This is a genomic window from Nocardia macrotermitis, assembly GCF_009604405.1.
GTDB classification, from domain to species: domain Bacteria; phylum Actinomycetota; class Actinomycetes; order Mycobacteriales; family Mycobacteriaceae; genus Nocardia; species Nocardia macrotermitis.
Window position 1 is genome coordinate 114187 of the sequence record NZ_WEGK01000006.1, and the last position, 115343, is coordinate 229529.

A 115343-nucleotide genomic window follows, 5' to 3' on the forward strand; every position below is an offset into this window, starting at 1 on the left:
CTAGGCCGGAGCCGCCGTGGGGGGTGCGGGTTAGGCGGGCGAAGCGGTCGAAGACGTGGTGGGCGCGGTCCGGGGGGATGCCGGGGCCGTTGTCGCGGACTTCTATGGTGGGGAAAAGGGTTGGGGTGGAGGGGGATTCGTCTGCGCCGGCGGAGGCGACGGTGTTGGGTGGGGGTGCGGATGCGTCGGCTACGGTGATGTCCACGGTGGCTGTGGCGGGGGTGTGGATGACGGCGTTGTTGACCAGGTTGGTGATCACCTGGCGTAGGCGGTGTTCGTCGCCGAGGGTGCGTTGGGGGCGGGGCGAGATGTGCAGGCGCAGAACGCGTTCCGGGTAACGGATGCGGGCGTCCTGGACGACCTCGGTGGTGAGAGCGATCAGATCGACCACCGTCAGATCCAGCGGTCGTTGTTCGTCGAATCTGGCCAGTAGCAACAGATCCTCGACCAGTACGCCCATTCGTCCGGCCTCGCCCTCGATCCGGCTCATCATACGGCGCACGTCGTCCTCGGATTCGGCCCCGCCGTGCCGGTACAGCTCGGCGTAGCCGCGAATGGAGGTCAGCGGGGTGCGCAGTTCGTGCGACGCGTCCGCGACGAAGGTCCGCAGCCGCGCCTCGGAGTCCTCGAGCCGCCGCATCGTGGTGGACAACCGCACCAGCATCACGTTGAACGCCCGCCCGAGCCGCCCCACCTCGGTGCGCGGATCGGCATCGTCGACCCGGCGGTCGATATCGCCGTCCGCGATCGCCTGCGCGGTATGTTCCACCCGGTTCAACGGTGCCAGTCCGCGGCGCACCAGCAGCGCCGAGATGATCCCGAGGAAGACGAGAAGTGCTGCGCCGACGGCGATTTCGATATTCCGGAGCTGTTCGATGGTGCTGTAGTAGGTGTCCAGCGGCATCGCTATCGCCGCGGTGCCGCCCTCCGGCTCGTAGCGATCGGGCGGCTGCACCACCACGGTCACCCGCCACTGCGTGGATCCGTCGCGCTCGCCCACGGTGAACGGCGCCCGGCCGTGCGCGCCGACCGACGCCGAATTCATCGGCGGCAGTAGCAGAGTCGAATGCCAGACGCCGACCTGGCCGACCAGGGCGCCGTCGGGTTCGAAGAAGATCATCCGCGCGGTCAGCGGATACGCCGGATCGGTGTAGTTGGTCGCGGCGCTCGGTGGCGGGGGCGGCGGCGGACGGTTCACCGACGTCAAAGCGTCTGCGACACGGTCGATCTGGTCGTCGGTGCGAGCCAGCAGCGAATGCTCGAGCAGGACCACGCTCGAGGTCGCGAACGCGGCCAGACCGACCGTGGTGATGGTCAGCACAGTGAGCAGCAGCCGGGTGCGCAGCGTCAACCTGCGCCTGCCGAGGGCGATCAACTCGTCCGGCTCGATCCGCGCAGCACGTACCCGACACCGCGCGTGGTGTGCAGCAGCGGCACGCCCTCGGCGTCGATCTTCTGCCGCAGCCGGCTGATGAAGGTCTCCACCACCCGGCTGCTGCGCCGCTCGCCGCTGCCCCACACGTTCTCCAGGATCTGCTTGCGGCTCAGCACCTTCTCGGCGTTCTCCATCAGATAGCGCAGCAGGTCGAATTCGGTGGGCGACAACGAGATCGGCGTCCGGTCCCGCCACACCCGATGGGCGGCGGCGTCCAGGATCAGGTCGGCGTAGCACAGCCGTGCGAGATCGTTGCCCGGTGACGTGCGGCGCAGGATGGAGCGCAATCGTGCGGCGACTTCTTCGATGCTGAAAGGTTTGCTGACATAGTCGTCACCGCCCACGGTCAAACCCGTTATACGGTCTTCGACGGTATCCCGAGCGGTCAGGAACAGAATCGGCGCATCGCAGCCGACGCCGGGGAGTTGTTGGGCGACGGCGAATCCGTCGATATCGGGTAGCATCACGTCGAGTACGACGATATCCGGGCTGTGCATCGCTGCCATCGCGAGCGCTTCCGCGCCATCTTCGGCCGAATATACTTCGAAGCCGTTCAGTCGCAGTCCGGATCCGAGCAGATCCAGGATATACGGCTCGTCGTCGACCACCAGAACGCTCGCGGTCGTGGCCTCGGGACGATAGTCGTTCACCAGGCCACGATAGCCGCTGTGGCCGATCGGGGCGACAACCGTGACATTCCGGTGATCGAGCCGGGCTCGGGAATCCATCGGTCCGCTGGGGGCGATTGTCGTTGGCCCGGTAGGGCTTCCGGGATCCTGGCAGCCCTACCGGAGTTACGAGATCGCCGGTTCGATCAGCGGTGCGGCGCCGGCGGCGGGCAGGCGGGCTGACCCGGGTGTCCGCAGGTGGGAGCAGGCTTGGGGGCCGGAGCGGGCTGGGCGTTCGCCGAGGCGGCGATGGCCAGGGGCGCGCTCAACACACCGGCGACGGCCGCGGCCGCGACGAAACCGCGAACGGTCTTCCGCTTCGAGGACATAACTGTTCCTTTCTTTCGGTGGACATCGGCATTCGGTATCCGCGTTATCGGGGAATATTCGATTCGCGGATACCTTCGAATTGCCCACTGGAGTCCTGCCGTGTGAACAATTCGATGCCGATTTATTTCTTCGCGGCCGAATCGGGGAATTCTGGCCGGAAGCATCATCTGCTGCTGTGCGACGTTGCGCAAGCAGCGGTCACCCTGTGTGCTTTGTTAGCAATACCGGGCGGAAATTCTTGCGTGTGGCGTGGCCGGTGTGATAATAGTCCGAGCCGAATCGAGGGCCCCTCCCGAACGTCTCCACAAGCCGCCCTCCTCGGTCGATGTCATACGGTGGCACCACTCGAACGCTGCTGAATCTAACTGCTGATTGTCAATATTCCCTGGCAGTTAGCTGTGTTTCACTTCGGTGATGAATCGGCCGTCCGAACGAGCCCGCCGCGCCCGGATTCAGCGCCGGAATCCGCCCTCGGAATTGATGACTTGCCCTGTGATCCAGGCGGATTCGTCGGTGGCCAGCCAGCGGGCGTCCATCGACTCGAGCGGGCCGTCGCCGCCGCTGCGTCCGTGGTTGCAGATCAGAATGTCTATGTGGCCGTGCGCTTTTCGCGCGGCGTCGAACAGTCGATCGGGTGCGTCGGGAATCGCGAGGTCCGAGCCGAGGTGGTGGATTGTGGCGCTCTCGGGCTGTAGTTCGGCGATGTCGTCGGTAATCGCTTGTGGCCCTGCGGGATCCGCTCCCCACGGCTGCTTCGCGTCGTGTGGTGTGTGGTGGTGCAGGAACAGGCTCGCGCCGTAGGCAGCCAGGTGGCGGGCGATCGCGTAGCCGATCCCCTGGCGTCGGCTCACGCCGGTGACGACGGCGGTCCTGCCCAGCAGCGGCAGCGGATCACGTTGTGGTGCAGCGGGATCCGGTCTCATCGGTCCTTGTTCTCCAGGATAGTGAGGGCGGCGAGACGGTCGGTGCCCAAGGTTCGTTCCCAGTTGCTCTCGATGGCTCCAGGCTACAGAATTCGCTCGTACTGCGACACGGGCGACCCGTTCTGCGACAGCGGGAAGAACTTTCCCATTCACCTGACCTACCTGTTGCACTATGGGAACGACGCGACCCGGTTCGTCGTCGCGATCGGTGGTTGATCAGGTGTGCGAATGAACTCCGATGTTGTGCAACGCAATGCACCGCGTCAACATCCGGGCGGCCGGATGAGTGACGCGGTGCGCGGCTACTACCAGTTTGCGAGCGAACTTCTCAGGCCCGCGCGAAGATGCCGGTCATATGGTTGATCCGGTGTGCGCGAGCGAGTTTGGGCAGATCGCTGCCGTCGGCGACGTGCTCGCCCGCGGGGCCGAGACGATCGATCGTCTCCGCTGCCCAGGCGACCTCGTCGGGTTGCGGGCTCAGGGCGAGGTTGACCGTCGCGGTGTCGCGGGCGTGCATGCAGAGTTTGCCGCTCATCCCCATCGACTTCGTCACGGCCAGTTCGGCGGGCAGATCCGCCGGGCCGGTCACGCACGGTCCATCGATCGGGCCCGCGATGTCGGCGGCCCGGCTGGCGACGACCAGGCGGCTGCGCGCGTAGGCCAGCGCATCCGCGCCGACATTGGTGTCCCGGCGGAAATCGCCTGTGCCGAAAGCCAATCGGATGGTCGCCTCGGCCGAGGCGATATCGAAGGCGAACTCGATACCCCGCGCCGATTCGACCAGGGCGAGCACCGGAAGGCCGGGCAGTTCGTCGGCGGTGCGGTCGACCTGATGTCCGGATTCGGTCTTGGCGAGCATCACCCCGCGCAGCCCCGGCAGCCCGCGCAGGGCCGCGAGGTCGATGGCCCAGTCGGGGGTGGTGATGTTGTTGATCCGCACCCAGCCGATATGGCCGGTCGAGAGGTACTCGGTAACACGTTCGCGGGCAACGGCTTTCGCGGACGGGATGACGCCGTCCTCGAGGTCGAAGATGACGGCGTCGGCGGCCGAGTGTGTGGCGTCGTCGAACCGGTCCGGGCGCGAACCCGGGACCAGCAGCCAGGAGCGGGCGTGGATCGCCGGGACCGGGAGAGTCTGCGGCGCGGTCGTACGGGTCATTCGGTTTTCTTTCCACTCGGCGCTCAGCTGTCCCGCTGCGCGGATTCGATTCGGTACGCCAACCGCATCGAACGGTACACCACATCCAATATATTGGATGTGGACAGGGTCACTCTGTGCCGTATGTACCCCGGGGGTTTGCCGGACGTACAGTATCCAATATGTTGGGTGACCGCGTGGAGCGACGACGCATGAGCGATGTGGCGTTCGATCGGATCTGCGATGCGATCGTCACCGGGCAGCTCGCCCCCGGTTCGAAGGTCCGCGACAGCGATCTCGCGGATCAGCTGGGCCTGAGCCGGACTCCGGTGCGCGAGGCCCTCGCCCGCCTGATCGATACCGGTCTGGTAGAGGCCAAACCCGCCGCCTTCACCCGGATCACGCCACTACACCGCGCCGATGTCGAGGCGACGCTGGCCGTGCTCGAGGTCCTGGACCAGCTGGCCGTCCGCACCGGAGTCCCCAACCTGACCCCCGACATGATCGCCCTCATGCGCACGGCCAATGACGATCTGGCACAAGCGATCCGGGCCGACGACATCGCCGCCGCCCTGGCCGCCGACGACATCCTGCACGGCGTCATCGTCGATGCCGCCGCCAACCCCCTCCTCAAACGCCTCATCCAACAGGTCCACCCCCAGATCCACCGCATCTACTACCGCAAATTCTCCAGCCTCCGAGGCTGGCAGGACGCCCTCGAACACCACGACAACCTCATCGACCTCTGCGCCGCCGGCGACAGCACCGCCGCCGCCGAAATCTCCTCCCAACACCGCCGCTTCCTGGGCGGCCTCATCGGCGAACTCTTCGACATCGAGGACAACGCCGCGGCCCCGTCGCAGTGACGAACCGGCCGCGTTTTCATATGGCGGAGGGTGCGAGATTCGAACTCGCACAGGCTGTTCGCCCGACGGCTCAGCAAGCCGCTGCCTTACCGATTCGGTCAACCCTCCCGGACCCGCGATTACGCGCGACCAGCACCGACCCGTTCGCCGAGGCGGTCGCACTGTGGATCGGCCTGCACGGCCTAGCCCACCAGCGGCTGGTCTCGCCCCGCTTGCCCTGGCCGCCGGGCATCGAGGACCGCGTCATCCTCCCCCTGACACACCTCGTCGAGCAGTGACCCGACTACCAGAATCCGACGTGCACGTCCGCGGCCTCATCCTCGAGCATCGGCCCATGCACCTCGACAACCCGCTGCCCCCGCGCGAAAACCTCACGACAAGGCAGCGCGAAGGTCGGATTCTCCGGATTGTCACCGGTGAGACCGAGAAGTTTCTCCTCGGACAACGCGTAGACGACCCGCCCGATACCGGTCCAATAGATCGCCCCCGCGCACATCACACACGGTTCGGCACTGGTGTACAGCGTGGCGCGCGCGAGTTGCGCGGCGGTGAGCTTCGAGGTGGCTTCGGCGGCGGCGGTCAACTCCGCGTGCTGCGTGGGATCCCCCTCCGGCGGCATCGAGTTGTTGCCGCGCCGCGCCACGACGACGCCGTTCTCATCCGCGACGACGGCCCCGAACGGATGCCGCCCACGCTCCCGCGACGCATACGATTCGGCGATCGCTTCGCGCAGCAGCTCGAGTTCCGATGCGGTAATTGCTTGTGCATCAGGTATTTTCGTGTTCACTGGTGACTTCCTGTAGTTAGGGCGGCGCGACGGGCGAAGAGCTCCTCCGCCGCGTGCTGCGCCCGGACACGTACGGCTTCGGTATCGACGGTGATCGCCTTCCCGCCGTCGACGACCAGTCGGCCCTCGACGTACACCTTCCGCACATCGGCGGCCGATGCGGAAAAGACCAGGTGCGCAACGGCATTGAAATTCTCGCCGCGCAACAGCGGGGTCGTGTGCAGCGTCCGCAGATCCACCAGCACGATATCGGCCTGCTTCCCGGGCGCCAACGACCCGGTCTCGCGATCGAGGCCCAGTGTGCGTGCGCCGTCGAGAGTGGCCATGGTGAGGATGTCCCACGGATCACCGCTCGTCGGATCCAGGGTGCTGACCTTCTGTAGCAGCGAGGCGACTTTCATCTCCTCGAGCATGTCCAGGTTGTTGTTCTCCTTCTCGCCGTCGCTGCCGAGACCGACGGCGATTCCCTTGTCCCGCATGGTGATTACCGGCGCGCTTCCCGAGGACAACTTCATATTCGAACACGGACAGTGCGCCACGCCGGTCCCGGTCTGTGCGAGTATCTCCATTTCGCGGTCGTCTACCCAAACGCAGTGCGCCACAACGGTTCGCTCGCCGAGGATGCCGCGATGGAAGAACTCCTCGATCGGCCGCCGACCGAACCGGCGCAGCGATTCCTGTACCTCCCAGATGGTTTCGGAGGAGTGTGTGTGCAGACCGGTGTCGAACTCCCGCGCGAGGTTGGCCGCTGCGGTGAAAGCCTCTGGGCTGCAATAGAACAGATGCTCGAGCCCGACCCAGGATCGCACCCGCCCACCCGCGAAGCTCCGATAATTCTCCAGCAGTGCGCGATTGCTCTCCAGGGTTTCGAAGTAGTCGTAACCGGGCAGATCCGCGACATACGGCACCAGGGTGGCTCGCAGGCCGACCTGCTCGGCGGCACGCGCGGAACCCTCCATGTACCGCCACATGTCCATGACCGAGGTGGTGCCGCCCTGCAACGCCTCGGTGTAGCACAGCAGCGACGCCGTCTCGGCGATCTCCGGTGTCAGTGCGCGGTGCGCCGGATCGACGTAGTCGCGCAACCAATCCCACAGCGACTTCGATTCCGCTGTGCCACGCAACAATCCGGAATGCAGGTGGCAATTGTGCAGGCCGGGAATGACGGCATGCCCGGTGGCGTCGACCACCACTGCGTCGTGCGCGGCCGCGTCGAGCTGTGCCACGGTGCCGATCGCGGCGATGCGGCCGTGCTCGAGTAGTACCGAGCCCGGATCGAGTACGGTCCGGTCACCGGCGCAGGGGATGACGATGCCGTTGCGGATCAGGGTGCGTGGTGGCGTGGTCATGCGCGGGCCTTCCGGGAAATGACGGCGTAGGCGAAAACTGCTACAGCGCAACCGATCACATGCCCGAAGCCGCTGACGGTGGGGTAGGCGTGCGCGATCGGTCCGGTGTACAGGGTCTGGCTCATGAACGGGATCGACGCGATGACTCCGAGCAGTGTGGCCGGTAGGCCCGGACCGAAACGACGTCGGCGATCGGCCAGTTGGGCGGGTGTCGGCGCCACGTCGCGGTCGAATCGGAACAACGCGGCGACGGTGACCGTGGCCCACGGCGCGAGCCAATAACTGGTGATCAGCAGGAAGTTCTGGAAGGTGTCGGTGAAACTGTGCTGTCCGGCCCACCAGGCCAACACCGAGCCGATGGCGCAGACGACCACGACCGACACCCAGCGCGGAATCCGCACCCCGGCGGCCAGCGCCGCCATCGACCCCGAGTACAGATCGATCACGGTCGAGGACAGTGTCGAGAGCAGCAGCGCGACCAGCACGATCCGGCCCAGTGTCGGCGGAAGTAGTTGGCTCACCATCGAACTCGGATCGGTCACCGCCGCCGCGGTGCCCAGCGCCGCGCCCAGACCACCGATCCAGATGCCGGCCAGCGTCGAACCTCCCGTCGCGGCCGCGAACACCCGCCGCGGACTCGTCCCGGCGGGTAGGTATCGGGTGTAGTCGCACGCGTACGCGGACCAGCCGAGCCCGCGCGCGGCCGTCACCGACACCGCCAGCATGAACGCGCCGATCGTGCCCAGCGAGGGACTCGCGGCCGGTGCGAGGTGGGCCCGGCCGCCGACATAGCAGGTCACGATGGCGAAGACGCAGATCAGCAGCACCGACATGCCCCGTTCCAGCGCGTGGATCATGCGATAACCGATGATCGGGACGATCAACTGCCCGACCACCATGATCGCCAGCGAGGCGGTGAACCCGATGCCGAGCAGGTTGCGCAGGATGAACACACCCAGGATCGTGTCGACGACGTACCAGCCGATACCGCCGATCGCGGTGGACAGCGCGGCGGGCAGATTCCCGAACCAGCCGAATGGTCCCCGGGTCTGAATCAGTTGCGGCAGACCGGTATTCGGGCCGCGCGTGGACAGCAGGCCCACCACCGTGGAGCTGAGCAGGGTGCCCACCGCGATGGCCAGGATCGCGGGTATCAGGCGCAGACCGAAGGCCGCGGTGGTCAGCGCGCCCACCGAGAGCGTCGCGAACTGGGTGTTCGCACCGAACCACAGCGTGAACAACGACCGCGGCCGCCCGTGCCGCAGCGTTGTCGGAATGGGTTCGATGCCGTGGATCTCGATGCCGTACCGGCGGGAGTGGGCGGCCGATGCGACCTCGTCAACGGTGGACATACTGGTGACTCCTACGAACAGCGAGCTGGATCACCGGCGGGTGTCGGAACGTTGCCGGTGATCGGGTGGTAGCTCCAGTCAAGCCTTCAGCCAGCTACTTCGGCAGAATGTGAGTCGACGAACAGTTCGATCCGGGATTCTCCGGTGTTTGTAGAATTCTCCGAACAGCGATACATCGGAATGCACGTCGCCGTAACACGCGAGGGTGCGCCCGAAGACCAGGAAGTGCCGACCATGCTGGTGTCCGACCTACTCGAGTTGCCCGATCTCGAGCTCGAGTTGCTCAACCTGGGCCGCCGCGACCGGGAGGTACGCGGCGTGTACACCACGGATCTGCCGGACCCCGTCGGCTATCTCGCGGGCGGGGAACTGGTGCTCACCAGCGCCACCTGGTATCGCGATGCGGCGGACGCCGAGGTGTTCTGCCGGGCGCTGGCCGGTGCGGGGTGCGCGGGACTGGTGGTCGGCAGCGCGGTACACGGGCGGGTCCCCGAACCGGTCCTGGATGCCTGTCGCCGACAGGGGATCACGGCGTTCACCGTCGGCGACGGCGTCTCCTACGCCACCATCACCGCGACGATCGACGCGGCCCTGCGCGATGCGACCGGGCCGACGCCGGGTGCGGCGCTGCATCGCGGACTGCTGGCGAGCCTGGCGGCGGGCGAGGGGCCCGCGGGGTTGCTTGCGCCCCTTCGTCTTACGACCGGGATCGGCTGTGCGCTGCTGTCCGCGACGGGCCGGTCGACCACGGGTGCGATCCCCGGCGTCGAATCCGATCGGCTCGACCGCGCGTTTCGAAATGCGTTGGCGGAGTCGGTATTTCCGAGTGTGCAGTCCGTGGGGAACAGCACCGTGTCGATCCATCCGGTGCAGTCGCCGATCGCGCGGCGTCCGTCGGCCGGATATCTCGTGACCGACGGCGATTACCGGGATCGGGAGCCGTGGGTCGTCGACGCGATGGCGCAGGTGTGCATGCTGTGGGCGATGAGTGAGGCGTTGCGGCAGGAACGTCGGATCGTCGAGGAGCGTTTCCTGCGCGAGTCGCTCGCGCATCTCGGCGCCGGTGACGACGCCGCGGTCGGAGCGCGGTTGCGCAGTCTCGGTCTGGATCCGGACCGGCCGATTGTCGCGGTGCTCGCCGCCACCGAAAACACTGCCTACGGTGGGGAATTCGCGGCGGTGCTGCTGGGTGAGCTGGTCCGCGCGGTGCCCGGCACGCCGGAACCGATTGCGGCCGAACCCGGTTACCTGCTCCTGATCCCCGCGGCGCCCGAGCTACCGGGGGAGCGGTTGATCGACCTGGTCCGGCAGGCCGCCGAACGCATGCGCCCACTCGTCGGACGCGGCCGGATCGTGCTCGGTGTCGGCCACGCGGCGACAAGCGTTGCGGCACTCCGCCGTTCGTTGCACGAGGCGCGTCACGCACACCGCGTTGCGGCATTGTCCAAGGACTGGTTCAGCGCCTCGACCAGCGCCGAACTCTCCTCCCATCTGCTCCTGCTCGCCTCGATCCCCGACGACGTCCGAAAGTTGTTCCGCCAGCGCCTGATCGGGCCCGTCGAGGAGTACGACCGCCGACACCGAACGAACCTGGTGGCCACCCTCGCCACATTCCTGGCCGCATCCGGTTCCTGGAGCCGCTGCGCCGCCGAAATGCACCTGCACGTCAACACGCTGCGTTACCGGATCCAACGCATCGAACAGTTGACCGATCACAGTCTCACCGACCCCGACGACCGGGTCGACTTTCACTTGGCCCTGGCCATCGATTGAGCGTCGAGACGGGTGTTGTTGGCTTACAGCTGGATCGGCCCCAGGTCGGCTGCGGTGTGGGACAAGGCTCGGATCAGGGGGTTGTCGGTGGTGGAGGGCCAGACGAGGGCCCACTGGAGTTCAGGGGTGTCGGGCATGGGGAGGAAGGTGATGCCGGGCGGGGTGTTGTAGCGGGCGGCGATTTCGCCCAGGGGATGGATGCATCGGCCGGAGGCGACGAGGGCGAGGAGTTCGTGGAAGGTGCGGGCTACCGGGCCGCGGGGGATGCGGCGGCCCTGCGGGGTGCGGGTGGGGACCATGGCGGCCACCCAGTATTCGGGGGCGTCGGGGCCGAAGTCGACGACGTGGTTGTCGGCCAGGTCTTCCAGGGATGCGGCGCCGCGGTCGGCCAGGGGGTGGTCGGTGGCGACGGCCAGGACGCGGCGGCCGGTGAGGACGGTGGGGCCGACGGTGAGGTCGGGTTCGAAGACTGGGAGCCACAGCACGTTGACGTCGTGTTCCCCGCTGCGCAGCGCGTTGAACGGTTCGGCGCCGTTGACCTCGCCGAAGGTGACGTCGTTGCCCGGATAGCGGGTGCGGAAGGCGTCGATCAGGGGGCGCATCTCATGTCCGGCGTGCCCGAATACGCCGATCTTCAGAGTTTCGCCGACGCCCGGTCCGGCGGCTTCGGCGCGGGCGAGTGCGGCTTGGAGCAGGTCGTGGACCTGTTGCAGGTCCTCCCGCAGGCGGCGGCCGACGGGGGTGAGCCGCACGCGGCGGCTGGTGCGGTCGAACAGTGCGGTGCCGATGCGTCGTTCCTGGGCGCGGATGGCCTGGCTGACGCGGGCCTGGGAGACGTGCAGGCGTTCGGCGGTGCGGCCGAAGTGCAATTCCTCGGCGAGCGTCAGGAAGATCTCGATATCGCGTAGCTCCACGAATAACTCCAGGGTTATCAATCGGTCCACGAAGCTTACGTTGATCAGCTCTCGGCCGACCGCGAAGCTTGATTCATCACCGGGAACACCCCGAACGGCCCCGATGTCCCAGGTAGGCGGCCTGGACCGAAGGAGAAGAACATGAGCAAGCACGAAGTCGTCGTGGTCGGTGGCGGATACGCCGGTGTGATGGCGGCCAATCGCCTGACCCAGCGCGACGACGTGAAGGTGACCGTGATCAACCCGCGCCGGGCCTTCGTCCCGAGGCTGCGGTTGCATCAGCTGGTGGCCGAAACACATGAGGCCACAGTCGATTTCAAGGATATTCTGGCCGACGGTGTCGAGCTGGTGGTCGACAGCGTGACGCGGATCGACGCCGCCGAGCGCACGGTGGTGCTGGCCGGCGGCCGCGGTGTCGGCTACGACCACCTGATCTACGCGGTGGGCAGCGGCAGCGCGACGCCGCAGGTGCCGGGTGCGGCCGAATTCGCTTATCCCATAGCGACTTCGGAGGCGGCGCGGCGATTGCGGTCGGTGCTGCTGGACACCCCCGCGACGGCCGCGGTGACGGTGATCGGCGGCGGCCCGACCGGGGTCGAAACCGCCGCCGAACTCGCCGAGCAGGGGCGGGCGGTCACACTGATCTGCGGTGACGTCCTCGTTCCGTACCTGCACCCGAAGGCGCGGCGCACGGCCCGCAAGAACCTCGCGGGACTGGGGGTGACCGTCATCGAGGGGAATGCCGTCACGGCGGTGACCCGCGAGACCGTGCAGCTCGCCGACGGTCGGACGCTGGCCGGTGACGTCACGATCTGGACCGCGGGTTTCGGCGTGCCGGACCTGGCCGCCCGCAGCGGCCTGAGCACCGACACCGCCGGACGTCTACTCGCCGATGAGACGTTGACCAGCATCGATGACGAACGCATCGTCGCGGCGGGCGACGCCTCGGCGCCGTCGGACGTGCCGTTCCGCATGAGCGCGTACGTCGCGTACTGCCTGGGAGCCCACGCGGCCGACACGGTGCTGCACCGAATCGCAGGCGAACAGCCCACCCCGATCGACCTCGCCTTCCCCGCCATGTGCCTGAGCTTCGGCCGGGCCGCCGCCATCTACCAGCTCGGTCACAAGAACGAGACCGGTATGCGGCTGTACTTCGGCGGGGCCGTGGGGCGAAAGTTGAAGGAAATCGCTTGCGAGGCAGGTATCAAGCACCTCGCGGCCGAGGCCCGCAAGCCCGGCTCGCATCACTGGTTCAAGGACGGCAAGCACCGTCCGGCGCTGCTGCTGGCAAAGCGTGGCGACACGGTTGTTCCGGTCGGTTAGTCCGCCGAAACATGTTGCGCCGCATGGTTTCCGTTGAGCGGGAAGTCAATACCGGCAAGTGCGGAACCTGCGTGGCGGTACGTATGGAACGCCGACGTCCCCATGGCTCCGAGACCGATGCGCGAGACCTCGAGGCCACCGAGTGAAGTGGTTTTCATGGTCATGTAGATATGTACCGAGGGGTACTCTTGTGCTATGGGTGACTCGCGCAGGGCTGTCATGGGGCGGCCTCGGGGATTCGACATCGATGAGGCGCTGGAACGCGCGATGCGGGTCTTCTGGGCGCAAGGCTACGAAGGTGCGAGCCTCGCCGAGCTGACCGGTGCCATGGGGATCACCAAAACCAGTATGTATGCGGCCTTCGGCAACAAGGAGGAGTTGTTCCGTAAGGCTCTCGAGCGCTACGCCGCCGGGCCGGCCGTGTATGTCACGCGGGCCCTGGAGGAGCCGACCGCACGGGCGGTGGCCTTCGCGTTCCTGCGCGGAGCGGTCTGCGCCACGACCCCTGCGGAGGGTCCCTCGGGGTGTCTGGCCGTGCAGGGGGCGCTGGCGTCGAGCGAGGAGAGCCGGGCCGTCCACGACCTGCTTGTCGACTGGCGCAACGACGCGGGGGTTCATCTCGAGGCGCGCTTCCGGCGTGCCGTCGACGAGGGTGATCTTCCGTCCGACGCCGACCCTCGGCGTCTTGCTCGGTTCATCATGACGATGGGTTTCGGCATCGCGGTCCAGGCTGCCAATGGCCTCGGTCCTGCCGAGCTCGATGAGATCGTCGATACAGCGTTGCTCGACTGGCCCGTGTAGCCGCTGTCTCCTCCGCTTGTTCCCTTGTCTCGGTGAGACATTCGCCTCACGTGCGGGGCGGTGACAACGTGGTCGCACTTCAGTACCGTTCGGAACAGAAGTATTGAGCACGCCCTCCTCTCCGAGGGCTGAAAGAAGGCGATCATGTCCGACACCGATCTGCGCGAGTTCTACCTTCGCTACATCGCGGCGCTCAACGCCCACGAGATCTACCGGATGGACGAGTTCATCAACGACGAGACCACCCTGAACGGCGAGCCCGGCACTCGCGACCAGGTCGTCGCCGTGCTGAACGGCGACATCGACGCGGTTCCGGACTTCCACTGGGAACTCCAGGAGATCGCGGTCGACGGTGATCGCCTGGCCGCTCGCCTGATCAACACGGGGACGCCCGCCAAGGAGTGGCTCGGCGTGGCTCCCACCGGCGCCTCGTTCGAGATCGTCGAGTACGCCATCTATCAGGTTCGTGACGGGCGGTTCGTGCACATGACGGCCCTGCACGACGCCGAGACCCTGATGCGGCAGCTCGGTGCCTGACTCCGGCAACTCGATCGGCGTCGGCATCGTCGGGCTGAGTGCCACGGGTGGGTGGGCCGCAGGGGCTCACCTGCCCGCGCTGAACGCTGTCGACGGGATCGAGCTGCGCGCGCTGGCGGCGAGCTCCGCAGCATCGGCCCGGGCGGCGGGCGCGGCGTACGGCGTGCCCGCGTACACGTCGGTCGAGCAGCTCGCCGGCGACGAGAACGTCGACCTCGTTGTCGTCGCCGTCAAGGTGCCTCGGCACCGCGAACTCGTGTTGCCCGTGTTGGAGGCGGGCGTGCCGGTGCTCTCCGAATGGCCGCTGGCCGTCGACCTGCGCGAGGCGTGGGAGATGGAGCGTGCCGCCGGGACGACGCCCACCTTCGTCGGTCTGCAAGGTCGCTCCTCGCCTGCTTTCCGTTGGCTGGCCGACCTCGTGTCCGAAGGATTCGTGGGAGAAGTGCTCTCCGCCACGGTCGTGGCGTCCTCGACCGAATGGGGCACTCCGGTGCCTCCGAACCTGGTCTACACGCTCGACCGCAAGCTCGGGGCCACGATGCTGACCATCGCTTTCGGACACGCGATCGACCTGGTGTCGATGGTCGTCGGCGAGCTTCGGGACGTGGTGGCCACCACCGCGACCCGTCGTCCGCAGGTTCCCCTCGGGCGCACCGGACAGGTCGTTCCGATGACCGCCGAGGACCAGATCGCGATCTCCGGCACGGTGGCGGGCGGGGCGATCCTGTCCGTCCACCACCGCGGCGGCGCGGCATCGGGTGCGGGGTTCTCCCTGCTCATCGACGGTACGGAGGGGAGGCTCGAGATCACCGCCGCCGAGTTCCCGCACCTCGGCCCGGTCACGGTGTACGGCACGCGCGGCGGCGGTCGGCCCACGAAGATGACGCCGCCCAGCGGGTACGACGACTATCCCGGCCTGGCCGGAACGGTAATCCACACGCTGGCGCACGCCTATGCCGCGATTCGGGACGACCTCGTCCACGGAACGACTGTCGCCCCGGATTTCGCACACGCCGTCAAGCGTCATCGGCTCCTGGACGCGATCGTGCGGTCCGCCGCCACGGGGCAACGACAAACCCTCGGGCCTTGTGCGCAGTAGTTGATCGTGCGTGACCTGCGGTTACCGGGAGAGTCCGGCGGACTCGTCGGAAACCAGGCCGGCGATGGTGTTGCGGGTGAGGAGGTGAAACGGAAAGGGCGCGGTTCCCTCGATCCGATCTGCCGGATCGAGGGAACCGTTGCTGTTCAGTGGGTTTGGAACGGTTGGTTGATGGTGGTGAAGTACTGGACGGCGGCCAGGACTGTCACCGGGGCGGTGACCAGTAGTTGGCCTGCGAGGGTGCCCAGGGCGCCGACCGCGACTATTCCGCCCAGGCAGCCGACGAGTGCGGCTGGAACGAAGGGGCCGAACAGGCCGACCAGGGTGGCTGCGGCCACGGTGGCGCCGGCGATGCCGCCGAGTAGGCAGCCGACTGCGCCGCCGGTGAGGCCGCCGACCAGGGTGCCGACGGTGGCGCCGGCGCCGATGGTGCTGGTCAGGCGGGACCAGGCGGCCTGTTCGCGGTCGTAGGGGGTTTTCCAGGGGGCCTGGTCTTCGTACGGCAGTGCGATCGGGCGATACACGGCGTGGGCCGGGTCCAATTGCGGTGTGAGTGTCGCGGTGCGGCCGGTGATGTCGGCGCGGATCGGGAAGACGAAATCATCCACCCGGAAGGACAATTCGGTGCCCGCCAGTACCTTGCCGCGGTCGGAGCGCACCTTCAGGACGCCGTTGTCGTCGGTGAGTGATCCGGAATCGATCTCGATGCCGATCGACGAGGCCGTGGTGGTGGCCCGATAGCCGACGTTGTGGTCTGCGCCGGAATCGGCGTGCGCGCTACCCGAACCGATGGTCAGCGCCGCGATCGAAATCGCCGCGCCGAGTGTCATCGCTTTGGTATTCATTTATATCTCCCTCATCGTGCGATGTGCATTTACCACGATCGGGCACTGTGATTGCGGATGCGATATCAAGAATCGTCCGGATTTAAATTGCCCGATGCCGAGAATCCGCATGAAAAAGGAGATCCAGGGGGTTTGGACACGACAAATTCCCGTCGCGTCGCGACGGGAATTGATCGGTCGGGAATTCGGTGTACCGCTACTGATGAACGACCACTCGATCGGTGTCGGGAACGGATATCAGTGCAGGTAGTGGTCGTAGTGGGGACAGGAAATCCTCACCGAGACGCTCTCTCTTCTCCGGATCGGTTACGCCCAGACCCGCATTCGGCGCCAGCCCCAACACGCCGACCTTGCCGACATGCACATTCTGCTGCACCGAACGCACCGCCTCGGCCACATCGCTCAGCGGATGAACCGCCGACAATGGTGGCGCGAGTTTCCCGAGGTCGAAGAGGCGTATCATTTCCGCCGCTTCTTTCAAATTCATCGCGTGACTGCCGATCACGCGTTTCAAATTCATCCACAGATAGCGGTTGTCGTATTCGTGCCGGTATCCGCTCGACGAGCCGCAGGTGATGACCGTTCCGCCGCGGCGCACGACGATCACCGACATGCCGAAGGTGTCGCGACCGGTGTAGTCGAAGGCGACGTGCGGATCCTCGCCGACCGCGGCGCGTATGGCGCGGCCGAGCCGTTTCGCGGCCGCGATCGTCGCCTCGGGTCCGCGATCTCCGCTATCGAGCTCCAATTCCGTGCGATCGACCACGACCTCACATCCCAGCGCCCGCACCAGCCGTGCCTTCTCCCGCGACGACACCACGCCGACCGGGATGCCGCCGGCGTTGCGCACCAGCTGGGTGGCGAAGGCGCCGAGCCCGCCGGCCGCGCCCCAGATCAGCACGATGTCACCCTGTTTGATCCGCGCGCCGTGCTCGCCCACCAGCATCCGGTAGGCGGTGCCGCCGCACAGATTGATACAGGCCGCCTCCTCCCAGGTCAGATGTGCCGGTTTGGGCAGCAGCTGACTGGCCCGCACGACGCAATAGTGCGCCAGCCCACCGAAATTGGTCTCGTAACCCCACGCCGTCATGCCCGGATCGAGCATGGCGTCGTCGTGCGCGCCCGCGTTCTGATCGTCGACCACGACGGGCGACACCGTGACGTGGTCGCCGACCTTCCAGTTGCGGACCCCGGCGCCAGTCCGGACCACGACCCCGGCCGCGTCCGAGCCGATGACCTGATGATCGCGCCGGTGCCGGGCCGCGAAACCGCCCGGGCGGGCGTAGCGGTCGAGCATGTCGAAGGTCGACACCGGTTCGAAGATCGACGACCACACGGTGTTGAAATTGATCGAACTGGCCATGACCGCAACCAGCGCCTCGTCGGGTGCGAGTTCGGGCATGGGCACCTCGCCGAGATGGATCGATCGGCGTGGATCCTTGTCGGTCACGCCGTCGAACATGCCGACATCCTCGCGGCGCAGATGCGCGGCCCGATAGTGCGTCGGAACCTGTTGTGCGAGTAGCGCTTCGGCAGGTGCGCCCTCGATTACCGCCGTGGCGAGCCGATCGGTCATGATCGTGGTCCTTTCCACCACGCGGTCTCATCGCGCGGGTAATCTACTGAGCTGCAACGCTGTTCGTCCTACCGGCCGGGGTGGAGAATCGACCCTCACCGGAACGCTAAGGTCGGGCCGAGCCCCCTGACAGCCCCTAGTGGCCCCCTAAACCCGGTCGGCGCGCGACGGCACGGGTAGGGGTGTCCGGGGCGCTCGTTTCCCGCGACGCTGATCTTCATGACAGCCGAACAGCGCACGCACGAGCCGTCATCGGCGGGTACCGGGGGACGCGAGGAGCGGGCGGTCGCGATCGTCGGCATGGCGGTCCGGCTGCCCGGTGCGGAGGATCTCGCGCGGTTCTGGCAGTTGCTCGCCCGCGGCGGTGACGCCGTCACCGTGAGCGACCGGCGCCACCGGCCGGGCGGCTATCTGCGCGATGTGACGGGGATGGACATCGGCCTGTTCGGCGTGTCGGCGGGGGAGGCCGCCGCGATGGATCCGCAGCAGCGGCTGCTGCTGGAGTTGGCGTGGGAAGCGGTGGAGGACAGTCGAATCTCCCCGCACGATCTGTGCGGCACCTCCGCCGGGGTCTACATCGGGGCCATGCACGGGGACTACGAGATCCTCTCGCAGGCCGCGGCCGCCACCCGGCACACTCTCACCGGGCTGAGTCGCGGCATGCTCGCCAACCGGATCTCGCACGTCCTGGGTGTGCGCGGGCCCAGCCTGACCGTCGATGCCGGGCAGGCGTCCTCGCTGGTGGCGGTGCATCTGGCCGTGCAGAGCATCCGGCGCGGTGAATGCGCGGCGGCGCTGGCGGGCGGGGTCAATCTCGTACTGGGCGAACACGAGACGGTGATCGCCGAGCGGTTCGGCGCCCTGTCCCCGGACCATGCCTGTCACCCTTTCGACGAGCGCGCCAACGGCTACGTGCGGGGCGAGGGCGGGGCGCTGGTCGCGCTGAAACCCCTCACCGCCGCGCTGGCGGCGGGGGACCGGATCTACGCGGTGATCCACGGTTCGGCGGTCAACAACGACGGCGCGACCGCCGCCACCCTCACCACGCCGAGTGCCGACGCGCAGGCCGAGGTGCTGCGCGCGGCGCTCATCGACGCGGGAGTCGAGCCGCGACGCGTCGGCTATGTCGAAATGCACGGCACCGGAACGCCGGTCGGCGATCCGGTCGAGGCCGCGGCGCTCGGACGGGTGTACGGGGCCACGCGGGACGGTGCTGCCGCGCTGCGGGTCGGATCGGTGAAATCGAACATCGGCCATCTCGAGGGGGCGGCGGGGATCGCAGGGCTGGTGAAGGCGGCGTTGGCGGTGTACCGGGGTGAAATCCCGGCGACTCGCAACCATGATCGCCCCAGTCCGCGAATCCCGTTGGCGGAGCTTGGTTTAGAGGTCGTTACAGCGCACACGCCCTGGCCCGCAACGGATCCGGCTGTCGCTGGTGTGAGTTCGTTCGGGATGGGTGGCGCCAACTGCCATGTCGTCCTGGCCGCGGCCGCACCGGTGCCGCCGGATGATCCGTTCGTGTCCGGAGACGCGCTCACGCCGTTCGTACTCACCGGCGCGAGTGCGGGCGCGTTGCGGGACCGCGCGCGGCAACTGGGCGAATTCCTCACGGCCGATACAGATCTCGGCGCTCTGGCCTACTCACTGCACGTGACCCGGGCGCGCCACGATCACCGGGCCGTGGTCTTGGCGCGCGATCGGGCCGACCTCGACGACGGTCTGGCCGCGGTCACCTCGGGTTCGGTTGTGCCGCAGGTGGTGTCGGGACGGCGGACCCGGACGGACCGGGGCGCGGACGGGCGTCTGGCGTTCGTATTTCCGGGTCAGGGGGCGCAACGACCGGCCATGGCCCGCGCGCTGTATCGGACGTTGCCGGGGTTCGCCGCACAGCTGGACGAGGTGGTCGGGCAGTTCGGCCCGTATCTGGATCTGGACCTGCGGCGACTGCTGATCGAAGAGGACCGCGACAGCGCCGGGCTGCTCGCTCGCACTCGTTACACCCAGCCCGCCCTCTTCGCGGTGGAATACGCGCTGTACCAGGCGGTCCGGGAACTGGGGGTGCGGGCCGACCATCTGATCGGTCATTCCATCGGCGAACTGGTCGCGGCCACCGTCTCCGGCGCCTTCGCGGTTCGGGACGCGGTGCGGCTGGTGGCCGAGCGCGGCCGGTTGATGCAGGCCGCGCCCGCGGGCGGTGCCATGCTCGCGATCGCGGTGTCCGAGAACGAGATTCGTGAGCATCGAGATCGCATCGGCGCCGACTTCGACATCGCCGCGGTGAATCACCGGCAGGCCACCGTCATCTCGGGTGCGGCCGCCGCGGTGGCGGCGGCGGGTGTGGAATTCGCCGGGCGCGGATACCGGACCACCCGGCTGACCGTGAGCCATGCCTTCCACTCCGCCCACATGGACCCGGTGCTCGGGGAATTCCGGGATGTGGTGGCGGGCACCGAGGTTCACCGCCTGGGCACACCGGTGGTGTCGAACACCACCGGCCGCTTGCTGACCGACGCGCAGCTCGCCGACCCCGGTTACCTCACCTCGCAACTGCGCGGCACGGTACGTTTCGGCACTGGCATCGAGACCTTGCTCGAGCACGGTGTGACCACCTTCCTCGAGCTCGGGCCGGGGTCGGGACTGTCGAGCATGATCCGTTCGGCTCCCGGCATCGACGCCGGTGGTCGCACCATCGCGGCCGTGGCGGCGCTGCGTGACGGCACCGTCGATGCCGATGGTCTGCTGCGGGTCCTCGCCGAACTCGAATGCGCCGGTGTGCCCGTCGACTGGGAGCGTTCGATACCCGCCCGTCGGCGAATCGATCTGCCCACCTACCCCTTTCAGCGCACACCGCACTGGATCACAGGCGTGGAACGGAGTATCGATGCCCGGCCGCGCGCCGAGATCCCGGCCGAAACAGCCGAAATCCTCACGAGCGCAGCTGGAATCCGTGCCGACACGTCCGAAATCCCGATAAACAAATCCGAAGTCCATTCGGGCAAAGCCAAAATACATTCGGGCACCATAGAAATCGCTGAGAGTGCGACCGAAATACCGGCAAACTCAACCGAAATCCGCCGCGACTCCGAGATCGATCCTGTCAGCGCGGTGGTGACCGCGCTGACCCGCACGTTGGGCTCCACCACCGTCGGCGACGATGAACTGCGCAGCGCGTTCACCACGCTGGGCATGGACTCGCTGGGTTCGGTGCAGTTCCGCGACGTCATCGCCGAACTGACCGGCCTGCCCCTGCCCGCCTCCCTGGTCTACGACCACCCCACCCCGCGCGCGGTGATCGACCATCTCGGTGAACTGCTCGGCGCCCGCACGGCATCGACGAATACCAGTGGTGTGCAAAGGATTCGAGCGGACGACGACGAGGTGGTCATCGTCGCCACGGCCGGGCGCTGGCCGGGTGGGCTGGACACCCCGGAGGAATTCCAGGACGCGTTGCTGGCCGGGCGCGAGGTCACCGGAACCTTCCCGGCCGATCGTGGCTGGGACCTCCACCCGCAGGGATCGGGCCCGGCTCGTCGCGGCGGATTCCTGTACGACGCCGCCGATTTCGACGCGACGTTCTTCGGCATCGGCCCGCGTGAGGCGGAGGCGATGGACCCGCAGCAGCGGCTGCTGCTGGAGTCGACCTGGACCTGCCTGCAACGCGCCGGAATCGCACCGAGCTCGCTGCGTGGAAGCGGTACGGGCGTGTATGTCGGTGCGGTACAACAGGAATACGGCCCCCGCATGCACGAAGCGGCCGTCGGCGCCGCCGGATATCTGCTGACCGGGACCACCAACAGTGTGATCTCGGGCAGGCTGGCCTATCATTTCGGCTTCACCGGCCCGGCCGTCACCGTCGACACCGCCTGCTCCTCGTCCCTGGTCGCGCTGCACCTGGCGGTGCGTGCACTGCGTTCGGGTGAGTGCGATCTCGCGGTGGTGGGCGGGGTGTGTGTGATGGCCACACCCGGCATGTTCACCGAATTCGCCAAACAGGGCGGTCTGGCCGCGGACGGTCGCTGCAAACCCTTCGCCGACGCCGCCGACGGCACGGTGTGGGCCGAGGCGGTCGCGACCGTACTGGTCGAGCGACGCGCGGACGCGATACGGGCCGGGCACCGGATTCTCGCGGTCGTGCGCGGCACCGCGATCAATTCCGACGGCGCGAGCAACGGTCTCACCGCGCCGAACGGTCTCGCCCAGCAGCGCGTCATCTCCGCGGCCCTCGCGGACGCGCGGTTGTCGCCCGCCGATATCGATGTGGTCGAGGCGCACGGGACCGGCACCGCGCTCGGTGACCCCATCGAGGCGAAAGCGCTGGGCGCGGTGTACGGCAGTGTGCGTGGCGCGGATCGGCCGGTACTGATCGGCTCGGCGAAATCCAATATCGGGCACACCCAGGCAGCGGCCGGTGTCACCGGCATGATCAAGCTGATCGGCGCGCTCGGCTCGGCGACGGTGCCGCCGACGGTGAACGTCGAGACGCCCAGCGGTCTGATCGACTGGTCCGCGGCGAATCTGCGGGTGCCGGTCGGCGGACCGGTGCCGTGGCCCGAGACGGGTCGGCCGCGTACCGCGGCGGTCTCGTCGTTCGGAATCAGCGGCACCAACGCGCACGTTATCCTGCAAGAGCCGGAATTGCCTGTGTCGCAAGAACTTCCGGATCTCGCAGCGCCGCTGGTGTTCTCGGCCCGCTCGGCCGTGGGTCTGCGCGCCCATGCCGTGGCACTGGCCGCAGCGATCGATCCCGGTGGTGTGGTGGTGGCCGCGGCCGAATCGCACCGGGTGGACGAGGGTTTCGCCCATCGCGCGGTGGTCCGCTCGTCGGCGGATATCGGTGCCGCGCTGGCGGCGGTCGCGGCCGGTGCGCCGCATCCCGATGCCGTGGTCGCCGGTCCGCCGGACAGGGTGGGGCCGCGCGCGTACGTTTTCTCCGGTCAGGGCAGTCAGCGAGTCGGGATGGGGGCCCGGCTCGCCGCGGCCGTACCGGGGTTCGCCACGGAGCTGGACGCGGTGATCAAGCGGCTGGACCCGTATCTGCCGGTGCCGCTCGCGACGGTGCTGGCCGACGAGTCCGGGCTCGTCCATCGCACCCGCTACACCCAGCCCGCGATCTTCGCCGTCGAGGTCGCGTTGTTTCGCTGGCTCGAAACGTTCACCCCCGCACCGGATTTCGTGGCCGGTCATTCTGTGGGTGAGCTGGCCGCCGCACATGTGTCCGGTGTGCTCGACCTCGACGACGCCTGCCGCTTGGTAACCGCGCGCGGCAGGCTGATGGACGAGATCGATGCGGACGGGGCGATGGCCGCGCTGGCGGTCCCCGAGGCCGAGGTGGTACAGGCGCTGCGGGCGTACACCGGGGTGGATATCGCCGCTGTGAACGGACCGCGCGCCACCGTGATCTCCGGTGACCGGGCGGCGGTCGAGGCCGTGGCCGAACAGTTCCGGTCCGACGGGCGAAAGGTGCAGTTGCTCAACGTCTCCCACGCGTTCCACTCGGGCCACATGGACGCGATGCTCGACGAGTTCCGGCAGGTGGCCGAGACCGTGCGGGCGGGAGCGCCGCGCATACCGCTGATCTCGGGCCTGACCGGCGCGGCGATCGAAACGGCGGCCGAGCTCGGTGCGGACCACTGGGTGCGGCACGCCCGGCACGCCGTCCGCTTCGCCGGCGTGACGCGCACGCTGCACGACGCGGGTGTGCGGACGTTCCTCGAGGTGGGGCCCGACGCGGTACTGCTGCCGATGATCACCGACTCGATTCCGGAACCGATCGTCGTCGCACCCACCCTGTCCCGGCGAGCGGACGAAACCGATTCGGTCACACAGGCATTGGCGACCCTGTACCTCGACGGGGCCGAGGTGCGCTGGCCCGCGCTGCTGGGCGCCCGCCCGGTCGACACCGCTCCGCTACCCGGATACGCCTTCACCCGGACCCGTTTCTGGAGCGCACCCGGTGGGGCGGATCGCCGCCACCCCTTCCTGGGATCGGTGGCGCGCGCCGAGGACGGCGCGATCCTGCTCACCGGCACGATCTCGCTGGACTCGGTACTGTGGCTGGCCGATCACGCGATCGGTGACGCGGTGCTGTTCCCCGGTACCGGATTCCTCGATCTGGCCCTGTACGCCGCCGCACGGGCGGCGCGGGAGCAGGTCGCCGAACTCGATCTCGTCGCGCCGATGGTGTTGGGGGAATCCGATCGCCTCGTGGAGGTTTCGGTCGACGCCGACGGCGAGGTGGCCATCCGGTCCCGCGCACCGGGCGAGCCGTGGGTGACCCACGCGACCGGGCGGCTGGGCCACGAGACCGCCGGACCGGACGCGGTCACCGGGGAGCTGCCGGCACCGGATACCGAACCGGAGGAGCTGTACCGGCGGCTCGCCGCCGACGGCTACCGCTACGGACCCGCCTTCCGCAATCTACGCGGATTCGATTATGCGACAAGCGATTCCGTTCGGGTACGCCTGGAGCTGGATCGATCCACCCCTGCGGCCGCGGGGCACCGCGTCCATCCGGCGCTGCTCGACGCCGCCCTGCATCCACTGGTGGTCGCGCTGTCGCCGGACGACTCCGGGCCGGTGCTGCCCGCGCAGTTCCGCGGCGTCCGCGTCACCGCCGCGCCCGCCGGACCGGTCCTGGCCGAGGCCGCGCGCACCGGACAGTATCGAGCGGCACTGCGGGTGAGCGCCCCCGACGGCCGGACCCTGGTCGAGATCGATGCCGTCACCTTCCTCCCGGCCACCCTGCCCGCCGCCTCCGGCCCGGAACTGCCCGGCCGGCTGGTGTGGCAGCCGGGCGCACCGGTCGCCGCCGAGCCGGACGGTGATGTGGTGATCGTCGGCGGTGCCGACGCCGATTTCGCGACACCGGAGGCGCTGCGGGCGGCGGTGCGCGACGGTCGCGCGGCTCCGGATCTGGTGCTCGCACTACCGGATTCCGCAGCCGCCGACGACATCGCGGCAGCGACGCATTCCGTTGTGGCCGAAACGATCACGACGTTGCGGGACTGGGCCACCGACGACACACTCGCCGAGACTCCCTTGGCGGTCGTGGTCGAGAATTCGGGCGCGCTCGGCTCGATACCCGGCCAGGCGGTAGCCGGTTTGGTCCGCAGTGCGCAGAACGAATGGCCCGGACGATTCCGGCTGGTGGAGACCGACAGCCTCGCCGAGCCCCGGCGGATCGCGGCCGCCGTCGAAGCCGTGTCGGATCCCGAAATCATGTTGCGGGACAATCATATTCAGCGTCCTGAGGTCGAGGCGGTCACGACACCGACAGACGACACCACAGCCGCCGCCCTGTCGGGCACGGTCCTGATCACCGGTGCCTCGGGTGCGCTGGCCGGAGTCGTGTGCCGACACCTGGTCGCCGCCCACGGGGTGCGGCGGCTGCTGCTGGTGAGCCGCGGCGAGGTCGCGGCCGAGACGGTGGCGCAACTGCGGGAGCTGGGCGCGCACGTGCGCACCGAGAGCCGCGACATCGCGGACGCCGAACAGGTGCGGGATCTGATCGCCGGAATCGATCCGACCGCACCGCTCTCGGCCGTCTTCCACCTCGCCGGAGTACTCGACGACGCGGCGCTGACCTCCGTCACGTCCGAACAGATCTCGACCGTCCTGCGGCCGAAGGTCGACGGTGCGTGGAATCTGCACCGCCACACCGAGCGGCTGCCGGAAGTCGTTGCGTTCGTGCTGTTCTCGTCGATGGTCGCGACCACCGGCAACCCGGGACAGAGCACCTACGCCGCCGCCAACGCGTTCCTGGACGGGCTGGCCCGCGCGCGTCGGCACGCGGGTCTGCCCGCCACCGCGATCGGGTGGGGATTCTGGGAGGATGTCGAGGGCATGGGCGCCACACTCGGCGGCATCGAACTGGCGCGGCTGCGGCGTTCGGGCGTCGGTTCGCTGAGCGTCGATCGGGCGGTGCGCTATCTGGATGCCGCACTGGTCGCGGGGGAACCCCATGTGCTGGCCACCCCTGCCTGGCCCGCCGCGATCCGGGTCCGATCGGCGCGCACGCCCGCCCCGCACCGCGACTCCGAACAGCGTGGCTCCCAACTGCGGGCCGCCGCGCCCGCACGGTCCGAGAACCGTTGGGCGGCACTGTCTCCCGAGGAACGTCGGCAGTCCGTGACCGCGCTGGTCCGGGACGCGGTGGCGCAGTCGCTGGGCCATCCCGCCGGTACCGAGATCGACGCGCGCCGCGGATTCCTGGACATGGGCGTGGACTCGCTGGCCGCGGTGGAGTTGCGCAATCAGCTGTCGAGGGCCTGCGGCGTCCGCCTGTCGGCGACGGCGCTGCTCGACCATCCGACCGTGACGCAACTCGGTGACCACGTGACCGCGCTGCTCACCGCACAATTCGGCGACACCACGACCTCCGCCGCCGTCGACATCGCGGCACTCATCGCGAATCTCGAACGCGTGCAGCAGGATTCGGCAGAACTCGACGGCCCGCACCGAGAACTGCTGCTGACCCAGCTGCGCCGCCTGACCGCACCCACGGCCGAACCGGCCACCGCGGACCGCGATCCGCGCGCGGCCACCGACGACGAACTATTCGATCTGATCGACAACGAGCTCGGGTTGAGCAGAGATGAGGCGCTGTGACGACGGTATCCGGCGATGCCCCGGCGGTATCGGGCGAGGACAAACTGCGGGCCTACCTGAAACGGGTCACCGCGGAACTCCAGCAGACGCGGCGGCAGCTGGCACAGGTCACCGCCCGTGCCGATGAGCCGATCGCGATCGTGAGCATGGCCTGCCGCTATCCCGGCGGGGTGCGCGAACCCGAACAACTCTGGGATCTGGTGGCCACCGGCGCCGACGCGGTCGGCGCCTTCCCCGGCAACCGCGGCTGGCCCGCCGGCCTGCACGACGCCGATCCGGACGCGGCCGGTCGGTCGCTGACCGATCAGGGCGGATTCCTCTACGACGCCGACCGTTTCGACGCCGGATTCTTCAATATCGGAAACCGGGAAGCGGTCGCGACCGATCCGCAGCAGCGACTGATGCTCGAACTGAGCTGGGAGCTGTTCGAACGCGCCAATATCGTGCCGGAAAGCTTGCGCGGCAGCGGAACCGGTGTGTTCACCGGCGTCATGTACTACGACTACGGCACCCAGCTGCCCACCGGATCGCCGCAGGACGGTTACCGGGTCATCGGCAGTGCCGCGAGCGTCGTGTCCGGGCGGATCGCCTATCACCTCGGGCTGACCGGGCCCGCCGTCACCGTCGACACCGCGTGCTCGTCGTCGCTGGTGGCGATCGCGCAGGCGGCCGCGGCGCTGCGGCGCGGCGAGGTCGAACTGGCGCTGGCCGGTGGTGTGACGGTGATGTCCACGCCGACGACCTTCATCGATTTCAGTCGTCAGCGGGCACTGTCGCCGGACGGCCGCTGCCGCTCGTTCTCGGCCGCGGCCGACGGGACCGGTTGGGCCGAGGGCGCCGGACTGCTGCTGCTGGAACGCGAATCCGACGCCCGCCGCAACGGGCACCACATCCACGCGCTGATCCGCTCGTGTGCGATCAATCAGGACGGCGCCAGCAGTCAGCTCACCGCGCCGAACGGGCCCGCCCAGGAGCGCGTCATCGGCGCGGCACTGGCCGGGGCGGGACTGCGGCCCGCCGACATCGACGTGATCGAGGCCCACGGCACCGGGACGGTGCTGGGCGATCCGATCGAAATCGGCGCTCTCGCAAGGGCTTACGGTGCGGGTCGAGCCGCCGACGACCCGATCCACGTGGGCTCGCTGAAATCGAATATCGGGCACAGCCAGGCCGCGGCCGGAGTCGGCGCGGTCATCAAGATGACGATGGCGATGGCGCACGAACGCATGCCGAAGTCGCTGTACGGCGACGATCCGACCCCGCACATCGATTGGGACGAGATCCCGCTGCGGTTGCTCGCCGAGGAACGGCCCTGGCCGCGCGGTGACCGGCCGCGTCGGGCGGGCATCTCCTCGTTCGGAATCAGCGGTACCAACGCCCATCTGATCCTGGAGCAGCCCGCCGACGAGGCGCCGGTGGCCGCCGAGACCGGGCGGGCCGGGGCCGCGCCGTACGTGTGGGTGCTGTCGGCGCGCACCGACCGCGCACTCGTCGCCCAGGCCGACCGGCTGTCGCAACGGTTGCGTGCGGAACCGACGCTCGAACCCGACGCGCTGGCCCGCACACTCGCGTTGGGGCGCACCGCATTCGAGCATCGAGCCGCGATCGTGGGCGACACGGTCGCGGATCTGCTGTCGGGTCTCGGCACCCTTGCTTCCGGCACTCCCGGAGCCGGCACCCACGTCGGACAGGCGCGGCACCACACGGTCACGTTCCTGTGCAGTGGGCAGGGCAGCCAATTCCCGCGCATGGGATACGAACTGCGCGAACGCTTTCCGGTGTTCCGGGTGGTGTTCGACCGGATCTGCGAGACCGTCGACGAACTGCTCACCGGTGTCGCGACCCATTCGCTGCGCGAGGCGCTCGAGGGCGCGACCGACGACGATGACCGGCTCCTGCTGGACCGCACGCTCTACACTCAGCCCTGCCTGTTCGCCGTCGAGGTCGCGCTGGCCGCGCTGTTGCGGTCGTGGGATATCGTCCCTGACCGGGTCATCGGCCATTCCATCGGGGAACTCGCGGCCGCGCAGATCGCCGGTGTGCTCTCGCTCGACGATGCCTGCCGGCTCGTGGCCGAGCGGGCCCGGCTGATGCAGGAGATCGACACCGCCGGAGCGATGATCGCGATCGAGGCCACCGCCGCGGAGGTGCGGGCGGAGCTCGAGCGGACCGCGCTGCCGGTCGATATCGCCGCGGTGAACGCGCCGCGCTCGGTGGTGATCTCCGGCAGCCCCGACGCCACCGAGGCGCTCGCGGACGGGTTCCGGCAGCGTCGGCGTCGCACCAAGCGGCTCAACACATCCCACGCCTTCCACTCCGCTCAGATGGACGGTCTGCTCGCGGAATTCGAGGCCGTCGCGGCCCGGCTGACCTACCGGCCCGCCGCGGTGCCGATCGTGACCACCGGCGGCGCCGTGGACGCGGGAGCGCTACTGGATGCCGCCTACTGGACCCGGCAGATCCGCGAACCGGTCCTGTTCGCTCCGGCCATCGAATTCGCCTGTGCGGCAGGGGAGAACGCCTTTCTGGAGATCGGTCCGGGTGGGGTGTTGAGTGCCCTCGCCGCGGAGACGGTCGCCGCGGCCGAGCCTGCCGCGGTTCGCCCCGAGCCGGTCGTGATCACGACGCTGCGCCCGGACGTGCGCGCCGACGAATCGATCGCCGCGGCCGTCGCGCGACTGCACGTCGTGGGACTGACACCGAACTGGGAACGGCTGCAACCGGATTCGCCGATGTCGGCACTGCCCACCTACGCGTTCGACCGCGAACGACACTGGCCCGCGGCACCGGCCGACACCGAGACCGGCCCGGGCTCCGACGGCGAGTTCTGGACCGCGGTGGTTGGGCAGGACGGCACGGCACTGCGTCGGCTGATCGGCTACACCGGCGCCGACGAACATGTCGAGGCCCTGGTGGCCCCGCTGGCCGACTATCACCGGCGCACCACGCACGCTCGGCAGCGCGACCGCTGGACCTACGTGACCGAATTCGGTGACATCGAAACCCCTTCGGCTCCTGCCGATCCCGGTGACTGGGTGATCCTCGGGCACCCCGACGACGACTTCGGCGCGCGGGTGGCGCAGGCACTGCGCGATATCGGCGCCACCGTCGCCGTCGTGGCATTCGACTCCGCCGAACTCGCACGGCACCGAGCATTTACGGCTGCGCTACGGGAAGCCGCGCCCGATGCCGCGCCCACGGGCATCATCTCGGTACTGCCGGTGGGCGCGTCCGGAACCGACCCCGCCGAGGGCGTCGAACGCGCGCTGGCACCGGCCGTCGAACTCGCCCGGACCTGCGACGAACTCGGCTGGCAGTCCCGGCTGTGGACGCTGACCTCCGGTGCGGTCGCCGCGGTCGACGGCGACACGGTGCCGGATCCGGCCGCGGCGACGGTATGGGGATTCGGTGCGGTCGCCGCCGTCGAACTGCCGCATCTGCGCGGCGGCCTGATCGACATCGATGATTCCGGCGACCGGGCCGGGCTCGATATCGCGCTGGCCGTGGTCACCGATCGGCGTTCGACCGAAACCGAGATCGCCGTCCGATCGGGACGAGCGTTGTCCCGCCGGCTGATCCGGCACCGGACGCCCGCCGCGGAGCCGTGGACGCCGGACCCCGCCACCACCGTCCTGATCACCGGCGGCCTGGGCGCGCTCGGCCGGGCACTGGCCCGCAGACTGGTCGCCGACGGCGCCCGCCACCTGCTGCTCACCAGCCGCGCCGGTATCGACGCGCCCGGCGCCGCGGAGTTCGTCGCCGAACTCGCCGCCCAGGGTGCGCGGGTGCGGGTCGCCCGCTGCGACGTCGCGGATCCGGAACAACTACGCCTGGTGGTGAATTCGGTGGCGGTGACCACGCCGCTGTCGGCGGTGTTCCACGCCGCGGCGGTACTCGATGATGCCTCGATCGCTGCCCTCACTCCGGATCAACTCCGAAACGCGTTGGCGGCCAAGGCCATCGGCGCGCACAACCTGCACGAGACGACCCGGGCGTTGGAGTTGTCGGCCTTCGTCCTGTTCTCCTCCATCGCCGGACTGTGCGGGGTCGCCGGACAGGCCAACTACGCCCCGGCCAACGCCTACCTGGACGCGCTCGCCCGGCATCGGCGCGCGGCGGGGCTGCCCGCCACCGCGGTGTCGTGGGGGTTGTGGGCCGGTGACGGCATCATCGACGACGCCGGTGCGCGTCGCGCCGAGGCCAACGGCTTCCTGCCGATGGACCCCGCCCGCGCGCTGGACGTGCTGCCGTATGCGATCACCGATCCGGCCGCCCATCTCGCGGTCGCCGACATGGACTGGGATCGGCTCGCGGCCCAGCAGTTCAACGCGATCTCCGGCGGCCTCACCGCCACCGCGACCGACCCGGCTCCGGCGGCCACGGACGCCGCGCACGAGGCGTGGTGGCGGGAGTTGACCGCGCTACCGGGCGACCAGCGCCGGGCCCGGGTGATCGCACTCGTCCAGGAGCACATCGCCGCCGTGCAGGCCGTCGACTCGCCGACCCGCATCGATCCCGGGCGCAGTTTCAGCGATCAGGGCTTCGATTCCATCACCGCGGTCGAACTGCGTAATCGGCTGCGGGCCCGCACCGGACTGGCCCTGTCGCCCGCGGTGCTGTTCGACTACCCGACCACCGCCGAACTCGCCGATCATGTGCTGGCGCTGCGGTACGCCGATTCGACCGAACCCGACATCTTCGGCCAGATCACTCGTCTGGGTGAGGCATTGGCCGGATTGGACGGCGACCTGGCCGGGCGGGCCAGAACCGAATTGTCCGCCGTCCTGGCCACTCTCGGCGATCGGCACGCGGAGACGGACGCCCCCGACCGGCTCGACGACGCCACCGATGCCGAACTCGCCGAGTTCATCGAGAAGAACCTCGGAATCACCTGACCGACCCGGGTTCGCCGACCACCCGCCCGACGCGACCAGTGAGGTAGACGCATGCAAGACGACCGGATTCGCGACCTGCTCAAGAAGGTCTCGCTCGAGTTGCGGCAATCACGGCAGGATCTGGCCGCGGTGGAGCAGCGGCGTCGCGAGCCGATCGCGATCGTCGGCATCGGTTGCCGGTTTCCGGGCGGGGCCGACTCACCCGAGCGGTTCTGGGAGCTGCTGGCCGGGGAGCGCGACGCCATCGGGGAGTTCCCGGCCGACCGGGGCTGGGATCCGGGCGCGCTGTTCGATCCCGGCCAGGGTCCGGGTACCTCGGCCACCCAGCGGGGCGGATTCCTCGACGGCACAGCCGATTTCGACGCCGCGCTGTTCGGGCTGTCCCCGCGCGAGGCGCTGGCCTCGGATCCGCAGCACCGGCTGCTGCTGGAGACGACCTGGCAGGCGTTCGAGCACGCCGGTATCGATCCCACCGGCCTGCGCGGCAGCCGGACCGGGGTGTTCATCGGCACCAACGGCAACGACTATCCGACGACGCTGCACGGCTATCCGCCGGAGTTGGAGGGCTATCTGAGCGTCGGCAATGCCGCCAGCGTCGCCTCGGGCCGCATCTCCTACAGCTTCGGTGTGGAGGGTCCGGCCCTGACCGTCGACACGGCCTGCTCCTCCTCGCTGGTGGCCGCGCATCTCGCGGTGCGCTCGCTGCGCGACCGGGAATGCGACCGCGCCGTGATCGGCGGCGTGACCCTGATGAGCTCGCCGACGTTGTTCGTGGAGTTCTCCCGCCAGCACGGGCTGGCACCGGACGGGCGCTGTAAAGCGTTCGGCGACAACGCGAACGGCACCGGCTGGGCCGAGGGCGCAGGTGTCGTCATCGTCGAGCGGCTGTCGGACGCGCTCGCGAACGGGCGTCGGGTACTGGCCGTGATCCGCGGGTCCGCGGTGAATCAGGACGGCGCGTCCAACGGCCTCACCGCGCCGAACGGACCCGCGCAGCAGCGCGTGATCGAGGACGCGCTGGCGGCCGCGGCCCTGCTGCCCGCCGACGTGGACGCGGTGGAGGCGCACGGCACCGGCACGGTGCTCGGCGATCCGATCGAGGCGCACGCGCTGATGGCCACCTATGGCCGGCGGCGGGCGGGCGAGCCGCTGTGGCTGGGCTCGGTGAAATCCAATATCGGGCACACCCAGGCCGCGGCGGGTATCGCCGGGCTGATCAAGATGGTGCTCGCGCTGCGGCACGAGACCCTGCCGCGCACCCTGCACGCCGAGCAGCCGTCCTCGAAGATCGACTGGGATGCCGGGCAGGTCCGGATCCTCGATACCGTCCGGCCCTGGCTGCGTGGTGAGAAGGCAAGGCGCGCAGGTATTTCCGCCTTCGGTGTGAGCGGGACCAACGCGCATCTGATCGTGGAGGAGGCGCCGGCGCAGGACGTTCCGGCCGTCGCCGATCCCGTGCCGGAGCCGACGGCGTGGCTGTTGTCGGCGAACTCGGCGGTCGCGCTGGCCGGGCAGGCCGGGCGACTGGTCGACGCGGTCGCCGAATCCGCCGTCGCGGATGTCACCGCGGCATTGCGCAAGCGCGCGTTGTTGAATCAGCGTGCGGTGGTGGTGGGTTCGGACCGGGCGGAGTTGCGGAACGCGCTCGCCGCGCTGGCGGACGGCGCGGTCGACGAGAATCTGGTGCGCGGTACCGCCACCACGGGACGCCGGGTGGTGTTCGTGTTTCCCGGACAGGGGTCGCAGTGGGCCGGTATGGCCGCGTCGCTGTCGCGCACCAGCCCGGAATTCGCCGGGTATCTCGCCGAATGTGCCGACGCGCTGGCGCCTTTCGTGGACTGGTCACCCGCCGATGTGCTTGCCGGAGCACCGGGCGCGCCGAGCTTGGCCCGCGTCGACGTGGTGCAGCCGGTGCTGTGGGCGATGATGGTGTCGCTGGCCAAACTGTGGATCGATCTGGGGGTGCGCCCCGATGCGGTCATCGGCCACTCGCAGGGGGAGATCGCCGCCGCGCACATCGCCGGGGCGTTGAGTCTGAGCGATGCGGCGCGGGCGGTCGCGTTGCGCAGCAAGGCGATTGCCGCGCTGTCCGGTCGCGGCGCGATGCTCACCGTGGCGCTGCCGGAGGATCGGGCACGCGCGCGGCTGGACCGCTGGGAGGGCACTTTGGCTCTGGCCGCGATCAACGGGCCGTCCGCCGTGCTGATCTCTGGGGACACTGCCGCGGTCGACGAGTTCGCCGCGGAACTGGATGCCGACGACATCTGGAATCGGCGGGTCGATGTGGATTACGCCTCGCACTCGCACCACGTCGACGCCATCCGGACGGAGGTCCTGAACGGGCTCGCACCGATCATCCCGCGCCCGGGGGCGATTCCGCTCATCTCCACCGTCAGCGGGGAGCCCATCGACACCGGCGTGATGGACGCGGCGTACTGGTTCGGCAATCTGCGTTCACCGGTGCAATTCGAGCGGTCGCTGCGCCGCGCGCTGGTGGACAGGCACGACACCGTCGTGGAGGTCAGCCCGCATCCGGTGCTGCGTCACACCATCGACGCCATCGCCGAATCCGTCGAGGCCGCCGACGTCATCGCCACCGGGACGCTGCGTCGCGATCGTTCCGGCGGCCACGAACTGCTGCTCGCCGCGGCCCGCCTGCACGTGCACGGTGTCGCGGTGGACTGGCAGGCCCTGCTGCCGCAGACCGCGACGCGCTGGGTCGACCTGCCCACCTACGCCTTCGACCGGCAGCGGTTCTGGGGTGCGGACGACTGCACCGCCGGTGTCGCGGATGCGCGGCGGCTCGGGGTGCGGCCCACCGGTCATCCGCTACTGGCCGGGGAGGTGGAGATCTCCGCCTCCGACGCCACCCTGTTCGTCGGGCAGCTCAGCCTCACCGATCACCCGTGGCTGGCCGACCACGCGGTGGGGGACACGGCGGTGGTACCCGGTGCGGCCTGCGTCGACATCGCGCTGTGGATCGGTGCCGAACTCGGGTGGCCGGTACTGGCGGAGCTGATCAACGAGCGGCCGATCGTGATCGGCGCGTCCGGCCGCGTTCGTATCCAGGTTCATCTGGCCCCCGAACACGAAGGCGGACGGGCGATTACGTTCTACCGTGCCGACGGTGACGACACGTCCGGCACGGACTGGCAGCGCTGCGCCTCGGGCCTGCTGGTCGCCTCCGACGCCGTGCCCGCACCGCGCGTCGACCCCGCGCCCGTGGGAGGTTCGGCCGATCCGGAGACCGTCTACCGGGAGTTGAGCGAACTCGGACTGAACTACGGCCCGGCGTTCCGCGGGCTGCGGGCGATCACCAGCACGGGCGATCCGATCCGGGCTACGGCGGAACTTCCCGAAAGCGCAGGCACCGCAGCGGAATTCGGTATCCATCCGGCGCTGCTGGATGCCGCGCTGCACGTATTACCCTACGCGGGTGGGGAATTGGCATTGCCGTTCAGTTGGTCCGGGGTGCGGCTGTGGGCACGGGACGCTCGGGAACTGTCGGTCCGCGTGACGCGGCTCGGTGAGCACGAGTTCGGTGTGGTCGGTGTCGACGCGGCAGGTGAACCCGTCGTGAGTATCGATTCGGTGACCCTGCGGCCCACCGGAGACGAACCCGTCGCGGCGACCTCGGCCACCACCTACCGGGTCGGCTGGACGGAACTGGTCCGCGCGGCGGGCGAAGAACTCTCCGCTGCGTTGTGGACCGCCGAGGTCGGCGAATCGGCCGACATTGCGAGTGCGGCAGCGCTTTCCGAGTTGGCCGGTGCTGATCTCGTACCGCTGGATACTGCGGCGTCGGATGGCGAATCGGCCGATATCGCCGGTGTGGCAGCGCTTTCCGAGCTGGTCGGTGCTGATCTGGTACTGCTGGACACTGCGGCGTTGGACGTCGGGGGCGGGGATGTGCTTGCCGATCTGCATACCGTCACCGAGCGAACCCTGGCGCGGGTGGGGGAGTGGCTCGCCGACGGTGAGCCGGGGGCGCGGCTGGTCGTGCTCACTCGGCGTGCGTATGCGGTGGCCGACGGGGAGGTTCCTGATCTGCGGTTCGGTGCGGTACCCGGTCTCATTCGTTCCGCTCGCACCGAGCATCCGGGCCGCATCGTGCTGGTGGATCACGACGGGTCCGCCGGGTACGCCGAACTCGCCGCTGTCGCGTCGGCGGCGATCGCGGCCGATGAATCGGAAGTAGCGGTTCGTGCGGGGCGGGCGGCGGTGGCGCCGCGGCTCGAGTCGGTGCGAGATACGACAGAAACCCTTGTTGCCGAAGGTATTTCGGGAGACGATGAGTCATCGGACGGAGTGTCGTCCCCGCCTTCGGAAACCGCCGTTGTGATCGGTGGACTCGGACTGCTCGGCCGACTGTCGGCGCACACGCTGGCCCGGCAATCCGCGGCGTCCGCGGTCGTGCTGGTGTCCCGGCGCGGACCGGCCGACGAACAGGCCGTCGCGGTACGTCGTGACCTCGAGGCGGTCGGACTGGAGGTCGAGATCGTCGCCTGCGACGCCACCGATCGCGCTCAACTCGCGGCCGTGCTCGACGCCGTGCCGCCGCACCGGCCGGTGACCACCGTGATCCACGCGGCGGGCATCCTGGCCGATCGTCCGGTACACGACCTCACCCCGGACGCACTGCATCAGGTGCTGCGCGGCAAGGCCGATATCGCCTGGCATCTGCACGAGCTGACCGCGGGCCTGAAGCTGCGCGCGTTCGTCCTGTTCTCCTCGGCGGCAGGCACTTTCGGTATCGCGGGCCAGTCCAACTACGCCGCGGCCAACACCTTCCTGGACGCTCTCGCCCAGCATCGTCGCAGGCGTGGACTCCCCGCGACCTCGCTCGCGTGGGGCCTGTGGGAGACCGCGAGCGGTATGACCGGTCACCTCGGCGGAACCGACCGGCAACGCCTGGCCCGGCAGGGTGTGCGGCCGATCGCCCCCGACGCGGGCACCGCACTGCTGGAACGCGGATTACGCACGGGCGCAGGCGATCTGGTGCCGGTCGAACTGGTGACCGGGCCGTGGCAGGACGGTATGTCGCCGACCCTGCGCGGTGTGCTGCGTTACCGGCCGCAGTTGCGCCGCGCCGCGACCGGTACCGAGGTGCGCGGCAGCGGCCTGGCCGCACTCCCCGAACGCGATCGCCTCGACGCGGTGCGCGAGGTCGTGCGTGAACAGGCCGCGGCGGTGCTCGGCTACGACGGCCCCGACGCGATCGCCGCGAGCGTGACCTTCAAAGAACTGGGCATGGATTCGCTCACCGCGGTGGAGTTGCGCAATCGGCTCGCCGGAACGCTCGGCGTGCGCCTGGCCGCCACCGTGGTCTTCGACCATCCGACACCCGCGGCACTGGCCGCCGAGATCAGCACGAAACTCGTTGGCGTACAACCTACTCGGCCGACCGAAGCCGCGCCGGTCACGGCAGCGAGTGAGCCGATCGCGGTGGTGGGCATGGGCTGCCGGTATCCCGGCGGGGTGCGCTCGCCGGAGGATCTGTGGGATCTGGTCGCCGGTGGGGTCGATGCCATCGGGCCGTGGCCGGACGATCGCGGTTGGGAGGTCGACGACTCCCGTGCGGGTGCGACCGCCCGTGCCGGCGGATTCGTCTCCGACATCGCCGATTTCGACGCCGGTCTGTTCGGTATGTCGCCGCGGGAGGCGTTGGCGACCGATCCGCAGCAGCGTCAGTTGTTGGAGGTGTCGTGGGAGGCGTTGGAGGGTGCGGGTATCGATCCGTTGTCGTTGCGGGGCAGCAACACCGGCGTCTACACCGGCATCATGTACAACGACTACGCGACCAGGCTCGACGCGATCCCCGAGGATCTGGAGGCGTATCTGACCAACGGCAGCGCCGCCAGCGTGGCCTCGGGCCGGGTGGCGTACACGTTCGGTTTGGAGGGGCCGGCGGTGTCGGTGGATACGGCGTGTTCGTCGTCGCTGGTATCGATGCATCTGGCGGTGTCGGCGTTGCGCGCCGGTGAATGCGATCTGGCTCTGGCCGGTGGTGTCACGCTGCTGTCCTCGCCCGCCAGCATCGTCTCGGCCGAACGGCTGGGCGCGCTGTCCCCCGACGGCCGGTGCCGTTCGTTCGGATCGGGCGCGAACGGTACGGGCTGGGCCGAAGGGGTGGGAGTCGTTGTCCTGCAACGTCTCTCGGACGCCCAGCGGTCCGGACGCCCGATCCTCGCGGTGATCCGTGCCACGGCGGTCAACCAGGACGGCGCGTCCAACGGTCTGACCGCCCCCAATGGCGCAGCACAGCAGCGCGTGATCCGCCGCGCCCTGGCCGCCGCGCGGCTGGAACCGGGCGATGTCGACGCCGTCGAGGCGCACGGCACCGGTACCGCACTCGGCGATCCGATCGAGGCCAACGCGCTGCTCGAGACCTACGGCGGCGTCGGCCGCGAACATCCGCTCTACGTCGGATCGCTGAAATCCAATATCGGCCACAGTCAGGCCGCCGCCGGTGTGGGCGGGGTGATAAAGATGGTGCTGGCGTTGGGTCGCGGGGTGCTACCGGCGTCGTTGCATGCGGATCAGCCGAGTGAGCATGTGGATTGGTCGGCCGGTTCGGTGCGGGTGCTGTCGGAGTCGGTGGGGTGGCCGGAGACGGGGCGGGCGCGTCGGGTGGGGGTGTCGGCGTTCGGGGTGAGCGGGACCAACGCGCATCTGATCCTGGAACAGGCTCCGGTCGGCGATTCCGCTACCACGACGGCCCCGGGTGCCGACGACTCGGACCTCGGCATCCCGGCTCCGGCGTCCGCCTGGTTGGTGAGCGCGAATTCCGATGCGGCACTGCGCCGTCAGGCCCGCCGCCTGGCCGCCCACGTGCGCGCCCACCCCGATCTCGACATCGCCGCCGCCGCAACCACATTGGTGACCGGACGCGCCCGGCTCGGTCATCGCGCCGTCGTCATCGGACGTACCGCGGGCGAATTCGCGGATCATCTCGAGGCATTCGCCGCGGACCGGCCCGACGAGACCACCGTCCACGGCCTCGCCGTGCCCCGGCGGCGCATCGCCTTCGTCTATCCGGGCCACGGATCGCAGTGGGCCGGGATGGCGGTCGGTCTGTTGCGCGGCTCGCCCGTGTTCGCGGACGCCGTCGCCCGCTGCGCCGAAGTGCTTGCCCCACACCTGGAATGGGATGTGGCCGAACTGCTGCGCTCGGGCGCGGGCACCGTGCCCGGCCGGTCGAACGTCGAGGTCGATCAGCCCGCACTCTGGACGGTGATGATGGGGCTCACCGCGCTCTGGAAATCGGCCGGGATCACCCCCGATGTGGTGATCGGCCACAGTCAGGGCGAGGTCGCCGCGGCCTGCGCGGCGGGCATCCTGAGCCTGGCGGAGGGCGCGCGCATCGTCGCGGTGCGCAGTCGGCTGCTGGCCCGGCTGGTCGGGCGCGGCGCGATGGCCTCGCTGGCGCTGCCGCAGGAGCGGGCCCGGGAACTGCTGCGCGAGGTCGACGGCGTCGACATCGCGACGGTGAACGGCACCGAGGCCGTGGTGGTCTCGGGTGATTCGGACGGTATCGACCGGCTGATCGCCGCCTGCGTCGCCGACGACGTCCGGGCCCGCCGCCTGGATGCCGAACTGGCGGGGCATTCACCGGTCATCGACGCCGTGCGCGCGGATCTGCTCACCGAACTCGGTGTGGTGCAACGGGACTCGGCGACGGCCCGGATGATCTCGACGGTGACCGGTGCGCCCGTGTCGGCCGAGGACCTCGACGCCGCCTACTGGTACCGGAATCTGCGCGAGACCGTTCAGTTCCACACCGCCGCGGGCGTCGCCATCGCGGGCGGCTGCGATGTCTTCGTGGAGGTGAGTCCGCATCCGGTGCTCGCCGGGCCGCTGGCGGCCACGCTCGAGCACTCCGACACACCGGACGGGGTGACCACCGCGACGCTGCGACGCGACGAGGGCGATCCGAGTCGATTCCTGCAATCCGCGGCGGAGCTGGAGGTCGGCGGGGTCGCGGTCGACTGGTCCGCCCTCGCACCCGCCGCGGCGTCGATTCCGTTGCCGCCCTACGACTTCGAACGACGTCGGTACTGGCTCGACGGCTCCGTGGGACTGCCGGAGGTCACCGCGGCCACCGCCGACGATCTCGGCGGCGACAACGAATCCCGCGCCGCGACACTGGCCGCGCTCCCGCGCGAGCAACGGCTCACCGCCGTGCGCGAACTCGTCGAAGCGCAGATCCGGACGGTCCTGCGCCTGGACCCCGCCGACGAGCTGGCGGTCGAATCACCGCTCAAGGACCTGGGATTCGAATCGGTGTCGGCAGTGGACCTGACCAAGCGGCTGAGCCGGGCCACCGGCCTGCGGCTGCCCACCACGCTGGCCTTCGAACATCCCAGTCCCGAGGCCATCGCCGCGCACATCACCGCCGAACTCGATGCCGTCGGGCGGCTCGACATCGCGGATCTGGTCGACCGGCTCGAGTCCGCGCTGCGTGACGGACCGGCCGACGAATCGGCGCTGCTGCGGCTGCGGGCCGTGCTCGCCGATACCGGAGCGCGGCTCGAATCCGGGGACGACCTCGGTTCGGCCGTCGATCTCGGTTCGGCGGTCGACCTCGAGCAGGCCAGTGACGACGAACTGTTCGACATCGTCGACGTCGGGAGGAATTCGTGACCACCGAACAGACCGCCCAGCCCGGCGCGCGGGAGGCGAAACTGCGCACCTACCTGAAGAAGGCGATCGCCGACACCCAGGAGCTGCGCGCCGAACTCCAGCAGGTGCGCACGGCCGCGACCGAGCCGATCGCGGTGGTGGGGATGGGCTGCCGGTATCCCGGCGGAGTGCGTTCGCCCGCCCAGCTGTGGGATCTGGTCGCGGACGGGGTGGACGCCATCGGACCGTGGCCGGACGATCGTGGCTGGGACGCCGACGGACTCTACGACGAGGATCCGGCGCGGGTCGGGGCGTCGTATGTGCGTGCGGGCGGGTTCGTTTCGGGGATGGCGGATTTCGATGCGGGTCTGTTCGGTATGTCGCCGCGGGAGGCGTTGGCGACCGATCCGCAGCAGCGTCAGTTGTTGGAGGTGTCGTGGGAGGCGTTGGAGGGTGCGGGTATCGATCCGTTGTCGTTGCGGGGCAGCAACACCGGCGTCTACACCGGCATCGTCGCCGACGACTACGCGGACGGTTACTGGTCGGCGGTGCCGCCGGAACTGGAGGGGTACGTCGGTGTCGGTACCTCGGTGAGCGTGGCGTCGGGTCGGGTGGCGTACACGTTCGGTTTGGAGGGGCCTGCGGTGTCGGTGGATACGGCGTGTTCGTCGTCGTTGGTGTCGATGCATCTGGCGGTGTCGGCGTTGCGTGCGGGTGAATGCGATCTCGCCCTCGCCGGTGGCGTGACCCTGCTGACCTCGCCCGCCGGATTCATCGAATTCTCCCGGCAGCGAGGGTTGTCGCCGGACGGGCGGTGCCGGTCGTTCGGATCGGGGGCGAACGGGACGGGCTGGGCCGAGGGGGTGGGAGTCGTTGTCCTGCAACGATTGTCGGACGCACAACGGTCGGGCCGGGAAGTGCTGGCGGTGATCCGTGCCACGGCGATCAATCAGGACGGCGCCTCGAACGGGTTGACCGCACCCAACGGCGTCGCCCAGCAGCGCGTGATCCGCCGGGCGCTGGACGCCGCCGGACTGGATCCCGCCGACGTGGACGCGGTCGAGGCCCACGGCACCGGAACCACACTCGGCGATCCGATCGAGGCCAACGCGCTGATCCAGGTCTACGGCCGGACCGAGCGCCCGCACCCCCTGTACGTCGGCTCCCTGAAGTCGAATATCGGCCACACCGCCGCCGCGGCCGGTGTGGGCGGGGTGATCAAGATGGTGCAGGCGTTGCGTGCCGGGGTGCTGCCGATGTCGTTGCACGCCGATGTGCCGAGTGAGCACGTGGACTGGTCGACCGGTTCGGTGCGGGTGCTGTCGGAATCGGTGGTGTGGCCGGAGCTGGGCAGGCCGCGCCGGGTGGGGGTGTCGGCGTTCGGGGTGAGCGGAACCAATGCGCACCTGATCCTCGAGCAGGCGCCGGCCGGTGCGTCGAACGCCGCGACCGATGGGACGACTGCGACGGGTAACCCCGCGACGGCATGGTTGTTGTCGGCAAATACTGACGCGGCGTTGCGGCGGCAGGCGCGGGATCTCGCCGACCACGTTCGGAGCCGCCCGCCGGTCGATCCGGCGGATATCGCTCGCGCGTTGGCCACCGGTCGGACGCGGCTGCCGCATCGTGCGCTGGTGATCGGTTCCGGCGAAACGGAATTCGCTGATCGTCTGGCTGCGTTCGCCGATGGTGCGGAGACCGCTACCACGGTCTCCGGCAGTGTGCGGCGGCGTGGTGTGGTGGGTTGTCTGTTCACCGGCCAGGGCAGTCAGCGACCGGGGATGGGAGCCGAACTGGCGCAACGCTTCCCGGTGTTCGACGAGGTGTACCGGCGGGCACTCGCGCTACTGGACGAGCGGCTGCGCGGCCGGATCGAGGGCTCGCTCGCGACCATCGTGCTGGAGTCGAGCGATGCGGCAGCGGTGGCGCCGACCGTCATCGCCCAGCCCGCGCTGTTCGCCTTCGAGGTCGCGCTGTTCCGGCTACTCGAATCCTGGGGCGCGCGTCCGGATTACGTCTGCGGTCACTCGATCGGCGAGATCGCCGCCGCGCACGTATCCGGTGTACTCACCCTGGAGGCCGCGGTCGAGCTCGTGGCCGAGCGTGCCGCCCGCATGCAGGAGCTGCCGCCGGTGGGCGCGATGCTCGCGGTGGAAATGTCGGTGGCGGAACTGGATTCGGCGATGCCGGGCTGGCACGACGGGGCCGATCTCGCCGCCGTCAACGGTCCCACGGCCATCGTCGTGTCCGGCCCGGTCGATGCCGTCGAGAAGGTGCGCGACACCGTACGGTCCCACGGCCGCCGGGTACGTCGGCTCGAGGTGAGCCACGCCTTCCACTCCCGCTGCCTGGACCCGATGCTCGACGGATTCGAGAAGGCCATCGCCGCACTGCCTTTCGCCGCACCACGGATCCCGCTGCTGTCCACGGTGACCGCCACACCGGTCATCGCCGAGACGATCGCGACTCCGGAGTACTGGGTGAGTCAGGTCCGGCAGCCGGTGCTGTTCCACGACACCGTGCGCGAACTGGTCCGGCTCGGTGTCACCGACCTGCTGGAGATCGGGCCCGACGCCGTGCTCGCGCCGTCGGCGAAGGCAACCGTGTCCACCACCGCCACCCCGCCCACGGTGACCGCTGCGGTACGACGCGACCGCTCCGAGGTCGAGACCACACTGGCCGCCGCCGCCCGACTGGAGTTGGCGGGCACCACGATTGATTGGGCCGCGGTCGTCGGAACCGGACCGGTGGCCACGGGCTTGCCCAGCTACCCCTTCGAACGCGAAACCTTCCGGCTACCACCGGGTCCCGCGCTCTCCCCTGGTCGCGGACGGACTGCCGTGTCGGCAGACAGGAGCGAGACGGCGGGCACGGACGAGACGGCGGGCTCGACATACTCACCTAGCACTCGAACTCCCGACGATCCGACGGATCCGCCCGGCGGAGTCGAGCGAGGGGGTCGCTGGCGCGAGCGCGATGCGGAGCAGATCGTGCGGCGAACCGACCGCGAAGCACCGCAACCCGCCCAGGGACCACTGTCCGCCGCCGACCTCCTGACCCTGGTCCGCCAGTCCGCCGCCGCGGTGCTCGGCCTCGATCAGCTGGACCGAGTCGAGCCCGACACCCCGTTCGCCGAACTCGGCATGACCTCGCTCGCCGCAGTCGAACTGACCGAAAAGCTGTGTGCACGAACAGGTACCGCACTATCGGCGAGCGCGCCGATCGAACATCCCACACCCGCAGCCCTGGCCGAGCACCTACGAGTACACCGCACCGAGGACCCCCCGACGGCAGGCGCGGATGCGCTCCCCACGCTGTATCTCGACCTGAATCGCGCGGGCGAGATCGAGGCCGCCGCAGCCCTGATCACCGCGGCCTCGTACACCCGCCCCCGATTCGGCCCCGGCGACATCCGGCAATCCACCCCGCCACCCGTCCGGCTCGCCGCCGGTGGTGGTGACGCACCGCCGATCATCTGCTTCCCGGCACTCACCGCGATGTCGGGCCCACACGAATTCGCCGGATTCGCAAGCTCTTTCGGCAACCACCACCCGATCCACGCCATGGAAGCACCGGGCTTCCGCGTCGGATCGGCGGTACCGCAGGACCTGCGCACCTACCTGCACGCGCAGGTGACGACCATCCTCGACACCGTCGGCGATCGGGACTACTTTCTCGTCGGCCGCTCCCTCGGCGGCTGTGTCGCCCATGCGGTGGCCGCCGAACTCCTCACTGCGGGACGGCCACCGCGCGGGCTGGCCCTGATCGACACCTACCCGCTCGAGACACCGGCACTGCCCGACAAACAGTGGTGGATGCCCGCGCTCATCGCCGGTATGGTGCGCCGCGTCGACCAGCTGGGCCTGGAACTGTCCGCGCACCGCCTCACCACCATGGGCGCCTACCTCCGCATCGCCGCCGAACTGACCGCCGAGCCGATCCCGGTCCCGGCACTACTGGTGCGCGCCCGCGATCCGCTGCCGGGTATGCCGGTCGAGGATCCGGACTGGCAGGCGGACTGGCCGTACGCCGGGCACACCGTCGACGTTGCGGGCGACCACTATTCGGTGCTCGAGGACCGGTCCCCGGGAACCGCCGCCGCGGTCGCCGACTGGATCGCCACCCTGGACGACGGGCGTTGACGAGCATGTGCGGTCGCGTTCGGTCCACCCCTATTTCCGGTCCACGGTACCGCTAGCACACCGCGCTGCTTAGGGGTGATATGCGCGCGAACCGGTTGTTAGCGTGCGAACCATGAGCGAAAACGCAACCCCCGCAACGAAAACCGTGTTGATCACCGGCACCTCCTCCGGCGCCGGCCTGGCCGCCGCGGTCGCCGCCGCGCAGGCCGGATTCACCGTCGTCGCCACCGTCCGCGATCTGGACCGGACCACGGCCCTGCGCGAGGCGGCCCACGCGGCCGGAGTGGAACTCGACATCCGCCGCCTCGACGTCACCGAACCGGACAGCATCGAGGCGGCGATCTCCGGCGTGCTGGCCACCCACGGCCGGCTGGACGCGGTGGTGAACAACGCCGGGGTCGGCAGCATCGGCACCCTCGAACTGCTGGACCTGGACCAGATCCGCTACGGCATGGAGGTCAACTTCTTCGGTGTGCTCGCGGTGAGCCGGGCGGCACTGCCGCACCTGCGGGCCAGCGGCGGCCGCCTGGTCACCGTGGGCAGCGCCTACGGTGCGGTCGGACAGCCGTTCAACGAGGCGTACTGCGCCGGAAAGGCCGCGACCGAAACGTATATGGAGGCCCTGGCCACGGTGGCGGCCGAGGTCGGAGTGACGGTGTCGGTCGTGCAGCCGGGCCCGATCGCCTCCTCGTTCGGCGACAACATGCCCATCGACCGGGTGGCCCTGCGGGCGGCGGCCGAAGCCGGGCCCTACAAGGCCGCCTACGCGAACTATCTGACCTACCTGCCCGGCATGATCGCCGGTGCGGTGCAGACCTCCGCCGAGGTCGCCGAGTACGTGGTGTACGCGCTGACCGACCCGGCGCCGCCGTTCCGCATCCAGACCTCGGACTTCTCCCGGAGTTTCGTGGCGGACAAACTCGTCGATGTCGACGGCTCGGCAGTGCAGGCGATCACCCGGCAGTGGCTGGTCCCGGCGGATACGGGTGTCAACCCCTAGCTTCCCCGCCGCCGCGGGCCGCATTTCTGGGGTAACCGGCGCGGAATTTCGTTGTTAATGTCCGAGATGTGCGTTCGATTTCGCCGTTGCGGCTGGTGATCCTTTCCATTGTCTCCGCCTTGTCCATTGCCGGATGTACCGGGTCCGGTACCTCCGGGACGGCGCCGTCGACGCCGGTTTCCGGAGGTACGCTGACCTTCGGAATAAATGATTCCCCGAGCTGTTTCGATATTCACGTGACCTCCGCCGACGTCGCCGCGGAAATTCAGCGAAATGTCGTGGATTCCCTCGTCTCCGAGGATTCCGGACACAAATTCCGCCCCTGGCTGGCGACCGCGTGGACCGTCGCCGACGATTTGCGCAGTTATACGTTCACGCTGCGCAAGGACGTGACATTCACCGATGGCGCGCCGTTCGACGCGGCGGCCGTGAAAGCGAATTTCGATCATATCGTGGCGCCGGCCACCAAATCCCAATACGCCCGGAATCTGCTCGGCCCGTACACCGGTACCGACGTGATCGACGATCACACCGTCCGTGTCGATTTCTCGGCGCCGTTCGCGCCGTTCCTCCAGGCCGCGAGCACGCCGTATCTGGGCTTCTATTCGCCGCGCGCACTGGCCACCGGCGCGGACAAATTGTGTGCGGGCGGACCGGCCGACATCGGTTCCGGACCGTTCGTTTTCACCGAGTACACCAAGGGCCAGAGCGCGGTGATGACCCGTAATCCGAATTACCGGTGGGCTCCCGAGGGAGCCGCGCATCAGGGCCCGGCCTATCTGAACTCGCTGGTCTTCCGGATCCTGCCCGAGGACGCCACCCGGGTCGGCGCGCTGACCAGCGGTCAGGTCGACATCGCCAGGGCGATCCCGCCGATCCAGGTGCGGACCGTGGAGGCGTCCTCGAATCTGACGGTCACCCGGGTGGATCAGCCGGGGCTGACCTACGGCATCCACCTGAACACCGCCGCCGCACCCCTGGACGACGAGCGGGTCCGCCGCGCGATCCAGCAGGGCGTCGATGTGGCGCAGGACGTGCAGACCGTCTACTTCGGCCAGTACAAGCGGGCCTGGGGACCGCTCTCGCCGACCACCGCCTCCTACGCGGCGACGGTGGAGAACTCCTGGCGCTACGATCCGCGGGCCGCGGGCCGGCTGCTGGACGAAGCGGGCTGGACCGGCCGCGACAGCGCGGGCTTCCGGACCCGGGACGGTCGGCGCCTGAGCCTGTTCTGGCCCGCGCTGCCCGAGGCGAGCACCCGCGACCAGCGCAACCTGCTGGACCAGGCCGTGCAGGCGGATCTGGCGAAAATCGGTGTGGAGGTACAACATCCGCATCTGACCGCCGGTGAATACAACGCCCGGGTGGCCAGCGGCGACTTCCAGTTGTTCTCGGTGAGCTGGGCGCGTTCGGAGGCCGATCTGCTCCGGTTGTTCTTCCACAGCGCGAACATCCCGCCCGCCGGGCAGAACGTGTCGCATCTGCGCGATCCGCAGGTCGACGGCTGGACCGCGACCGGCGCGGCGACCACCGACCAGCACCTGCGCGATCAGGTCTACCGCGACACCCAGCAGCGGGTGCTGGAAACCGGTGCGATGGTCCCGCTCTACGTGCTGGCCGCGGTCGACGGCTCCTCGCGGCGCGTGCACGGGCAGAAATTCGATCCGAACGGCTGGCTCCAGTTCTACGACGCCTGGAAGGCCTGATCGTGCAGGTACTCGGCATGCCCGACGTCGTGGTCGGGGACGCGGTGGTCCGGGCGCTGACGGCGGTGGGCAAACGCCTGCTGGCAGCGGTCGCGGTGGTCTTCGGCGCCGCCTCGCTCGGCTTCGTCGCACTGCAACTGCTGCCGGGCGATCCCGTGGACTGGCTGCTCGGCCCGAACATGACCGCCTCACCGGACCTGCGAGCGCGGGTGCGGGCCGACTACGGCTTCGATCGGCCGGTGTTCGAGCAGTACCTGTCGTATCTGAACACGGTCCTGCACGGGCAGCTCGGCACCTCCTATCAGCTGCAACAGCCGGTGACGACGCTGATCGCGAATCAGCTCGCGCCCACCGCGGAACTGGCCGTCACGGCACTGGTGCTGGCCCTGGCGATCGCGATCGCCGCCGCAGTCGCGACGGCCGGGCGACGGCCCCGGCTGCGCGCGGGGGTCTCCACCGCCGAACTCGTCGTCACCTCGGCGCCGCAGTACTGGGTGGGCATCCTGCTGCTGACGGGGTTCTCGTTCCAGCTGCGGGTGTTCCCGGTCGCGGGCGCGCAAACTCCCGCGGCGCTGGTGCTTCCGGCGATCACGCTCGCGCTGTCCATCGCGGGGGTGCTGTCGCAGGTGTTGCGCGAGGGGCTGGAGGCGGCGCTGACCCAGCCGTTCATCGTCACCGCGCGAGCGCGGGGGGCGAGCCTGTCGGCGGTCCGGTTGCGGCATGCGCTGCGGCACGCGGCGGCGCCGCTGCTGACCCTCACCGGCTGGCTGACCGGCACCCTGCTCGGCGGTGTCGTCCCGGTGGAGACGGTCTTCGGGCGGCCGGGCATCGGATCGCTTGTGCTGCAAGCGGTCACGAGCCGGGACATGCCGGTCGTCATGGGCGTCATCCTGCTGTCCGCGGTGGTGTTCGTGGTGATCTCCACCCTCGTCGACCTGTTGCAACTCGCCCTCGATCCGCGTATCCGCACGAACGGAGACCGACCGTGACCGCCCCTGACATCGCCGCGCCGGAGACCGCCGCGGCGCTCCGGCCCCGGATGCCGCGCCCGGCCCTGGTCGCGGCCGCCGCGGTGCTGGCCCTGATCGTCGTGGTGGCGATCGCGCCGGGCCTGTTCACCGACTTCTCGCCGACCGCGACCGATATGCGGCAGGCCCTGGTCGCCCCGGGCGGCGCGCACTGGTTCGGCACCGATCAACTGGGCCGCGACGTGTTCACCCGGGTGCTCTACGGGACCCGGCCCGCGATCCTGCTGGCGGTGACGGCGACCGCGTTGGCCGTCGCGATCGGCACCCTGACCGGACTGCTTGCGGCACTGGGCGGCCCGATCGCCGATCAGATCCTCATGCGCGGCGCGGACGTGCTGCTCGCGCTGCCGCCGCTGCTGCTCGCCCTGCTGGTCATCGCGGCACTGGGGCCGGGCACCGGCAATGTGGCGGTGGCGGTCGCGATCGCGTTCCTGCCGCTGTACGCGCGGCTGGTGCGTTCGGAGGCACTGCTGGTGCGCCGGTCCGGCTACGTGGAATCGGCTACCGGCCTGGGCATTCCGCGGCCGGTGGTGATCGTCCGACACGTCGTGCCCAACGCGCTGGGACCGTTGCTGGTCATGGCGCCGCTCGGATTCGGCACCTCGATGCTGTATTCGTCGGCGCTGAGTTTCCTGGGGCTGGGACTTCAGCCCCCGACGCCGGAGTGGGGCGCGATGCTGTCGGAGGGCAAGAGCATCCTGGCGGCCGCGTGGTGGGTCGGCGTCTTTCCCGGAATCGCGGTGACCTGCACCGTGATCGCGGTCAACGTCGTGGGTCGCGCGGTGCGCACCCGCTTCACCGGGCGAGGTGTGGCATGAGCGGCACGGACCGGAACGAGCCTGCGGCCGAGACGCTTTCGACCGAACCACAGCTGATCGTCGACGGACTGGAGGTCGTTTTCGGGTCGGGTCCGAGCCGGGTGCACGCGGTGCGGGACGTGTCGTTCGAGGTGCGGGCGGGCGAATGTCTCGCCGTCATCGGCGAATCCGGTTCCGGCAAGAGCGTCACCGCGCGCACCCTGATGGGACTGACCGGCGACGACGCGACCGTCACCGCTCGCCGGCTCGAATTCGAGCACACCGATCTGCTCGCCCTCGACGAGCCCGGCTGGCGCGCCCTGCGCGGGCGGCGCATCGCACTGGTGTTGCAGGACGCGATGGTCGCGCTGGATCCGTTGCGCCGCACCGGAACCGAGATCGCCGAGCCGCTGCGCATCCACGCCGTGCCCCGGCGCGGTTCCCTCGACGACGCGGTGACGGCGCTGCTCACCGATGTGGGTGTGCCCGAACCCGAACGACGCGCGCGCCAATATCCGCACGAGCTCTCCGGCGGATTGCGTCAGCGCGCGCTGATCGCCTCGGCCATCGCCGCGGGCCCGGATCTGCTGCTCGCCGACGAGCCGACCACCGCCCTGGACGCCACGGTCGCCGCCCAGGTCCTGGACCTGCTGCGCGACCTGCGCGCGGGCGGTATGTCGATCCTGCTGATCAGCCACGACCTGACCGTGGTGTCCCGGTCGGCGGACCGGGTCGCGGTGATGTTCGGCGGCCGCATCGTGGAATACGGTCCGGCCCAACGCATTCTGCGCGAACCGCGGCATCCGTACACCCGCGCGCTGCTGGCCGCGGTGCCCACCGGCGACAGCCGGGGCCACTACCTGTCGGGCAGCCGGAGCGGCGCCGCGACCGAGTCCGGAGGCTGTCCGTATGCGGCCCGGTGCCCGCACGCCGACGAGCAGTGCGTGCGCGAACTTCCCACGCTGACAGCCGATTCCGGCGAAAACCCCGACGGTCCGGCGCACGAGGTGCGGTGCTGGCACCCCGACGCCGTGGTCGCGGTACCCCTGCGCGTCCCCTCGCCCGCGCCCGCCGACGCGCCCACGCGGACCCTGCTCGAGGTCGACGCCGTCGGCAAGACGTACCGCGTCCCGGGCGGCGGGCGTCACCACGCCGTGCGTGACGTGTCGTTCCAGCTCCGTGCGGGCGAGGTGCTCGGCGTCGTCGGTGAATCGGGTTCGGGCAAGACCACGACCGGACGCATCGTGCTCGGCCTGACCAGGCCCGACACCGGCGCCGTCCGCTTCGACGGGCTGGCCTGGAGTGACCTGCGCGAACACCGGCGTCGTCCGCACCGGCGCCGGATCCAGGCGATCTATCAGGATGCGCTGGGCTCGTTCGATCCCCGGCTCACCGTCGCCGGGATCCTCGGGGCCGCCGTCGCGCGCGGGGGCGTCCCGCGCGGTCCGGCGCGTCGGGCCCGTGCCCTCGAGCTGCTCGATCAGGTCGGCCTCGCGGCGACCGTACTGGACCGCCGCCCCCGCGAACTGTCCGGTGGCCAGCGGCAGCGGGTGGGGATCGCCCGCGCGCTGGCGCCGGGACCGGAGATCCTCGTCTGCGACGAACCCGTTTCGGCACTTGATGTTTCGGTGCAGGCGCAGATCCTCGATCTGCTCACCGTGCTGCAACACGAACTCGGTGTCGCCATGCTGTTCATCTCCCACGACCTGGGCGTCATCCACCATCTCAGCGATCGGATCCTGGTGATGAAGGACGGCCGGATCGTGGAGGAAGGCACGGCGACCAGCGTGTTCGCCGATCCCCGCGACCCGTACACCAGGCAGCTGCTCGCCGCGACCGCGGTGCGACCGGACGATCGGCGGATCTCCGACCGGCCGGTCGCACCGGTGCCGAGCTGACCAGCGGAGGCCGTGCATGAGTGAATCCGCCGCGCGGACCGTCGTCATCGTCGGCGCCGGGCCCAAGGGCATCGGCGTGCTGGAACGGCTCTGCGCCGGTGCGCCGGAACTGCTGGGCGACCGGAATCTCGTTGTCCACCTGATAGATCCGTTCCCACCGGGCCCCGGCCGCGTGTGGCGGCACGACCAGTCACCGCTGCTGCTGATGAATTCCAAGGCCGCCGACGTCACCATGTTCACCGACGACAGCGTGCGCTGCGAGGGGCCGCCCAGACCCGGCCCCACCCTCGCCGAGTGGGTCGAACAGGTCCGCGACGGCACGCTGGACGTCGAGATCGATCCCGGCCTGCGCGCGGAACTCGATCGCGCCACGCCCGCGACCTTCCACACGCGGCGGATGCAGAGCGCCTACCTGTCCTGGTGCTACCGCCGGATCCTGGACACCCGGCCGGAGTCGGTCGAGGTGCGGGTGCACGGCACCGAGGCGGTCGATCTCACCGAATCCGGTGCGGATCAACTGGTGTGGCTGCGCGACGAGCCGTGGCCGCTGCGGGCCGACGCGGTCGTGCTGACCGTCGGCCACCTCGACGGCGAGACCGACGAATCCGGAAGTGCGCTGGCCGATTTCGCGCGTCGGCACGGCCGCACCTACTTCCCGCCCGGCTACACCGCCGACACCGATCTGTCGCCGATCGTCCCGGGTGAACCGGTGCTGGTGCGGGGATTCGGCCTGGCGTTCATCGATCTGCTGACGCTGCTGACCGAGGGGCGCGGCGGCAGTTACGCGACCGCCGCCGACGGCACCCTGGTGTACCGGCCGTCCGGTGCCGAGCCGATCCTGTACGTCGGATCCCGGCGCGGAGTCCCGTACCGGCCCAAGCCGGGGTACGGATTGCTCGGCGCCGCAGCGGAATTGCCGCGTTTCTTCGGCCCGTCCGAGATCGCCGCGCTGGCCGCCCGGCCCGGCCCGATCCGGTTCCGCACCGATCTGTGGCCGCTGATCGCGAAGGAACTCGGCTGGGGCTACTACACGGAGCTGTTCACCGCTCACCCCGAGCGGGTGACGATGGAGTTCGCCGAATTCGCCGAGTGCTATCGCGAATTCGACTGGGACAGTGAGCAGTTGCGCACGCTGGTGGCCAAGTCCGTACCCGCCGCCGAGGACCGCTTCGATCCCGAGGAACTGGATCGCCCGCTGGCCGCGGCATCCGCCGCCGACGCGCCCGCACTGGCCGCGCTGGTCCGTGAGCACATCGTCCGGGTGCTCGACCGGGGCGGGGACGGCGCGTTCAGCGCCGACCTCGGCGCGGTCACCGCGATGCTCTCGGTGTTCCGGCAACTTCCCACCGCCGTCGCCACCGGCAAGCTCGACCCGGAATCGCAGCTGTTCGATGTGGACGGGTGGTGGTTCGGCTTCTTCAGCTATATCGGCAGCGGGCCGCCCCGGGCGCGGCTCGAGGAACTGCTGGCCCTCGAACGCGCCGGGATCCTCGCCTTCCTGGGCCCCGAGATGTGGGTGGACACCGACGAGGAGCGGGGGCTGTTCCTGGGCGGCAGCCGCAAGGTCCCCGGCGCGGTCACCGCGACGACGCTCGTCGATGCCCGGCTGCCGCCCCCGGATGTCACCCGCACCACCAATCCGATCGTGCGCGCCCTGCACGATCGCGGCCGGTTGGGCGCCGAGCGACTCGTCGGCGAGTCCTCGGTCCTGAGCACCGGACGCATCCACACCTCCGGAATCGACGGGCAACTGTTCGATTCCGGCGGAGTCGCGCACCCGCGGCGCTTCGCCCTGGGCCCGCACACCAGTCTGCGCATCGCGGGCGCGTTCAGCAGACCGCGCACCAATGCGCTCGGCTTCCGCGAAAACGACAGTGTCGCATGCCAAGTGCTGCGGCTGACAGGAGAGTCATGACCCATCAACTCCGCAAGACCTATGCCCGCGTCCTGACCGAGGAGTTGAAGGAGACCGTCGGGGTGCTGCGCGATCTCGTCGGCCGGGACCCCGATTTCGAGGTCACCTTCGGCCGCTTCGACATCGCGCTGATCGGCGACTTCTGCGTGGTGGCCGGCACCGAGGAGGCGCTGGCCCGCTACCGGGGCACGGTCGGCCCGGTGATCGTCGCGGATATCGCTGCCACGCTGGCCCTGCTCGAGGACACCGGCGCCCGGATCACCGTCGCGCCGTTCGACGGACCGGCCGGACGCAGTGCCCTGATCCGTCACGCGGACGGTGTCGAATTCGAGTACGTCCAGTTCCACGCCGAGTTGGACCGGCAGGTGTTCGGCTGAGATTTCGGGCGCGTTCTTTTCGGCTCAGTGTGAGCGGAATCGGAAAAGCGGGAAACTCCCTGTATTCCGGATATGAACCGACCGTGGCCCCGCGACGGCAGACTGCACACGGTCGGGCGGTCGGTTACAATAGGAGTACGTAATGCTTCGATTCGGCCGACCGCAATTCACTTTCAGCCGAGAAGTACGGCACGGTACCCATTTCCGTCATTCCGTGTCTTTTCGGCTGCAAAGGCAGGGTGCTACCTGGGGCCCATACCGTGGTGCCCCAGGGCAGAACGATGAGGTTCCTCGATCCCCGGTGCGTGGTCGCCAAGAGCGAGATGAGGGCGCCCGTTGTTTGCCGAACGTCGATCACAGCTTGTCACACTGGAGCGGATCCATCATCAATGTATTGCCGGTAAAGGGGGAATATCGCTGATTGCCGGTCCGGTTGGGAGCGGCAAGACGGAATTGCTCCAGATATTCGCGGAACAGTTGTCCGCGGCGGGCGCCACAATCCTCGAAGCCGTCGGTTCGCCACGAGAATGCGATCAGGCGTTCGGAATTCTGCAGCAACTGTTCGCGGGCCTGCGTGACCAGGACGATCACGCGCGCATCCGGCGGTTGCTGTCCGACAGCGCATCCCGGCTCATCGGCGGGTCCGGTGAGCGGGACGCGCAGGTGTTGCGCAATCACGCGAACCAGGAACTGTGGGCGATGGTGCTGCGGTTGTCGGCACAGGCCCCGGTCGCCATCATCGTCGATGACCTCCAGTACGCGGATCTGGCCTCCCTCCAGTCGCTGCTGTATTTCAGCGGTCGGCTGCGGTCGTCCCGGGTCATGATCATCGGAACCCGCACCGATCTCCCGTCGTTCGCCGGTGACGAGCGCGCGGTGCAGATCACCGAACTACTCCGCCAGCCCCGGTTCCACCTGTTGCGTACCGGCCCGCTGAGCGTCGACGGCGTCCGGGAGACGCTGTCCGAGCGCATCGGCGTACCGGTCGGGCCGGGGCTGGCGCAGTCCTGGCACCGCCTCACCGGCGGCAGCCCGTTCCTGCTGCGCGCCCTGACCGAGGACAACGGATCGGCCGGAGTGGCACTGGCACAACGACTTTCCGATCCGGTCGCCGGTGACGAGTTCGCCAAGGCCGCGCTGGCGTGCGCGCATCGCGGCTGCCACCGGTTCCTGCGGGCCGCCCGCTGTCTGGCGGTGCTGGCCGAATCGGGATCGTTCGCGCTGCTGCCCCAGCTGATCGGCGAGGACGAGGCCACCGCCGCGGCGATCGTGCTGGCGCTCACCGAGGCGGGCATCCTGGACGGGGAACGCTACCGGCATCCCGCGGCGCGGGCCGCGGTGCTCGGCGAGCTCGACATCGCCGAACGCGCCGACCTGCATCGCCGCGTCGCCGGGCTACTCTACGAGGACGACCGCCGACCCGATCGCATCGCGGTCCATCTGGTCGCGGCCGCCGCCGTGCGCGAACCCTGGGCGCTCGAGATCCTGCTGAACGCGGCGCGCGAGGCGGTGCAGCGCGACGACACCGAATTCGCGGCCAAATGCCTGCGCGCCGCCGAACCCGTGGTGACAACCGCGGAACAGCAAGTGGCACTGGCGATTCTGCGCATCCACGTGGACTCGCACAGCAACCCGGACAACACCGCCCAATCGGTGGCGACCGTGCTCACCGCGGCGCGCGCGGGCCGGGTGCCGGTCCGAGAACTGGTCGGGTTGCTGAATCCGCTGCTGTGGCAAGGATGTTCGGGCGCGGCGACCGAGATCCTCGAACACATCGAGCGGTCCGACGACGCCCTCGAGGATCGCTGCGCGGCCGATCTCACCTCGATCCGCACCTGGATGCGGTCCACCCACCCCGGTCTGCTGGCCGGCACCGGCGACAACGAACCCTCGGGTGGCGCCCGGGTGCGCATCATCGCCAACCGGTCGGTGCGCGGGCCCGGCCTGCTGGCCGACGTCCTCGAGATCGGCCCCACCGAACACACCGTGCCGACGGCGGAATGGTTGTTGCAGACCACCCGGTTGTCGGGCCCGTCGCTGGCGTCGATCGTGTCCGCGCTGCTGTCGCTGGTGCACGCGGATCGGGTCGATCTCGCCGAGCGCTGGTGCGATTCGCTCCTGCGCGAATCGGCAGCGCGACAGGCCGTGACCTGGCAGGCGCTGTTGACCGCCACGCGTGCCGAGATCGCCATCCGGCGCGGCGATATGGCCGCGGCCCGACGCGACGGACTGGCGGCGCTGGAGCTGATCCCGCGGCAGGCGTGGGGGGTGGCGCTGGGCACCGTCGTCTCGCGGGTGCTGATCGCCGCGACCGCCCTGGGCGACTGGCAGACCGCGGGCGATTGCCTGATCCAGCTGCCCGACGCCGTCTTCGACACCCGCTACGGCGTGCAGTTCCTCTACGCCCGGGGCCGGCGGCTGCTGGCGGGCGATCGGCTGTGGGCGGCCCTGGACGATCTGTCGACGTGCGGCAGGCTGATGGTCGAATGGGATATCGACCAGCCCACCTTCCTGCCGTGGCGGGCCGACGCGGTGGCGGTGCTGCTGCGACTGGGCCGGGATCGCCAGGCCGCCGAACTGGCCGCCGCGCAACTCGCCCGCACGAATCCGGGCCAGCCCCGCGCGTACGGGATCGCGCTGCGCACCGTCGCGGCCACCGAATGCGACGACGGCGCCCGCCGCGACATGCTGCTGCGGGCGATCGAATCCCTCGAAAACTCCCCGGACCGAATGGAATTGGCGTACGCGCTGGCCGATCTGGGCGACGCACAGGTGCGGCTCGGTGAGCCCCGCCGTGCGCGGCAGACGGCCCAGCGCGCGACCCGGCTGGCCGAGGAACTGGCCCTGGAACCGCTGCTGCATCGGCTCGACATCGGCCGCCGACCCATCGAATCGATCCTGCCGGTGCGCGCGGCGGGCCTCGACGACGGTGACAGCGACGTCCTGAGCGCCGCCGAACGTCGCGTGGTCATGCTCGCGGCGCGCGGCCGCACCAACCGCGAGATCGCCGCGGAGCTGTACATCACGGTCAGCACGGTCGAACAGCATCTGACCCGGGTGTACCGGAAGCTGCGCGTGAAGGGGCGCGGTGATCTGGCGGCCTATCTGCACAGCGGCTTCACTCCGCGCGCGGTGGGGGTCGAATTACGGCCCCGGCCAGGCGGTTCGGACACGGTCCGGCGCGGCGCGGCGTGAGCGCCACGGCCTCCACCGCGGTCGTGCGGTGGAGGCTCGCCGCGTCAGGCCGCCGGTTGCTTCGGCTCCTTGATCACGAACAGGCTGATCAGCAGCGCCGCCGCCGCGAAGGCGACCGCCGCGATGACCGCCGTGGACAACCCGTGCGCCAACGCGTCGTGCGTGGTGGCGCCGGTGTGTTCGTGAGCGATGCGGGCGGACTGGTAGATCGTGGTCAGAATGCCGACACCCAGCGACAGGCCGATCTGCTGCGTCGCCTGCAACAGACCGGACGCCGCACCCATGTCGCGTGGTTCCAGACCGCCGAGCACGGTCATGTTCAGGGTGACGAAGGCCAGGCTCAGACCGGCTCCCAACAGGATGAACGGCGCGAGCACACCGGTGAAGTAGTTGCTCGAACCGGTGGTGGTGGTCAGCCACACCGCCTCGGCCAGCATCAGCACCACGCCGGTCACCAGGACCCGTTTACGCCCGAACCGGGCGATGATCTTCGGAGCCCACTTCGCGACCGCGAACTGCACGACCGCCATCGGCAGGAAGGCGAGACCGGCCACCAGCGGACCGAAGCCGAGCGCGTCCTGGATGTAGAGCGACAGCAGGATGTAGGTACCGGCCATGGTCGCCATCAACAGCACGAACGTCAGATACGCGCCGCCCCGAATCCGGTTGCCCAGCAACCGCAACGGCATGATCGGCTGCTCGGCGTGGCGTTCGATGAAGATGAATCCGGCCACCAGCACCACGCCCACGACGAACGGGATCACGGTTCCGGGCGCGGTCCAGCCGTTGGTGATATTGGTCAGGCCGTAGACGATGCCGACCATGCCCAGCGTGGACACGATCGCACCGAGAAGATCGAAAGTGCCACGGTGACGCTCGGTTTCGTCGAGATAGCGGCGCGCCAGCAGAATGGTCACCAGGCCGATCGGCACGTTGATGAAGAACACCAGCCGCCAGCTGAAGCTGGTGAGTACGCCGCCGACGATGAGGCCCAGTGTGATCCCGAGTCCGGTGACCATCGAGAACACCCCCAGTGCCCGGGTGCGCTGCGGGCCCTCGGCGAAGGTGGCCGCGATCATCGACAGCGCGGCCGGTCCGGCGAAGGCGAAACCGACGCCCTGGAGTGCCCGCGCGGCGATCAGCAGACCGCCGTTCGGCGCGATGCCGCCCAGGATCGAGGCCACGACCAGCAGCCCCAGACCCCAGGAGAACATCCGGCGCCGGCCGAGGATGTCGCTGGCGCGCCCGCCCAGCAGCAGCAGTCCGCCGTAGGCCAGCGAATAGGCGCTGAAGACCCAGGCCAGCGACTGCGCGGACATCCGGAGCCCGGACTGGATCTCCGGCAGCGCGATATTGACGACGTTGCTGTCCACCGCGACCATGAGCTGACAGGTCACGATGACGCCCAGCGCGATCGACAACCGGCGATTGCGGGTGCTCGTGGCGGGATCCGGTGGCGGGTCCGCGGCGGGGATTCTGTTGTCGGGCTGGATATCTCGGCTGGTCATCAACAGTCCGTTCGGGAAGGTCGGGGAGAGGGCGGGGTGAGCGACCGCGCGGCACTGCGCATCGGCTCCACGCTTGTAGACTCAATTCAGCATAGGGCCGCGAAGCATTTTCGTCTACACATGTTGAGTGAGGTTGTCATGCCGGTTCACGAAATGGAGGCGCCGGTCCGGGAGGCCGCGGCGGCTCCGGCCAGCCGCGCCGAGCGTCGTCGCCAGACCAGGCAGCTGATTCTGGACGCGGCGCGCGAGTTGTTCGCCGAGCGTGGCTACATCGAGACCACCATCCGCGCCATCGCGCAGCGCGCCGACGTCGACCCGGCATTGGTGATGCAGCACTTCGGCACCAAGAGTGCCCTTTTCGACGAGGTCGCGGGCATTCCGGAGACCCTCGACGACGCGCTCGAGGGCCCGCCGGAGGAACTGGGCGAGCGCCTGCTCCGGCACGCCATGGCGGATGTGGACCGCAAGGAGGACCGGACGATGCCGGTGCTGCGCTCGATGCTCACCCATCCCGAGGCGGCGCACGCCGTGCGCTGCGCGATCATGAATCCGGAGACCAGCCCGTGGACCCGGGTGCTGGTCGGCCCCGATGCCGAGCGGCGGTCGGTGCTGATCGGCACGCTGGTGCTGGGCGTTCTGGTCGCCCGCTACATGGTGCATCTGCCCGGCGTCGCCGACGCGCCCGCCGAACGCCTGGTCGACCTGCTCGGACCGTGTCTGCGGCCGTTGGTGCTGGGCGACGCCGAATCTGCCGGTGCGACACCGGGTTCGGCCCTGGACGCGCTGGCCGAGGCGGATGCCGCGCGGCGGGCCGCGACGGCGCGGGTCGACGAATGCGCTCGTGCCGCATTGGCCGCCGGTGCGTCGTACGGTGACGTCGGCCGGCTGGTGGGGATCACCCGGCAAGCGGCGCGGAAGCGCTGGCCGCAGGGCGGGGATGCCGAGTAGCGCGGAGCCACGCTGGCGGTCAGCGCGCGCGGATTCCGACGACCTGCGTCTGAGTGACAACCTAGGTTGTCGATCCGGATGAAGTCGAAGCGGCGCGCCTGCCGCTTCGGCCCGTTGACAACTTGTGTTGTCGAAAAACGGCGCGACTGATATCCGTACCGCCCGAGCATCCCAGCCAACAGGGCAAGCGGCAGGTCGGTCGAACCCCTACTACTCGAGACGCCGCCCCCGAGGCTAGGGGACCGTCGCGACCGAGATAGGGGTGCCCGTAGCAGCCCTGCCTTCCTAGGCTTTCCGGTGCGCAAACATGCTCGCCCGCAACAGATCCCGTGCACGACCGAGATTCCGTGCATGACCGCGGCGAGCCGCCGAAACGGCCGACCGTGAAGGAGCCATTCCCTTGACCAGCCTCGATACTATCGACGTCTTCGATCAGGAACGCTATCTGGACGGTCCGCCGTACGCCGACTTCGCGGTGCTGCGCCGGCAGGCCCCGGTCTTCCACCACCGCGATCCCGAAGTGCCCGAAGGACATTGGGCCCTGACCCGGCATGCCGACATCGTCCAGGTGGCCCGTCATCCGGAACTGTTCTCCTCCGAGCGCAAGGGTTCGCAGCCGCAGGAGTTCGACGAGGTCGCCATCGATGTGCAGCGGCGCATGATGATCCACCAGGACCCGCCCCGGCACAGCCGCATCCGCGGTCTGGTCAATCGCGGTTTCACCCCCCGCGCGGTGGATCGGCTGCGGGCCCGGATCGCGGAGGAGTGCGAGGCCATCGTCGAGAACGCCTTGGCCCAGGGCGAATTCGATCTGGTTCCGACGGTGGCCGCCGAACTGCCGCTGATCGTGATCGCCGAGCTGATGGGCATCCCGCGCTCGGACCGGCACCTGATCTTCGAATGGTCGCGCGCGATCGCCGGGCAGACCGATCACGAGCACGGCGGCGCGGAGGCGACCCGGGACGCGGTGGTCGGCATGTCCGGCTACGCCGCCGAACTGGGCGCACAACGTCGCCGCTGCCCGCTCGACGACACCGTCACCAGGATGGTCAGCCCCGACGACAAGGGAAATCAGCTGACCGACGAGGAATTCCAGGCGTTCTTCATCCTGATGACCGTCGCGGGCAACGAGACCACCCGCTACTCGATCGCCGGTGGGGTCGAGGCGTTCACCCAGTTCCCGGACCAGTGGACGCGGTTGAAACAGGATCCGGAACTGGCCCGCACCGCCGCCGAGGAGATCGTGCGCTGGGTCTCGCCGACCAAGGTGTTCCGGCGCACCGCACTGGCCGACACCGAGGTGGGCGGGCAGCTGATCCGCGCCGGTGACAAGGTGATGGCTCATCTGGTGTCGGCCAATCGCGACGAAACCGTCTTCGCCGATCCCGAGAGCTTCGATATCGGCCGCGACCCCAATCCGCACCTCGGATTCGGCGGCGGCGGACCGCATTTCTGCATCGGCAAACATCTGGCCGTGACCGAGATCGAGATCATGTTCCGGACCCTGGCGCGCAAGGTCGATCGTTTCGAGATCACCGGTCCCACACCGCGATTGCGCTCGTACCAGTTCACCGGCATCACCGCCCTGCCGGTCCGCGTCGTCGCGGCGTGACCAGCCAGCCGGGCCGGGCGGCGCCGCGCGGCATCAGCACCGTGCGGTACCACCCCGGGGTGGCCGACATCGAAACCTGTTCGGTGAGACCGCGATAGCGCCCCAGCGGCGTGTCCGCGGTGAACATCTCCGGCGTCCGGGAGCGGTGCCGGTCATCGGTTCCGGCGACCTCGGCGGCGTAGTCCCGGTCGAAATACCCCATCCCGAGAATCCACAGCGCGACCCGGGTCAGGCTGACGTGCACCCGGTAACTGCCGCCCGCCACCGCGCGCCGAGCCAGCGCCTCCACGATGCCCGTGGTCAGCAGCCAGGCGACGAGGTAGTCGTTGACGACCGTGATCGGCGACAGCGCGGGCCGCTCGGGGGTGCCCTCCAGCAGCATCGCGCCGGTCAGGCAGCCCGCGGACTGATCGAAGCCGACCCGGTCGGCCCACGGGCCGCGCTCACCGTTCAGCGAGATCGTCGCGTGCACGATGCCCGGCCGCAGCTGCGCGGCCTGCTCCGCGGTCAGGCCGATCCGGGCGAGATATCCCGGCCGCCGATTGGCGAAGAAGACGTCGGCGTCGGCGAGCAGGGCGCGCACCAGCCGAGCGCCGTCGGCGTCGAAGGGGTCGACGGTGCTGGAGCGGATGCCCACATTCGCGGTCAGGTACGTCACGTCGTGCTCGAAATCGCCCGGCCGCCAGAGGTTCAGGACGTCGGCGCCGTGCAGGGCCAGCGCCCGCCCGGTTCCGGCGCCGGCGATCACATGTCCCATGCCGAGCGCGCGCACGCCGTCGAGGGGCTGAATCCGGGTGGCGGGCAACGGTTCCGGTGCGCTGTCGGCGATCCGGGTGATCTCGATCAACGGCATCTCGGCGAGTCCGTCCCGGAAATGCGGTTCGGCCGTCAGTTCCGCGAGGGTGCGCAGCATCGGCAGCACCACTCCGGCACGGGCCCCGTCCTCCTCGAGATCCCTTGCGCGCCTGCGTCTTATCGCCGCGGCCACCGCGTCCACGTCGTCGGGCGCACCGAGCAGTCGCTGGGCGGCGACCTTGATTCTCGGATACGGATTCAGCGGCATCACCCAGCGGTCGTCGGCGGTCCGGTAGAACTCGAAACCGAATGCGGGAGAGGCGTTCACCGGCGCGGCGGGCGGGTATCCGTTGAGCCGTTCCCAGCGGCCGTGGAACGGGGCCAGCCGATGCACGGCGGTGCGCAGATCCACGGCGATGTCCTGGCCCGCACCGCTGCGCAGCCGCGAAAGTTTCGCCACCGCAGCCGATTTGGCGGCGAGCCCGATCGCCCCCGCCGCACCGAGACGCAGGGTGCTGGGCACGATCGGATCCGCGCCGATGAATTCGACCCGCCCGCCGCTGTCCTCCGGGTGCATTCCGATGCCCGCGAGAACGTCGCCGAACGCGGCGTACACGTCGAATTCGTCGTCGGTGGCCGGGCTCGCCACCGCGCCGAGCAGCCGATCGGTCAGCGGAACCTTCGCGGGCATCATGCCTCGACGGTAGGACCGCCCGGTGGCCCTGACCACGACCGATCCGGACAGGTGCAGATGACCGCTACGGTCCGATGACCGTAAGGTGGACCGGTGGAGATGCTGCACCTGCGCTACTTCATCGCCGTCGCCGAGGAGCTCAGTTTCTCCCGCGCGGCCGCCCGCCTGCACCTGTCGCCCTCGCCGCTGAGCCGCCGAATCCGTGATCTGGAGCGCGAACTCGGCCGCGACCTGTTCATCCGCGGCCATCACCACATCGAACTCACCACCGCGGGCGCGAGTCTGCTACCCGCCGCCCGCGAGATCATGCGCCGTGTCGACGCCGTCCCGACGCTGGTCCGGGAGGCCACAGGCGCGTGCCCGCACACCCTGACCCTCGGCATCGCCCCCGAGATCTCCGCCGCCGTGCGAACCGCGGTCCTGACCGCCCTGTCTACCCACCCCGACATCGCCGTCCGCCTGCACCCGGCCGACGGCGCGGGCCTACTGCGCGCACTGCAAACCGGCGCGGTCGACCTGGCCCTGGTCACCGACCCGATCGGCGCGCGAGGCGTAGGCCGGGCCCGCCTGGAGTGCCAACCGATCGGCGTCGTCGTAGCCACCGGCATCGGCTTCGACGACCGCACCTCGATCCACCTCGACGAACTATCCCATCTCCCATACGTTTCCATGGATTTCGGAGCCGGCCCGACCTCCCTGGAAGAGGTGGAACAGCTGATCCGCCGCCGCGGCGCCCCCCGCTGCACCGCAGCCACCCCCCTGCCCCCCGACGGCATCGCCCACGTCGTAGCCACTGGCCAAGCCTTCACCCTCACCGGCCGCTGCACCGGAGCCGAAAAGGTCTTCGCAGGCGAACAGGTACACGTCCTCCCCCTGGAAGGAATCAACGCCTCGATCACGACAGTAGCCGCCTGGCGCGAGGACCGATTGCGTCCCGGCGGCGCACTCACCGGCCCGGTCGCCACTCTCCGCGACCTGGCCGCCGACCGAATCCGTTCCGCTTCGCAACCGCACCCGCCCGGGGACGCCGAATCGTCCGATGGTGGCGTTACTGCAATCGCCGCCGAAACGGCCGATCTCATCGCGCGGGCTTACTCGAGTAATCGGAGGAAGTAGTTCGGCTTGCTCTGCCCGGACTGCCTCCCGGGATACTCGGCGGAGAATCCGATCACAGCAGCTCCCGCGTCAAAGCCATTGCAGCATCAGGCAATTCGGCCGAGTGCGTGTTGTGGCACATCGGCGGCAAACTCACGGTAGATGGGTGGAAGCGCCTCGCTGGACATCATGGGGACAACCTTTCGTGTGGAGCCGACGTACCACCAGGATCGACTATGGGACCGACAACTTCGGCGCATCGCTGAGCACCGCAACCTTTCCGGCGTTCAAATGCCGACTCGGGTATGACGGCGGCGCCGGGCTTGACGGACCTGGAGATTTCCCGGGCTGATCCCCCATCGGTACCGGCGGCATAGCGGCCGACCAACCCGGCGCACGAAGTGTGCCCGCGCCGAGGCGTGGCCAGCCTGGACGCCGTCCGGCAGTATCCTCGAGGCGGACGACCCTCATCAGCCTCGGGCGGCCGGTGGAATGAGTCCGTTTCGCTCCAGACGGATCGTGATCGCGTTGGCGTTCCGGCCGAACTCGCTCACCAATTGTTCGAGGCTGGCTCCTTGTCCTGCTCGGCGTATCAGCCTGGCTTCTTCTTCGGCGGTCCAACGCATGTGGGAGTTGGGATGAACGCGACGGCGGTCGTCGACCGCGGAGGTACTCGCCTGCTGTGCCTCGTGCCGCCGACCACCCTCTACGCGCTCCACAGCAGCCAGTTGCGTCACCGCGATTCTGGCACGGTCGGCGGCGCCCGGCGGCCGTACGACGGTCAAGTCGGCACTGCTGAGGATGCTGAGGTCCAATGTCCAGTCTCGTGCAGATCGACGCTCCCACAAGCGAAATGCGTCCGCGATGTGGCGCTGTGCCTCGGTGGCGGACAGTCCGGTGACTCGCATCAGATGATTGAAGGCATGGGACTCGTTTCCTGTGATCTGGGCGTAGCCGAAGTGGGTGGTCTGGTGACAGTCGGTGCAGAGCAGGATGATCCGCCGCAGTCTCTGGATGGCGCGTGCGTTGTCGTAGTCCCATCGCTCATGGGCCTCCAGCCACCGTCGAGTGGCTGGGTCCTTGGTCGCGCCGCAGACCTCGCATCGGCGCCCGGCCCTGGAAATGACCATGCGGCGCAACCGTTCCCAGTCTTGCTTGTCGACGCAGTAGCGGACATTGGTGAACCAGCACGACGAGGGCACCAGGTCCACGAACAGGCCGGCACCGAAGTCGCGGTCCTCTCCAGGCAACAGTTGGGGTACGTCGGGGCGGACTCCGTGAGGTTGCCCCTCGGGGTGGTCTTGAATCCATTTCAGGCCGCCGAGGTCCAGGTGCGTCTTGGCGCGGGTGACGGCGACGTAGGCCAGCCTGGCGTCGGCGTCGTCGATCGGGTTCGGGCGTCCGTCGTCGTCTTCGCCCGGTTCGGAGAAATCGTCGGCCATACGCACCGTGTTCCACTCGCGGCCCTTGGCCTTGTGCGCCGTAGAGACGGTCAGCTGGGCGTGTCGTTCGTCGCTGAGTTTGCCAACGGCTTCCAGGATGGCGTCCACTCCGTGGTCATCGATCAGCTCGACGAAGGTGTAGAGATCGGCGCCGGAAGGGTCTTGCGTGGCGTAGTCCTGGACCTCGCCCCAGGAGGAGAACAGGAACAATTCGGGATGGCTCGTCTTGTGGCCCGCCTTCAAGTCGCGGGCGGCTTCGGCCAGCGAACGCAGCGGGCCGCCGCCGCCGACCAACGCGACCTTCACCCCTGCCTCCAGCGCGTTGAGGACTTCTCGCATTGCGCCGGAGTTCGTCCGGCACAGGATCGCGTCAGGGCGCTCGACGGGTCCGACGGTCGTTGCGATCGGGCCGTAGCCGCTGAGCCGGATCGGCGCGTCGATAATCGACAGCCAGCGATAGGCCTCCTCGGCAACAGCAGGGCCGAACCGAAACGATTGAGTCAGACCGAGTTTCGTACCGTCGAAGTCGGTCATCACATCCTGCGCGCCTCGCCACCCGTAGATGGCCTGGGCCGAGTCGCCGACCATTACGAGTTGTGCCGAGCCTCGCTGCGCATTGAAAACCTGTTCGATCACGGGGTTTGTGTCCTGAGCCTCATCGAGCAAGATGAAGTCGTAGTTCAGGACCGGGCGGCTGAGCGCCCAGAGCTTCAGATAGTGATCGTGCTCGAATCGCACGGTGCCGGATTCGGGATTCTGGATGTCGGCCCACGCCTTGTGCGCGAAGGGAAGTACGGTCTCGATGAGTTTCTGGTGTTTGTCCGCGCTGTCGAGCCCTCGCATTCGAGGGACGTGATGAGCGCCGATGACGTCGTCAGCCGAATAGCAGAACCGCAGCACGGTGCGCACCGCTGCATAGGATCGTGCGAGCGGACTGACCTTGCGATCGCCGATGCGCATCTCGCCGCGGATGCCGAGTCCTGCGGCGACCTCTCTGGAGGGGATACGTGGAGCGTTCAAGCGGGCACTGAAACGCCGCCCGTAGGTCTGGAAGGCTATCGAGTGTGCCGTGCGGCACTTGATGTCGCGCGAGAACCTCGCCTTCGCCTCGTCGGCGATGGCCCGGTTGAAGGCGATGTAGAGGCCGCGCTGGGGTGTCGCCGATGCCAGCATCCTCAGTGTGGTCGTCTTCCCGGTGCCGGCGCCCGCCTGGATGGCCAGGTGATCGCCTCGTACGAAAGCATCGACCGCTGCTTGCTGTTCGTCCGTCTGCCTTATCGACGACTCGCCCACGCACACTCCCCATTCATGTGACATCCCTTGGCGATCATGCCATTACACGCCGACACGACACCGAGGTTCATCAGCATGCGGTCGTCGACAAGGTCATCGTTGGCCGACCAGTCGCAGAGTTGCTGGAGTGCCGGTATGGGTTGTTACCAGGTTGCGAATTCCGCTGTCGTCCTACCGTCCTCGCGTCGAGGGCACGCGAGTCGTCAGCTCCTCGCGGGCGGTCCGGCCTCGGAGGTTCCCGGGATCGTTCTGGCATACCATGTGCTCGACCAGTGAATTCTTTCGTAGCAAGGCGGGCCAGTGACTGTATTGCCGGTATGGGCAGACGACCCGGGCGCTCTGGAACTCACCGAGGACGAATACGACCAGCTGCCCGATCAGTTGCGCAAGCTGATCGAGGTCATCGACGGCAACGTCATCCGCTGCCAGAGCGGCTCGGCCGAGCACAGCGACGTCGCTCGACGGCTGGCCAACCACCTCGAGGCCGCGAAACCGGACGATCCATGCACCCGGGTCTCCACCGATATAGACGTTTACTTCGGCAAACGGCGTCGGCGCGATGGAGCCTTCTCGTTCCGCCGCCCGGATGTCACCGTCTATCGCTGTATCGAGCGCGGATCGAAACTGACAGCTGCCGACGCCCTCATGGTTGTTGAGGTCGTGTCACCGGGATCCGGGTACACCGACACGGTCGACAAGCTGGCCGAGTACGCCTACGAGGGTATTCCGGTGTACCTGATCGTCCACCTCGGTTCGGACCTGTACATCAAGATGATTCAGGAATACCGGCTGGACTGGGCCAGTCGGGTCTATCGGTTGGCCGACACTCACGAGGGGGCACTCCTACTCGAGAGCCCCTTTGCCGCTGCGATCGATTTCGCGAGACTGGACGGCTGATAACGCCGTCGGCGTGCCGGTCAGGGCGGTGAGCTCGGCCTGCCGCGCATTGCGTGTGCTGGGCTTGGAAGTGTGCGAGGACCGTAACGTGCGTCCAGGGCCGCGACGACAGCAAGACCACTGGCCTGGCCACCGCCGCTCACGACCGTGGCGGCAGCGCCATACACATATCGACAAAGTCGTCACCGGCCGCCGTTGTGGGCAATTCTCGAAATCCTAAGTTCGCATACAGTTTTCGTGCGTGCGTACGGTTGCTCAACACGCTCAACACGATCGACGAGGCACCGGATTCCCGCGCTTGGTCGATGATGTAGTCAGCCAGCTCGGCACCACGCCCGCCGCGGTGAGCCTTTCGCACATACAGCCGGGTCAGCTCAGCGGTGCACGGTTCGATCGTGCGTAGCCCCGCACAACCGATCAACTCGCCACTGTCGTAGGCCAAAACGAACATCGATGGCGCGCGATAGACCGCAGCCGGTTGCAGGCATTCGTGGCGCAGCTCGTCATCGAGGTCGTCCACCTCGAGCGGGACCGGCATGCCGGCGTCGGCGTGAGTGTGTTGAAAGTACTCGAACAGAATTTCTCTGCTCGACGCGATCGTGGCGCTCTGCAGACCGTCGTGGATATCCATGACGGCTGCTATGTGGTCGCAGCCGGTAGGAAGGCATCGACCGTGACACCCACCCGGTGCTCGCGCGCGCGATCGGCCACGAACCGGGCCACCGCGATGTCCAAGACCCCGAGTCCGAACGGCGAGAAGATCTTGCGGCCACCGGAGGGTACCTCGGCACCGTCCTCGAACAGCGCACCTATCTCCGCGGTGATGAAATCTCTACCGCCGGTGGCTTGTTCGGCCAAATGCAACGATGTCTGGGCTCGACACACATGATCGGTGTCATCGACGATATTGACTGCCGACACGATCGTGGCCGGTGTCAGATCACGCAACGAGACATGCAGAACGACCGCATCCGCTCGCGCCTCGCCGAGATCGGTGTAAGGCGAGGAGGCCGTCGTCGCGAACGACAGCAGCGGCTGGCCGCGCACTGCCTCGGTGAATGTGGTGGCGGCACGCACAGCTACGTCAGGGTGGTCACTGGCGATCCGGTCGGCGAACGCGCAGGCTCGGCCCGCATCCAGGTCGTAGATGGCAACCTCACGCAAATTCGGCACGGTATGTCGTAGGAACCGGAAGATCTCGGCGTTGATCACCCCCGCGCCGATCAGAGTCACGCTCGAAGCCTCGCCACCAGCGAGCAGGACGGAGGCGCCCAGAGCCGCGCTGGCCGCCGTGCGCCAGGCCGAGATCCTCGAGGCCTCGAGGAAGGCGACGGGTTGTCCGGTGCGTGTCGAATTCAGGATGATCGCGGCTGACGCTCGGGGAATGCCGACGGTGATATTGCCGGGATATGAAGCGATCCACTTGGTTCCAGCGATCGGATCGTCGTCGCCGAGGTAAGCGGCCAACGAGATGATGCGATCGGCCGGACTTTCCGGAAATCGCAAGAAGCTCGAATGCGGTACCACGGTGAGGCTACGACTGTGCGCGAGATAGGCGGCACGAACGACTTCGAGCACATCGCGTTCGGTGTCGGCGAGCAGGCGGTTCACCTGGTCCGATGACAAGATCAACATTGAGATCCTCGAATGTCTAGTTAGGGTGCTCGGCGAGCTGATGAGCAGTGATGTTCCGGCCGACCCACCCGTCGTCGTAGATCGTGTCGAGGTAACGCTCGCCACGGTCGGGAAGGATCAGCACGCAGGTCGCAGCCGCGGTGAGTGTGCTCAGGAAACGCTGTGCGGCGACGGTGATTCCGCCGGAGGAACCACCCGCGAGGACTGCCTCGGTGACCGCTAGCCGCCGACAACCCTCAACGCAGTCGGCATCGCTCACATGGACCACATGGTCGGCCAGCCGTTCGGTGAAATGTGCGGGGCGCTCGGAGGCGCCGTGACCGGGAATCAGTCGTGGCAGAGAGGGCTGCCCGAAGATGACACTACCGACCGCATCAACGGCGACCAGCTTGGTCCTCATTCCGTGCGCGGCGATGAAATCCGCACAGCCGCGCAGGGTTCCGACCGTGCCGGTCGCGCAGACAACAAAATCGATCTCCTCGCCGAGCCAAGCGACGATCTCGTGCATCGTCGTGTGGTGTGCCTGCGGATTGGATGGATTGGCGTACTGGTCCAGGCTGACCGCGCCGGGGATGGCTGCGACCAGTCTGTGCACGAGTTCCTTACGTGCGGTGAGCAACTCGCCGGTCACCGGATCAGGACGATCGACGATGCGTACGTCCGCGCCGAGCGCTCGCATGATCTTGATGTTCTGAGGGGAGGTTCTGGTATCGGCGATACAGATGAACCCTATTCCCAGGTAGGCGCATACCTGCGCCAACCCGATACCGAGGTTGCCCGAGCTCGACTCGACGAGTGTCGAGGTCCCCGGAACCAGTATTCCCGAATCCACGGCCCGCTGAACCATATTGACGGCCGGACGGTCTTTGATGCTGCCACCCGGATTGAGGCCCTCCAGTTTCGCGAATACGCGCAGCCCCGTGGTGTCGGGGAAGAGTTTCTTCAAACGAATAATCGGTGTCGTGCCGATAGCGTCGAGGATGCCTTGCTCGGATTCAATCACATCGTTTCCCGCCCATCCTCGAGCACAGCGTGTTCCATACGTTCTGACATCGAAACGGTAGGCATTCGTCGGGCGCCGAGTCCAGCACACGAATGTGCTGAAGTCAGAACTTCGAGTTCTCGGTCATCAAGCCATAACCGGTTGTTCTGACCCGAGCACGAATCTGTCATGGACGTCGCCTGACACCCGGCGATTGAATCGAGAGAAATCTCGACAGGAACGGCATCCACCATGTACGCACCTTCCGCACTCCCCCCGGAAAACAGCCAGATGGCGAGAGACACCGCGACACTGCCGCAGGCACTGCGCGGCCCGCTCTCGGAGCGTGTTGCACGTACGGCAATGGACCCGAACGAACTGCTGCGCTATCGGCAGGCAGTCCGCCAATGGGTTCCCGTGGCCGACGAACGCTACCGGTGTTGCAGCTATCTACCACTGGGCGCGGATATTCCGGCTGTGCGGATCGGTGTGAAGGACACCGCCGACATCGCCGGATGGCCGACCCGTCTGGGGCTGCCGCACCATCGTGCCTATCCGGACACCACCGCGTCGGTCCTGCGCGGGCTGCCCGTCGATGCGCTGTTCGCGAAGCTGGTCACGACACAGTTGAGCGTGGGCCGGGCCTCCGGGTGTGTGAACCCCTATTTCCCCGCTGTCGACCCTGCCGGATCGAGCACCGGCAGTGCGGTCGCGGTCGCTGCCAATATTTGCGACGTAGCGTTGGGGACCGATGTGCTCGGTTCGGTCCGGTTCCCAGCCGGATGCTGCGGCGTCGTCGCGTTGCGCATGACACACCATCCGGCGCTGCTGCCGGGGTTGCTGACGGTCTCGCCGGTGCTGGACGCGCCCGGTTGGATCACCCGGACCGTCGCCGACCTTGCATATGTCTGGGAACAGTTCGGCCTGGACCACACCATCCCCACCCTGCGATCTCGCGGCGGCACGAGAACTGTCGGTGTCGTAGCCGATGTGTTCGGCGAGGACTGTGACGACGACGTGGTGGCGGCCGTGCACAACGTCGACGCTCTGGCCCGTGCCGGAGGTCTCGGTGTGCGATCGGTTGACCTGTCGACGATTTGGCACAGTCGCGCCGATGCGTGGCGGATGTGCGCCTACGACACCGAACGGTTGGGACAACGATGGAGCGCCGAGGTCGGCGATGAACTCGACGAGGCAACCCGCGCGGCCTTCGGCCTCATCGCGCCCGTCCGGTCGGCCCGCTACGCCGCGGTGCAAGACGAGTTGCACCGAGTGCGTTCGCTCGTCACCGAACTGTTCGACAACCACGGCGTCGATGCTTGGCTGATGCCGTTGAGTCAACGCCTGCCCGTACCTACCGGCACCATCGCGGCGACGGTGCCGACAATCTTGAACCCGAGTGACGCGCTGTTCGCGCGCCGCCTCGGGTTCACCTCTCTGGCCAGCGCGGCCGGGCTCCCGGCGGTCTGCTTTCCGATCGGTGTCGACTTGAAACGGCAGACACCGATCCCTATCCAACTGGTGGGCCCGCCCGGTAGTGAAACCGCCCTGATCGAGATCGCCGCGCGCATCGCCGCACAGGTCGAGCTACATCTGTTGCCGCGGTGAGCTTTCGGCTTCGAGCGTTTCGCGCGCGAAGTCGATGAAATCACGTAGCTGCGGGCTGTGATTGTGTGTCAGCCATGCCAGCCCCAACGCCACGCTTGGCTGCGGGTCCTCGAAACGGGTGACCACCACGCCGCGCATGTTCAGGATCTCGGCGATCGACTCCAGAATCAGCGTGACACCGATCCCCCGCGACACCGCCGCAAGCATGTAGGTCTCCTCGGGCTCGATCGCCACAGGATTCGGATGCCCGTCGGGATAGACCTGGTCGAGAATCTCGCTCCACAACCCGGGGCTCTTGGCACGGTCGAAAAACACCAAAGGCTCGTCGAGGACGCACCGCCGATCAACGCGGGCGACCCCGGCCAGGCGGTGCTGGGCCGGCACGGCCAGTAGCACCTTGTCACGCGCCAACGCCAAGACCTCGAGGTCGTGTTCGGACGGCGCGAGTGGTAAGCGCACAAACCCGACGTCGATGAGGCGTCTGCGCAGCCGGGCCAGGTTCAAGCTGGTATGCCCGACACTGGAATGCACTCGGACCGCGGGAAATCGCTGGCGGTAGCGCCGGACCAGTTCCTCTCCCGGCCCGGACACCGCCGAGCGAGAGTAGCCCAGCCGGAGTCCTGGCCCTGTGCCTCGTGCTAATTCACCAGCCAGCACGGTGACCCGATCGGCCTGGTCGAGTAATCGCTGCACCTCCGGCAGCAATGCCGAGGCGGCTTCGGTCAGCGCCACCCCACGCGGGCTGCGCTCGAACAGGCTCACGCCCAGCTCTCGTTCGAGTGACCGGATCCGTTGCGACAGGCCCGATTGCGCGATGTGCAGTGCGTTCGATGCCTGGCCGAAACTGCCACTGTGCGCGACCGCCAGAAAATACCGAAGATGTCTCAATTCCATTGTTTCTCATTCCTCAGAACCAATAGTTCTCACGCGATCGCGAATCGAGGCCTACAACGCTGCTCGCGAGATTGTTACGTTCATGCCGTGCACACGACCGCCGAAACGACCCGGCACTACCGGTCGTCCCGAGATCGAAATCTGGCACTCGCGGCTCTGCTTCTCGCGTCGTTCGTCGGAACCGTGGACGTCTTCGTCGTCATCGCTGTCATTCCCTCGGCTGAAAAGGCTTTCGGCGCAGGGTTCACCAGCGCTCAATTCATCGCCACTGCCTACACACTCGCCTACGCCTGCACTCTCATCACCGGTGGCCGTCTTGGAGACTCCTTCGGCCGTAAACGCGTATTTCTGGTCGGGACAGCGCTTTTCGCGATCGCAGCCCTGGGTAGTGCTGCGGCACCGTCGTTGTGGATGCTCATCGGCGCCCGAGTCATTCAGGGATTTGCTGCGGGGTTGATGCTGCCGCAGGTGCTGTCCATCATCCGCGCGACCTTTCCTCCCGCCGCGCAGCAGCGCGCGGTGAGCATCTACGGTGCGACACTGGGCGCTGCCACCGTCTGCGGGCAGACCATCGCCGGACTGCTGCTGACATTCGACCCGCTGCATATCGGTTGGCGCACGGTATTTCTGGTCGATCTCGCTCCTGCCCTTGCCGTTGTCGCGATCGCCACGTGGGTGGTCCCGGCCGGTCCGGCCACGACTCGTGCACGGCTGCCGGTAGCCAGTCCCGTGCTGTTGGCCCTCGGACTAACGACCTTGCTCGTGCCCCTGGCGACGGGGGCGGCACGCGGGCGGTCGACCACGTTGTGGATCAGTGCCGCGCTCGGCATTGGCGTGCTGGTGTTGTTCGTGATTCGTGAGCGGCGACTGTCCAGCCGCGGCGAAACGACCCTGTTGCCTGCTGCGGCCCTGCGCCATCGCGGCTTCGGTTTGGGTGTGCTGACAGTGTTCACCTACTACTCCGGTACTGCAGCACTGAACATGCTGCTGTCGTATTTCTTGCAATCCGGGTTGGGGCGCAGCGCTCTCACTGCCGGGTTGCAGTTCGCGCCGCTCGGGGCGGGGTTCATGATCGGGTCCCTGTTGACCGGGCAGATCCGCACCGTACGTCGTGTGCCGCTGCCCGTGATCGGCGGATTGCTCATGGCTCTCACCCGAGGGCTGATGCTGTACGCGCTGGCACAGAACGACTTCCTACACGTCGCGCTGCTCGAGTTGGCGTTGCTGGCCACCGGAATCGCCCAGGGCTTCGTCGTCGCGCCGTTGATCGCGGCGATCCTGACCCGGGTGACCGCGCAGGAATCCGGGGCGGCCTCAGGAACCATCATGACCACATCCAACGCTGCGGTGTCCTTCGGTGTGGCGGGCATCGGCGGTGTGTTCCTGGCGGCCACCGCGCGGTGGGGCAGCCTCACCGGATTCTCGCTGGCCCTGCTGATCATGACGGCACTCGCCGTGCTCACCGCTGCACTGAGTTTCACGTTGACACGTGCCGATGACCGTGCGGCACAACAGAAAGGATCCCGGTGACCGCTCTCGAGGCGCCCTCCGACCGTCCGTCCCCAGACCCCGGCTCGCACACGATCGATATCGCACCGTTGCTGCGGCGCCTGGCCGGACTGCCGAGTGTGGCCGACCGTTATCTTCCCTTCCTCGCCACGGGCCGCTCTGTGACCTTGTCCGAGCTGCCGCTGCTGTCCAAGAGTGATCTGGAACTGGTTTTTCCCGAACTCCTGCAGCAGATCCGGCAGAACGACACCAGCGCGTACCTCTACGCCAGTGGCGGAACCACGTCCGCGCCCAAGCTGAGCCTGATCCCCGCCGACATGTTCGTGCCCGACATCCTCACCCAGTGGAGACCACTCAGCAGCAACGACGTCATCGCCAATATATACAGTCCGGGCAGGCTGTGGTCTTCGCACAACTTCTTCAACGCGGTCGCGGCCGAATCCGGCGCGATCTGCCTGGCTTTCGGGTCGCTCGACGATAAGGAAGTGCCGCAATGGCTGGAGTTCTTCGAGCAGCGAGGAGTCACCGCACTCGACGGCACCGCCAGCCAGATCGCACAGCTTCTCGAAGCCTGTGCGCGCAGCGGCCACCGACCGCCACAATTCATCAACAAACTGCTGTGGACTGGTGAAGCCTTCGACGAGCACACAGACCGTTTGGTGCGCGAACTGCTCCCGGAAGCCGACCGCTACGGGGTATACGGCTCGACCGAGACCTGGGTGGTCGGGCACAGCGGCCCGTCGTGCAGCACCAACGTCTTTCACACGCTGCCCTACCAGCGCGTCGAACTCGTCGGCGGGGAGATCGTGATCACCAACATCCACCCGCAGGCGATCAATCCCTTGCTGCGCTACCGCATCGGCGATCGAGGCGAACACGTCGACTGTGGGTGCGGCGCAACGACTCCCGGACTGCGCGTGCTCGGCCGCGCCGACACACAGATCAAGTTCCGTTCTGTATTGCTCACCGCAGAAGAACTCGTCGCCACCGCCGAGGCCGACCCCGCAGTGCGTCGGGCGCAAGTGATCCTGCTCGACCACGGCGCAGCCGAGGAACGGCTCATCGTGTCCGTCATCGCCGCGACGAACGCACCCGAGGACCTCACCGACACCCTGCGTGCACAGATCCTCAGCGAGGTCTACCGGCTGGCCTCGGCTACCGCTTCGGACCCGGCGAGTTTCACCATCGAGATCGTCTCCCGGCTCGAGCTCAACCCACGCACACACAAGACTCCGATCCTGGTGAGCCGTCCGTCGAAATAGGTTGTGCCGTGCGACTCCCGCCACGGCAGACGGGAGTCGCGGCACCGGGTCGGCTTGCTCATCGGCCGTAGAGCGCGCCACCGTTGACCTGGATGATCTGCGCGCTGATGTGCGCGGCGGCAGGTGAGCTCAACCAGTGCACGGTCTCGGCGACGTCTTCGGGGCTGCCGGCGCGGCTGACCAATGTCTGGCCGATGAGGACATTTTCACGGGCCTCGGTGAGCTTGCCATGAAAGAATTCCGTGCCCGACACATATCCCGGTGCTACCACATTCACCGTCGCGCCGCGGTGACCGAGCCGCGCGGCCAGATCGAACGCGTAAGGATGCAGCGCCGCTTTCGCCGCCGCGTACGATCCGGTGCCCGACCCCCGATAGGCGGCGATCGAACTCAACAACACGATCCGGGCGTTGTCGGCGAGTATTCCGGTCACCGCCTCCGACAGCAGCACCGCCGACAAGACGTTGCTGGCCAGGTTGTCGTTCCATCGCCGTGCAATCGTCTGCAGCGCCGATGCTGCGGGCACGGTCTCGCCGCGGTGGGGGTCGTCGGCGAACTCGACGTTGCCGCCGGCGGCGTGAACGACCACGTCGATGCCGCCGAACCGGCTCTCGAGGTCAGCGACGATGCGTTCGACATCCTGGACTCGGCTCAGATCACCGGCACTGACGGCAGGGGCGAGAGCTCCCTCGACCGTGTCGGAAATATGTTGTGCCGCAGCGGTCAAACGATCGAGCCGACGTCCGAGCAGGACCGTCTGCTCCCCGCTGTGCGCGAACCGTTGCGCAGTCGCACGTCCGATTCCGGTGCCGCCACCACTGACGACTACGACTCGTGGACTCATGCTGTACTCCTTTGTGACGTCAGGTAAATCCAATGGTCGGTTGAGCGGTAGCTCGCGCGAGCCCACGCACCCGCTCCGTGAGGACCTTGCCGGTCGCTGACCGAGGGATGCCCTCGACTCGACATACGGACCGAGGCAGCGGAACTGGTCCCAGGAAACGACCGAACACCGACCAGATCTGCTCGGGTGTCGGGCCGGGCGCGGGCGCACTGTAGAACAGGTCGTAATGCTCCCCGCGCAACGTGTCACGGTCGGCAACGCAGGCCACCTCGCAGCCCGGATGAAGCAGCGCCACGTGGGCTTCGACCGCGTCGAGGTCACACCGGACACCGTTGACCTTGATCAATCGTGAGGCGCGCCCGGCGTGCGCGAACAACCGGCCCGCCTGAGGCTCGACCAGATCGTCGAGGACCAATACCTGCGGATAGTCGGCCATCGTCTCGTTTCGTCCCAGCCGTGGACTGCTCACCCGCAACGGTTGCGGACCACCGTCCACCTCGGCGATCAGGTCGACATCGGGCAGCAGGCTCCACAACGGCTGCGACCCGGTGGCCTCGACCGCGCGGGTGGCTATCGCACCGGTTTCAGTCGAACCGAAAATCTCGACTACGCGGAAGTTCCCACCATCGAGTCGCTCGATCACCGTGCGGGTAGCCGGCACGATCGGACCGGTGCCGTGCAATGCCACGACCGCGGGCAACGCGGCCAGACTGCGGGCCATGCTGCGCACGATCGGCCAACTCGACGGTAGGCATACCAGCAGCGTGGCAACGTCAGGACGGATAGTCGGCACCGCGGCCGGGTGGTGCCAGCCGTGGTGCACCGGGACGCCCAGAGTCTCCGGCAGCACCACCCCGTATAAATGTCCGAAGAGATGTCCGGTCGGTGCGAAGTTGACGATCTGGCCGATCGGACCGAGCCGTGCGGCCACGACCGTCACTTCCGCACGGATCTGCGCGAAGGTCCGCACCCACCGCGTCGAGGTGCCCGTGGATCCCGATGTGGCAAAGGAAATTTCGTCGCCGTGCAGGCTAATGACCACCAGCGGTGCTTCCCTCCACGGCGCGCTGGTCTTCCAACTGCCAATTCACGAATCGGGCAATGCGTTCCAGGCTGGCGAACTCGTAACGCACATCGTGGCCTACGAAGTCGACTTCGATGCCGAATTCCTCCTCGATGCGCGTGATGCATTCGACCGCCCGCAAGCTGTCGAATCGGTCACCGAGGCGTTCCCGCAGTTCGTCGGCATCGGCGACAGCGTCGAGCGCCTCCCCGAGCACGGACCGTAGTGTGTTTCGCACACGGGTGCTGATCTGCTCCGCTGATGGGGTCTGAGTCATCATCAACCTCTCGGTAGGTGGTGTCGGTACGTGCCGCGGCACGGCACACGGTGTCATCAGGACACGTCGGCGCGCGCCATGACGCCCTCGCGCGCCAGAAAGACGTGCTGAGGCAACGTGATTCGGAATTCGATGTAGATGAACGGCACCCCGTCGACTGCGCTCAACGCGGTCCGCAGGAACTCCGCGAGCGACGCCCGAAAGTGATCGTCACGCCCAGGTCCGAGTCGGCATGTCACCAAGATGTAGCCCACCGGGTACTCATCGCTGGCCAGCATGTCCAGCGGCATCCCGCCGCTGAAGACAGACTTGGACCCCAGTTCGTGGAAGCTGACGATCACGTGGGCCGGTGCCACTCCGCGGTCGGCGAACCAGCGGGCGAGCCTGACCGAGACCGCCTTGCGGCGTGCCGGTGGCAGTGCGGAAGTGGTGGAGATATCGATGGTCGGCATCGCAGCTGTGCCTACGACAGTGACAGCGCGGGCACGGTCGCCGCACGATCGGAGAGCCGCTGACGCAGCAGCGACCCGAGACATCCGGCCAGCGCCCCACCTGTCCCCGGGGCCAACGGACTCCATCGAATGCCGTCCGGGGCACTGACTCGATCCACGAAGCGATGCAGATGGTCGGTATCGACAGCGAGCCCGAGACGATCGCAGGTGGCCACCGCCTCGTAGGTGGACAGAAGATCCGGCACGCGATTGCTCTCGTTCGCCCATCCACCGCCACGAACCCGATGCGCTGTCAGCAGCCGCACTGCGGTGTCGGTTCGTGCTTCGGCTACGGTGGACAGAATTCGCACTGCCTGCAGTCCCGCACGCAGACTCGGCTGACCACCCGGAACAGACGCATAGTCCGCGTCGTCGACACTGCATGTCACGACGAACGATGCCAACGCGTCGGCATCGACGATCAATTCGATCGGTGCCCCCAGTTGGTAGATGATCTCGGTCGCCGCCGCAGTGGACACCAGATCTGATCCTCGGCCTTCCCAGTATCCGAAACCACCGTCGGGGTTCTGCAGTGCGGTCAGCCATTCCGCGATGCGCTGTCTCGCCTCCGGTTGATCATCGAAGGCGCCTGCGGTCAGCGCCCACAAGGTCGAGCGGACCTCCGCGCCCCGGGCGGGCATGTACATCACGCCACCTTCGTTCGGAAGCTGGCATCCCCGGATCCATGCGCGCAATCGCGCCTCTTCACTACTGCCGGGTGTCGACAGAATTGTCGCCGACGTGCTCAACACATCAGCGGCCGAGCGCGTGTCCCGGTAGGTGTAGCCGCCGGATGCGACCGCCATCGTCGCGATGTGGGCGGCGATCGCTTCGGCTGCCGGTGGTGTGCTCCCGAGTGCGCGCAACGTCCCGACCGCACAGAACGAGGCCCATACATCTTCGACGTCGTAGCCGCTCCAACGAACGTAGGCACCCGTTCGGCCGCGATGATTGTCGATCCATTCTTGGACTGGCTCAGCGGGTTTCGCTCTCAGCCAGGCCAAGCTTGCGGTGGCGCGGTAGGTCGCCCACATACAGGGATCGGTCGCGGTCTCGGCGAATCGGAATCCACCGCCTCGCATCTGCTGATGTCGGATCCATGCGATCAGGTCCGCTGCCCGCCATGGCAGTTCAGTGTGGTGATCGGTGTCGGCGAGAGTGTGGAAGGTCGTGGTGGCGTAGTGGCATGCCCTAACGTCGGCAATGCCACGTTCGGCATGTTCGGGCGTCCACCCCAGGCCGCCGACGCTGGTCTGCAGCCGCCGCAACCAGCCCAACAGTCGATCACGGTCGGGGACGTCGATACCGCAGATTTCGAGCGCTGTCCGCGTAGAGAAGTGGGTGGCCCATACGTCCGGTGTTTGGCCGGGCATCATCGCGAACGCCTCCCCCGACCACGTCTGTGCCAGCCATTCAGCGGTGCGTTCGGTGTCGGGAACGGGATGCCCGAGATCCGCCAATGCTTGTGTGCTGTAGAAGGTGGCCCACGCGTCCGAGGCCATTCCCCGGTTCCACGCATAGCCGCCATCGCTGTTGAGTTTGCTCAGCAGAAATTCCACCGTCTCGTCGCGGTGAGCAATTTCTTGTGTTCGCCCCAACCAGGACAGTGTTCGAATCGCCGCGTAGGTGCACCACAGGTCGCCCTCGCCGGTTCCTGTTCCGCCGTCGACGCCGAAAGGGGTGACATTCGACGAAGTCACAGCGCCTCCAGAACTCGAATATTCGACCGTTTCCAGCTCTTTTGCGAGCCGCCACTCTTGGTGATGACCGGCAGGGAATTCACGAATATCGACTGATGCCAACGGAATCCCAGAGCGAACTCGGACCGATTCTGCAGATCGGCGATCTGCTCATCTTCGTTCAGCCTGTTCGTATTGTATCCTCGCTCCAAGAGGATTCTGGCCCGCTGCCCTTCGGAATCGATTTCGATCAGATACCCCGTGGCGGCAGTGGCTCCGTATACGACATCCTCGACAGATCGAATCGTCAGCGGATTACCAGCGATGGTGACCGCATCCGAAGACCTCCCATGCACTGTTATCGACGGTGCCAGGTTGCCGCAGGAGCAATCACGATGCACGGTTACCTCGTCGCCGGTATCCAGTCGCAGCAGCGGCCTGGCGAATAAGTTCAATGGGGTTGTGACCAATATTCCGGAATCGGTGGATTCCAAGGGGGAAACCTGGTTTCCGTCGGATAGTTCGAAGTAGTTCGTTGCTGTCATGAGATGCTGTCGATCGTGGTCGCATGCGGCAGCGAGCGTCCCGGTCTCGGTGCTGCCGTAGCTGGCGTCGAAGACCTCGGCGCCCCACCAGCTACCCAGGCGATCGCGCAAAGCGGGTGTGCTGACTTCGCCGAGAAGCATGATTGCGCGGATGTGCGCGGCGACATCGGTGAAGATCCCGCGATGCTGCAGCAGCCGCATCAACTGCAGAGCTAGACCGGGTGCGCCGAACAGCACAGTTGGCCGATACACCTCCCACAGCCGGATCAGCCGATCCCAATCCGAGACTCCCGTGGTGAAGGGGTAATTCCTGGTGTGCGTAATTCTGCGATATTCGCAGACGCCGGCAATCAAATCGGCAACAGGCACGATATCCGATGGCAACAGCACGGCGACCCGGTCGTCGTCACGGAGGAGATCGAGCCACGCCCGGGCTACCGAAACAGTATTCCAAATGATATCGTCTGCCGTCCGTGGCGTCGGTGTGACGAGACCACTCGTTCCTGTGGTCTCATAATATTTTACCGCCCCTGACCCGTCATCGATAATGAAATCCCATGGGTTTTTCTTTATCTCATCCTTGTCGGTGGTCGGTAGCAGCTGAAAGCTGTCGAAACTATAATCGGATAGGTGTGCGTATGCTTTGGATGCGCGCGCCCGAGACCATACTTCACCCAATCTGCGATCATAGAAGGTTCGAGGAATCTCGCGTCCATGATTGGCATTGGCTGATATCTCCGCGCTCGATAGAGTGTTCAGGAGATCGATATTACTGATTAGCATGATACCCCCAAATGGTCAACGTACCTTGCCGCTCGATGACCCCCTGCCGCTATGTCTGCAAGCAAATCGCCGAACCGGTGCCAATGATCTTTGTCGGGGCAAACGTGTGTCGCCACTATTAGAATCAGCATGACGACAAACCCATCTACCGCGTCGCAATGGGGATGCGGAAGAATTGCACTCGTTTGCTACCCGCGTCCCTGGCCTCGTGAATCTCGCGACCTGCAAAGGCCCTCCCCCGCTCGGGGGCCTGCGCGAAGGCGGGGTGTATCTCCTGAATCGCGGCCATGAGATGCAGTAAACTCATGTGTTGCAGAAGCTAACGAACCGATCGGTATCTATGTCGGTGTCGCGGTAAATGTGCGGTTCCGAGGGGAATTCTCGTTCCCGCCGAATATGTCCGACCGGTTGGTATTTCTCGTCAAACTCCATCGGCTGAGTTGTTCGCCACCTACCGGTTCCATGCGGCGTCAGGCGACTTGCCGTTGCTCCTGGTCGAGGCTCAGCCCGCGCATCGTCAGCGTGCGGTCGTCGAGCAGGTCAGCGCTGGCCGATCAGGCGCAGAGTTACTGGGGTGCCGGTACGGGGCGTGTTGTCGGGTGACTGGTGTCGAAGGCTGGAGTGCTCACCGCCATTCGTTCCAGGTCGACGATGAAGCGATCCTTGGAGAGATGCCTGCCCTCTCGCCGACGGCGATGGCTGCACCTTGACAAAGAAAGCCTCCGGCCGGTGCTATCCGCACTGGTCAGAGGCTACTTAATGTGCGCCATCAGGGACTTGAACCCCGAACCCGCTGATTAAGAGTCAGCTGCTCTGCCAATTGAGCTAATGGCGCTGGTGCAATGTTCCGTTTCGGGGCCGGTGGGCTCCGTTGCGGTGCTGGGAAACGATAACAGTTGGTTGGGGGGAAAGTGAAATCGCCTGGTCAGGTGGGGTGGTGTCGTTGCGGGGGTGGGGTGGGGGTGGCTGGCAGGATGAGGGGGTTGGTGTCTGGTGAGTTGCGCAGCCGGTGGTCCGGGTGTGCCCGACTGGAACGGGGTTGCCTGTGGGCCGACGGCAGCGGGGGATGGCGTGGGCGGTTGTGGTGCTGGTGTCGGTGGCGGGGTGTGGGGGGCATGCGCGGGACGCGGTGGTGGTGATCGAGCGGCGGCCGCTGTCGGCGATGATCATGCCGAAAATTGTGCCGCCGGTTGCCGATGGTGCGGTGAATGTGTCTGTGGCAGAGGCGGTTCGGGTGCGGGTCGAGGACGGGCTGCTCACGGATGTGTCGCTGTTGACGCCGGAGGGGCGGGCGGTGGCGGGGCGGATCGCGGCGGACGGGCGGTCCTGGCAGGCGGGGGAGCAACTGGGGTTCGGGCGGACCTATCGGTTGCGGGCCACGGCGATCGGGATCGGCGGGGCGGACACCCGGACAGTGAGTTTCACCACGATGCAACCGGCGAATCGCACGCATCCGTGGCTGCTGCCGGGGGAGAACGAGGTGGTGGGGATCGGGCAGCCCGTCGCGGTGCAGTTCGACGAGGACATTCCGGACCGGCACGCGGCGCAGAACGCGATCGAGGTGACCACCACGCCCGCGGTCCCGGGCGCGTTCTACTGGGTGAACAACCGCGAAGTGCGTTGGCGGCCGGAGCATTTCTGGGCGCCGGGCACCCACGTCATCATCGCCGTGAACACCTACGGCCGGGATCTGGGCCGCGGCCTCACCGGCGACAGCGATATCCACTCCAACTTCACCATCGGCGATCCCGTGGTCTTCACCGCCGACGACAACACCAAGATGGTCACCGTCGAACACAACGGCCGGGTGGTGCGCACGATGCCGACCTCGATGGGCAAGGCGTCCTCACCGACCAACAACGGCATCTACATCATCAGCGATCGCTTCGACCACATGATCATGGACTCCTCCACCTTCGGCGTCGCCGCGACCGCACCCGGCGGCTACCGCAGCCGCGTCGACTGGGCCACCCGCATGTCCTACAGCGGCATCTTCATGCACTCGGCCCCCTGGTCGGTGGGCCAGCAGGGCTACACCAACACCAGCCACGGCTGCCTCAACCTCAGTCCGTCCGACGCCCACTGGGTCTACGAGAACGCCAAGCGCGGCGACATCGCGATCGTGAAAAACACTGTGGGAAGCATACTTCCGGGCACCGACGGCCTCGGCGACTGGAACGTCCCCTGGCCGGAGTGGAAGGCCGGGAACGCCGACGCGGCTCACTGATCGCGGATACGTTCCGCGGCCTCGTCCAGGGCCGCGGTGCCGGGCTTGTGGCGGGTGAGGGTCGGCAGGACGAGCAGGCGTTCGCCGTCGGGGCCGCGGTGGGTGCGCAAGGGGGTTTGCAGGTGGGGCCGGGGACCTACCTCCAGGAAGACCGTTTCGGTTCGGGCGGCGCGCGCGGCGGCTTGCTGGAGCAGCGTCGTGGTGACGAAATGTTTTGTCCAGTAGTCGATGTCGAGATCGGTACCTTCGACGTAGTCGCCGGTTACGGTCGAGATCATGGGAACGGTGGCGGGGGCGGTGCGCACGCTGTCCATCTGCTGCCGGAACGCGGTGCAGACACCGGCCATGAGCGGCGAGTGGTAGGGATACGGAAACTCCTCCAGCACACGGTAATAGAGACCCTCGCGAGCCAATTGCGTGCCCAGCTCGTGCAGTGCGGAGTCCGTGCCCGCGAGCAGTACCCCGCCCTCGGACATGACCACGGCTATCTGGATGTCGCCGTGCGAGGCGGCGACGATGTCGTGGGCGCGATCCTCGGAGATGGCCGCGGTAGCGGTACCGCCAATTCCGTTGGCGGCCTTCAACGCCAGCGCCGAGGCCGCGACGAGCCGGCAGGTCTCGGGCAGCGCCAGAATCCCGGAAGCCGTGGCCGCGGCGTATTCACCGAAGCTCACCCCGACGGTCACCGACGGGGTGATGCCGCGTTCGGCGAGCGCGCGGATCAGGCCGTACTGGACCGCGAAGATCGCCGGACCGCCGACGGTCAGATTCCGATAGTCCCCGGTCCGCGCCGATTTCAGCTGCTCCTCGACGGACCAGTCCAGATTCTCGTCGAAATGCCCGGACACCTCCCGGATCGCCGCGCGGAACGTCGCGTCCTGGTGCAGCAGTGCGACGCCCATGCCCTCCCACAGCGCGCCGTACCCCGAGAAGATGAACGCGACGCGAGCGCCGGTTTCGGTCATGGCTCGATCCTCCCTCGAAATATCATGTGACACAGACTTTTTCGTCGTCCTCGGCATCGGAATCGACAGGTGGCGCGGCATCGGACCGCGGCCGCCGCCGGACCACCGGCCACCAGTTCCGCGCCCCGAGCAATGCCGCGATCGCCGGGACCACGATGGTCCGCACCACCATCGTGTCGATGATCAGACCGAGTCCGATGGTGAAGCCGACCTGCGCGGTATTACCGGTCGCGGCGGCGGTGAGCGCGAGCATGGTGATCGCGAAAACCGCACCGGCAGTGGTGATCACGCCGCCGGTCGAGGTCACCGCGTGGATGATGGCCGAGCGGGGCGAACCACGCAGACCCGTACTCGATTGCAGCATCCGGTCCCGCACCCGCGAGGTCAGCAGCACGTTGTAGTCCGCGGCCACCGCCACCAGGATGATGAACGCCAGGGACGGCACCGCCCAGTGCAGCGGCTGATGCAGGATGTGTTGCCAGACAAGCACACTCAGTCCCAGAGCCGCGCCGAACGACAGGATCGCCGACCCCACCACGTACAGCGGCACCACCAGGCTGCGCATCAGCGCCGCGATGACGATCAGGGCCAGCAGGCTCGCGAGCACCACGATGGTGGCGAAATCGCGCAGGGCCATCGAACGCAGATCGCGGTAAGTCGGTGTGAGGCCGGTGGTTTCGACAGCGGCATTGCGTAAGTCGGTGCCGCGCACGGCCTGTCGCGCGGTGTCCAGGATCGCACCGGTGCGGTCCATCGCCTGGGTGCTGAACGGATCCCCGGAATCGGTGACGATCATCCGCGCCATCCGGCCGTCGGGGGAGATGAACAGTCCGATCGCGGTCTGGAGATCGGGTCGCGACATGGCCCACTGCGGGATGTAGAAGCCACCGGTGTTGCCCGCGTTGGTATTTCGGCGCAACTCGCTCAGATAGTCCGACGCGGTCTTCAGCCCGTTCTGCAATCGGGTCAGTTGCGAGGTCATCAGGGTGACGCCGTCGTCGACCCGGGTGGAACCGTCCGCGAGTTGGGCGCTGCCGTCCACGAGCCGGTCCGTGCCCGCGTCGAGTTGATGCAGGCCGGTGTCGAGCTTGCGCTGGCCGTCCAGCAGCGCGCTGGTGCCGTTGCCGGCCCGGGTCAGTCCGTCGTCGAGCTGCGCGAGGCCGTCGGCGAGGCGGCGATTGCCGTCCGCGACCTGCTGGACCCCGTTCTGTAGTCGCTGTGCGTTGGTCAGCGCCTGTCCGGCGGGAGTCGAATCGAGAAATGCCAGTAGGGATTTCGATGCCGCGCACATCGGCTGGGCATCGCAGTTGGGGGTCGCGGCAGTTTGCTGGCGGAGCGCGATCAGGTTGCTCTGCGGGGCGTTCAGGAAGGCGAGGGCCTGACCGACGCCGTCCGCGAGCTGCCGCGAGCCCTTGGTCAGCTGATCCGCGCCGTCGCGCAGCTGTTTCGTGCCCGATCGCGCCGCGGTCAGCCCGTTGTCGAGCTGGACGTCACCGTTCACCAGCAGCCCGGACCCCGCGACGGCCTGTTTCATCCCCGCGCTGAGCTGCTGCGAACCCTCGTGCAGCGCCCGCGCACCATCGGCCAAACGTCCTGTGCCGTCGGTCAATTGGTGGATCTGCGGTTGTGCGGCGGCGAGTTGCACCACACCACCGGACAATCCGTCGGCCACCACCCCGGCCTGATATCCGAGCGAACTCTCCGGGATCGTCGTCCCCAGCGGGCGGCTGATCGACTGCACCGAGATCACCCCGGGCACCTTCGCCACCGCCGCCGACACCGATTCCAGCGCCGCGAAGTCCTTGGTGTTGCGCAGGTCGTGATCGGCTGTGACAGTGACGTATTCGGGCAGCAGGATATTGCCGTGGTAGTGCTCGGCGACGATGTCGTAGCCGCGGTTGCTGTCGGTGCTCGCGCGCTGGGCCCGACGCTCGTCGTAGCTCAGGTGGATGGTCGGGATGACCGCGGCGAGCAGGATCAGCCCGCCGAGCGAGAACGCCAGCGCGCGAGCGGGCCGCCGCACCGTGCGCACCGCGATCCACCGCCAGTACCGGGACCGCCCGGACTGCTTGCGCGGTTCGAGCATGCCCATCCGGACCGCCAGCGCGATCAGCGCCGGAGTCAGCGTGAGCGCGGCCAGCAGCGTGACGAAAACGCCTATCGCACAGGGCAATCCGACCGTGCGGAACAGGCCGATCCGGGTCACCGACATGCCCGCGCAGGTGAGCGTGACGACCAGGCCCGACGCCAGGATCACCGCGGCGATCCGCGGATAACTCGTCGTCATCGCCTCGGTCGGGGATGCGCCGGTCCGGCGGGCCTCGTGGTAGCGGCTGATCAGGAAGATCGCGTAATCGGTCCCCGCGCCCAGCACGATCGCCGACAGCAGCGACACCGAGAAGATCGACAGCGGCATCCCGTGCATCCCGAGGAACGCCGCGGTCCCGTTCGAAACCGCGAGGGCCAGACCGATGGTCGCCAGCGGTATCGCGACCGCGGCCGGTGAGCGGTAGACCGCGAACAGCACCATCATGATGCACAGGACCGTCAGCGCGGTGACGAACGGCAGCGAGGATTCGATCCCGGCGAACTCGTCGGAGATGGTGGCGGCGGGACCGGTGGTCAGCACCGTCAGATCCGGTGGCCGCGCGAGGCCATCGATCGTGGTGCGGATGGAGTGCACCGACGCGGTGGACGCGGATGTGCCGGAGTCGCCGACCAATCGGACCAGGGCGTAGACCGTGGTCTTGTCCGCGCTCAGCGCCGCCGGCGCGGTGGTCGGGTTGCCCCACAGATCCTGCACGGACTGCACGTGCGCGGTGTCGTGCCGCAGCGCGGCGACGAGTTTTCCGTAGTATGCCCGGTCGGCATCCGTAAGGCCCCCTACACGATTCAGCACGATGTAGGCCGAACCGGACGAAGTGGACTCGTGGAACGTGATTCCCATGTTCTGAAGTGCGCGTACCGCGGGTGCATCTCTGGGGATGAAATCCGCCGAATGCGACGAGGCCACCGAACTGATTTGCGGGACCGCGATATTCAGGATGCCGGCGAGTACTATCCAGATGCCGATCACAAACATCGGACGTTTGCGAGCTACCTTGCCGAAACCTTCGATCAGGTCGAATGGGACTTTCATGTCATTCCCACCATCGGGGGCAGTGCCGGTCCGGAAGTGTCGGCGAGCGGGTTATCATCGCTGGCTACGGACGCTGTCAGCAGCACGGATGTCCAAGTGAGGCAGCGTTCTTGGCGCAGCATGGTGCTCACCATACGGGAGGGATCGAACCGATGCCGGTACCTGAGCCAATTCGGTCAAACGCCAGACAACACGCGGCAATTCAGCTGATAATTCTGCGGTCATCAGTTTCCAGACACACTGAGTGGGGGCCATGGTTGCCATCGCGATAATCGGAATCGGGTGCAGGTATCCCGGGGGCATAGTCGACTCGTCCAGTTTCTGGGATTTCCTGGTGCGCAAGGGAGATGCGGTCACCGAGATCCCGGACTGGCGCTGGGATGTCGACCGCTACTACGACCCGGACCCGGAAGCCCCGGGCCGGATGTACACCAGGCACGCGTCTTTCGTCGACGAACACTTCGCTCGATTCGACTCGGACTTCTTCGGCATCTCCCGCCGCGAGGCCGCGACGCTGGACCCGCAGCAGCGGCGGCTGCTCCAGGTGTCCTGGGAGGCCCTCGACGACGCGGGCGTCGCCGGACATGTCACCGGCACCTCGGTCGGCACCTTCATCGGCGGCTTCACCAACGACAACGCGGTGGGCAAGGCCGGATCGCACGCGCTGGACCGGATCGACAACTTCGCGGCGACCAGCTCGTCGCAGACGTTGTTGTCCAACCGGATCGCGTACACCTTCGATCTGCACGGCCCCAGCCTGACCGTGGACACCGCCTGCTCCTCCTCGCTGGTCGCCACCCATCTGGGCGTGCGCGCGATCGCCGACGGTGAATGCGAGATCGCGCTGGTCGGCGGTTCGAACGTGATCTTCCAGCCCGAGACCTTCATCACGATGTGCAAGGGCCGATTCCTGTCCGTGGACGGGCGATGCAAGTCGTTCGACGCCTCGGCCGACGGTTACGGCCGCGGTGAGGGCGTCGGCGTGGTCGTGCTCAAGAGCCTGGAACACGCTGTGCGCGACCGGGATCGGATCTACGCGGTGATCCGCGGCAGCGGTGTGAACCAGGACGGTCGCACCCTCGCGCTGCCCGTGCCGAATCCGGATTCGCAGTTCGCCCTGGCCAGGAAGGTGGCCCAGGACGCCGGAATCGACCCTGCCCGAGTCGGTTACGTCGAGGCGCACGGGACGGGCACCGGCGTCGGCGACCCGCTCGAGGCCTCCGCGCTGGGTCGCGCCTACGGATTGGCCGAGGGGCGCACCCGCCCGCTGCGGATGGGTTCGGTGAAGAACAACTTCGGTCACACCGAGGCCGCGGCCGGTGTGGCGGGACTGATCAAGGCGGCACTCACGGTGCGGGAGGGGCGCGTCGCGCCGCAGGCGTATCTGGAGAACCCCAATCCGGAGATCGCGTTCGATGATCTGGGCCTGACCGTACCGCTCGAGGTCGAGGATCTCGACGGAATCCACGCCGGTGTCAACAGTTTCGGTTACGGCGGCACCAACGCGCATGTGCTCGTCGAACGCGCGCCCGACCCGGTGCCCGCCGACGAGGCGCGCGACGAGGTCCGGGTGTTCCCGGTGTCGGCGCGCAGTGAGGAGTCGCTGCGCCGGCTCGCGCGCGGGTACGGGGATCTGCTCCGGTCGCATCCGAGCAATGCCGAACCCGCTTCTCCCACAGCCGATTCGCCGACCGTGGACGCCGCCAGCGGTGGCGGCGCGGTCGATGTGCCGCGGGTCAAGGCCGCGGTGGTGCATCGGCGGGCGCATCATCACCTGCGCCGCGGGTTCGTCTATCGGAACACCGAAGATCTTGTCGCACAGCTGGATTCGTTCGCCTCGGGGGAAGGAAAGGTCGGCGACCGGGTACTGGTCGAGGGCCTGCGCACCCCGGTGTTCGTGTTCAGCGGGATGGGTCCGCAGTGGTGGGCGATGGGCCGCACGCTGCTGGTCGGGTCCGGGCGGTTCCGCGATACCGCCGAGACGATCGACGCCGAGTTCCGGAAGATCGCCGGTTGGTCGATCCTCGAGGAGATGCTCGCCGACGAGGACAGCTCCCGGATCGCGCGCACCGATATCGCGCAGCCCGCCAACTTCCTGATCCAGGTTGCGCTGGTGGATCACCTGGCGCAGTGGGGAGTTCACCCCGCGGCGATCGTCGGACACAGTGTCGGCGAGGTGTCCGCGGCCTACGTCAGCGGGGCGCTCTCGCTGACCGACGCGCTCACCGTCGCCTACCACCGCTCCCGGTTGCAGGCGCAGACCGCGGGCAGCGGCGGCATGCTCGCGGTGGGTCTGGGACCCGACGAGGCACGGCAACGTTGCGAACGTTTCGGTGACGCGCTGTCCGTCGCCGCGGTCAACGGCTCCACGGCGGTGACGCTCGCGGGACTGGAGGGTCCGCTCGAGGAACTACGCGAAGAGCTCACGGCCGACGGCGTTTTCGCGCGGCGGCTGCGGGTCGAGGTGCCGTATCACAGCCATCTGATGGACCCGATCCTCGGCGAGTTGACGCAGTCGCTGGCCGGTCTCACCCCGCGTGAACCCACGGTGCCGGTCTACTCGACGGTCACCGGAGAGCTGTTCGACGCCAAGGAATTCGCCGATCCGGCCTACTGGTGCCGCAACGTGCGCGACACCGTCCGATTCGCCGACGCCATCGACGCGCTGATCGAGCAGCGGTTCCGGGTCTTCCTGGAGGTCGGCCCGCACCCGGTGCTGGTGGGCAATATCCGCGAGGCGTTCATCCGGCACAGTGTGAGCGGCGCGGGCATCGGCACGTTGCACCGCGACGAGGACGCCGAATCCGCCGCGCTGACCGCCCTGGCCGAGTTGTATCGGGCCGGCGCCGTCGACGCGCCCGGCGACGTCTCGACATACCGGGACACGAAGGTCGCGCATCTGGATCTGCCGCCGTATCCGTGGCTGGATCTCGAGGTGTGGGAGGAGAACATCCGCACCCTGCGGGCCCGGCACGGTGACGCGAATCGGTTCGCGCTGCTGGGTGATCGCACCGATTCCCTGGAATCGGAGTGGGAACTCACCCTGGCCCCGGCGAATCTGCCCTGGTTGCGCGATCACAACGTGGGCGGTGCGGTGGTGCTGCCCGGTGCGGGATACATCGACGCGGCCCTGGCCGCCGCGCGGCAACGCAGCAGTCGCCAGCAGTGCGGTGTGGACGCGCTCGCGTTCGTCGCGCCGCTGATCGTCTCCGAGCACGATGTGCCCGTGGTGCGCGTCGCGGTCGAGAACGCCGCGAAACGCCTGTCCATCAAATCGCGTTCGGGACACGGTGATCTGTGGACCCAGCACGCGTTCGGGCGGCTGGTCGAGATGGATTCGGGTGCGCATCGGCTGGAGGTTCCGGCCGAGGAATCCGGTGATATCGCGTTCGATCACGACGAGATCTACGCCGCGATGGACGCGCTCGGCCTGGCCTACGGTCCGGCGTTCCGGCGCATCCGGCGCGCCCGGGTACGGGGTACGACCTGTGTCGCCGAGCTCGATACGCACGGCATCGTCGAGGGCGAATTCGCGCCCGACGCACCGCATGTCGTGCATCCGGCGCTGACCGACGCGGCCTTCCAGTGCGCGGCGGTACTGCTCGCCGCGAGCAGTACCGCGCAGCACACGCGCGCGGTCGCGCACGTGCCCGCCGCGGTGGATAGGGTGCGGCTGTTCGGGCCGATACCGGAGAAACTGCTCGCGGTCGTGTCGGTGGTGTCGACCGCGCCGTTGCGGGTGGACGCCTTCCTCACCGATGAGAACGGGGAGGTCGCGCTCGCGCTGTACGGCGCGGAATTCGCGCCCATCGGCGTCGCGCCGGACCCGCTGGACGATCTCGAGCGGCTGTTCTACGAGCGGCGCTGGGAGGATCTCGAGGCGCTGTCCCCGAACGATCAGGGCCGCGCGATCAACGTCGCGGTCACCATCGGCGAGCCCGCGCGGGCGGTGCTGTCGGGGGTGACGCAGGGCCCGATCGAACCGCTCCGGATTGCCTGGGACGCCGATCCCGACGATGCGACCGCCATCGCGGCGGTGACGCAGCAGCTCACCGAAACCCTTTCTCGGGACGGCTATCTCAGGATCGGGCTGGTTCCCGGACCCGGTTACGACGCCGCCGGACTCGCCTATCGCGTGGTGTCGTTCGCCCGCGTGGTGGTCGCCGCGTCTTCGGGCCGGCTCGAGGACGATCCATCCGATTTCGATGTGCGGGTGGTCGTCGTGACCGGCAACGGCATGGTCGGACCGGGTGACACCGCCTGCGATCCGGCGCACGCCGCGCTGATCGGACTGCGCCGCACCCTCGCCAACGAGCAGAACCCGATCGGCTGGGCGCTGATCGACACCGACGCCTCGGTGAACACCGAATCCCTTGTCTCGGAACTGATTCGGGGAACCAGCGCGGAGTCGGACGAGATCCGGTTGCGCGGGGACGGCCGCTCGGCCGAACGGTTGTTGCGCTCGGCGGCGGAATTCGTCGAAAAATGGGATGTACCAATCCAATTGGAGAGCGCCGAGGAGCCGTACGAGGTGGTGCTGCCCCGCACCCGGTTGCTCAAGGATCTCGCGCTGCGCGCGTGCGATCGGGTGCCGCCGGGTCCGCGTGAGGTGGAGGTCCGGGTCGAGACGATCGGCCTGAACTACAAGGACCCGCTCAAGGTGCTCGGCATCCTCACCGAAAGACAGTTGGCCGGAACATATTTCGGCACCGTACCCGGTATGGAGGGATACGGCGTGGTCACCCGCGTCGGCTCCGAGGTCACCGAGTTCGAAGTGGGCGACGCGATGGCGGTGGCGACGCGCGGTCTGCTGAGTCGCTACGCCCTGCTCGATATGGACGGCGGCGGCGCGTGGGTGCGCGCGCCACGCGCGGTACTCGGCGATCATCGCGAATTGGACCCGCTGGCAATCGGTTCCGGGCTGCCGTTCGTCACCGCGTACTACTCCTTCCACACGCTCGCGGATCTCGGGCCCGGCGACAGCGTGCTGATCCACGGTGCCGCCGGTGGCATGGGCATGGCCGCGGTGCAGGTTGCCGCGAGCCTCGGCGCGACGGTGTTCGCGACGGCCGGCTCCGCGGAACGTCGTGCGGCAGTGGCGAAGCTGGGCGCTACCCACGTGCTGGACTCGCGCTCGTCGAGCTTCGTGGACGAGGTGCTGCGCCTGACCGACGGTCGCGGCGTGGACGTGGTCTACAACTCGATGCCGGGCGAGGTGATCAGTCAGGACTTCACCGTCGCCGCGGAATTCGGCCGGATCATCGAAATCGGTAAGGCGGACGTCTATTTCGGCGGCACCGTGGATCTGCGGCCGTTCAACCGGAACCTGAGTTTCTACTCCATCGATATGGACCGGTTGCTCGCGCAGCGGCCGGAGCGGTTCCGGGAACTCATGAAGGAATGTGTGGTCGCGCTGGCGCAGGGTGGCGTGGAACCGCTTCCCTACGTACGGTTTCCGATCACCGAGCTGTCCGCGGCGTTCGAGACGGTGCTGCGCGCGTCGCAGGTCGGGCGTGTGGTCGTCGATCTGCGCACCGATGTGCCCGAGGTGCTGCCGCAGCGTCCGCCCGCATTGGCGGTGCGGCCGGACGCGACGTATCTGATCACCGGTGGGTTCGGCGCGTTCGGTCTGGCGACCGCGCGGGCGCTGGTGCAGCGCGGGGCCACCCGGCTGGTGCTGGTCGGGCGCCGCGGGGTGACCACCGATGAGGTGCGCAGGCAGCTCGAGGTGCTGGCCGCGCGCGGCGTCGAGGTGGTGTGCGAGTCCGCCGACGTCAGTGATCCCGCCGCGGTGGGACGCGTACTCGACGCGACCGTCGATCCCGCGCGGCCGCTGCGGGGTGTGTTCCACACCGCCGGGGTGATCGCCGACGAACCGATCGCCGATATCAGCGCCGAGACGATCGGCACGGTATTCGCGCCCAAGGTCGGCGGGGCCTTCGCCCTGGACGCGGCGACCCGGGAACGCGGTCTCGAGCTCGACGCGTTCGTGCTCTACTCCTCGATCAGCGCGATCACCGGCACCATTCCGCAGGCGTCGTACGCCGCGGCGAATACCACACTCGATGCGTTCGCCGCCGCCCGCCGCGCCGCGGGACTCGCCGGGACCTCGGTGAACTGGGGTGCGATGGCCGGTGGCGGGATGGCCGAGGCGTCCTTGGCGGTCAGCAAATATCTCGAGGTGCTGGGCTTCATACCGCTCGATATGGATCGCGGCGCGGGGCTGCTGTTCGATTCGGCCCGGTTCGGGCAGGCGAATCTGATGATCGCCGATCTCGATTGGGCGACCTGGCGCGGCAGCAACCGCGTCGCGGCCGAGAGCGGCCGGTTCGAGGAGGTCGTCGACGAGGTGCCGGAGTCGCAGCAGGCCGCGGCGGCTCGGCAGATGCTGCTCAACCTGCCACCCGAGGAACGCGCGCCGGCGGTGATCAAGGTGATCGTGGAGCAGCTGTCCGAGGTGTTGGGCGTCGAACCGGAGAGCATCGATACGCGCGGGCCGATCGCGGACCTCGGTATCGACTCGGTGATGGGCGTCGAATTCGGGGCCCGGGTGCAGAAACAGCTCGACGTGCAGATGAGCGTGTTCCAGTTCACCGGGGATCTGACCATCGAGTCGATCGCCGCGCGGGTGGTCAAGCTACTCGAGCAGGAGCAGGAGAAGGCGGCATGAGTTCCGGACCTACCGCGCTGGAGAAATGGTGGTTTCCGACCTCGGAATATCGCGGTCGGCGGCCGTCGGTGTGGTTGTTCGGCGGCGCGGGCGTCGAACAGGCATGGACGGCGAATCCGCTGATTCCGCTGATCGGGGATTACGACTTCGCGGTGTGGCGGATGCCGGGCCGCAGTGTGCGCAAGGACGAACCGGATCCGACCAGCCTGCGCGCGGTCGGCCGGGAGATCGCCGAATCACTCGTGGAGATCGGCGCGGTCCGGCCGGTGCTGTCCGGATTGAGTTTCGGCGGGTTGCTCGCCTTCGTCGCCACCCAGGAGTTGGAGAAGCTCGGGGTACAGGTCGGGCGGTTCATTCCGATCGTGAGCGCGTGTCCCAACGAATGGCGGATGGGTGCGGTCTACGCGTGGCTGAACGGCGGGCCGGTCAGATATACCAAGCGCCGGCTCGCCGCGGCGGATGCGGCCGGGAAACTGCCGCCCGAACTCAGCGGGGCGAATCGGGAGGTGATGCAGCGCCCGTACGTCGCGGATCTCACCTCGGGTTTCCGGGAATGGTCGCATTCGATGATCCATACCTCGATCACCGATATCTCGGCGTCGGACGAGCAGCGTCTGCATCTTTCCAGTCTCACTCGGTGGCGGCCGTACACTCGTGGCGAATTCGATTCGATCACCTCCACGGGCGGTCATTTCTTCTACCGTGAGCACCCGGAGGTGGTATCGCGCGTCTTCGATCGGGAGTCGGAGATCGCCTACAGCGGCAGTTTCTGAGAATTGTTGATCGGGGTGTGGTCTGGTCGTGACGGATGTAGCGATCGTGGGAGCCGCGTGCAGGTTTCCCGGTGCGGAGAATCTGGAGGAGTTCTGGGATCTGCTGAACAACGCGGTCGAGGTCGCTACGACGACGGGAGTGCGCCGGACCTCGGGTGAGCCGGGCGAGTCCGCGCGCGGGCTGTCGGGGAGATTTCTCCCGGATGTGGCGGAATTCGACGCCGACTTCTTCGGTATTCCGCCGCGGGAGGCGGCGTCGATGGATCCCCGGCAGCGCGTGGTTCTGGAGCTCGCCTGGAATCTGTTGGAGAATTCCGGAATCGATGCCGATGTGCTGGCCGGTGCGCAGGTCGGGGTATTCGTCGGTGCGATGGGGGATGATTTCGCCGGGTTGGTTCGTGGTGGGTCTTCCGGGTTCGATCGCTATACGCATACCGGGATCAGCCGGGGGATGATCGCCAATCGGGTGTCGTATTTTCTGCGGCTGCGCGGGCCCAGTCTGACGGTGGATTGTGGGCAGTCTTCGTCGCTGATGGCGGTGCATCTGGCGTGCCGGAGCGTGGCGTCGGGGGAATCGGTGTCGGCCATTGCCGGTGGGGTGCAGCTCAATCTCGATACGGTGGCCGAGGAGATCGAAGCGCAATTCGGCGGGTTGTCCGCGCAGGGGCGGTGTTTCACGTTCGATTCTCGGGCGGACGGATATGTTCGGGGGGAAGGGGCGGGGCTCGTACTTTTGAAGCGGCTGGCGGATGCTGTTGCCGACGGTGATGAGATTCTGGCGGTTGTTCGGGGGAGTGCGGCAGGGCACGGCGGGGAAGGGCAGGGTGGTATTGCCGTGCCTACCGTGGCGGGGGAAGTCGATGTGTTGCGGCGGGCTTATCGGGATGCGGGGATCGATCCTCGGGATGTGCACTATGTCGAATTGCACGGGACCGGTACGAAAGTCGGTGATCCGGTCGAGGCGGCGGCGGTGGGGGAGGTTTTCGGGCCGCGTTCTTCCAATGATCCGTTGGTGGTCGGGTCGGTCAAGACCAATATCGGGCATCTGCTCGGTGCGGCGGGGATTGCCGGGTTGTTGAAAGTTGTTCTGGCTATTGGGAATCGGCGGGTTCCGGCGAGTTTGAATTATCGTGAAACGCGGGCGGATGTCGATCTGGATTCGCTCGGTGTTCGGGTCGGTGGTTTCTCGAATGATTGGCCTGAGGGGGCTGCTCGGATTGCGGGAGTCAGTTCTTTCGGGATGGGTGGGGCGAATTGTCATGTGGTGATTTCGTCTGCCGACGAGTGTGAGGGTGGGGGTTCCTCGGGTGGCGGTGTCTCGGTGGGGATGGTGCCGTGGGTGTTGTCGGGGAAGTCGGCTGAGGCGTTGGTGGGGCAGGCTGGGCGGTTGTTGGGGTTTGTGCGGGAGCGGCCTGGGTTGGATGTTGGCGATGCGGGGTTTTCGTTGGCGGGGCGGTCTGTGTTCGGGCATCGGGCGGTGGTTGTCGGGGGTGATCGGGATGAGTTGATGCGTGGGTTGGCTGAGGTGGTCGCGGGGGAGGCTGGGCGGAATGTGGTTGTTGGCCGGGGCGGGATTCTGGGTGGGACTGTGTTCGTGTTTCCGGGGCAGGGTTCGCAGTGGGTGGGGATGGGGGTTGAGTTGCTGGATAGTTCTCCGGTGTTTGCCGAGCAGATGAGGGCTTGTGCTGCAACGCTTTCGGAGTTTGTTGAGTGGTCTTTATTCGATGTGTTGCGTGGTGTCGATGGTGCGCCGGGGCTCGATCGTGTGGATGTTGTTCAGCCGGTGTTGTTTTCGGTGATGGTGTCGTTGGCTGAGCTGTGGGGGTCGGTGGGGGTTCGGCCGGATGCGGTGATCGGGCATTCGCAGGGTGAGATTGCTGCTGCGTATGTGGCGGGTGCGTTGTCGTTGCGGGATGCGGTTCGTGTGGTGGCGTTGCGGAGTCGGTTGTTGGTGGGGTTGTCGGGTGGGGGTGGGATGGTGTCGTTGGCTTGTGGTGTCGAGCAGGCGCGTGAGTTGGTGGACGGCTGGGGTGATGCGTTGAGTGTCGCCGCGGTGAACGGCCGTTCTGCTGTGGTGGTGTCAGGTACTCCGGATACATTGGGGGAGTTGCTTGTTCACTGTGAGCACCGTGAGATACGGGCGCGGCGCATCGATGTGGATTACGCCTCGCATTCGAGGCAGGTCGAGGTCATCCGCGACGAGTTGATCGAGGTGTTGGCGGGGCTCGAGCCGCGTTCCTCGGAGATCGCGTTCTTCTCGACGGTTACCGGAAGACTCTGCGACACTGCTGGTTTGGATGCCGAGTACTGGTATCGCAATATCCGTGGGACGGTGGAGTTCGAGGCAGCGGTCCGTGCGGCTGGTGAGAGTGGGTTTCGGGTATTCGTCGAATCCAGTCCGCATCCGGTGCTGATCGCGGGGATCGAGGACAGTGTCGATGGGGCCGTGGTTGTTCCGTCGCTCGGGCGTGGGGATGGCGGGATCGATCGGTTTCTGCTCTCGGCTGCTCAGGCTCACGTGCGTGGTTTGGCGGTGGACTGGCGTGCGATGTTTGCCGGTGCTCGGCGTATTCCCTTGCCTAACTATGCATTCCAGCGTCGGCGATTCGAGCTGCCACGTTCTGCCGAGTCCGGTGGGACGACCTCGTCGAGTGTGTTTGAAGACGATTCGATCGAACCTTTCGAGGACACTCCAAAACCGGTATCCGCGCTGGTGTTGCGATTGCGCGGGCTGCCGGAAGACGAACAACACGCCGCACTGTCGCAAGTGGTTCGGAGCCAGGTCGCCGTGGTGCTGGGGCATGACGGTCCCGGTGATATCGCCCCGGAGACGGTCTTCCGCGATATGGGATTCGATTCGCTGTCGGCGGTCGAACTGCGGCATCGGCTCGAGGCTGCGACCGGTGTGGCGCTGACCTCCACGCTCATATTCGATTACCCGACGCCCACGTTGCTCGCTCGCCATGTGCGGGAGGAGATCGTCGGTGCGCAGGATCGAGAGCGGCACTCGCCGGTGCGTGCGGTGGTGGATGAGCCGATCGCGATCGTTGGGCTGGGATGCCGGTTTCCGGGTGGTGTGGAATCACCTGATGATCTGTGGCAGTTGGTATTTCACGGCGGGGACGTGATTTCGGAGTTCCCGGTCGATCGGGGCTGGGACGTGGCCGGATTGTTCGATCCCGACCCGGACGCGGCGGGTAGGTCGTACACCCGATCCGGCGGATTCCTCGATGACGCAGCCGGATTCGATGCGGCCTTCTTCGGCATCGGCCCGCGTGAGGCGACGGCGATGGATCCGCAGCAGCGGCTGCTGCTGGAGGTCTCGTGGGAAGCGTTGGAGCACAGTGGGATTGATCCGCTCACACTGCGCGGCACCTCGACCGGCGTCTTCACCGGCCTGATCGAGCAGGGCTACGGCACCCAGGCGGCCGCCGCGGAAACCGAGGACTACTCCGGCACCGGCCAGACCTCGAGCGTGGCATCGGGACGGGTGGCATACGTGCTGGGCCTGGAAGGTCCTGCGGTGTCGGTGGATACGGCGTGTTCGTCGTCGCTGGTGGCACTGCACCTTGCGGTGCAGTCGCTGCGGCTCGGCGAGTGCGATCTCGCGCTGGCCGGTGGCGTGACCGTCATGGCGACGCCGCGCATCTACACCGAATTCAGCAGGCAGCGTGGACTTTCGGTGGACGGTCGGTGCAAGGCGTTCGCGGGTGCGGCGGACGGCACCGGTTTCGCCGAGGGCGCAGGTGTACTGGTGGTCGAGCGGCTGTCGGATGCGCATCGGCTCGGGCACGAAATCCTCGCGGTCGTAAGAGGTTCCGCGATCAACCAGGACGGCGCGTCCAACGGACTGACCGCGCCGAACGGCCCCTCCCAGCAACGCGTGATCCGCGCGGCCCTGGCCAACGCCGGTCTGTCGGCCGCCGACGTCGACGCGGTCGAGGCGCACGGCACCGGCACCAGACTGGGCGACCCCATCGAGGCCCAAGCCCTCCTGGCAACCTACGGCCGCGCCCGCACCGCCGACCACCCGCTGTGGCTGGGTTCGGTGAAATCGAATATCGGCCACACGCAGGCCGCCGCGGGCATGGCCGGTGTCATCAAAATGGTCCAAGCCCTACGACACGGACGCCTCCCGCAAACACTCCACGTCGACACCCCCAGCCCCCACGTCGACTGGTCCGCCGGCACGGTCACCCTACTGACCGAACCCCGCCCCTGGCCCGACACCGGCTCCACCCACCGTGCTGGCATCTCCTCCTTCGGAATCAGCGGCACGAACGCCCATGTGATCCTGGAACAGGCTCCGCCTCAACAGAACTCCCGCCCTACAGACACCACTGGCACTGCCACCCCGGATCGCGATGCCCCCGAAACCGATGCACCTGACGCCGCCCCACACGCTCGTGCGTCGCGCGGCACCGGCGGCGCATCGAGCGGCGTGCCACCCCGTGGTCCTGTGGTCGGTGGGGCCAACCTCGAGCGCATGGTCTCGAATGACGGAGTACCTGAACACGATTCGGCGGTCGGTGCCGCTGACTTCGATCCCGTCATGGTCGATAACGCTGTGGTAGTTGAAGACACTTTCTCCGATGACACCGTGGACGGCCGTGTCTCCGCTTCGGGGGAAGCTGTCGATGCTGGAGTGTCCGCGCGGGATTCTGTCGTCGGCCGTCGTGTGGTGGGTGGTGGTTCCGTTGTTGATGCTGCGGTGGGTGGTGGTGATGTTGCTGATTATGTTGCGGCAGTGGGGGATCACGCGCTGGGTGGCGTGGTGGACGATGGCGGCTCCGCTGTGGGGGAAGCTGTCGACGATGGAGTGTCCGCAAGGGATTCTGTTGCTGGCCGTCGTGTGGTGGGTGCTGGTTCGGTTGTCGATGCTGCGGTGGGTGGTCGTGATGTTGCTGATTATGTTGCGGCAGTGGGGGATCACGCGCGGGGCGGTGTGGTGGACGATGGTGGTTCCGTTGGGCGGGTGGCGGTCGATCGTGGAGTGTTCGAGCGGGACGCTGTGGCTCGTAGTGTGGTTGGCGGGGGTGGACTTCGGGGGCGGTTGGTGGTGCCGTGGGTGTTGTCGGGGAAGTCTGTTGAGGCGTTGGCGGGGCAGGCTGGGCGATTGTTGGAGTATGTGCGGGAGCGGCCTGGGGTGGGTGTTGCCGATATCGGGGTTTCGTTGGCTGGGCGGTCGGGGTTCGAGCATCGGGCGGTGGTTGTTGGTGGTGATCGCGCGGATTTGATGCGTGGATTGGCCGAGTTGGCCGAGGGGGAGCCCGGTGGGAATGTGGCTCAGGGGCGTGCCGAGACGGCTGGTAAGACGGTGTTTGTTTTTCCGGGGCAGGGGTCGCAGTGGCTGGGGATGGGGGTTGAGTTGTTGGACAGCTCGCCTGTGTTTGCTGAGTGCATGGGGGCTTGTGCTGCAACGCTTTCGGAGTTTGTCGAGTGGTCTTTATTCGATGTGTTGCGTGGTGTTGATGGTGTGCCGGGGTTGGATCGTGTGGATGTTGTTCAGCCGGTGTTGTTTTCGGTGATGGTGTCGCTGGCCGAGCTGTGGCAGGCGATGGGCATTTATCCGGATGCGGTGATCGGGCATTCGCAAGGTGAGATTGCCGCTGCGTATGTGGCGGGTGCACTGTCGCTGCGGGACGCGATTTGTGTGGTGGTGTTGCGGAGTCGGTTGTTGGTGGGGTTGTCGGGTGGGGGTGGGATGGTGTCGTTGGCTTGTGGTGTTGAGCAGGCGCGTGAGCTCGTGGGGGCTTGGGGTGAGGCGTTGAGTGTTGCTGCGGTGAATGGTCGTTCGGCTGTGGTGGTCTCGGGTGAACCGGATGCGTTGGACGAGTTGATCACTCACCGTGACAGCGACGGGATACGGGCGCGGCGTATCGATGTCGACTATGCCTCGCATTCGGGGCAGGTCGAGGCGATTCGAGACGGTCTGAGCGAAGCGTTGTCGGATCTCGAGCCTCGCGGGTCCGATATCGCGTTCTTTTCCACTGTTACTGGAAATGTCTATGACACAGCGGGTTTGGATGCCGAGTACTGGTATCGCAATATTCGTGGGACGGTGGAGTTCGAGGCTGCGGTTCGTGCGGCCGACGAGCAGGGATATCAGGTGTTCGTCGAATCCAGCCCGCATCCGGTGTTGATCGCGGGCATCGAGGATCTGGCTGGGGAGAACGGTGAAGATGCTGGGGCGGTGGTCATTCCGACGCTCGGGCGTGGTGACGGTGGACTCGATCGGTTCCTGATGTCCGTCGCGCAGGCTCATGTGCGCGGTGTGCGAGTGGATTGGAGTGGGACATTCGCCGAGCTGTGTGCTCGGCGTATCCCCTTGCCGACGTACGCGTTTCAACGACAGCGGTTCTGGCTGTCCGGGTCGGCATCCGCAGGTGACGTGAGCAAGTTCGGCGTGGGGCAGACCGGGCATGCCTTGCTCGGCGCGGTGATCGAGCAGCCCGATACCGGTGGAGTTGTGCTGACCGGGCAGTTGTCGTCGGCGGCGCAACCGTGGCTGGCCGATCACGCGGTATCCGGTGTGGTCGTCTTCCCGGGTGCGGGGTTCGTGGAACTGGCCGTCCGTGCCGGTGACCAGGTCGACTGCGGTGTGGCCGAGGAACTGATCATGCGAGCACCGCTGGTACTGCCCGTCGAGGGTGCGGTTCAGGTGCAGGCAGTCGTCGGCGGAGAGAGTGATGCCGGACAGCGGACGATCTCGGTGTACTCGCGCCGAGGCGCGAACTCCGGTTGGACACTGCACGCCGAAGGAGTCCTGAGTTCCCTTGTCGAAGAAGCGAATACCTCGGAGCCATCGACGTGGCCGCCACTCGACGCCGTCGCGGTCGACATCTCCGATGCTTATGCCCGGTTGGTCGCCCGGGGATACGAGTACGGTCCGACATTCCAGGGCCTCCGCGCGATGTGGCGACACGGCTCGGACATACTCGCCGAGATCGCCGTTCCCCCGGACACCGACGTCAAGGACCTCGGGATACATCCGATCCTCCTGGACGCAGCGCTGCACGCAGCGGTAATCGCCGCCGAAACACCCGAAATCACACTGCCTTTCGCCTGGGAGGGAGTATCGCTGCACGCATCGGGAGCCACCGCGATACGTGCCCATCTCACCCCAGCCGGAGCCGACACTGTATCGCTGCAACTGACCGATCACGCTGGCCTTCCGGTACTTTCGGCCCGATCGATAGCAATGCGCCCGGTCACACCCCAACAACTCCGTGCGGCGGCAACAGCACACTTCGATCTCGGGACGAACAACCTCTACGAGCTGGTGTGGTCCCCGGCACCTGAGCCCATCGCCTCAACTGCCCCCGTGTCTGTGCTGTCCTGGGAGATATTCGAAAGGACCAGGCGCGCAACAGGTATAGGTGGATCTGGTGAATCTGTTGGTGTCGACGGGGATGGGGCTGCATCGGATGTGCTCGGTCGGAATCCGGCCTCGTCGGCTGCGGTGTCTGGTCGTAGCGAGGGGGGCGTCAGCGGTCCGGATGCCGTGCTGTTAGAGGTGGAGACGCCTGCCGTTGATGTGGTGGCTGGTGTTCATCGGGCGGTGCATCGAGTGTTGGGGGTGGTGAAAGACTTTTTGGCGCAGAGTGTTTCGGGGACATTGGTCGTGGTGACGCGCGGCGCGGCGACCCTGCCGGGTGAAGACGTGGGAGATCTGGCGGGGGCGGCCGTGTGGGGGTTGGTGCGATCGGCGCAGACGGAGAATTCTGGACGAATCATCTTGGTGGACAGCGATTCCGAGATTGATGCGGCTCGCGTCTTGGCGATAGGGGAGCCTCAGGTGCTCGTGCGCAATGGGATTGCGCATATTGCTCGTCTTGCGGGAGCACGCATTGATGAGGCTCTGATACCCCCGGAGGGGCGGGCCTGGCGGCTGGGGATCGCGGAGAAGGGCACGCTGGAGGACCTCGCGCTGGAGGAGTATCCGGCAGGGAATGCGCCGCTCGAGCCGGGGCAGGTGCGGGTGGCGGTGCAGGTGGCCGGGGTGAACTTCCGTGACGTGCTGATCGCCCTGGGCATGTATCCCGCGCAGGATGCGGTGCTCGGCAGTGAAGGTGCGGGGGTGATCACCGAAATCGGTTCTGCCGTCGAAGGTTTCGAGGTCGGCGATCGGGTGATGGGTGTGCTCATCGGTGCCGGCCCGTGTGTGGTCGCCGACCATCGGATGGTGGTGAAGATTCCGGCGGGGTGGTCGTTTGCTGAGGCGGCGGGCGTCCCGGTGGCGTTCCTGACGGCCTACCACGCGTTGGCGGATCTGGGTGAGGTGCGGGCCGGGGAATCGCTGCTGGTGCATGCCGCGACCGGTGGTGTGGGGATGGCTGCGGTGCAGCTGGCGAGGCTGTGGGGGATGGAAGTGTTCGCCACGGCGAGCCCTGGCAAGTGGAATACCCTGCGGCAGATGGGATTCGATGAGGATCACATCGCGAATTCGCGCTCACTCGAATTCGAGGGCAAATTCCTGACCGGCACCGGTGGACGTGGTGTCGACGTGGTGTTGGATTCGCTCGCCGGTGAATTCGTCGACGCGTCGTTGCGGCTGCTGCCGCGCGGCGGACGATTCCTCGAGATGGGCAAGACCGACATCCGGGATGCGGCGGCGATCGCCGAACAGCATCCGGGCGTGCGGTATCGGGCTTTCGACCTGCTGGAGGTGAATCCCGAACGGATACAACAGATGCTGGCCGATCTGGTGGGCCGGTTCGAGGCCGGGGAGCTGCGACCACTGCCGGTGACCACCTGGGACATTCGGCGTGCCCCGGACGCCTTCCGATTCCTCGGTCAGGCCCGGCACGTCGGCAAGCTGGTGCTGACGATGCCCGGTTCGTTCGCGGCTGGCACCGTGTTGATCACCGGTGGCACAGGTATGGCCGGAGCGGTGGTGGCCAGACATCTGGTGGCCGAGCACGGCGCGCGGAACCTGTTGCTGGTCAGCCGACGCGGTGCGCAGGCCGACGGCGCGAATGATCTGGTGGCGGAACTGACCGGCGCTGGTGCCCAGGTGCGGGTCGCGGCCTGCGACGTGGCGGATCGGAATGCATTGGCGCAGTTGCTGACCGAGATATCCGGGCAAGCACCGTTATCCGCGGTGGTCCACGCAGCCGGGGTCCTCGATGACGCCGTTGTCGAATCGCTGACCGTCGAGCAGGTCGATCGAGTGCTACGCGCCAAGGTCGACGGTGCCTGGCATCTACACGAGCTGACCCGCGACATGAATCTTCCCGCGTTCGTGTTGTTTTCGTCGGTGGCCGGAACCATCGGAACGCCCGGCCAGGCCAATTACGCTGCGGCGAACGCTTTCCTGGATGGCCTGGCCGCACAACGCCGGGCGCAGGGCTCGTCGGCAGTCTCGCTGGCATGGGGGTTGTGGGCGCAGACCAGCGGCATGACCGGACATCTACAGGATCGGGACGTAGCGCGGATGGGGCGCGGTGGGCTCGTGGCGATGTCGTCGCGGGAGGCGGTTGCATTGTTCGACAACGCATTACGCGCCAATCACCCCTGCCTGATACCAGCACGTTTCGATCCGACGGCGATGCGTTCTCGGACACCGCTGTTCGCGGGCCTGGCTCGCGGCCCGGCGCGACGATCGGTCGATCACATTGCCGAGCAGCCGGTTTCGACGCTGTCCCGCAAACTCCACGGAGCGGACGAACAAGAACAGCACGCAATTCTGTTGCACGTGGTCCGCTCCCAAGCCTCCGTCGTGCTCGGATACACCGGCCCCGATGACATCACTCCCGATGCGGCCTTCCGTGATCTGGGTTTCGACTCGTTGTCCGCGGTCGAACTGCGCAATCGACTGAAGGCCGCGACCGGGCTGGCCCTGTCGTCCACCCTCGTCTTCGACTATCCGACACCGACCGCCCTGGCCCGGCACATCCGCGACAAATTCGATCTCGGACCATCTCGGACGAAGGCCGCGAATACGGTCCAGGACAAGGAAATTCAGCAGCTCATCGCGTCCATACCGATCGATGAGCTACGCCGAGCAGGAGTCCTGGACACGCTGCTCCGGCTGGCGGGCACGCCGGACGACGAGAACGTGCCGACCCCCACGGAAGAAGATCTCGTCGATATGAGTTTGGACGACCTGCTCACTGTCGCTCTCGGTGATCAAGACGACCGATGAATTGGGAGACCGCATGACCACGAAGCTCGAGCAGGCGACCGAGGCACTGCGCAAGGCACTCATTCAGATCGAGCGGTTGAAACAACAGAACAAGGCGATGGCCGAACGTTCGACCGAGCCGATTGCGATCGTGGGCGCTGGATGCCGGTTGCCGGGCGGTGTGGCATCGGCGGATGACCTGTGGGAGTTGGTGATTCGCGGCGGTGATGCGGTATCGGACTTTCCTGCCGATCGAGGCTGGGATGTCGACGGGTTGTTCGATCCGAACCCGGACGCGCCGGGTAAGTCGTATACCCGCGCGGGCGGATTCCTCGATGACGTGACCGGCTTCGACGCGGGATTCTTCGGCATCTCACCCGACGAGGCGACGGCGATGGATCCGCAGCAGCGGCTGCTGCTGGAGGTGTCGTGGGAAGCGTTGGAGCATACGGGAATTGATCCGCTGACACTGCGCGGCACTCCGACGGGCGTATTCACTGGTGTTATCGCGCAGGGCTACGGGGTGGCCTCGGAGGGATTCACCGCGACCGGTCAGGTATCGAGTGTGGTATCCGGTCGGGTGGCGTATGTGTTGGGCTTGGAAGGTCCTGCGGTGTCGGTGGATACGGCGTGTTCGTCGTCTCTGGTGGCGTTGCATCTGGCGGTGCAGTCGTTGCGTTCGGGGGAATGCGAGCTGGCATTGGCCGGCGGTGTGACCGTAATGGCAACGCCGAGTCTGTTTTCGGAGTTCAGTCGGCAGCGCGGGTTGTCGGTGGATGGGCGGTGCAAGGCATTCGCGGGGGCGGCGGACGGTACCGGTTTCGCTGAGGGTGCTGGTGTGCTGGTGGTCGAGCGGTTGTCGGATGCGCGTCGGCTCGGGCATGAAATCCTTGCGGTGGTGCGGGGTTCGGCGCTGAATCAGGATGGTGCGTCGAATGGTTTGACCGCGCCGAACGGGCCTTCTCAGCAGCGAGTTATCCAGGCGGCCTTGGCGAATGCGGGTCTCTCGGCAGCCGAGGTCGATGCGGTGGAGGCGCACGGCACGGGGACGAAGTTGGGGGATCCCATTGAGGCACAGGCATTGTTGGAGACCTACGGGCAAGGGCGGGCGCGGCCGCTGCTGCTCGGGTCGCTGAAGTCGAATATCGGCCATACACAGGCCGCCGCGGGCGTGGCGGGTGTGATCAAGATGGTGCAGGCTCTGCGGCACGGGGTGCTGCCGCGAACCTTGCACGTGGATGTGCCGAGCCCGCATGTGGATTGGGCATCGGGTGCGGTGGAGCTGTTGACCGATTCCCGGAAGTGGCCGGTGACGAATGCACCACGCCGCGTGGGGGTTTCGTCGTTCGGAATCAGCGGGACCAATGCCCATGTGATCCTCGAGCAGGCACCCGACGATGTTGTATTCGACACGGCTTCCGGCGGTCCTGAATCTCCACGCGTGGTCCGGGCCGAATCCGGTGATCCGGCTGCGGTGCCGTGGGTGTTGTCGGGGAAATCAGCCGAGGCGTTGGCTGGGCAGGCGGCCCGGTTGTTGGAACACGTGCAACGGCATCCCGAGCTGGGTGTGGCGGATATCGGGTTCTCTTCGGTCGGTCGTTCGGTATTCGGGCATCGGGCGGTGGTCGTCGGTGGCGATCGTGCCGAATTGATGCGTGGATTGGCTGGTCTGGCCACAGGGGAGCCGGGCCGTAATGTGGCGCAAGGCAGGGCCGAGGCGGCCGGCAAGACGGTGTTCGTTTTTCCAGGGCAGGGTTCGCAGTGGCTGGGGATGGGCGTTGAGTTGTTGGACAGCTCACCTGTATTCGCCGAGCACATGAAGTCCTGTGCCGCAGCACTTTCGGAATTCGTCGACTGGTCTCTGATCGATGTGTTGCGTGGTGTCGATGGTGCGCCGGGGCTCGATCGTGTGGATGTTGTTCAGCCGGTGTTGTTTTCGGTGATGGTGTCGTTGGCTGAGCTGTGGGGGTCGGTGGGGGTTCGGCCGGATGCGGTGATCGGGCATTCGCAGGGTGAGATTGCTGCTGCGTATGTGGCTGGTGCGTTGTCGTTGCGGGATGCGGTTCATGTGGTGGCCTTGCGAAGTCGGCTGTTGGTGGCATTGTCGGGTTCAGGCGGGATGGTGTCGCTGGCCTGTGATGCCGGGCAAGCCGGTGAGCTGGTGCGACGCTGGGGTGACGCGGTGAGTATCGCCGCGGTGAACGGCCGTTCGGCTGTCGTGGTGTCCGGTACCCCGGCCGCACTCGGAGAGTTGTTGGCGGAGTGCGAGAGTCGAGATATTCGTGCCCGGCGCATCGACGTGGATTACGCGTCCCACTCGAGCCAGGTCGAGATGATCCGGGACGAGCTGCTCCAGGTGCTGTCAGGCATCGAGCCGCGCACTTCCGAGATCGAGTTCTTCTCGACGGTCACCGGAAATACCTGCGACACTGCGGATCTCGATGGTGAGTACTGGTACCGCAATATCCGTGGGACCGTCGAGTTCGACGCGGCGGTCCGCGCGGCATGCGCCCAGGGCTACCGGGTGTTCGTGGAGTCCAGCCCCCACCCCGTGCTGGTCGGTGGTATAGAGGACGCGGTCGATGAATGCGCCGATGGTGCAGGGGCCGTGGTGGTTCCATCCCTCGGGCGTGACGAGGGTGGTCTGGACCGCTTCCTGCTCTCCGCCGCACAGGCGTATGTGCGCGGTGTGGCGGTGAACTGGGGTGCGGTGTTTGCTGGAACCAGTGCCCGACGTGTTCCGTTGCCGTCGTATGCGTTTCAGCGACGGCGTTATTGGCTGCCCGGAGGTGGTGCCGGTCTGCCGGTCGCTGACACCGGGGCCACGGCATCGAATGTGGCGACCGCCCAGCCTGATTCCGCACTTCCCGGGACAGAGCTCACCGAGACGGATGCGAACACCTTGTTCGAGCTGACGTGGACGCAGGCCCCCACGGCAAGCAGGCCGGTGTCAGCATTGACCACGCTGACCTGGGAAGTATTCGCTGCGCGGGGAGCTGCTGTGCCGCGTTGGGCTGGGTCCGGCGGTGTGAGTGCCGATGCGACTCCGAGTGCTGCCGTTCCGGATGCGCCTGGGTTGCACGGAATGGGCGCCGAAGTCGTCGCGAACGAAGTCGCGGATGTTGCTGTCGCGGATGCGGTGGTATTCGACGTGGGAGGGTCGCGGCATGGGATGTTGACTGATGTCCGCGAGCTTACTCATCGGACCTTGGCGGTATTGCAATCCTTTTTGGCGCAACAGGTTTCGGGCACATTGGCCGTAGTCACGCGTGGCGCGGTGGCCTTGCCCGGTGAGGATGTGCAAGACCTGGCCGGCGCTGCGGTGCGGGGTCTGGTGCGATCGGCTCAATCGGAGCACCCCGGCCGAATTGCGCTGGTGGACACGGATTCCGAGTTCGATATCGCCGAGACCTTGGCGCTCGGAGAACCACAGGTAGTCGTCCGCTCGGGGATTCCGTACATTGCACGGTTGGCTCGGGTGCCGGAGGAACCGAACACAGCGACAGTACGATTCGATCCCGCTGGCACTGTGCTGATCACGGGTGGCACAGGCATGGCCGGTGCGACGATAGCCCGGCACCTGGTCGCCGAACACGGTGCACGGAACCTCTTGCTGATCAGCCGACGCGGCTCACAAGCGCCCGGTGCATCCGACCTCGTCTCGGAATTGACCGCCTCGGGCGCGCGGGTCCGACTGGCCGCATGTGATGTCGCCGACCGAGATGCCTTGGCGCAGTTGCTGACCGAGACACCCTCGGACTCTCCGCTGACGGCGGTGATCCACACCGCCGGATTTCTCGACGACGCGGTGATCGGTTCATTGACCGAAGACCGCATCGATGGAGTTCTGCGAGCGAAGGTCGACGGTGCCTGGCATCTGCACGAGCTGACCCGCGACATGAATCTCCCTGTCTTCGTGCTGTTTTCATCGATGGCAGGGATCCTCGGCTCCCCGGGCCAGGCCAATTACGCGGCAGCGAATACTTTCCTCGACGCCTTGGCCGCCCACCGCCGAGCCCAGGGTTCACCAGCGACCTCCCTCGCCTGGGGCCTGTGGTCCGAATCCAGTGGCATGACAGCCCACTTGCAACCCGAAGACCTGGCCAGAATGACTCGACTGGGCCTGGCGCCGATGAGTTCCCGCGAAGCCCTCACCCTCTTCGACACCGCATTGCGGAGCGACCGCCCCTGCCTGGCGACCGCCCGCATCGATCCGGCCGGACTTCGCTCCCAAGCGACCGCGGGAATCGCCGCACCGCTGTTCGCGAACTTGATCGGGCCACCTTCGCCCATAACGGCCGATAGTGACACCCCGACGCTGATACGGCAGCTGCGCGAATCGACCGAGGCAGAACAGCACGCCCTACTACTGCGGACGGTCCGCTCCCACACCGCCATCGTGCTCGGATACCCCGGCCCTGACGACATAGACCCGGAAATCTCCTTCCAGGACTTGGGATTCCGCTCACTGACGGCCGTCGAATTCGGCAACCGGCTCAAAGCCGCCACCGGACTGACGTTGTCCTCCACGCTCATCTTCGACTACCCGACACCCGTGAAGCTCGCCCGCCACATACGCGCGGAGACCATGGGACACCAGGCCGGGCCGGACCTGCCGGTGCGTGCGGCAACCGACGAGCCGATCGCGATCGTCGGTCTGGGTTGCCGGTTCGCGGGTGGCGTGGATTCGGCAAATGAGTTGTGGGACTTGGTTTTCGACGGCGTGGACGTGGTACAGGATTTCCCGGTCGATCGCGGTTGGGATATCGAGGCCCTGTTCGACCCGGACCCGGATGCGGTGGGCAGGTCCTACACGCGAACGGGCGGATTCCTCGATGACATAGCCGGATTCGACGCGGGATTCTTCGGAATCTCACCGGCCGAGGCGACGGCGATGGATCCGCAGCAGCGTCTGCTGCTCGAGGTCTCCTGGGAAGCGTTGGAGCACAGCGGGATCGATCCACATCAGTTGCACGGCACCGCGACGGGAGTATTCACCGGGATCATCAACCAGCCGTACGGATCCGCGTCGACAGATGGTGAGGGCTATCGGCTGATCGGCTCGGCGTCGAGTGTGGCGTCGGGGCGCGTGGCGTATGTGCTGGGCTTGGAAGGTCCTGCGGTGTCGGTGGATACGGCGTGTTCGTCGTCTCTGGTGGCGTTGCATCTGGCGGTGCAGTCGTTGCGTTCGGGGGAGTGTGATCTCGCGCTGGCAGGTGGTGTGACCGTATTGTCCACGCCCGCAGTATTTCCGGAGTTCAGTAGGCAACGCGTACTGTCCGCCGACGGGCGATGCAAGGCGTTCGCCGCGTCCGCCGACGGTATGGGCTTCGCCGAGGGTGCCGGTGTGCTGGTCGTCGAGCGGTTGTCGGATGCGCGTCGGCTCGGGCATGAAATCCTTGCGGTGGTGCGGGGTTCGGCGCTGAATCAGGATGGTGCGTCGAATGGTTTGACCGCGCCGAACGGGCCTTCTCAACAGCGGGTCATCCAGGCCGCCTTGGCGAATGCGGGTCTCTCGGCAGCCGAGGTGGACGCGGTCGAAGCACACGGCACCGGGACCGCACTGGGCGATCCCATTGAGGCACAGGCATTGCTGGCCACCTATGGACGTGACCGCGTCGACGCTCGCCCGCTGCTGCTGGGTTCGGTGAAGTCGAATATCGGCCACACCCAGGCGGCCGCCGGTGTGGCGGGTGTGATCAAGATGGTGCAGGCGTTGCGATTCGGTGTGCTGCCGCGGACGTTGCACGTGGATGTGCCGACCCCGCATGTGGATTGGGCCTCGGGCGCGGTGGAACTGCTGACCGAGCACCGGGAGTGGCCCGATACCGGCACGTTGCGTCGCGCTGGCGTCTCGTCCTTCGGAATCAGCGGCACCAACGCCCACGTGATCTTGGAGCAGGCTCCGGTATTCCACACGCCCGCTGAGGTTTCCGGCATCGGCGGAACCGAACCAGGTGTGCCACTGGTGCCGTGGGTATTGTCGGGGAAATCGGCCGAGGCGCTGACCGGTCAAGCGAGCCGCCTGCTGGAACACATCCGCCGCCATCCCGGCCTGAATACGGTGGATATCGGCTTGTCCCTGAGCAACCGGACGATGTTCGAGCATCGCGCGGTCGTGGTCGGCAGTGACCGCGAAGAACTGATCCGCGGCCTGACCGAACTGATCCAGGGCGAACCCGGCCGAAACGTACTGCGCGGCCGCGCCACGACCACCGGCGGAACAGCATTCGTCTTCCCTGGTCAGGGCGCACAGTGGCTGGGGATGGGCGCGGACCTGCACGCGAGGTTCCCGGTATTCGCCGAGGCATTCGACGCCGTGGCCGAGGTACTGGACAAACACCTGGACCGCCCGCTACGCGAAATCCTCTGGGGCAGTGACGAAAAGCTTTTGAACAGTACGGAATTCGCGCAACCGGCGCTGTTCGCCGTCGAGGTGGCGCTGTTCCGGCTGCTGTGGCAGTGGGGACTTCGACCGGATTTCGTGATGGGCCATTCGGTGGGCGAACTGACCGCGGCGCACGTCGCGGGCGTGCTGTCGCTGTCCGACGCGGCCGCGCTGGTCGTCGCGCGGGGTCGGCTGATGCAGGCGCTGCCGCGGGGCGGGGCGATGGTCGCGGTCCAGGCCGACGAGGCCGAGGTCCGATCGTCCCTGGTCGAGGGTGTAGCCGTCGCCGCAATCAACGGGCCACGATCGATCGTGATGTCCGGCGCCGAACACGCCGTCCACACCATTGCGAATCGGTGGCGCGAACAGGGCCGGAGAATTCATCATCTACCGGTATCCCATGCGTTCCACTCACCGCTGATGGAACCGATGCTCGCCGAATTCGCCGCGCTGGCAGAAACTTTCGCACGCACCGAGCCCCAGATACCGCTGGTGTCGAACCTGACCGCGGGCCCCGCCGGTGCGGATTTCGGTTCGGCTCGCTACTGGACCCGGCACGTGCGCGAAACCGTGCGATTCGCCGACAGCGTGCGCTACCTGGAATCGGCCGGTGTGACCAGATTCGTCGAGGTCGGGCCGAGTGGAGGACTCGCCGCATCGATCGAGGAGTCGCTGTCCCGCCCCGAGGCCGCCGTCGCGATCCCCGCGCTGCGCAAGGGACGCGTCGAGCCGGAATCCCTGATGGTTGCGCTGGGACGTCTGATCGTGGCGGGCGTGCCCTGCGACGGGGTCTTCGCAGGAACGGGTGCGCGCCGTATTCCCTTGCCGTCCTACGCATTCCAACGGCAGCGGTACTGGTTGTCGAGCACGGTCCCGGCCGGTGACGCGAGTCGATTCGGTGTGGAGGAGACCGGTCACGGGCTGCTGAGTGCGGTACTGGAGCAGCCGGATACCGGTGGAGTCGTGCTGACCGGTCGGCTGTCCCTGACAGCCCAACCCTGGCTGGCCGATCATGCGCTGTCCGGCGTGATGGTCTTCCCGCCCGCCGGACTCGTGGAGCTCGTCGTCCGTGCCGGTGACGAGGTCGGTTGCGGTGTGATCGAAGAGCTCACGATGCGGGATCCGCTGGTGCTACCGGCCCGGGGCGCGGTCCGCGTGCAAGTGGCCGTCGGACCTCCCGACGAGACCGGCCAGCGGACGGTATCGGTGTACTCGCGCCGCGACGCCGACACCGATTGGGGCTTGAACGCACAAGGTACGTTGGGCCCCAAGGGTTTCGCACCGAATACCTCGGACCTGTCGACCTGGCCACCGGCTGATGCCACCCCAATCGACATCGCCGACCTCTACCAGCGGTCGGCCGCGCGCGGATACGAGTACGGCCCGGCATTCCGGGGCCTGCGCGCACTGTGGCAGCGCGGCGCGGATCTGTTCGCCGAAATCGCCGTCGACCCGAATTCCGCTGTGCCACTTGCTGGTTTCGGCATACAGCCGGTGATCCTGGACGCGGCCGTGCACGCCGCATCCACCCACAGCGAAGAACGCACCCTGCCATCCAGCTGGTCGGGCGTCTGCCTGCACGCGGGGGGAGCCGAAGCCGTGCGTGCGCGGATCAGCCCCGCCGGTCCCGAGGCAGTCTCGCTGGAATGCGTTGACAGCCAGGGCCTTCCAGTGCTGTCCGTGCGATCGCTGGCAATCCGCTCGGTGACAGCAGAGGAGTTGCGCTCGGCGCTTGCGCTGCCCGGAGGCGGCGCGGGCAACATGTTCGAGGTGGTGTGGTCGCTACTGCCGACGGCCGGGGAGCCTGTGGCGCTGAGTGGCCGGCCGGTGCAGGATTCGGCCGGGGCGGACCCGGCTCGGGATGGTGTCGTGCCGGCCAAGGCGGGCGTTGACATCGGCAGGGGAGTTGCCGCACCGAATTCGCCGACAGGCGTGGTTGTTTCGGATATCACGGGCGTCGATGGCAATCGGGATCGGAGTGTTCCGGGCACGCTCAATTTGTCTGCTGTGGATGCATGGGTGTTCCGAGTGGGCGCACTGCGCGGCGATGTGGTGACAGATGTCCACAACGCCACCAATCGGGCGTTGACTACTCTGCAATCGCATTTGGCGCAACAGGTTTCGGGGATGCTGATCGTGGTGACGCAGGGCGCGGTGGCGCTGCCGGGTGAAGATGTAACCGATCTGGCGGGTGCGGCGGTATGGGGTCTGGTGCGGTCGGCTCAGACCGAGCACCCCGGGCGAATCATATTGGTGGACACGGATTCCGACATCGACGCGGCGCAGATCCTGGCGACCGGTGAAGCACAGATCATCATCCGCTCCGGAACCTTGCGCGCCGCCCGTTTGGCGAGGATCACCGAAGAACCGAATCCCGTTGGGGCGGCAATAGATCCGGCGGGAACAATACTGATCACCGGCGGCACCGGAATGGCCGGTGCAGCGATGGCCCGCCACCTGGTAGCCGAACACGGAGCACGAAATCTGTTGCTGGTCAGCCGACGTGGCCCACAAGCGCCCGGTGCCGCAGACCTCGTAACAGAACTGACTGCCGAGGGCGCACGTATTCGAGTCGCATCATGTGATGTCGCCGATCGAGATGCGTTGGCGCAGTTACTGACCGAGATACCAACGGATAATCCGCTGACAGCAGTGATCCACACCGCCGGAGTCCTCGACGACGCGGTAATAGGTTCATTGACCGAAGACCGCGTCGACACCGTCCTACGAGCGAAGGCCGACGGCGCCTGGTACTTGCACGACCTGACCCGCGATATGAATCTCCCTGTCTTCGTACTCTTTTCATCGATGGCAGGCATAGTGGGTTCCCCCGGACAAGCCAATTACGCCGCCGCCAACACCTTCCTGGACGCCTTGGCCACCCACCGCCGAGCCCAGGGTTCACCAGCGACCTCCCTCGCGTGGGGCCTGTGGTCCGAATCCAGCGGCATGACAGGCCATCTCGCCACCCGCGACATGGCCAGAATCACCCGCGGCGGCCTGGCCGCGATGCACTCTCGCGACGCACTGGCCCTGTTCGACCGCGCCCTCGGCCTCGATCGCCCCTGCCTGGCCCCCGCCCACCTCGAAATGCGGGCACTCGAACGTGGCACCAACGTATTCCCGCTGCTCAGAACCCTGATCCCGACGCCCGCACGCAGACAGGTCGACCGCGAACCCGTCCGCCCGAGTATCGGCACCCTGTCCCCGGCCGAACAACGCACCGAGCTGATCACGATCATCCGCACGAAAGCCGCTGTCGTGCTCGGCTTCGCGGGTCCGGACGATATCGACCCGGACTATCCGTTCGAGGATCTGGGCCTGGATTCCATGGGCGCGGTCGAGTTGCAGAACAGCCTCGGCGCGGTGCTCGGACAGCCGCTGCCGCCGGGATTGGTCTTCGACTACCCGACGACCACCGAACTGGCCGATCACCTGATGGAGGAGTTGTCGATCGAGGTGAATCCGGGCTAGCGGGAGTCGCCCGACTCGTGCAGCCGCGTCGCCTCCAGCCGGGCCGCGACGTCCACGGTGCGTAGCGACGGATCGGCCAGGTGCCTGCTCACCGCCGCCGACACCTGCGCCGCGATCCGCCGACGCATACTGCCGAGCACGCCGATCGTGCGCGCCCGCAATCCGTCGGCCTGCAACCGGACGTCGATCTGCGAGGCGTCCGGCTGCTCCACATCGATCACGATGAGCAGCGGCGCGGCCGTGCGCGTCACCAGGACCAGCGGAATCTCGACCTCGGCGTGATAGTGATCGGATTTGCGCACGTCCACGACCACATCCAGGGTGACGGGGACGACCATGTCGAATGTGACCGTGTCCGCGCCGGTGCGCTCGGTCACCCGGGGTAGGCGGATGACGCCGCGTGCGGTCACCTCGGCCGCGTCGCGCGGTCCGGCACGCTGCGATTCGACGTCGATGACCCGCCCAGACAGGCTCTCGGCCACCGCGCGCACCCGCGCCGGCGTCACCATGCGCGGCAGGAAACGACGTCCGAACTCCGCGTAGTCGATCCAGTCGAACCGCGCGAGATCCCCGGGTGCGGCGACCTCGCCCGCCGAGATCGCCTCGACGTCGAATATCCGCGCCCGCCGCGCCTCCGGTTCGGACAGCATGGCGTTGAGCCGGTCGGCGACCTCTTTGCGGATCATCTTCGCCGTCGGTTCGAGCAGTACCCGCGCCTCGGCGTCGACGGCCTCGGCCCGGATGACCGGCGGGCTGACCGCGCGCTTGGTGATCGGCGGAATATCGATGACCACCAGCAGCGGATCGGCGGTGCGCGCGTGCAGAGTCAGATCGATATCGACCGCCGCGGCGAGCTTCAGTTCCCGCCCGCCGAGCGTGACCGTCAGCTCCAGTCGCACCGGAATGCGTACGGCGAAAACGACTTCCGAGCCCGCGCGGGCGATCGTCGGGGCACCGCTATCGCCCCGCACGGTGACGCGCGCGAGCTTGCCGGGCCCGACCGCGAACGGCCCCAGCTCGAACGGCCCCGCCAGACCGGACACGGCCGCGTCGATCCGTGCCGGGGTCACCGCATGCGCGACGAACCGTTCACCGAACTCCGCGTAGGAGATCCGAGCGGGCAACTCGACTTCACTGGCCTGTCGCATGAACTCCCCGGAATCTCGTGGTGTCGGACGGCACGCTCCCGCCCCGGGTATCGAACGTCAAATCTACCGATGAACCGCCAACCCGGCCAAACCTCCCCGCCGCGGCTCGTAGACCGTTTCGACTTACTTGGGGGACAACGGGTTTCCGGCGTCTCATGCTTTGGCGACTTTCGCGCTCCGGCGACACTCGGCTTGGATGAGTTCCGTGCTCCGGTGGGTCCTGTGCTCCGGTGGGTTTCGTGCTCCGGCGAATCCCGGCATCGCTGAACTCCGAACGGCGACATCATGATTTCCGGCGAATCCCGGATCACCGCGGATCTCAACTGCTGGCCGGGTCGCTGTGGTGCAGCACCCACCGACCGCGCCCGGCGGCCTTCGCGTGGTACAGCCCGGTATCGGCGTCGTCCAGCAGCTTCTCGGCATTCGCGCCGATCACCGAGGTGACCACCGCGCCGATACTGCCCGACAGCGACAGTGGATCGCCGAGTCCGACCGGAATCGGGTCCCGCAGCGTCGCGAGCATGGTCTCGGCGGCGGCGTGGGCGGCGTCGTCGTCGCAGGGCGGTGCGAGCAGCGCGACGAATTCGTCGCCGCCGATGCGGGCCAGCGTCACTCGCGACGAGGTCAGGGCCGCGTCGAGGCGGTGCCCGATCTCGGCCAGCACGCTGTCTCCGGTGCG

The 115343-nt window shown here is 67.5% G+C and carries 57 protein-coding genes, 2 tRNA genes and 4 pseudogenes (2 of these 63 only partly in view); 32 read left to right on the forward strand and 31 right to left on the reverse strand.

Annotated features, from left to right (window positions below; genetic code table 11):
• The 4 genes from NRB20_RS16050 to NRB20_RS16065 form a co-directional block, all read right to left on the reverse strand.
• Positions 1-1351, reverse strand: the 5' portion of a protein-coding gene (locus NRB20_RS16050) for a sensor histidine kinase (protein WP_153410941.1). Its footprint begins 119 nt before the window's first position; 1351 of the gene's 1470 nt are visible here — the first part of the coding sequence; it begins with the start codon at positions 1349-1351; its stop codon lies beyond the left edge, outside the window.
• A 20-nt stretch (positions 1352-1371) separates the two neighbouring features.
• On the reverse strand, positions 1372-2085 hold the full coding sequence (locus NRB20_RS16055; RefSeq protein ID WP_319944982.1) for a response regulator transcription factor: 714 nt from the start codon (positions 2083-2085) through the stop codon (positions 1372-1374).
• A gap of 164 nt (positions 2086-2249) precedes the next feature.
• Complete coding sequence (locus NRB20_RS16060) at positions 2250-2432, reverse strand: hypothetical protein (protein ID WP_153410943.1); 183 nt, start codon at positions 2430-2432, stop codon at positions 2250-2252.
• Positions 2433-2885: 453 nt separating this feature from the next.
• The gene (locus tag NRB20_RS16065) at positions 2886-3356 is read right to left on the reverse strand and encodes an SDR family oxidoreductase (RefSeq protein ID WP_153410944.1); all 471 of its coding nucleotides are present in this window, start codon (positions 3354-3356) and stop codon (positions 2886-2888) included.
• A gap of 72 nt (positions 3357-3428) precedes the next feature.
• On the opposite strand from NRB20_RS16065, the gene NRB20_RS39585 reads away from it, so the two are divergent.
• Positions 3429-3572 carry a cutinase family protein gene (locus NRB20_RS39585; protein WP_227833590.1) on the forward strand — a complete coding sequence of 48 codons (144 nt, stop codon included), beginning with the start codon at positions 3429-3431 and terminating at the stop codon, positions 3570-3572.
• A gap of 112 nt (positions 3573-3684) precedes the next feature.
• On the opposite strand, the gene NRB20_RS16075 is transcribed toward NRB20_RS39585, so the two are convergent.
• Entirely contained in the window at positions 3685-4515 is an 831-nt protein-coding gene (locus NRB20_RS16075) for an HpcH/HpaI aldolase/citrate lyase family protein (RefSeq protein WP_153410946.1), read from the reverse strand.
• Between the two features lie 191 nt (positions 4516-4706).
• Between NRB20_RS16075 and NRB20_RS16080 the strand changes: the two genes are divergently transcribed.
• Complete coding sequence (locus NRB20_RS16080) at positions 4707-5360, forward strand: GntR family transcriptional regulator (protein WP_153410947.1); 654 nt, start codon at positions 4707-4709, stop codon at positions 5358-5360.
• A 21-nt stretch (positions 5361-5381) separates the two neighbouring features.
• On the opposite strand, the gene NRB20_RS16085 is transcribed toward NRB20_RS16080, so the two are convergent.
• From NRB20_RS16085 to NRB20_RS16100, 4 genes are all read right to left on the reverse strand, one after another.
• A tRNA-Ser gene (locus NRB20_RS16085) sits at positions 5382-5468 on the reverse strand.
• A gap of 175 nt (positions 5469-5643) precedes the next feature.
• Positions 5644-6147, reverse strand: coding sequence for a nucleoside deaminase (locus tag NRB20_RS16090; RefSeq protein ID WP_319944983.1), 504 nt, complete (start codon positions 6145-6147; stop codon positions 5644-5646).
• The gene (locus NRB20_RS16095; RefSeq protein WP_153410948.1) at positions 6144-7496 is read right to left on the reverse strand and encodes an amidohydrolase family protein; all 1353 of its coding nucleotides are present in this window, start codon (positions 7494-7496) and stop codon (positions 6144-6146) included. Before NRB20_RS16095 ends, NRB20_RS16090 begins: the two co-directional genes overlap by 4 nt.
• The gene (locus NRB20_RS16100) at positions 7493-8848 is read right to left on the reverse strand and encodes a purine-cytosine permease family protein (RefSeq protein WP_153410949.1); all 1356 of its coding nucleotides are present in this window, start codon (positions 8846-8848) and stop codon (positions 7493-7495) included. Before NRB20_RS16100 ends, NRB20_RS16095 begins: the two co-directional genes overlap by 4 nt.
• Positions 8849-8992: 144 nt before the next feature.
• Here NRB20_RS16100 and NRB20_RS16105 point away from each other — a divergent pair, with 144 nt between their 5' ends.
• Complete coding sequence (locus tag NRB20_RS16105) at positions 8993-10621, forward strand: PucR family transcriptional regulator (RefSeq protein WP_153410950.1); 1629 nt, start codon at positions 8993-8995, stop codon at positions 10619-10621.
• 23 nt (positions 10622-10644) lie between these two features.
• Here NRB20_RS16105 and NRB20_RS16110 read toward each other — a convergent pair whose 3' ends face one another.
• Positions 10645-11565 (reverse strand): LysR family transcriptional regulator, encoded by a 921-nt coding sequence (locus NRB20_RS16110; protein ID WP_319944984.1) that lies wholly within the window; start codon positions 11563-11565, stop codon positions 10645-10647.
• Positions 11566-11676: 111 nt separating this feature from the next.
• Between NRB20_RS16110 and NRB20_RS16115 the strand changes: the two genes are divergently transcribed.
• From NRB20_RS16115 to NRB20_RS16130, 4 genes are all read left to right on the forward strand, one after another.
• A complete protein-coding gene (locus NRB20_RS16115; protein WP_153410951.1) occupies positions 11677-12858 on the forward strand; it encodes an NAD(P)/FAD-dependent oxidoreductase in 1182 nt (393 codons plus the stop codon).
• Positions 12859-13053: 195 nt separating this feature from the next.
• Positions 13054-13659, forward strand: coding sequence for a TetR/AcrR family transcriptional regulator (locus NRB20_RS16120; protein ID WP_153410952.1), 606 nt, complete (start codon positions 13054-13056; stop codon positions 13657-13659).
• Between the two features lie 144 nt (positions 13660-13803).
• A complete protein-coding gene (locus NRB20_RS16125) occupies positions 13804-14196 on the forward strand; it encodes an ester cyclase (protein ID WP_153410953.1) in 393 nt (130 codons plus the stop codon).
• Positions 14189-15295 (forward strand): Gfo/Idh/MocA family protein, encoded by a 1107-nt coding sequence (locus tag NRB20_RS16130; RefSeq protein ID WP_319944985.1) that lies wholly within the window; start codon positions 14189-14191, stop codon positions 15293-15295. Before NRB20_RS16125 ends, NRB20_RS16130 begins: the two co-directional genes overlap by 8 nt.
• A 146-nt stretch (positions 15296-15441) precedes the next feature.
• On the opposite strand, the gene NRB20_RS16135 is transcribed toward NRB20_RS16130, so the two are convergent.
• Together NRB20_RS16135 and ccrA are read right to left on the reverse strand one after the other, a co-directional pair.
• A complete protein-coding gene (locus NRB20_RS16135; protein WP_153410954.1) occupies positions 15442-16140 on the reverse strand; it encodes a hypothetical protein in 699 nt (232 codons plus the stop codon).
• Between the two features lie 196 nt (positions 16141-16336).
• Positions 16337-17716, reverse strand: coding sequence for a crotonyl-CoA carboxylase/reductase (ccrA, locus tag NRB20_RS16140; protein WP_153410955.1), 1380 nt, complete (start codon positions 17714-17716; stop codon positions 16337-16339).
• Between the two features lie 219 nt (positions 17717-17935).
• Between ccrA and NRB20_RS16145 the strand changes: the two genes are divergently transcribed.
• From NRB20_RS16145 to NRB20_RS16200, 12 genes are all read left to right on the forward strand, one after another.
• The gene (locus NRB20_RS16145; RefSeq protein WP_153410956.1) at positions 17936-26323 is read left to right on the forward strand and encodes an SDR family NAD(P)-dependent oxidoreductase; all 8388 of its coding nucleotides are present in this window, start codon (positions 17936-17938) and stop codon (positions 26321-26323) included.
• Positions 26320-31218 (forward strand): type I polyketide synthase, encoded by a 4899-nt coding sequence (locus NRB20_RS16150; RefSeq protein WP_153410957.1) that lies wholly within the window; start codon positions 26320-26322, stop codon positions 31216-31218. Before NRB20_RS16145 ends, NRB20_RS16150 begins: the two co-directional genes overlap by 4 nt.
• A gap of 51 nt (positions 31219-31269) precedes the next feature.
• The gene (locus NRB20_RS16155) at positions 31270-39861 is read left to right on the forward strand and encodes a type I polyketide synthase (protein WP_153410958.1); all 8592 of its coding nucleotides are present in this window, start codon (positions 31270-31272) and stop codon (positions 39859-39861) included.
• On the forward strand, positions 39858-43982 hold the full coding sequence (locus tag NRB20_RS16160) for a type I polyketide synthase (protein ID WP_319944986.1): 4125 nt from the start codon (positions 39858-39860) through the stop codon (positions 43980-43982). Before NRB20_RS16155 ends, NRB20_RS16160 begins: the two co-directional genes overlap by 4 nt.
• Positions 43983-44094: 112 nt before the next feature.
• On the forward strand, positions 44095-44982 hold the full coding sequence (locus tag NRB20_RS16165; protein ID WP_153410959.1) for an SDR family NAD(P)-dependent oxidoreductase: 888 nt from the start codon (positions 44095-44097) through the stop codon (positions 44980-44982).
• A gap of 236 nt (positions 44983-45218) precedes the next feature.
• Complete coding sequence (locus NRB20_RS16170) at positions 45219-46688, forward strand: ABC transporter substrate-binding protein (RefSeq protein ID WP_319944987.1); 1470 nt, start codon at positions 45219-45221, stop codon at positions 46686-46688.
• Positions 46689-46705: 17 nt separating this feature from the next.
• A complete protein-coding gene (locus tag NRB20_RS16175; RefSeq protein WP_153410960.1) occupies positions 46706-47677 on the forward strand; it encodes an ABC transporter permease in 972 nt (323 codons plus the stop codon).
• On the forward strand, positions 47674-48534 hold the full coding sequence (locus NRB20_RS16180; protein WP_319944988.1) for an ABC transporter permease: 861 nt from the start codon (positions 47674-47676) through the stop codon (positions 48532-48534). The genes NRB20_RS16175 and NRB20_RS16180 overlap by 4 nt, the downstream gene beginning before the upstream one ends.
• On the forward strand, positions 48531-50411 hold the full coding sequence (locus tag NRB20_RS16185; RefSeq protein ID WP_153410961.1) for an ABC transporter ATP-binding protein: 1881 nt from the start codon (positions 48531-48533) through the stop codon (positions 50409-50411). Before NRB20_RS16180 ends, NRB20_RS16185 begins: the two co-directional genes overlap by 4 nt.
• A gap of 16 nt (positions 50412-50427) precedes the next feature.
• Complete coding sequence (locus NRB20_RS16190) at positions 50428-52326, forward strand: FAD/NAD(P)-binding protein (RefSeq protein ID WP_153410962.1); 1899 nt, start codon at positions 50428-50430, stop codon at positions 52324-52326.
• Positions 52323-52703 (forward strand): VOC family protein, encoded by a 381-nt coding sequence (locus tag NRB20_RS16195; protein ID WP_153410963.1) that lies wholly within the window; start codon positions 52323-52325, stop codon positions 52701-52703. The genes NRB20_RS16190 and NRB20_RS16195 overlap by 4 nt, the downstream gene beginning before the upstream one ends.
• A gap of 336 nt (positions 52704-53039) precedes the next feature.
• Entirely contained in the window at positions 53040-55898 is a 2859-nt protein-coding gene (locus tag NRB20_RS16200) for a helix-turn-helix transcriptional regulator (protein WP_153410964.1), read from the forward strand.
• A gap of 44 nt (positions 55899-55942) precedes the next feature.
• On the opposite strand, the gene NRB20_RS16205 is transcribed toward NRB20_RS16200, so the two are convergent.
• The gene (locus NRB20_RS16205; protein ID WP_153410965.1) at positions 55943-57406 is read right to left on the reverse strand and encodes an MFS transporter; all 1464 of its coding nucleotides are present in this window, start codon (positions 57404-57406) and stop codon (positions 55943-55945) included.
• Between the two features lie 138 nt (positions 57407-57544).
• On the opposite strand from NRB20_RS16205, the gene NRB20_RS16210 reads away from it, so the two are divergent.
• Positions 57545-58354, forward strand: coding sequence for a TetR/AcrR family transcriptional regulator (locus NRB20_RS16210; protein ID WP_194289879.1), 810 nt, complete (start codon positions 57545-57547; stop codon positions 58352-58354).
• A 400-nt stretch (positions 58355-58754) separates the two neighbouring features.
• Complete coding sequence (locus tag NRB20_RS16215; RefSeq protein WP_153410967.1) at positions 58755-59966, forward strand: cytochrome P450; 1212 nt, start codon at positions 58755-58757, stop codon at positions 59964-59966.
• Here the strand turns inward: NRB20_RS16215 and NRB20_RS16220 are convergent.
• Entirely contained in the window at positions 59932-61455 is a 1524-nt protein-coding gene (locus NRB20_RS16220; RefSeq protein ID WP_153410968.1) for a CoA transferase, read from the reverse strand. The genes NRB20_RS16215 and NRB20_RS16220 overlap by 35 nt on opposite strands.
• Before the next feature lie 99 nt (positions 61456-61554).
• On the opposite strand from NRB20_RS16220, the gene NRB20_RS16225 reads away from it, so the two are divergent.
• The gene (locus NRB20_RS16225) at positions 61555-62571 is read left to right on the forward strand and encodes a LysR family transcriptional regulator (protein WP_264766356.1); all 1017 of its coding nucleotides are present in this window, start codon (positions 61555-61557) and stop codon (positions 62569-62571) included.
• 449 nt (positions 62572-63020) lie between these two features.
• Here NRB20_RS16225 and NRB20_RS38150 read toward each other — a convergent pair whose 3' ends face one another.
• Positions 63021-65285 carry a UvrD-helicase domain-containing protein gene (locus tag NRB20_RS38150; RefSeq protein ID WP_319944989.1) on the reverse strand — a complete coding sequence of 755 codons (2265 nt, stop codon included), beginning with the start codon at positions 65283-65285 and terminating at the stop codon, positions 63021-63023.
• A gap of 300 nt (positions 65286-65585) precedes the next feature.
• Here NRB20_RS38150 and NRB20_RS16235 point away from each other — a divergent pair, with 300 nt between their 5' ends.
• A complete protein-coding gene (locus NRB20_RS16235) occupies positions 65586-66182 on the forward strand; it encodes a Uma2 family endonuclease (RefSeq protein WP_319944990.1) in 597 nt (198 codons plus the stop codon).
• Positions 66183-66321: 139 nt separating this feature from the next.
• Here the strand turns inward: NRB20_RS16235 and NRB20_RS16240 are convergent, their stop codons facing one another.
• The 3 genes from NRB20_RS16240 to sbnA are packed head-to-tail and all read right to left on the reverse strand — an operon-like array spanning position 66322 to position 68820.
• Positions 66322-66813 carry a GNAT family N-acetyltransferase gene (locus tag NRB20_RS16240; protein ID WP_153410971.1) on the reverse strand — a complete coding sequence of 164 codons (492 nt, stop codon included), beginning with the start codon at positions 66811-66813 and terminating at the stop codon, positions 66322-66324.
• An 8-nt stretch (positions 66814-66821) separates the two neighbouring features.
• Positions 66822-67817: a 2,3-diaminopropionate biosynthesis protein SbnB gene (gene sbnB / locus NRB20_RS16245; protein ID WP_153410972.1), complete on the reverse strand. Its 996-nt coding sequence runs from the start codon at positions 67815-67817 to the stop codon at positions 66822-66824.
• Between the two features lie 16 nt (positions 67818-67833).
• Positions 67834-68820 (reverse strand): 2,3-diaminopropionate biosynthesis protein SbnA, encoded by a 987-nt coding sequence (sbnA, locus tag NRB20_RS16250; RefSeq protein ID WP_319944991.1) that lies wholly within the window; start codon positions 68818-68820, stop codon positions 67834-67836.
• 270 nt (positions 68821-69090) lie between these two features.
• Here sbnA and NRB20_RS16255 point away from each other — a divergent pair, with 270 nt between their 5' ends.
• A complete protein-coding gene (locus NRB20_RS16255) occupies positions 69091-70407 on the forward strand; it encodes an amidase family protein (protein ID WP_194289880.1) in 1317 nt (438 codons plus the stop codon).
• Here the strand turns inward: NRB20_RS16255 and NRB20_RS16260 are convergent.
• Both NRB20_RS16260 and NRB20_RS39590 read right to left on the reverse strand, forming a co-directional pair.
• Positions 70387-71169: a LysR substrate-binding domain-containing protein gene (locus tag NRB20_RS16260; protein WP_319944992.1), complete on the reverse strand. Its 783-nt coding sequence runs from the start codon at positions 71167-71169 to the stop codon at positions 70387-70389. The two genes, NRB20_RS16255 and NRB20_RS16260, sit on opposite strands and share 21 nt — an antisense overlap.
• 9 nt (positions 71170-71178) lie before the next feature.
• A pseudogene (locus NRB20_RS39590) lies at positions 71179-71301 on the reverse strand (LysR family transcriptional regulator); the annotation flags it as partial.
• Here NRB20_RS39590 and NRB20_RS16265 point away from each other — a divergent pair.
• Positions 71260-72831: an MFS transporter gene (locus NRB20_RS16265; protein ID WP_153410975.1), complete on the forward strand. Its 1572-nt coding sequence runs from the start codon at positions 71260-71262 to the stop codon at positions 72829-72831. The pseudogene NRB20_RS39590 and the gene NRB20_RS16265 overlap by 42 nt on opposite strands.
• Complete coding sequence (locus NRB20_RS16270) at positions 72828-74072, forward strand: AMP-binding protein (RefSeq protein ID WP_153410976.1); 1245 nt, start codon at positions 72828-72830, stop codon at positions 74070-74072. Before NRB20_RS16265 ends, NRB20_RS16270 begins: the two co-directional genes overlap by 4 nt.
• A 58-nt stretch (positions 74073-74130) precedes the next feature.
• Here the strand turns inward: NRB20_RS16270 and NRB20_RS16275 are convergent, their stop codons facing one another.
• From NRB20_RS16275 to NRB20_RS16305, 7 genes are all read right to left on the reverse strand, one after another.
• A complete protein-coding gene (locus tag NRB20_RS16275; RefSeq protein WP_153410977.1) occupies positions 74131-74916 on the reverse strand; it encodes an SDR family NAD(P)-dependent oxidoreductase in 786 nt (261 codons plus the stop codon).
• Between the two features lie 19 nt (positions 74917-74935).
• Entirely contained in the window at positions 74936-75847 is a 912-nt protein-coding gene (locus NRB20_RS16280) for an acyl-CoA synthetase (protein ID WP_194289881.1), read from the reverse strand.
• A 100-nt stretch (positions 75848-75947) separates the two neighbouring features.
• The gene (locus NRB20_RS39595) at positions 75948-76313 is read right to left on the reverse strand and encodes an acyl carrier protein (protein ID WP_406603836.1); all 366 of its coding nucleotides are present in this window, start codon (positions 76311-76313) and stop codon (positions 75948-75950) included.
• Positions 76313-76708 (reverse strand): hypothetical protein, encoded by a 396-nt coding sequence (locus NRB20_RS16290; protein ID WP_153410980.1) that lies wholly within the window; start codon positions 76706-76708, stop codon positions 76313-76315. Before NRB20_RS16290 ends, NRB20_RS39595 begins: the two co-directional genes overlap by 1 nt.
• Before the next feature lie 11 nt (positions 76709-76719).
• A complete protein-coding gene (locus NRB20_RS16295) occupies positions 76720-78447 on the reverse strand; it encodes a prenyltransferase/squalene oxidase repeat-containing protein (protein WP_319944993.1) in 1728 nt (575 codons plus the stop codon).
• A complete protein-coding gene (locus tag NRB20_RS16300) occupies positions 78444-79649 on the reverse strand; it encodes a phenylacetate--CoA ligase family protein (RefSeq protein ID WP_194289882.1) in 1206 nt (401 codons plus the stop codon). The genes NRB20_RS16295 and NRB20_RS16300 overlap by 4 nt, the downstream gene beginning before the upstream one ends.
• Positions 79650-80516: 867 nt before the next feature.
• Positions 80517-80589 (reverse strand) — tRNA-Lys (locus NRB20_RS16305).
• Positions 80590-80820: 231 nt separating this feature from the next.
• Between NRB20_RS16305 and NRB20_RS16310 the strand changes: the two genes are divergently transcribed.
• Positions 80821-81981 carry a L,D-transpeptidase gene (locus NRB20_RS16310; protein ID WP_153410982.1) on the forward strand — a complete coding sequence of 387 codons (1161 nt, stop codon included), beginning with the start codon at positions 80821-80823 and terminating at the stop codon, positions 81979-81981.
• Here the strand turns inward: NRB20_RS16310 and NRB20_RS16315 are convergent.
• Positions 81975-82946, reverse strand: a complete 972-nt coding sequence (locus NRB20_RS16315) for an acyltransferase domain-containing protein (RefSeq protein WP_194289883.1) — start codon at positions 82944-82946, stop codon at positions 81975-81977. The genes NRB20_RS16310 and NRB20_RS16315 overlap by 7 nt on opposite strands.
• Positions 82947-82968: 22 nt before the next feature.
• Positions 82969-86085 (reverse strand): MMPL/RND family transporter, encoded by a 3117-nt coding sequence (locus NRB20_RS16320; protein ID WP_153410984.1) that lies wholly within the window; start codon positions 86083-86085, stop codon positions 82969-82971.
• A gap of 253 nt (positions 86086-86338) precedes the next feature.
• Between NRB20_RS16320 and NRB20_RS16325 the strand changes: the two genes are divergently transcribed.
• From NRB20_RS16325 to NRB20_RS39600, 5 genes and pseudogenes are all read left to right on the forward strand, one after another.
• Positions 86339-92755, forward strand: a complete 6417-nt coding sequence (locus NRB20_RS16325; protein ID WP_153411138.1) for a type I polyketide synthase — start codon at positions 86339-86341, stop codon at positions 92753-92755.
• Positions 92752-93528 carry a thioesterase II family protein gene (locus tag NRB20_RS16330; RefSeq protein WP_153410985.1) on the forward strand — a complete coding sequence of 259 codons (777 nt, stop codon included), beginning with the start codon at positions 92752-92754 and terminating at the stop codon, positions 93526-93528. The genes NRB20_RS16325 and NRB20_RS16330 overlap by 4 nt, the downstream gene beginning before the upstream one ends.
• A 46-nt stretch (positions 93529-93574) precedes the next feature.
• A pseudogene (locus tag NRB20_RS39300) lies at positions 93575-103675 on the forward strand (SDR family NAD(P)-dependent oxidoreductase); the annotation flags it as partial.
• Positions 103676-103688: 13 nt separating this feature from the next.
• Positions 103689-112970 (forward strand): annotated as a pseudogene (locus tag NRB20_RS38165) (type I polyketide synthase); the annotation flags it as partial.
• A gap of 324 nt (positions 112971-113294) precedes the next feature.
• Positions 113295-113516 (forward strand): annotated as a pseudogene (locus NRB20_RS39600) (acyl carrier protein); the annotation flags it as partial.
• On the opposite strand, the gene NRB20_RS16360 reads toward NRB20_RS39600, so the two are convergent.
• A complete protein-coding gene (locus NRB20_RS16360; RefSeq protein WP_153410987.1) occupies positions 113513-114664 on the reverse strand; it encodes a hypothetical protein in 1152 nt (383 codons plus the stop codon). The pseudogene NRB20_RS39600 and the gene NRB20_RS16360 overlap by 4 nt on opposite strands.
• A 319-nt stretch (positions 114665-114983) precedes the next feature.
• Positions 114984-115343 carry the final stretch of a sensor domain-containing diguanylate cyclase gene (locus tag NRB20_RS16365; protein WP_194289884.1) on the reverse strand. Its footprint extends 891 nt past the window's final position, so the window shows 360 of its 1251 coding nt (coding positions 892-1251); the start codon falls outside the window, past its right edge — the gene reads right to left on this strand; the stop codon is at positions 114984-114986.

Excerpts from the sequence above, each read along its gene's own strand:
- NRB20_RS16060 (WP_153410943.1), bottom strand. The coding sequence starts at position 2,432 with ATGTCCTCGAAGCGGAAGACCGTTCGCGGTTTCGTCGCGGCCGCGGCC.
- NRB20_RS16065 (WP_153410944.1), bottom strand. The coding sequence starts at position 3,356 with ATGAGACCGGATCCCGCTGCACCACAACGTGATCCGCTGCCGCTGCTG.
- NRB20_RS39585 (WP_227833590.1), top strand. The coding sequence starts at position 3,429 with ATGGCTCCAGGCTACAGAATTCGCTCGTACTGCGACACGGGCGACCCG.
- NRB20_RS16075 (WP_153410946.1), bottom strand. The coding sequence starts at position 4,515 with ATGACCCGTACGACCGCGCCGCAGACTCTCCCGGTCCCGGCGATCCAC.
- NRB20_RS16080 (WP_153410947.1), top strand. The coding sequence starts at position 4,707 with ATGAGCGATGTGGCGTTCGATCGGATCTGCGATGCGATCGTCACCGGG.
- NRB20_RS16095 (WP_153410948.1), bottom strand. The coding sequence starts at position 7,496 with ATGACCACGCCACCACGCACCCTGATCCGCAACGGCATCGTCATCCCC.
- NRB20_RS16100 (WP_153410949.1), bottom strand. The coding sequence starts at position 8,848 with ATGTCCACCGTTGACGAGGTCGCATCGGCCGCCCACTCCCGCCGGTAC.
- NRB20_RS16115 (WP_153410951.1), top strand. The coding sequence starts at position 11,677 with ATGAGCAAGCACGAAGTCGTCGTGGTCGGTGGCGGATACGCCGGTGTG.
- NRB20_RS16120 (WP_153410952.1), top strand. The coding sequence starts at position 13,054 with ATGGGTGACTCGCGCAGGGCTGTCATGGGGCGGCCTCGGGGATTCGAC.
- NRB20_RS16125 (WP_153410953.1), top strand. The coding sequence starts at position 13,804 with ATGTCCGACACCGATCTGCGCGAGTTCTACCTTCGCTACATCGCGGCG.
- NRB20_RS16135 (WP_153410954.1), bottom strand. The coding sequence starts at position 16,140 with ATGAATACCAAAGCGATGACACTCGGCGCGGCGATTTCGATCGCGGCG.
- ccrA (WP_153410955.1), bottom strand. The coding sequence starts at position 17,716 with ATGACCGATCGGCTCGCCACGGCGGTAATCGAGGGCGCACCTGCCGAA.
- NRB20_RS16145 (WP_153410956.1), top strand. The coding sequence starts at position 17,936 with ATGACAGCCGAACAGCGCACGCACGAGCCGTCATCGGCGGGTACCGGG.
- NRB20_RS16155 (WP_153410958.1), top strand. The coding sequence starts at position 31,270 with ATGCAAGACGACCGGATTCGCGACCTGCTCAAGAAGGTCTCGCTCGAG.
- NRB20_RS16165 (WP_153410959.1), top strand. The coding sequence starts at position 44,095 with ATGAGCGAAAACGCAACCCCCGCAACGAAAACCGTGTTGATCACCGGC.
- NRB20_RS16175 (WP_153410960.1), top strand. The coding sequence starts at position 46,706 with ATGCCCGACGTCGTGGTCGGGGACGCGGTGGTCCGGGCGCTGACGGCG.
- NRB20_RS16185 (WP_153410961.1), top strand. The coding sequence starts at position 48,531 with ATGAGCGGCACGGACCGGAACGAGCCTGCGGCCGAGACGCTTTCGACC.
- NRB20_RS16190 (WP_153410962.1), top strand. The coding sequence starts at position 50,428 with ATGAGTGAATCCGCCGCGCGGACCGTCGTCATCGTCGGCGCCGGGCCC.
- NRB20_RS16195 (WP_153410963.1), top strand. The coding sequence starts at position 52,323 with ATGACCCATCAACTCCGCAAGACCTATGCCCGCGTCCTGACCGAGGAG.
- NRB20_RS16205 (WP_153410965.1), bottom strand. The coding sequence starts at position 57,406 with ATGACCAGCCGAGATATCCAGCCCGACAACAGAATCCCCGCCGCGGAC.
- NRB20_RS16210 (WP_194289879.1), top strand. The coding sequence starts at position 57,545 with ATGCCGGTTCACGAAATGGAGGCGCCGGTCCGGGAGGCCGCGGCGGCT.
- NRB20_RS16220 (WP_153410968.1), bottom strand. The coding sequence starts at position 61,455 with ATGATGCCCGCGAAGGTTCCGCTGACCGATCGGCTGCTCGGCGCGGTG.
- NRB20_RS16225 (WP_264766356.1), top strand. The coding sequence starts at position 61,555 with ATGCTGCACCTGCGCTACTTCATCGCCGTCGCCGAGGAGCTCAGTTTC.
- NRB20_RS16240 (WP_153410971.1), bottom strand. The coding sequence starts at position 66,813 with ATGGATATCCACGACGGTCTGCAGAGCGCCACGATCGCGTCGAGCAGA.
- sbnB (WP_153410972.1), bottom strand. The coding sequence starts at position 67,817 with ATGTTGATCTTGTCATCGGACCAGGTGAACCGCCTGCTCGCCGACACC.
- NRB20_RS16255 (WP_194289880.1), top strand. The coding sequence starts at position 69,091 with ATGGCGAGAGACACCGCGACACTGCCGCAGGCACTGCGCGGCCCGCTC.
- NRB20_RS16275 (WP_153410977.1), bottom strand. The coding sequence starts at position 74,916 with ATGAGTCCACGAGTCGTAGTCGTCAGTGGTGGCGGCACCGGAATCGGA.
- NRB20_RS39595 (WP_406603836.1), bottom strand. The coding sequence starts at position 76,313 with ATGACACCGTGTGCCGTGCCGCGGCACGTACCGACACCACCTACCGAG.
- NRB20_RS16290 (WP_153410980.1), bottom strand. The coding sequence starts at position 76,708 with ATGCCGACCATCGATATCTCCACCACTTCCGCACTGCCACCGGCACGC.
- NRB20_RS16310 (WP_153410982.1), top strand. The coding sequence starts at position 80,821 with ATGGCGTGGGCGGTTGTGGTGCTGGTGTCGGTGGCGGGGTGTGGGGGG.
- NRB20_RS16315 (WP_194289883.1), bottom strand. The coding sequence starts at position 82,946 with ATGACCGAAACCGGCGCTCGCGTCGCGTTCATCTTCTCGGGGTACGGC.
- NRB20_RS16320 (WP_153410984.1), bottom strand. The coding sequence starts at position 86,085 with ATGAAAGTCCCATTCGACCTGATCGAAGGTTTCGGCAAGGTAGCTCGC.
- NRB20_RS16325 (WP_153411138.1), top strand. The coding sequence starts at position 86,339 with ATGGTTGCCATCGCGATAATCGGAATCGGGTGCAGGTATCCCGGGGGC.
- NRB20_RS16330 (WP_153410985.1), top strand. The coding sequence starts at position 92,752 with ATGAGTTCCGGACCTACCGCGCTGGAGAAATGGTGGTTTCCGACCTCG.
- NRB20_RS16360 (WP_153410987.1), bottom strand. The coding sequence starts at position 114,664 with ATGCGACAGGCCAGTGAAGTCGAGTTGCCCGCTCGGATCTCCTACGCG.